Source organism: Streptomyces sp. NBC_00483, from assembly GCF_036013745.1.
Taxonomy (GTDB): domain Bacteria; phylum Actinomycetota; class Actinomycetes; order Streptomycetales; family Streptomycetaceae; genus Streptomyces.
Window position 1 is genome coordinate 1 of record NZ_CP107880.1, and the last position, 111921, is coordinate 111921.

At 70.5% G+C, this 111921-nt stretch carries 104 protein-coding genes and 6 pseudogenes (1 of these 110 only partly in view); 49 read left to right on the forward strand and 61 right to left on the reverse strand.

From position 1 onward, the window contains the following. Window positions 1-439: 439 nt before the first annotated feature. Window positions 440-3100 carry a DEAD/DEAH box helicase gene (locus OHA73_RS00005; RefSeq protein ID WP_327653694.1) on the forward strand — a complete coding sequence of 887 codons (2661 nt, stop codon included), beginning with the start codon at window positions 440-442 and terminating at the stop codon, window positions 3098-3100. A gap of 127 nt (window positions 3101-3227) precedes the next feature. On the opposite strand, the pseudogene OHA73_RS00010 reads toward OHA73_RS00005, so the two are convergent. Together OHA73_RS00010 and OHA73_RS00015 are read right to left on the reverse strand one after the other, a co-directional pair. Further along, window positions 3228-3353: pseudogene (locus tag OHA73_RS00010) on the reverse strand (HU family DNA-binding protein); the annotation flags it as partial. 223 nt (window positions 3354-3576) lie between these two features. Next, window positions 3577-3981, reverse strand: a complete 405-nt coding sequence (locus OHA73_RS00015) for a DUF6640 family protein (protein ID WP_327653695.1) — start codon at window positions 3979-3981, stop codon at window positions 3577-3579. A 123-nt stretch (window positions 3982-4104) separates the two neighbouring features. Between OHA73_RS00015 and OHA73_RS00020 the strand changes: the two genes are divergently transcribed. Then, entirely contained in the window at window positions 4105-4725 is a 621-nt protein-coding gene (locus OHA73_RS00020; RefSeq protein ID WP_327658371.1) for a TetR/AcrR family transcriptional regulator, read from the forward strand. A 347-nt stretch (window positions 4726-5072) separates the two neighbouring features. Here the strand turns inward: OHA73_RS00020 and OHA73_RS00025 are convergent, their stop codons facing one another. Further along, window positions 5073-5381 carry a GNAT family N-acetyltransferase gene (locus OHA73_RS00025; RefSeq protein ID WP_327653696.1) on the reverse strand — a complete coding sequence of 103 codons (309 nt, stop codon included), beginning with the start codon at window positions 5379-5381 and terminating at the stop codon, window positions 5073-5075. Between the two features lie 342 nt (window positions 5382-5723). On the opposite strand from OHA73_RS00025, the gene OHA73_RS00030 reads away from it, so the two are divergent. After that, window positions 5724-5954 (forward strand): hypothetical protein, encoded by a 231-nt coding sequence (locus tag OHA73_RS00030; protein WP_327653697.1) that lies wholly within the window; start codon window positions 5724-5726, stop codon window positions 5952-5954. Between the two features lie 346 nt (window positions 5955-6300). Here the strand turns inward: OHA73_RS00030 and OHA73_RS00035 are convergent, their stop codons facing one another. The 7 genes from OHA73_RS00035 to OHA73_RS00065 form a co-directional block, all read right to left on the reverse strand. Beyond that, entirely contained in the window at window positions 6301-6486 is a 186-nt protein-coding gene (locus tag OHA73_RS00035; protein WP_327653698.1) for a hypothetical protein, read from the reverse strand. A gap of 240 nt (window positions 6487-6726) precedes the next feature. Continuing rightward, the gene (locus OHA73_RS00040; protein ID WP_327653699.1) at window positions 6727-6948 is read right to left on the reverse strand and encodes a hypothetical protein; all 222 of its coding nucleotides are present in this window, start codon (window positions 6946-6948) and stop codon (window positions 6727-6729) included. Continuing rightward, window positions 6945-7154 (reverse strand): hypothetical protein, encoded by a 210-nt coding sequence (locus OHA73_RS00045; protein WP_327653700.1) that lies wholly within the window; start codon window positions 7152-7154, stop codon window positions 6945-6947. Before OHA73_RS00045 ends, OHA73_RS00040 begins: the two co-directional genes overlap by 4 nt. Then, window positions 7151-7366 (reverse strand): hypothetical protein, encoded by a 216-nt coding sequence (locus OHA73_RS00050; protein WP_327653701.1) that lies wholly within the window; start codon window positions 7364-7366, stop codon window positions 7151-7153. Before OHA73_RS00050 ends, OHA73_RS00045 begins: the two co-directional genes overlap by 4 nt. Next, window positions 7363-7608, reverse strand: coding sequence for a hypothetical protein (locus OHA73_RS00055; RefSeq protein WP_327653702.1), 246 nt, complete (start codon window positions 7606-7608; stop codon window positions 7363-7365). The genes OHA73_RS00050 and OHA73_RS00055 overlap by 4 nt, the downstream gene beginning before the upstream one ends. Further along, complete coding sequence (locus OHA73_RS00060) at window positions 7605-7802, reverse strand: hypothetical protein (RefSeq protein ID WP_327653703.1); 198 nt, start codon at window positions 7800-7802, stop codon at window positions 7605-7607. Before OHA73_RS00060 ends, OHA73_RS00055 begins: the two co-directional genes overlap by 4 nt. Continuing rightward, window positions 7799-8152: a hypothetical protein gene (locus OHA73_RS00065; protein WP_327653704.1), complete on the reverse strand. Its 354-nt coding sequence runs from the start codon at window positions 8150-8152 to the stop codon at window positions 7799-7801. The genes OHA73_RS00060 and OHA73_RS00065 overlap by 4 nt, the downstream gene beginning before the upstream one ends. A 259-nt stretch (window positions 8153-8411) precedes the next feature. Here OHA73_RS00065 and OHA73_RS00070 point away from each other — a divergent pair. After that, window positions 8412-8816 (forward strand): annotated as a pseudogene (locus OHA73_RS00070) (Imm49 family immunity protein); the annotation flags it as partial. A 1-nt stretch (window position 8817) separates the two neighbouring features. On the opposite strand, the gene OHA73_RS00075 reads toward OHA73_RS00070, so the two are convergent. From OHA73_RS00075 to OHA73_RS00120, 10 genes and pseudogenes are all read right to left on the reverse strand, one after another. Next, window positions 8818-9573, reverse strand: a complete 756-nt coding sequence (locus OHA73_RS00075) for an enoyl-CoA hydratase/isomerase family protein (RefSeq protein ID WP_327653706.1) — start codon at window positions 9571-9573, stop codon at window positions 8818-8820. Next, window positions 9570-10820 carry a cytochrome P450 gene (locus OHA73_RS00080; RefSeq protein ID WP_327653707.1) on the reverse strand — a complete coding sequence of 417 codons (1251 nt, stop codon included), beginning with the start codon at window positions 10818-10820 and terminating at the stop codon, window positions 9570-9572. The genes OHA73_RS00075 and OHA73_RS00080 overlap by 4 nt, the downstream gene beginning before the upstream one ends. 89 nt (window positions 10821-10909) lie before the next feature. Then, window positions 10910-12340 carry a cytochrome P450 gene (locus tag OHA73_RS00085; protein WP_327653708.1) on the reverse strand — a complete coding sequence of 477 codons (1431 nt, stop codon included), beginning with the start codon at window positions 12338-12340 and terminating at the stop codon, window positions 10910-10912. Between the two features lie 10 nt (window positions 12341-12350). Further along, window positions 12351-12914, reverse strand: a complete 564-nt coding sequence (locus OHA73_RS00090; protein WP_327653709.1) for a GTP-binding protein — start codon at window positions 12912-12914, stop codon at window positions 12351-12353. Between the two features lies 1 nt (window position 12915). Next, window positions 12916-13299: a DUF742 domain-containing protein gene (locus OHA73_RS00095; RefSeq protein ID WP_266718590.1), complete on the reverse strand. Its 384-nt coding sequence runs from the start codon at window positions 13297-13299 to the stop codon at window positions 12916-12918. After that, window positions 13292-14107: a roadblock/LC7 domain-containing protein gene (locus OHA73_RS00100; RefSeq protein ID WP_267073043.1), complete on the reverse strand. Its 816-nt coding sequence runs from the start codon at window positions 14105-14107 to the stop codon at window positions 13292-13294. The genes OHA73_RS00095 and OHA73_RS00100 overlap by 8 nt, the downstream gene beginning before the upstream one ends. Window positions 14108-14127: 20 nt before the next feature. After that, a complete protein-coding gene (locus OHA73_RS00105) occupies window positions 14128-15342 on the reverse strand; it encodes an ATP-binding protein (protein WP_327653710.1) in 1215 nt (404 codons plus the stop codon). 296 nt (window positions 15343-15638) lie between these two features. Further along, window positions 15639-15963, reverse strand: a pseudogene (locus OHA73_RS00110) (methyltransferase, FxLD system); the annotation flags it as partial. A 170-nt stretch (window positions 15964-16133) separates the two neighbouring features. Beyond that, entirely contained in the window at window positions 16134-17162 is a 1029-nt protein-coding gene (locus OHA73_RS00115) for an AraC family transcriptional regulator ligand-binding domain-containing protein (protein ID WP_327653712.1), read from the reverse strand. Window positions 17163-17171: 9 nt separating this feature from the next. Continuing rightward, window positions 17172-17933, reverse strand: coding sequence for a hypothetical protein (locus tag OHA73_RS00120; protein WP_327658648.1), 762 nt, complete (start codon window positions 17931-17933; stop codon window positions 17172-17174). Between the two features lie 684 nt (window positions 17934-18617). Here OHA73_RS00120 and OHA73_RS00125 point away from each other — a divergent pair. Both OHA73_RS00125 and OHA73_RS00130 read left to right on the forward strand, forming a co-directional pair. Beyond that, window positions 18618-18821 (forward strand): cold-shock protein, encoded by a 204-nt coding sequence (locus OHA73_RS00125; protein ID WP_266718581.1) that lies wholly within the window; start codon window positions 18618-18620, stop codon window positions 18819-18821. A gap of 1396 nt (window positions 18822-20217) precedes the next feature. Beyond that, a pseudogene (locus tag OHA73_RS00130) lies at window positions 20218-20616 on the forward strand (ATP-binding protein); the annotation flags it as partial. Between the two features lie 44 nt (window positions 20617-20660). Here OHA73_RS00130 and OHA73_RS00135 read toward each other — a convergent pair. The 3 genes from OHA73_RS00135 to OHA73_RS00145 form a co-directional block, all read right to left on the reverse strand. Further along, a complete protein-coding gene (locus OHA73_RS00135; RefSeq protein ID WP_327653713.1) occupies window positions 20661-21518 on the reverse strand; it encodes an acyl-CoA thioester hydrolase/BAAT C-terminal domain-containing protein in 858 nt (285 codons plus the stop codon). 594 nt (window positions 21519-22112) lie between these two features. Continuing rightward, entirely contained in the window at window positions 22113-22781 is a 669-nt protein-coding gene (locus tag OHA73_RS00140) for a hypothetical protein (protein WP_327653714.1), read from the reverse strand. A 455-nt stretch (window positions 22782-23236) separates the two neighbouring features. Next, window positions 23237-24208, reverse strand: a complete 972-nt coding sequence (locus OHA73_RS00145; RefSeq protein WP_327653715.1) for an oxidoreductase — start codon at window positions 24206-24208, stop codon at window positions 23237-23239. 55 nt (window positions 24209-24263) lie between these two features. On the opposite strand from OHA73_RS00145, the gene OHA73_RS00150 reads away from it, so the two are divergent. Then, window positions 24264-24686 carry a MerR family transcriptional regulator gene (locus tag OHA73_RS00150; protein WP_267072666.1) on the forward strand — a complete coding sequence of 141 codons (423 nt, stop codon included), beginning with the start codon at window positions 24264-24266 and terminating at the stop codon, window positions 24684-24686. A 451-nt stretch (window positions 24687-25137) separates the two neighbouring features. Next, a complete protein-coding gene (locus tag OHA73_RS00155) occupies window positions 25138-25812 on the forward strand; it encodes a class I SAM-dependent methyltransferase (RefSeq protein WP_327653716.1) in 675 nt (224 codons plus the stop codon). A 914-nt stretch (window positions 25813-26726) separates the two neighbouring features. Here OHA73_RS00155 and tpg read toward each other — a convergent pair. Beyond that, the gene (gene tpg / locus OHA73_RS00160) at window positions 26727-27284 is read right to left on the reverse strand and encodes a telomere-protecting terminal protein Tpg (protein WP_267072664.1); all 558 of its coding nucleotides are present in this window, start codon (window positions 27282-27284) and stop codon (window positions 26727-26729) included. Beyond that, on the reverse strand, window positions 27281-29779 hold the full coding sequence (tap, locus tag OHA73_RS00165; protein ID WP_327653717.1) for a telomere-associated protein Tap: 2499 nt from the start codon (window positions 29777-29779) through the stop codon (window positions 27281-27283). The genes tpg and tap overlap by 4 nt, the downstream gene beginning before the upstream one ends. A gap of 683 nt (window positions 29780-30462) precedes the next feature. Here tap and OHA73_RS00170 point away from each other — a divergent pair. The 3 genes and pseudogenes from OHA73_RS00170 to OHA73_RS00180 all read left to right on the forward strand — a co-directional run bounded on the left by OHA73_RS00170 (window position 30463) and on the right by OHA73_RS00180 (window position 33394). Beyond that, entirely contained in the window at window positions 30463-31218 is a 756-nt protein-coding gene (locus OHA73_RS00170) for an alpha/beta hydrolase family protein (RefSeq protein ID WP_327653718.1), read from the forward strand. Window positions 31219-31529: 311 nt separating this feature from the next. Then, window positions 31530-32389 (forward strand): annotated as a pseudogene (locus tag OHA73_RS00175) (IS5 family transposase). 74 nt (window positions 32390-32463) lie between these two features. Beyond that, window positions 32464-33394 (forward strand): annotated as a pseudogene (locus tag OHA73_RS00180) (IS5 family transposase). Between the two features lie 628 nt (window positions 33395-34022). Here OHA73_RS00180 and OHA73_RS00185 read toward each other — a convergent pair. Next, a complete protein-coding gene (locus OHA73_RS00185; protein ID WP_327653719.1) occupies window positions 34023-34625 on the reverse strand; it encodes a hypothetical protein in 603 nt (200 codons plus the stop codon). A gap of 590 nt (window positions 34626-35215) precedes the next feature. Between OHA73_RS00185 and OHA73_RS00190 the strand changes: the two genes are divergently transcribed. Then, window positions 35216-36793, forward strand: a complete 1578-nt coding sequence (locus OHA73_RS00190; RefSeq protein WP_327653720.1) for an amidase — start codon at window positions 35216-35218, stop codon at window positions 36791-36793. On the opposite strand, the gene OHA73_RS00195 is transcribed toward OHA73_RS00190, so the two are convergent. After that, window positions 36757-37302, reverse strand: a complete 546-nt coding sequence (locus OHA73_RS00195) for an Lrp/AsnC family transcriptional regulator (RefSeq protein WP_266718561.1) — start codon at window positions 37300-37302, stop codon at window positions 36757-36759. The genes OHA73_RS00190 and OHA73_RS00195 overlap by 37 nt on opposite strands. Before the next feature lie 241 nt (window positions 37303-37543). On the opposite strand from OHA73_RS00195, the gene OHA73_RS00200 reads away from it, so the two are divergent. Then, the gene (locus tag OHA73_RS00200; protein ID WP_327653721.1) at window positions 37544-39805 is read left to right on the forward strand and encodes a transketolase-like TK C-terminal-containing protein; all 2262 of its coding nucleotides are present in this window, start codon (window positions 37544-37546) and stop codon (window positions 39803-39805) included. Window positions 39806-39880: 75 nt separating this feature from the next. Here the strand turns inward: OHA73_RS00200 and OHA73_RS00205 are convergent, their stop codons facing one another. Together OHA73_RS00205 and OHA73_RS00210 are read right to left on the reverse strand one after the other, a co-directional pair. Beyond that, on the reverse strand, window positions 39881-40471 hold the full coding sequence (locus OHA73_RS00205; RefSeq protein ID WP_266718558.1) for a helix-turn-helix domain-containing protein: 591 nt from the start codon (window positions 40469-40471) through the stop codon (window positions 39881-39883). A gap of 24 nt (window positions 40472-40495) precedes the next feature. Continuing rightward, window positions 40496-41659: an LLM class flavin-dependent oxidoreductase gene (locus OHA73_RS00210; RefSeq protein WP_266718556.1), complete on the reverse strand. Its 1164-nt coding sequence runs from the start codon at window positions 41657-41659 to the stop codon at window positions 40496-40498. Between the two features lie 236 nt (window positions 41660-41895). Between OHA73_RS00210 and OHA73_RS00215 the strand changes: the two genes are divergently transcribed. From OHA73_RS00215 to OHA73_RS00235, 5 genes are read left to right on the forward strand one after another with little or no spacing between them, the layout of a single operon-like run. Further along, window positions 41896-43311 (forward strand): purine-cytosine permease family protein, encoded by a 1416-nt coding sequence (locus OHA73_RS00215; protein WP_266718554.1) that lies wholly within the window; start codon window positions 41896-41898, stop codon window positions 43309-43311. After that, window positions 43308-43766: a RidA family protein gene (locus OHA73_RS00220; protein WP_266718552.1), complete on the forward strand. Its 459-nt coding sequence runs from the start codon at window positions 43308-43310 to the stop codon at window positions 43764-43766. Before OHA73_RS00215 ends, OHA73_RS00220 begins: the two co-directional genes overlap by 4 nt. Next, complete coding sequence (locus OHA73_RS00225) at window positions 43763-44560, forward strand: creatininase family protein (RefSeq protein ID WP_266718550.1); 798 nt, start codon at window positions 43763-43765, stop codon at window positions 44558-44560. The genes OHA73_RS00220 and OHA73_RS00225 overlap by 4 nt, the downstream gene beginning before the upstream one ends. Window positions 44561-44615: 55 nt before the next feature. Beyond that, complete coding sequence (locus OHA73_RS00230) at window positions 44616-45788, forward strand: alpha-hydroxy-acid oxidizing protein (protein ID WP_266718548.1); 1173 nt, start codon at window positions 44616-44618, stop codon at window positions 45786-45788. A 53-nt stretch (window positions 45789-45841) separates the two neighbouring features. Beyond that, complete coding sequence (locus OHA73_RS00235) at window positions 45842-46342, forward strand: flavin reductase family protein (protein WP_266718546.1); 501 nt, start codon at window positions 45842-45844, stop codon at window positions 46340-46342. Window positions 46343-46351: 9 nt separating this feature from the next. Here the strand turns inward: OHA73_RS00235 and OHA73_RS00240 are convergent, their stop codons facing one another. Continuing rightward, on the reverse strand, window positions 46352-47404 hold the full coding sequence (locus OHA73_RS00240) for an LmeA family phospholipid-binding protein (protein WP_327653722.1): 1053 nt from the start codon (window positions 47402-47404) through the stop codon (window positions 46352-46354). A 185-nt stretch (window positions 47405-47589) separates the two neighbouring features. Here OHA73_RS00240 and OHA73_RS00245 point away from each other — a divergent pair, with 185 nt between their 5' ends. Next, the gene (locus OHA73_RS00245; protein ID WP_327653723.1) at window positions 47590-47904 is read left to right on the forward strand and encodes a hypothetical protein; all 315 of its coding nucleotides are present in this window, start codon (window positions 47590-47592) and stop codon (window positions 47902-47904) included. Between the two features lie 15 nt (window positions 47905-47919). Here the strand turns inward: OHA73_RS00245 and OHA73_RS00250 are convergent, their stop codons facing one another. The 4 genes from OHA73_RS00250 to OHA73_RS00265 all read right to left on the reverse strand — a co-directional run bounded on the left by OHA73_RS00250 (window position 47920) and on the right by OHA73_RS00265 (window position 51756). Next, window positions 47920-49359, reverse strand: a complete 1440-nt coding sequence (locus tag OHA73_RS00250) for an MFS transporter (RefSeq protein WP_327653724.1) — start codon at window positions 49357-49359, stop codon at window positions 47920-47922. 210 nt (window positions 49360-49569) lie between these two features. Then, window positions 49570-50127 (reverse strand): hypothetical protein, encoded by a 558-nt coding sequence (locus OHA73_RS00255; RefSeq protein WP_327653725.1) that lies wholly within the window; start codon window positions 50125-50127, stop codon window positions 49570-49572. Window positions 50128-50240: 113 nt separating this feature from the next. Continuing rightward, the gene (locus tag OHA73_RS00260) at window positions 50241-51344 is read right to left on the reverse strand and encodes a DUF4037 domain-containing protein (RefSeq protein ID WP_327653726.1); all 1104 of its coding nucleotides are present in this window, start codon (window positions 51342-51344) and stop codon (window positions 50241-50243) included. Window positions 51345-51396: 52 nt separating this feature from the next. Further along, a complete protein-coding gene (locus OHA73_RS00265; protein ID WP_327653727.1) occupies window positions 51397-51756 on the reverse strand; it encodes a hypothetical protein in 360 nt (119 codons plus the stop codon). A gap of 367 nt (window positions 51757-52123) precedes the next feature. Between OHA73_RS00265 and OHA73_RS00270 the strand changes: the two genes are divergently transcribed. Next, window positions 52124-52867, forward strand: a complete 744-nt coding sequence (locus OHA73_RS00270) for a VOC family protein (protein ID WP_327653728.1) — start codon at window positions 52124-52126, stop codon at window positions 52865-52867. Between the two features lie 43 nt (window positions 52868-52910). Here OHA73_RS00270 and OHA73_RS00275 read toward each other — a convergent pair whose 3' ends face one another. From OHA73_RS00275 to OHA73_RS00290, 4 genes are all read right to left on the reverse strand, one after another. Further along, entirely contained in the window at window positions 52911-54113 is a 1203-nt protein-coding gene (locus OHA73_RS00275; protein WP_327653729.1) for a Gfo/Idh/MocA family protein, read from the reverse strand. A gap of 116 nt (window positions 54114-54229) precedes the next feature. Then, window positions 54230-55570: an ABC transporter substrate-binding protein gene (locus OHA73_RS00280; RefSeq protein ID WP_327653730.1), complete on the reverse strand. Its 1341-nt coding sequence runs from the start codon at window positions 55568-55570 to the stop codon at window positions 54230-54232. A 10-nt stretch (window positions 55571-55580) separates the two neighbouring features. Further along, complete coding sequence (locus OHA73_RS00285) at window positions 55581-56504, reverse strand: carbohydrate ABC transporter permease (RefSeq protein ID WP_327653731.1); 924 nt, start codon at window positions 56502-56504, stop codon at window positions 55581-55583. Window positions 56505-56520: 16 nt separating this feature from the next. Continuing rightward, window positions 56521-57462 (reverse strand): carbohydrate ABC transporter permease, encoded by a 942-nt coding sequence (locus OHA73_RS00290; RefSeq protein ID WP_267072644.1) that lies wholly within the window; start codon window positions 57460-57462, stop codon window positions 56521-56523. A gap of 165 nt (window positions 57463-57627) precedes the next feature. On the opposite strand from OHA73_RS00290, the gene OHA73_RS00295 reads away from it, so the two are divergent. The 4 genes from OHA73_RS00295 (at window position 57628) to OHA73_RS00310 (ending at window position 61912) form a co-directional block, all read left to right on the forward strand. Further along, the gene (locus OHA73_RS00295) at window positions 57628-58836 is read left to right on the forward strand and encodes an ROK family transcriptional regulator (RefSeq protein WP_327653732.1); all 1209 of its coding nucleotides are present in this window, start codon (window positions 57628-57630) and stop codon (window positions 58834-58836) included. 30 nt (window positions 58837-58866) lie between these two features. Continuing rightward, window positions 58867-60423, forward strand: coding sequence for a purine-cytosine permease family protein (locus tag OHA73_RS00300; protein ID WP_327653733.1), 1557 nt, complete (start codon window positions 58867-58869; stop codon window positions 60421-60423). Between the two features lie 162 nt (window positions 60424-60585). Beyond that, entirely contained in the window at window positions 60586-61371 is a 786-nt protein-coding gene (locus OHA73_RS00305) for an SAM-dependent methyltransferase (RefSeq protein WP_327653734.1), read from the forward strand. Window positions 61372-61435: 64 nt separating this feature from the next. Then, window positions 61436-61912 (forward strand): nucleoside deaminase, encoded by a 477-nt coding sequence (locus tag OHA73_RS00310; protein ID WP_327653735.1) that lies wholly within the window; start codon window positions 61436-61438, stop codon window positions 61910-61912. An 18-nt stretch (window positions 61913-61930) separates the two neighbouring features. On the opposite strand, the gene OHA73_RS00315 is transcribed toward OHA73_RS00310, so the two are convergent. Then, entirely contained in the window at window positions 61931-62980 is a 1050-nt protein-coding gene (locus tag OHA73_RS00315) for an enoyl-CoA hydratase/isomerase family protein (RefSeq protein WP_327653736.1), read from the reverse strand. 156 nt (window positions 62981-63136) lie between these two features. Between OHA73_RS00315 and OHA73_RS00320 the strand changes: the two genes are divergently transcribed. Genes OHA73_RS00320 through OHA73_RS00340 form a run of 5 tightly spaced genes read left to right on the forward strand, consistent with a single transcriptional unit; the run spans window position 63137 to window position 69087 of the window. Beyond that, window positions 63137-64009 carry a MurR/RpiR family transcriptional regulator gene (locus tag OHA73_RS00320; RefSeq protein ID WP_266718511.1) on the forward strand — a complete coding sequence of 291 codons (873 nt, stop codon included), beginning with the start codon at window positions 63137-63139 and terminating at the stop codon, window positions 64007-64009. Window positions 64010-64068: 59 nt separating this feature from the next. Beyond that, a complete protein-coding gene (locus OHA73_RS00325) occupies window positions 64069-64938 on the forward strand; it encodes an NAD(P)-dependent oxidoreductase (RefSeq protein ID WP_327653737.1) in 870 nt (289 codons plus the stop codon). A 13-nt stretch (window positions 64939-64951) separates the two neighbouring features. Continuing rightward, the gene (locus OHA73_RS00330; protein WP_327653738.1) at window positions 64952-66508 is read left to right on the forward strand and encodes an aldehyde dehydrogenase family protein; all 1557 of its coding nucleotides are present in this window, start codon (window positions 64952-64954) and stop codon (window positions 66506-66508) included. Between the two features lie 10 nt (window positions 66509-66518). After that, complete coding sequence (locus OHA73_RS00335) at window positions 66519-67736, forward strand: M20 family metallopeptidase (RefSeq protein WP_327653739.1); 1218 nt, start codon at window positions 66519-66521, stop codon at window positions 67734-67736. 4 nt (window positions 67737-67740) lie between these two features. Continuing rightward, window positions 67741-69087, forward strand: coding sequence for a DUF3100 domain-containing protein (locus OHA73_RS00340; RefSeq protein WP_266718503.1), 1347 nt, complete (start codon window positions 67741-67743; stop codon window positions 69085-69087). A 74-nt stretch (window positions 69088-69161) separates the two neighbouring features. Here OHA73_RS00340 and OHA73_RS00345 read toward each other — a convergent pair whose 3' ends face one another. The 3 genes from OHA73_RS00345 to OHA73_RS00355 form a co-directional block, all read right to left on the reverse strand. After that, complete coding sequence (locus tag OHA73_RS00345) at window positions 69162-69506, reverse strand: WhiB family transcriptional regulator (RefSeq protein WP_371591117.1); 345 nt, start codon at window positions 69504-69506, stop codon at window positions 69162-69164. Between the two features lie 171 nt (window positions 69507-69677). Then, window positions 69678-71396, reverse strand: a complete 1719-nt coding sequence (locus tag OHA73_RS00350; RefSeq protein ID WP_327653740.1) for an adenine deaminase C-terminal domain-containing protein — start codon at window positions 71394-71396, stop codon at window positions 69678-69680. A gap of 47 nt (window positions 71397-71443) precedes the next feature. Further along, a complete protein-coding gene (locus tag OHA73_RS00355) occupies window positions 71444-72805 on the reverse strand; it encodes an NCS2 family permease (RefSeq protein WP_327653741.1) in 1362 nt (453 codons plus the stop codon). Window positions 72806-73058: 253 nt separating this feature from the next. Here OHA73_RS00355 and OHA73_RS00360 point away from each other — a divergent pair, with 253 nt between their 5' ends. Next, window positions 73059-74036 carry a LacI family DNA-binding transcriptional regulator gene (locus OHA73_RS00360; protein WP_327653742.1) on the forward strand — a complete coding sequence of 326 codons (978 nt, stop codon included), beginning with the start codon at window positions 73059-73061 and terminating at the stop codon, window positions 74034-74036. Between the two features lie 96 nt (window positions 74037-74132). Here OHA73_RS00360 and OHA73_RS00365 read toward each other — a convergent pair whose 3' ends face one another. The 5 genes from OHA73_RS00365 to OHA73_RS00385 form a co-directional block, all read right to left on the reverse strand. Further along, entirely contained in the window at window positions 74133-74945 is an 813-nt protein-coding gene (locus OHA73_RS00365; RefSeq protein WP_327653743.1) for an MOSC domain-containing protein, read from the reverse strand. A 14-nt stretch (window positions 74946-74959) separates the two neighbouring features. Then, window positions 74960-75946: an aliphatic sulfonate ABC transporter substrate-binding protein gene (locus OHA73_RS00370; RefSeq protein WP_327653744.1), complete on the reverse strand. Its 987-nt coding sequence runs from the start codon at window positions 75944-75946 to the stop codon at window positions 74960-74962. Window positions 75947-76009: 63 nt separating this feature from the next. Beyond that, complete coding sequence (locus tag OHA73_RS00375; RefSeq protein WP_327658373.1) at window positions 76010-76789, reverse strand: ABC transporter ATP-binding protein; 780 nt, start codon at window positions 76787-76789, stop codon at window positions 76010-76012. Between the two features lie 56 nt (window positions 76790-76845). After that, a complete protein-coding gene (locus tag OHA73_RS00380) occupies window positions 76846-77658 on the reverse strand; it encodes an ABC transporter permease (RefSeq protein ID WP_327653745.1) in 813 nt (270 codons plus the stop codon). A 19-nt stretch (window positions 77659-77677) separates the two neighbouring features. Further along, the gene (locus tag OHA73_RS00385) at window positions 77678-78928 is read right to left on the reverse strand and encodes an ROK family transcriptional regulator (protein ID WP_327653746.1); all 1251 of its coding nucleotides are present in this window, start codon (window positions 78926-78928) and stop codon (window positions 77678-77680) included. 301 nt (window positions 78929-79229) lie between these two features. Here OHA73_RS00385 and OHA73_RS00390 point away from each other — a divergent pair, with 301 nt between their 5' ends. The 5 genes from OHA73_RS00390 (at window position 79230) to OHA73_RS00405 (ending at window position 81942) form a co-directional block, all read left to right on the forward strand. Next, window positions 79230-80561 (forward strand): family 43 glycosylhydrolase, encoded by a 1332-nt coding sequence (locus OHA73_RS00390; RefSeq protein WP_327653747.1) that lies wholly within the window; start codon window positions 79230-79232, stop codon window positions 80559-80561. 109 nt (window positions 80562-80670) lie between these two features. Continuing rightward, a complete protein-coding gene (locus OHA73_RS00395; protein WP_266718485.1) occupies window positions 80671-80877 on the forward strand; it encodes a DUF2180 family protein in 207 nt (68 codons plus the stop codon). Further along, window positions 80877-81326 carry a Fur family transcriptional regulator gene (locus tag OHA73_RS00400; protein ID WP_327653748.1) on the forward strand — a complete coding sequence of 150 codons (450 nt, stop codon included), beginning with the start codon at window positions 80877-80879 and terminating at the stop codon, window positions 81324-81326. Before OHA73_RS00395 ends, OHA73_RS00400 begins: the two co-directional genes overlap by 1 nt. Window positions 81327-81352: 26 nt before the next feature. After that, window positions 81353-81565, forward strand: a complete 213-nt coding sequence (locus OHA73_RS45710) for a class I SAM-dependent methyltransferase (RefSeq protein WP_443063014.1) — start codon at window positions 81353-81355, stop codon at window positions 81563-81565. Further along, on the forward strand, window positions 81460-81942 hold the full coding sequence (locus OHA73_RS00405; protein ID WP_327653749.1) for a hypothetical protein: 483 nt from the start codon (window positions 81460-81462) through the stop codon (window positions 81940-81942). Before OHA73_RS45710 ends, OHA73_RS00405 begins: the two co-directional genes overlap by 106 nt. A 7-nt stretch (window positions 81943-81949) precedes the next feature. On the opposite strand, the gene OHA73_RS00410 is transcribed toward OHA73_RS00405, so the two are convergent. From OHA73_RS00410 to OHA73_RS00425, 4 genes are all read right to left on the reverse strand, one after another. Continuing rightward, on the reverse strand, window positions 81950-82936 hold the full coding sequence (locus OHA73_RS00410) for an MASE1 domain-containing protein (RefSeq protein WP_327653750.1): 987 nt from the start codon (window positions 82934-82936) through the stop codon (window positions 81950-81952). Window positions 82937-83038: 102 nt separating this feature from the next. Beyond that, complete coding sequence (locus OHA73_RS00415) at window positions 83039-83884, reverse strand: PP2C family protein-serine/threonine phosphatase (RefSeq protein ID WP_267072622.1); 846 nt, start codon at window positions 83882-83884, stop codon at window positions 83039-83041. A 106-nt stretch (window positions 83885-83990) separates the two neighbouring features. After that, window positions 83991-85427 carry an MFS transporter gene (locus tag OHA73_RS00420; RefSeq protein ID WP_327653751.1) on the reverse strand — a complete coding sequence of 479 codons (1437 nt, stop codon included), beginning with the start codon at window positions 85425-85427 and terminating at the stop codon, window positions 83991-83993. Window positions 85428-85510: 83 nt separating this feature from the next. Beyond that, entirely contained in the window at window positions 85511-86020 is a 510-nt protein-coding gene (locus OHA73_RS00425; RefSeq protein ID WP_266718477.1) for a nucleoside deaminase, read from the reverse strand. A 251-nt stretch (window positions 86021-86271) separates the two neighbouring features. On the opposite strand from OHA73_RS00425, the gene cynR reads away from it, so the two are divergent. Together cynR and OHA73_RS45715 are read left to right on the forward strand one after the other, a co-directional pair. Further along, complete coding sequence (gene cynR, locus OHA73_RS00430) at window positions 86272-87213, forward strand: transcriptional regulator CynR (RefSeq protein WP_327653752.1); 942 nt, start codon at window positions 86272-86274, stop codon at window positions 87211-87213. An 87-nt stretch (window positions 87214-87300) separates the two neighbouring features. Continuing rightward, on the forward strand, window positions 87301-87378 hold the full coding sequence (locus OHA73_RS45715) for a 50S ribosomal protein bL37 (RefSeq protein WP_370443954.1): 78 nt from the start codon (window positions 87301-87303) through the stop codon (window positions 87376-87378). Between the two features lie 61 nt (window positions 87379-87439). Here OHA73_RS45715 and OHA73_RS00435 read toward each other — a convergent pair whose 3' ends face one another. Continuing rightward, the gene (locus tag OHA73_RS00435) at window positions 87440-88087 is read right to left on the reverse strand and encodes a GNAT family N-acetyltransferase (protein WP_327653753.1); all 648 of its coding nucleotides are present in this window, start codon (window positions 88085-88087) and stop codon (window positions 87440-87442) included. A gap of 185 nt (window positions 88088-88272) precedes the next feature. On the opposite strand from OHA73_RS00435, the gene OHA73_RS00440 reads away from it, so the two are divergent. Further along, window positions 88273-88596 (forward strand): hypothetical protein, encoded by a 324-nt coding sequence (locus tag OHA73_RS00440; RefSeq protein WP_327653754.1) that lies wholly within the window; start codon window positions 88273-88275, stop codon window positions 88594-88596. 12 nt (window positions 88597-88608) lie between these two features. On the opposite strand, the gene OHA73_RS00445 is transcribed toward OHA73_RS00440, so the two are convergent. Then, window positions 88609-89427 (reverse strand): phytanoyl-CoA dioxygenase family protein, encoded by an 819-nt coding sequence (locus tag OHA73_RS00445; protein WP_327653755.1) that lies wholly within the window; start codon window positions 89425-89427, stop codon window positions 88609-88611. 126 nt (window positions 89428-89553) lie between these two features. Here OHA73_RS00445 and OHA73_RS00450 point away from each other — a divergent pair, with 126 nt between their 5' ends. Continuing rightward, window positions 89554-90474, forward strand: a complete 921-nt coding sequence (locus OHA73_RS00450; protein ID WP_327653756.1) for a helix-turn-helix domain-containing protein — start codon at window positions 89554-89556, stop codon at window positions 90472-90474. Window positions 90475-90547: 73 nt separating this feature from the next. On the opposite strand, the gene OHA73_RS00455 is transcribed toward OHA73_RS00450, so the two are convergent. Both OHA73_RS00455 and OHA73_RS00460 read right to left on the reverse strand, forming a co-directional pair. After that, window positions 90548-92512 carry an oxidoreductase gene (locus OHA73_RS00455; RefSeq protein ID WP_327653757.1) on the reverse strand — a complete coding sequence of 655 codons (1965 nt, stop codon included), beginning with the start codon at window positions 92510-92512 and terminating at the stop codon, window positions 90548-90550. A gap of 68 nt (window positions 92513-92580) precedes the next feature. Then, on the reverse strand, window positions 92581-93159 hold the full coding sequence (locus OHA73_RS00460; protein WP_327653758.1) for a TetR/AcrR family transcriptional regulator: 579 nt from the start codon (window positions 93157-93159) through the stop codon (window positions 92581-92583). Window positions 93160-93587: 428 nt separating this feature from the next. Between OHA73_RS00460 and OHA73_RS00465 the strand changes: the two genes are divergently transcribed. The 6 genes from OHA73_RS00465 to OHA73_RS00490 all read left to right on the forward strand — a co-directional run bounded on the left by OHA73_RS00465 (window position 93588) and on the right by OHA73_RS00490 (window position 100702). Continuing rightward, window positions 93588-94814, forward strand: coding sequence for a chitinase (locus OHA73_RS00465; RefSeq protein ID WP_327653759.1), 1227 nt, complete (start codon window positions 93588-93590; stop codon window positions 94812-94814). A 117-nt stretch (window positions 94815-94931) separates the two neighbouring features. Continuing rightward, on the forward strand, window positions 94932-95696 hold the full coding sequence (locus tag OHA73_RS00470; protein WP_327653760.1) for an IclR family transcriptional regulator: 765 nt from the start codon (window positions 94932-94934) through the stop codon (window positions 95694-95696). 46 nt (window positions 95697-95742) lie between these two features. Then, window positions 95743-97437: a hypothetical protein gene (locus OHA73_RS00475; protein ID WP_327653761.1), complete on the forward strand. Its 1695-nt coding sequence runs from the start codon at window positions 95743-95745 to the stop codon at window positions 97435-97437. 2 nt (window positions 97438-97439) lie between these two features. Beyond that, on the forward strand, window positions 97440-98177 hold the full coding sequence (locus tag OHA73_RS00480) for a hypothetical protein (RefSeq protein ID WP_327653762.1): 738 nt from the start codon (window positions 97440-97442) through the stop codon (window positions 98175-98177). A gap of 4 nt (window positions 98178-98181) precedes the next feature. Beyond that, window positions 98182-99156 carry a dipeptidase gene (locus OHA73_RS00485; protein ID WP_327653763.1) on the forward strand — a complete coding sequence of 325 codons (975 nt, stop codon included), beginning with the start codon at window positions 98182-98184 and terminating at the stop codon, window positions 99154-99156. A gap of 139 nt (window positions 99157-99295) precedes the next feature. Then, window positions 99296-100702 (forward strand): MFS transporter, encoded by a 1407-nt coding sequence (locus tag OHA73_RS00490; RefSeq protein ID WP_327653764.1) that lies wholly within the window; start codon window positions 99296-99298, stop codon window positions 100700-100702. Window positions 100703-100719: 17 nt separating this feature from the next. Here the strand turns inward: OHA73_RS00490 and OHA73_RS00495 are convergent, their stop codons facing one another. The 4 genes from OHA73_RS00495 to OHA73_RS00510 form a co-directional block, all read right to left on the reverse strand. Beyond that, window positions 100720-102099, reverse strand: coding sequence for a GH1 family beta-glucosidase (locus OHA73_RS00495; RefSeq protein WP_327653765.1), 1380 nt, complete (start codon window positions 102097-102099; stop codon window positions 100720-100722). Window positions 102100-102177: 78 nt separating this feature from the next. Continuing rightward, window positions 102178-103002: a carbohydrate ABC transporter permease gene (locus tag OHA73_RS00500; RefSeq protein ID WP_266718449.1), complete on the reverse strand. Its 825-nt coding sequence runs from the start codon at window positions 103000-103002 to the stop codon at window positions 102178-102180. A 5-nt stretch (window positions 103003-103007) separates the two neighbouring features. Continuing rightward, entirely contained in the window at window positions 103008-103958 is a 951-nt protein-coding gene (locus OHA73_RS00505; protein WP_266718447.1) for a carbohydrate ABC transporter permease, read from the reverse strand. Window positions 103959-103972: 14 nt separating this feature from the next. Next, entirely contained in the window at window positions 103973-105214 is a 1242-nt protein-coding gene (locus OHA73_RS00510; RefSeq protein ID WP_266719206.1) for an ABC transporter substrate-binding protein, read from the reverse strand. Between the two features lie 369 nt (window positions 105215-105583). Here OHA73_RS00510 and yicI point away from each other — a divergent pair, with 369 nt between their 5' ends. Beyond that, a complete protein-coding gene (gene yicI, locus OHA73_RS00515; protein WP_327658374.1) occupies window positions 105584-107812 on the forward strand; it encodes an alpha-xylosidase in 2229 nt (742 codons plus the stop codon). A 42-nt stretch (window positions 107813-107854) separates the two neighbouring features. Here yicI and OHA73_RS00520 read toward each other — a convergent pair whose 3' ends face one another. Together OHA73_RS00520 and OHA73_RS00525 are read right to left on the reverse strand one after the other, a co-directional pair. Next, complete coding sequence (locus OHA73_RS00520) at window positions 107855-108616, reverse strand: sulfite exporter TauE/SafE family protein (protein WP_266718444.1); 762 nt, start codon at window positions 108614-108616, stop codon at window positions 107855-107857. A 70-nt stretch (window positions 108617-108686) separates the two neighbouring features. After that, window positions 108687-109412, reverse strand: coding sequence for a GntR family transcriptional regulator (locus tag OHA73_RS00525; protein WP_327653766.1), 726 nt, complete (start codon window positions 109410-109412; stop codon window positions 108687-108689). A gap of 287 nt (window positions 109413-109699) precedes the next feature. Here OHA73_RS00525 and OHA73_RS00530 point away from each other — a divergent pair, with 287 nt between their 5' ends. From OHA73_RS00530 to OHA73_RS00540, 3 genes are all read left to right on the forward strand, one after another. Beyond that, window positions 109700-110494: an SAM-dependent methyltransferase gene (locus tag OHA73_RS00530; RefSeq protein WP_266718441.1), complete on the forward strand. Its 795-nt coding sequence runs from the start codon at window positions 109700-109702 to the stop codon at window positions 110492-110494. A 151-nt stretch (window positions 110495-110645) separates the two neighbouring features. Beyond that, window positions 110646-111380 (forward strand): hypothetical protein, encoded by a 735-nt coding sequence (locus tag OHA73_RS00535; protein WP_266718439.1) that lies wholly within the window; start codon window positions 110646-110648, stop codon window positions 111378-111380. Window positions 111381-111458: 78 nt separating this feature from the next. Continuing rightward, a protein-coding gene (locus OHA73_RS00540) for a dihydrofolate reductase family protein (protein WP_266718437.1) crosses the window boundary here: on the forward strand, window positions 111459-111921 show its 5' portion. The gene runs 191 nt beyond the window's last position; only the first 463 of its 654 coding nucleotides appear in the window; it begins with the start codon at window positions 111459-111461; its stop codon lies beyond the right edge, outside the window.

The following is a 111921-nucleotide window of genomic DNA, read 5'->3' on the forward strand; positions in this document are numbered from 1 at the left end:
GTACCACATCGCTGCGCGATGTGCAAGCGAACACCCGCGCTGCGCGCGGGTGTTGCGCTCCCGCTTCGCGGGAGCGCTGGCGGGATGCTGCGCATCCCGCTCAATCCCCATGCTGCGCATGGGGATTGATGCTCCGTTCGCTGCGCTCTCGGAGCTGGTTCGGGCTGCGCTTCACCTGGAGGCTTCCGCTGCGCTCCAGCCTCGTGGGCAGGTTCGCTGCGCTCTCCTGCTCCTGGCGTTCCTTCGGCTTCGCCTGCGGAACTTAGGCCCGCTGACGCGGGCCGGGCTGGCTGTAAGGGTGGGTGGCTGGTTGAGGTCTTAGGGTGTTGGTGTCTCGACTGCATCAAAGTGATGCAGTCTGTACCTTTGGCAGAAACATGGGACACCCTAGGGGTGAGATCCTCGCCTGAATGAATTCAGGCGTTGAGGGGGCACGAAGATGTCAGCGATTCGGCTCAAGGAGCATCAGGTAGCTCAACGCTCCGCGTTTCGCCGGTGGGTGGGGTTCCCTGAAAGGGCACCTGTGTCCCCGCAGGGTGCCCGGGGCACGATCGTGTCCGCGACCGGCTCGGGCAAGACGATCACGGCCGCCGCATGCGCGCTGGAGTCGTTCGCGGGCGGTCGGATCCTGGTCATGGTGCCGACCCTGGACCTGCTCGCGCAGACCGTCGAGGCCTGGCGTCTGGTGGGCCACACCGCGCCGATGGTCACGGTGTGCTCGCTGGAGAACGACCCGGTCCTGGGCGCGTTGGGGGTGCGCACCACCACCAACCCGATCCAGCTCGCCCTGTGGGCCGGACACGGACCCGTCGTCGTGTTCGCCACGTACGCCTCGCTGGTGGACCGCGAGGACTTCGACGACCCTGCGGGTCAGCGGAAGGTGTGCGGGCCGCTGGAGGCCGCTCTCGCGGGCGGGGAGCAGCTGTACGGACAGCGGATGGACGGTTTTTCGCTCGCCATCGTCGACGAGGCGCACTCAACCGCAGGCGATCTTGGCAAGCCATGGGCGGCGATCCACGACAACGCCCGCGTCCCCGCCGACTACCGGCTCTACCTCACCGCAACCCCCCGCATCCTCGCCGCGCCCCGCCCGCAGAAGGGCCCGCACGGCCAGGAGGCGGAGATCGCGTCCATGGGCCAGGACTCCGAGATCTACGGACCATGGCTGGCCGAGCTGGGACTCTCGGAGGCGATCGAACGCGAAATCCTCGCCGGATTCGAGATCGACGTCCTCGAGATCCGCGACCCCTCCCCCGTCCTCGGGGAATCCGAAGAGGCGCAGCGCGGCCGGCGCCTGGCCGTGCTCCAGACCGCACTCCTGGAACACGCCGCGAAGTGGAACCTCCGTACGGTGATGACCTTCCATCAGAAGGTGGAGGAAGCAGCGGCCTTCGCGGAGAAGCTGCCGGAGACCGCCGCGGAGCTGTACGCCAACGACACCTCCGAGGACGGCCTGGTGGCCGCGGACCGGCTCCCCGCATCATCGATCGACGCCGACTTCTACGAACTCGACGCCGGCCGCCACGTACCACCAGAGCGCGTCTGGTCGGCATGGCTGTGCGGCGACCACCACGTCACCGAACGCCGGGAAGCTCTGCGCCAGTTCGCAGAGGGCATCGACGCCAACAACCGGCGCGTGCACCGCGCGTTCCTCGCCAGCTGTCGCGTACTCGGAGAAGGCGTCGACATCACCGGCAAACGAGGCGTGGAAGCCGTCTGCTTCGCCGACACCCGTGGCTCCCAGGTCGAGATCGTGCAGAACATCGGCCGCGCACTCCGCCTCAACAAAGACGGCTCCACCAAGGTCGCACGGATCATCGTGCCCGTGTTCCTGAAGCCCGGCGAAAACCCCACCGACATGATCGCCAGCGCCTCGTTCCGCCCGCTCGTAGCTGTGCTCCAGGGTCTGCGCTCGCATGATGAACGACTCGTCGAGCAGCTCGCCTCCCGCGCCCTCACCAGCGGAAAGCGCACGGTCCACATCCAGCGGGACAAGAACGGCCGGATCGTCGGGGCCGGCGGCGAAGATGACGGCGCCGACCAGGAGCAGGACGACAGCAACGCCACTGCCGAGTCCGTGCTGCTCCGCTTCTCCTCCCCCAGAGACGCGGCCACGATCGCCGCGTTCCTGCGCACTCGGGTCTACCGGCCCGAGTCGCTGGTGTGGCTGGAGGGCTACCAAGCCCTGCTGTGCTGGCGGGCCGAGAACGAGATCACCGGCGTCCACGCCGTGTCCTACGACGTGGAGCTCGAAGTGGGGGTGACCAAGGACTTCCCCCTCGGCAGGTGGGTGCACCAGCAGCGCAAAGCACTACGGGCCGGGGAACTGGAGGAGCGGCGCAAGACCCTGCTGGACGCCCCGGAAGCCGGGATGGTGTGGGAGCCGGGCGAGGAAGCCTGGGAGAACAAGCTCGCCGCGCTCCGCTCCTACCGGCGGGCCACCGGACACCTCGCACCCCGCCAGGACGCAGTATGGGGCGAGAGCGAGGCGATGGTGCCCATCGGACAGCACATCGCCAACCTCCGCCGGAAGGGGCAGAAGAACGGCCTGGGCAAGGCCCCGGTGCGCGCCGCCGTACGTGCGGCGCAGCTAGCGGAGATCGACCCGGACTGGAACTGCCCGTGGCCGCTGGACTGGCAGCGGCACTACCGCGTCCTGGCCGACCTCGCCGCCGACGAACCCGACGGCCGGCTCCCCGACATCGCACCCGGCGTACTCATGGACAGCGACGACATCGGCAAATGGCTGAAGCAGCAGAAGCAGCCGGGCAACTGGGCACGGCTCCTTCCCGAGCAGCAGGAGCGGCTGACCAAGCTGGGCATCCAGCCCGCCCCGACAGCCACTCGTACGACGAAGGGACCGAGCAAAGCGCAGCAGGCATTCCAACGAGGCCTGACAGCCCTCACGCAGTGGGTCGAGCGGGAAGGCGCCCACCGGCCGGTGCCGCGCGGACACAGCGAACCGATCGCCGTCGACGGCGAAGCGGAGCCAGTGATTGTGAAACTGGGCGTATGGATCACCAACACCAAGACCCGGCGCGACAAACTCGACGCCGAGCAGCTGGGCGCACTAAGGGAGTTGGGCATCACCTGGGCGTAACGCTTGTGCGGTAAGGCTAGTGAGTCCGATTGCGGTTCGGTACACATCGCCGTCTCTCGGTATCTCGAGGTTCCACGTCTGCGAGGTGTCTGCGTGCCTCGCCAGCGTCCCGGCTTCGAGGGGGCTGCTTGTCCTTGGCGGCCTTCTTGAGCTTGGAGTCCGCGGTCACCTTCACGCTGTAGGCAGTGGGGGTGGTGATCGCCTCGCCTGTGGAGGGGTTGCGGCCCGTGCGCTCGGCCCGGTGGGTGTGTTCGTTGTGACGAGGATTTTTAGTTGGCGTACAAGGAGGGGTAGTTGGTGTGTCGATCTCCTGGTCTGGCCATGCAGGGAAGCGGAGCACACGAAGATCAGTGATGAGATCCCGTCCGGTCGGAAGGTTGGGCGGGATCTCTGTATCTCTGACTCCTGTTCCACGTGGTGGTGGAGTTGTGTGATCCCCGTGCGGCGGAGCACGGTGAGGAATCGGCGGCCGGGTATCACCGGCGCAGCCGTCGGCGTTCCAGGGCGAAGGCCAGGCCGTTGAGGGTGAGTGTGGCCCCGGCGAGTACTGCTTGCGGGGCGCCCTTCTTCGGCGGGTCCATGAAGGCGGTTCCGGGGTAGGCGATGGCCGACATCTGGGTGATCCAGTACAGCGAGGCGGCACCGGTCGCCAGTTTCAGTCGCTCGCCGGAGGCGTCGGCTCCGCGGCCCCACAGTGCCCACAGCCCGATGGCGCCGAGCGCGGCGCCGGTGCTCATGGTCTGGGCGTTGTGGAATTTCGCGTGTGGCGGCCAGTTGGGGTTGTGGATGTGTGTTTCGTTCCAGTCGGCGATGTAGGCGCCGCACATGGTGCTGATGGAGGTCAGTGACAACAGAACGCGTCCAGGACTGACGACGGCCATGGCTCTCCTCGGGCCGGGGGGGGATCGGCCGACCCTCCCTACTGTGAAACAACTTGTCCCATAGTAGGGGCGGGGCATCGCGTGCCAGACTGGGGGCGGAGAAGGGAGACATGTGTGAGTCCCATGCCGGCGCCCCCGACGCAGACCGCAGGAACGCAACGGGTCGATCCGCGTATTACGCGGAGCAGATCGGCGGCGTTGACGGCGGTACGCGAGCTGCTGCAGGAAGGCGGCTTGCCGGCCATCACGCACGTGAACGTTTCCTCGCGCAGCGGTGTGGGGCGTAGCACCCTGTACCGTCACTGGCCCGACGTCACCGATCTCCTGCGTGATGCGCTCGCCGGGCAGATGGCCCGCAGTCACAGCATCCCGAAGGGGGATCTGCGGGAGGATCTGCTGGCCGAACTCGACCTGGCCCGCGGCCAATTGACCGACCCGGCGACCGAGCGGATCATGCGAGTGGTGATCGAGCGCGCCGACAGCAGTCCCGCCTTCGCGGCGCTGAAGAGGGACTTGTACCGCGAGGGCAGCCGGACGACCGCTGCTGTCATCGAGGATGCGGTGGCCCGAGGAGAGCTGTCGACGGCCACTGACGTGGAATTCGCCGTCGCCCAGCTTCTCGGGCCCCTGTTCTTCCGGCGGCTCGTGGCAGGCGCACGGCTCGAGCGCGCCGACGTCGTCTGTGTCGTTGACGCCTTCTTGAGCCGCGGGGCTGTGGCCGACGGGCGAAGGTTGTCGGGATAGCCTCGCCGCGGTGGCGCGCCTGTGTGGCGGTGTGGACCAGGACGAGCTGACCGGGATCATCGACTCCGCGGGTGCGTACATGATGGTCCGTCACGCCCACGCTGCCCGGCTGTTCCGGCGCCGGCGAGCGGTCCACATCCTGTGTTCCGCTGGCGGCCGCATGTTGTGGAGGGGTGAGTTCACGGCGAGCACCTGCCTGCAAGAGCGCCCCGCTGGCCGCGGGCCGGGTGCTTGGTTTCCTGGATTCTCAGGAAACCCTGCGGGTTATCCGCCTCACCGGCTGACGCCATCCGGGGCTGAGGGGTGTCATCTGCTGGTAGCTCCGTTGTGCTGCCACGACGCTTTGTCTACTCGGCCAGATCGTCTTGGTAGACCACGGACACAGCCCGCATCCCGAGCGCCTCGTAGAAGGCGCGACCGTGCTGATTGCGGGGCGAGCAGTGGACGATCAACGGCGCCAGGGCGTGTTCTCTTGCCCAGGTGCGGACGTGGTCGACGAGCAGGCGTCCTTTTCCGTTGCCGCGGTGCTCCGGTGCGACCCACAGTTCGTGGATCACGCAGCATCCTCGTTCGTCCGGGCCGGCCAGGATGTAGCCGTACTCGGTGCGGTACTTCATCCCGTTTGCCGGGGCCGGGCGGTCGGGGTCGAACGGCACGGTCACGCCCTCCAGGGCCAGTGGTGGACTTGTCGGTTCTGAGGCGGCGGGAAACGACGCCGGTTCTCGCTCGCCTTGCGGACGGACCCGCACCGGTCAGCCGAGCTTCCTCTCATAAAGTCGCAGCATGGAGGGAAAGGAAGCAGCTCAGGCCGAATTGAACGCCGCCTCTGCAAGGGCCCGCTCCGAAGGCCCGACGGGGAAGAACATCACGGCCTTCGAGGATGCAGTCATCCGCCTCGCAGCAGCCCATGGCGTCACCCTGGCTCCCGCGGCCCCGCCACCGGGCAGCTGCGGACGGATCCGAGCTGACCCGACCTCGCTCCGCCGACGATGATCCGGTTGTGGAGCTCTGCCGCCGTATCGCGCCTCCACTCGGCCGACGACGAGGGCCGGAAGCTCGAGCACCTCGATGATGATGAACGCGAGAAGCAACGCGAGGTCTGGTTCGAGGCCGCGGCGAGGGCACAGGATGCGGTCTCCATGTACGCGTTCAAAAGCGACCTCAACCGGTTCGACGTCGAGAAGCAGCTCCGTCAGGTCACTCGGAACCCACCGAAGCAGGAGGAGTAGAAACTTCGGGAGCGGCCGTAATGGTCGCGATTCCCGGACAGGGGGGCCAGGCTCCCTGCTTGGCTACCAGTTCATGTGGCTGGGCATGCCGCACTTCCCGGAGGCGTCCCGCGTGGGACATTGCCCCAGCCGAGCATGAAGAGCGCCATGGCCAGCGCCAGCACTACGAGCATGACGGCGAGGCCGGTACGCGTGGCCAGGAACCGGCTGATACGGGTGCCGGAGCTGCCAAGCCGTTTGTCGCGGTACACCGTGGCCCGGCGCAGGTTCCAGACAGCGCAGACGGCGACGGTGATGGCACCGAAGGCCGCCGAGGATGAGCGCGTACATGATCCGGACCAGGACGTTAATGATCATCGTCGTTCCCGCGCTGCTCGATGCGCCGGGCGTGGAAGTAGTTCCAGCCCACGGAGCCGAGAAAAATGCACCCGCCGTTGATGACGGCGTTCCACTTTCCCGTGACGGCTCCGATGGCGCCCAGAACGGCGAACACGACCAAGGCGTACAGGACGAGCCTCGTGGGCTTCCCCATCTTCGCCCTCGTTGTGCTCCGGCCGGTCGGAACGGCGCCACCACCACTGGAACAGGAGGTGGACCCCCGTGCCGCTGACGCCCGCGCCGATCGCCATGTCCCACTTGCCGGTGATGAACCCGAGGGCGCCGAAGACCATGACGACCGTGGCAACGTTCACCACGATCTCCAGGACGGTGAGCGGCTTCGGCGGGTCCGCAACCACACCCACGAACTTGAGCCGCCGTTTGGCACGCGGCTTCATCGGTTCGCCTTTGCCAGACTGAGTGCGTCACGGATGTTCTTGACGGTGGCCACGAACAGCGCGCAGAGGACGGCCCCCAAGAGGGCCCACAGCCACCACGGCATGACCACGGCGACATCGGAACCGAATCCGCTCCAGGTGCTGCCGCCGACCCCGCCAGCGGCGACGCCGCCAGTGGTGGCGGGCATCGCACCGAGCTTCTTCAGGCGCTTGATCACTTGGGGCCCTTCTTCCATGTGCGCCGCATGCGCCACCAGTTCCAGACGGACGAGGCAATCAGCGCGCCGGTGCAGGCCGCCTGCACCGAGTAGCGCCATACGGAGGCCTCGACGCCGGCCGCGAGGCAGCAGCCCACGACGAGCCCGATCTGGACGGCATGGAACCTCCGGCTGCGCGGCGGCCCGCTGGGCGAGATCCACTTCATCGGTTCGCCTTCGCCAGCCGGACCATGTCACGGACGTTCTTGACGATGATCACGATCAGTGGGAGGAGAACGATTCCTACGAGGGCACACAGCCACCACGGCACGACGGCGCCGCCGGATCCGCCCCAGGCGGCGCCGCTCGCCCCGCCCGCCGCGCTGACCGCAGCACCGCCCGGCACGGCGCGGAGGTTCTTCTTCAGGTGCTTCTTCATCGGCGCTTCACCTCGCGGCGCATGAGGCGGTCGAGGCGCGTCAGCAGGGCCTGGCGCTCGGCACGCTGCCTGCGCCGCTTGCGGCGGGCAGCGCGGATGACGCTGCAGGCGAGGGCGGCGGGCATGAAGGTGCCCCCCAGCCGCCACCCGTTCGAGGTGTCCGAGTCCGTGGCGTTGGCAATGCCGAGGATGGTCAGTGCGATGAGCAGGACCCGGTCCGTCCAGTCCATGTGGAGCTTCACTTCGGCTTCCTCTTCCCTGCGCGCCGCTTGCGCCGGTCGCTGCGGAGGTGCCAGGCCAGAAAGCTGATGACGTAGACGCCGATGGCCAGCTCGCGCACGCGGCCCCAGCCGGTGCGGCTCGTGACGACGTTGCAGATGGTGGCCATGATCAGCACGACCAGGGCGACGACCAGCCACTTGTCCGAGCGCGTCACCTGTGTCCCCGGGCGTGCGCGCGTGCCCATCGGACCAGGACGATCCCGAAGGCGCAGAGGACGAGCGGCGCGACGCCTGCCCACCACGTGGCTTTGAAGGCGAAGATCCCGATCAGGCCGAGGATTTCCGCAAGGACGGCGCCGCAGAGGGTGACCCGGGCCGCGCCCCGCTGCACCGCGGCGTTCACACGCGGCAGGTGCGTGCCGTCGCGGCGCTGCTTGTACCGGCCGTAGAAGGCCGGCCCGATCAGGGCGGCGAAGAGGAGCACCAGGAACGGCCCCTCTGCCCCGTCGGGCAGCAGGGCGGATATGAGGCTCCCGGAGCCTCTGCCGCTGTGGGCCGGGGTCATCACGTGCTGTCTTTCCGCTCGATAAGCCCCCGGCTGTCGATGTGTCCGGGGGACGCTAGGCGGCGGGCCGGACGCGGCGGAAATTGATCATGGGTGTTCGTTGCATGTCTCACACGGTTCGCCGGCCGAGCGCCTCGATCGCGAGTAGACGCAGCAGACCCGCAAGATCGCCCGACACCCGCAGTCGCCGCAGCGACAGGCCGCTCTTCCATCGCGTCGGTGAGTTCAGCGCGTAGCGCGCGGCTCGGTCTCCGATGCAGCCGGTCTCGCGCAGGTGGACGCCCTGTGCGGTTACTTGACGCCGTCGGCCGGCCGTCTGCCCCGCTACTGGCCGGAAGTTCCCCTGTGGATGCCGTCGATGGGCGAGCGCCTCGACGCTGCCCTCGCGCTGGATGCGGCCGGGGCCACGGGCCCCGACCAGCGGCTGCTGCGCATCCTGCTCCGCGGCGACCAGGCCGCGTTCGAGCAGGCGCTGCACGAACGGCTCGTCACCCACCGAAGCGCCGCCGGTGAAGAGGCCGGGCCCGAGAGCCTGCTCCCCCTGGGCGCGATCGGTCTGTCCGTGCTGGCCGTGCAGGTCCACGGCTGGGACCTGCAGACGACCTCTGCCTATCTGCCCGCCTCCCTCCTGCAGGCGCCCACCCCGGCTCCGAGCCCGACCTGAATTACAGGTGGGCGGTGAGGAGATTGGCGTCGAGTGGGCCCAGGTCGGCAGTGTGACGGGCGCGGGCGTAGCCGGTCAGTATCCGTTTGGCGGCGATCATTGATTCCTGGGAGCGGCGGCCGAGGAGACGCGTCCAGGCGGTGACCGCGCGGTCGAGGTCCTCTTCGGGCACGGTGTCGTGCAGGAAGTCGATCCGGTGCGCGGTGGCGGCGTCGAACTCGCGGCTGGTCAGCATGAGTTCGCGGATGCGGGAGACTCCGACCTCGGTGATGAGGCGGCCGGTGGCCCCTCCCCATGCGGGCGGCAGTCCGAGGCCTACTTCGGGCATGCGGTAGCGGCTGGTGTCGGCGCCGACGCGGAGGTCGCAGTAGGAGACGAGGGCGAGGCCGGCACCGGTGACCCGGCCGTGGAGGCGCGCGATGGTGATGGCGTCGGTGGTCTCCAGTGCCTGACAGAGCCGGAAGCCCTTGTCGACGATGCGGCGCAGGGCCGCGCCGGTCGGGTCGGCCTTGCGTGCGTCGGCGAACTCGCTGCGGTCGGCTCCCAGGCAGAAGTCGTCGGCCAGCGAGGACAGGACCAGGACCTTCACGTCGGTGCGCTCGGTGAGGCTGTCGAGCAGTCGCAGGAGGTCGTCGATGGCGGCGACGTCGAGGACGGCGTCCGTGCGGCCGGCGTGGAGCCGGGCGTGCAGGACGGGCCCGTCCTGGTCGAGGTGGAGGGTTTTGTAGCCGTCGGAGGGCTGGAGGTGGTCGGTCATGCGAGGGTGAGGTCCAGGTTCAGGAGGCGGCGGAAGGCGACGCGGGGCGCCCAGGTGGGCGGGCGTACGAGGGTGGGGCGGGGGATGCGGCGGGTGAGTTGGGTGATGAGGGTCTGTGCTTCCAGGCGGACCAGGGGGGCGCCGAGGCAGTAGTGGACGCCGCCGCTGAAGGCGAGGTGGCCCCCGGGGTTTCGGTGCGGGTTGTAGGTGGCGGGGTCGGCGTGCCGGTGCGGGTCGTGGTGGGCGGCGCCGATCAGGAGGTGGGCCATCTCGCCCTCGCGGATGTGGCGGCCGGCCAGGCGCATGTCGTGGGAGGCGACGCGGCTGATGACGTGGGTGGGTGGGTCGTAGCGCAGGCTCTCCTCCACGGCGCCCGGGACGAGTTCGGGGTCGGCGGCGACCGCGTCCCAGTGCAGGGGGTGTTCGACGAGGTGGAGGACCGCTTGGGACAGCAGGGTCGCGGTGGTCTCCAGCGCGGCCAGCAGGACGAAGCGGGCCAGGTGGTAGACCTGGTGGTCGGCCTGGTCGCGGTCGGTTTCGAGGGTGTCCCAGGTGCGGATCCACTGCGAGACGGGGTCGTCTCCCGGGCGGGCGCGGCGAGCGCGGACGAGGTCGGTGAAGTACGTGCGCAGTTCCACGGTTGCGGCGTCGGAGCGGGCGAGCTGGCTCGCGGTCGGCAGGAGTTCCTGGGTGAACACCTGGTCGTGGGTGAGCTCGCGCAGCCGGGGCCAGTCGGCGCGGGGTAAACCCAGCCAGTGTCCGACCGTGGCGATGGGGAGCTCCTCGCCGACCAGGGCTGCGAAGTCGGCCTCCCCGTGGCGGAGTTGTTCGTGGAATGTGTCGAGGAGGCGGTCGGTGGCTGTCGTGATCACGGGGAGGAGACGGCCGATGGCGGCGCGGTCGAAACCGTCGGCCGCCCGGCGTATTCGGGCGTGTTCCGGCCCGTTGAGGTTGGGCAGGGCGTGGCTCATCTCCTGCGAGGACGGCGCGGCCCAGCGGGTGCCCCGGCCCTGCCGCTCGCGCCAGCGCCGGTCGGGTTCGCACCACTGCCGGTCGCGCAGGACCTGGTCGCACTCGGCGAACCCGGTGACCAGGTGGCCGCCCCAGGGTGCGGGGCTGACCGGTCCTGATGCAGCGAGTTCGGCGTAGTGAGGGAGTGGATTTGCCTGCCCCTGGGGGGTGCGCAGGCGCGAGAAGACTCTGACGGTGGCGCGGCGAAGATCCTGCGGCAGTACGGCGATTCCCACTGTGCTCCTTTCCGAGCATCAGCCGCCATGGATACCCACAAGATCATTTGAGTATCCAATGGCACCGCAGGAAAGTGGAGTTGCCTGCGTCACTCGCCCCTGGTCCATGCCACGAAGCGGCTGAACAGTCCCGCCTTGCGCTTTTTGCCCTGGCCGGACTCGTCATCGACGCCGGCTCCGGTGGAAGCGGAGGCGGCCGGCTCGGCCGCGGGCGGCTGGAGGCCGGGCGTGGGCCGGGACACCGCCGGGGCGGCGGACTCGTACGGGGCGGAGGCGGTGGAGACGGCCCGTGGGGAGAAGCGCACGGGCAACGCGGCCAGCGCGCGGCTCCACGGCGAGGGCACCCAGTCGAGCGCCGAGAAGGGCCTGTCGAGCTCCAGGTCGGGCAGCCGGTTGAGCAGGCACTCGACCGCCGTCACCGCGATCAGCAGCGCCGGGTCCTTCGCCGGACACGCGTGGGGTCCCGCCCCGAACGCGAGATGGGCCTTCGAGTTGAGCTGGGCCCGGTGCTCGGTCAGCCGCGGATCCGTGTTGGCCGCGGCGAACGAGATGAGCACCGGATCGCCGGCCCGCAGCCTCCGCTCGCCGAGTTCGATGTCCACCGTCGGGTAGTGACCGGCGTAGTTGGCGATCGGCGCGTAGGACCACAGGGCCTGGGAGACGGCGTCCTCGACCGGAAGGCCGGTGGGCCAGTCCTCCCCCAGGTACAGGGCGGCGCTGGTGCCGATGGCCGCGGCGAGCGGCGCGGTGCCGCCGGAGAGCAGCGTGACGAGCTGCTGGAGCACGGCCTCGTCGGCCTCGGCCCGGTCGCTGGTGAGGAGGGTGTGCTGGCGGATCAGCTCGGTGGTGAGGTCGTCGCCCGGCCGGCGGTGCTTGAGCGCGATCAGCTCGGCGAGCGCCTGGCCGAGGATCTGGTCCGCGCCGGCGGCGCCCTCGAAGATGCCGGAGATCCCGGTGATGACCCGGTCGCCGATCTCGGGAGGGCAGCCGAACAGGTGGGAGAAGACCAGCAGGGGCAGGGGGCCGGCGTACTCGGCCATGAGCTCGGCGCGGCCGTGCCGGTCCGAGCTGAAGCCGCTGATGAGGTAGTCGGCGGAGGCCTGGGTCTGGCGGATCAGCGCACGCTCGTCCACGGTGGCCAGGGCAGCGGTGACGGCCTGGCGCAGCTTGGCGTGGTCGGCACCGTCGGCGAACAGGGCGTTGCGCCGCCAGGCCATCATCGGCAGGGCCGGGCTGTCGGCCGGCACCCGCCCCTCGTTCAGCGCGTTCCAGCGGCGCGCGTCGCGCGGGAAGGTGGCCGGGTTCTGCAGGATGTGCAGGGCGGCGTCGTAGCTGGTGACGAGTTCGGCCTCGACGCCGGGGGCGATGTCGACGGGCGCGCTGGGCCCGGCCTGTCGCAGGTGCGCGTAGTAGGCCTCGGGGTTGGCCGCGAAATCGGTCCCGTACAGCTGGGTGTTGCCGCCCTGGGTGTGCGCGGGGCAGCCGGGCGGTATCAGGCGGGGGTCGGTCGGCTGGGACATGCAGGGGCTCCTAGGCGGCGAGCTGGGTCATGAGGTGCTGCACGAGGGTGATCAGTGCCTCGGCGGAGGAACGCTCGTCGCGTACGTCGCACCGCACGATCGGGGTCTCGGGGTGGAGGTTCAGTGCCTCGTGCACCTCCTTGAGGGCGTACTCGGTGCCGCCCGCGAAGGAGTTCACACCGACCGTGTAGGTGAGACCGAAGGACTCGACGAGGTCGAGGACGGCGAAGGACTCGTCGATGCGCGCGGGGTCGACCAGGACGAGCGCGCCCAGTGCGCCGCGCGAGAGGTCCTCCCACATTTCGGTGAACCGCTCCTGGCCGGGCGTGCCGAACAGGTAGAGGACCAGGCTGTCGGAGAGGGTGAGGCGGCCGAAGTCCATGGCCACGGTGGTGGTCGTCTTGTTCGGTGTGTTGGTGAGGTCGTCGAGCCCCACACTGGCCATCGTGATCTGCTCTTCGGTCCGCAGCGGTTTGATCTCCGAGAGACTGCCGATGCAGGTGGTTTTCCCCACGCCGAAATGGCCCACGATGAGCACCTTCACGGCCTGGCTGACAGAGGGATCCAGGTACACGTCACACTCCGAATTTCTTCTGCAGGCCGGTGCGCACAGCACGGACGAGGTCGATGTCCACCAGTTCGGCGGCCGGGACCGGCTGGCGGACGTCGAGCAGGCCGGCCTCCGCGAGTTGGGCCAGCAGGATGCGCACGACGCCGATCGGGAACCGGGTGTGGCCGGCGACCTCGGCGACGGACAGGACTCCGCCGGTGACCACTTCCATGACCCTGCGGGCCTCGGGTGTCAGGGCGCGCAGGGCGGCCTCGGACCCGTCGGCAGAGGTCACCATCGCGGTGTGCTCGAATTCGTGCTCGGGGGGCAGGGACCGCCCGTTCGTGATCACGAAGAGCGGGACGAGGTCGGACGTCAGCTCGAGGTCCGGACCGCTGGGCTCAGACATTGCCGGGCACCCTGCCGGCCCCGGCAGAGGCCGCGATCCTGAGCTCTGCCGCATGCAGCTGGGACGTCAGGTGCTCGATGTTGCAGTCGTGGTCGGCGGAGGCCGCCAGGAGCGCCCCGTCGCCGGCGGCGATGAGGAAGATCCACCCGTGCTGGAACTCGATGGCCGTCTGCTGCCACGCCACGTCCGCGGTCGCGCCCGCGAACTGCGCGGCCGCCCGGCTGTTGGCGTGGATGCCGGTCATGGCCGCCGAGATCCGGTCGGCGAGATCGCGCGGCAGGCCCGAGGTGCCGCCGCGCGGCAGGCCGTCGCCGCCCAGCAGCACCGCGTGGCGGGCGCCGGGCACGTCGGCGAGCGCCACATCGAGCTCCTTGAGCACATCGGCCGTCTCCTCACCGGGCGCCGGCTCGGGGCTGCCGCGCCGGCCTGCCTGCGGACCGTCCACGCGAGGTGCGGACGTCATGTTGTGTCCCAGCCGGGCCACCAGACGGTGCATGCGGTAACTGATCTGCTGCATGTCCACATGGGGTTCCGCGGCCGCCGCCAGATAGGCGCCCTGACCGGCACCGATCAGGAAGATCCAGCCGTGCTGGAACTCGATGATGGTCTGCGTCCAGGACGCGGCCGGCGCGGTTCCGACGAAGGGCGCCGTGGCCCGGCTCAGGGCCTGGATACCGGACATGGCCGTGGAGATGGTCACCAGGTCCCGCTCGCCGAGGCCCTCGGTGGATGCACGGGGCAGGCCGTCGGCGGACAGCAGGACCGCATGGCGCGCGCCGGGCACGTTGTTAACGATGTCATCGAGCATCCATGACAGGTCGGAGGTGCTCACCGCTCATCAGACCCTTCGCCCAGGGGGGACTCATCGGCGCGGGCTTCAAGGGTGCCGCGCTGGAACGCACCCAGGCCCCGGCTGGATGCCCGCGGCCCGGTCTGCGTGGCCTCGTCCACCGGACGGGGCGCACGGCCCGCGGCCGGGGAGGCCGTCGGCGTCTGCCGGGCAGCACGCTTGGGCAGTCCGTGCGCGGTGCGCTGGGGAGCGACCCCGGACGGGCCCGGGCCCTGCCGCACGGGGGCGGTCGCAGGGTGGGGGGCCGGGGCGGGAGCGGGAGCCGGCGCCGCGGCCTTGGGGGTCGCCTCTTCCATGGTCCACAACTCCTCGGGCAGTCGGACGACGGCCCGCACTCCGCCGTAGCGGGAGACCCCGGTGACGTCCACCCGGAAGCCGTGCTGACGGGCGATCAGGCCGATCACGGGGAAACCGAACTTGGGCTGCGTGCCCAGCTGCTGCAGCCGCGGCGCCTCGTCGCCGGAGAGCAGGGCGGTCGCCCGCTGCCGGTCCTCGTCGTTCATGCTGACGCCGGCGTCGTCGATGACGATGCAGAGGTTGCCCTGGACACGCTGGAACGTGACCTCGATCGGAGCGTCGTGCTGCGAGAAGCTCGCCGCGTTGTCCAGCAGCTCGGCGACCGCCAGCGCCACCGGCGTGACCGCGGACGCCTTGAGGGCGAGACCACTCTGCTGCATGATCGACACGCGCTGGAAGTTGCGGATCTGGCCCTTCGCGTTCTGCACGACGTCGTACACGCTGGCCGGCCGGTTGCGGCGGCCCAGCGGCGCACCGCACATCACCGCGATGCCCTGTGCCTTGCGTGCCATCTGGGCGTTCGCGTGCGCCACGTCGAGGAGGTCGCTGAGCACCTCGTGGCCGCCGTGCTTGCGCTGCACGGTGTCCAGCAGGGCGGTCTGTTCGGCCGCAAGGCTCTGCAGGAAGCTCGCCGCGCCCTTGAGGACGCTCTTCGTGCTGTCCTCCGCGGCCTCGCGCGCCCCGGCGATGACGCTCTCCCGCTCGGAGCGGGCCGCAGCCAACTCGCCCTGTTGGGCCGCGAGTTGCGCGGTGGCGCGGCTCAGCTCCTGTTTCTGCGCGGCCTCGGCCTGGCGTCTCTTCGCGGTCACCGCTCGGTTGCGGGTAATGAGTGCGACATTCGCGGCGACGGATATCAGCGCAATCGCACCCAGGGTCCACACAAGTGCGTGGGTCATGGACACCTCTCGTGGCACGGGTAGGAGGAACTGGCGACCCGTACCCCCGCTCTCACCCCGCAGGCACGTGTCAAGTCGGCACGCTGGATGAGTTGATCAAGATCGCCGCCGGGATGCTATCAGGACCGTTTCGCCTCAACCTGCCTGCCCAGCACCCCTGTTGGAAGATTCCGTTTGGCCCGCCCGGCACCCGAATGATCCCAGCCACACACCCACCAGATTTCAGCCAGGTGTGCCCGCGCGGCCCGGGAGGGCTCCTGCCTCGGCGCTCGCGGCAAGCGGCGAGACGACCGATCGGCACCTTTCACGGCCGCCGTGGACGAGGGCAGGGGCCTCGGTGAGCAGCGTGCCCCTGGCGGTTTTCGGCAACAGCATTCGGATCGGTCCCGACGGCAGAGGGCAGGTCGGGAAGAGCTCCATCCGCTCCGGGGACCCCATGGCGTGGACCGTCATGCCGGTCCGCTCCTCGATGCGTGGCTGCGTCAGTACGTCGGCGAACGCGTTCTCGTCCAGCCGCAGGGCGGCCGAGGTCTGGAGGCGTACGGTGCCGCCGCCGGTGAGCGGCACGCTCCGGCGGGCGTCATCGGCGCTCCCGCGGCGCAGCGGCATGAAGGTGTTCATGGCCGCATCCACGCGGCGCTCACGGCGCCCGGAGCGGGCCCGGCGGTGTGCCGTGTCGTCCTCGTCGCGCCACCGCGCCCTGTGTTGGCCGTTGCTCTCCCCGATTCGCTGTGTTTCATGGGGTGCGTCGGAGTGTGTGCCGGCTCCCCGGGGGGCTGGGTTCCTGGGGGTTACGGCGAGGTGCGGGGGCGGCGCAGTTCGGCGGGGCCCTGGCCGTACCAGCGGTGGAGGGCGCGGCGCAGGGAGCGCGGGTCGGTGTAGCCGGTGCGGGTCGCGATCGACTCCACGGTCAGTGAGGTCGCGAGCAGCTGCTCCACGCGCCGCCGGCGGGCGCATTCCAGCTCCGTGCGCCAGGTGGTGTCCTCTTCGTGGAGGCGGCGCTGCACCGTGCGGGGTGACATCCCCAGTCTGTGGGCGATGTGGGTGAGGTCGGGTGCGCCGTGGGTGAGGCTCAGTTCGACCTCGCCGCGGAAGCGGTCGAGCCACGACAGCACGGCGCGGGAGGTGGCCACCCTGGTGCGCGCGTGGTCGCGCAGGATGGCTGCCAGTACCGGATCCGCCCGCGGCAGGGGCCGGTTCGTGTCGGCGGCCGAGAAGGTGACGGAGGGCGTCTCCGCGCCGAACGCGATGTTGCGGGTGCCGTACGTCTCGGCCAGGTGCCCGTGCCGGCGCGGCGCAGGGCCGGTGAGGGTCACCCGGAGCGGGGTCAGCGGGCGGCCGGCGCCCGAGGCGGCCGCGGTGAGGATCATCGACACGGCGAACTCGGCGATGATCGGGAAGATCGGGTGGCTGGCGAACCGGCCGTGGAAGGTGACGGTGAGTCCGGCGGCATCGTGCACCGGTGTGAACGACTCCGACGGATCGGTGACGACTGCCGCGTGGCGGTCGGCGTGCTCGAATGCTTCCGTGAGCGTATCGGCGCTGGTGAACAGGTAGTCCCACACGCCGAGCGAGCCGGGGCGCCACAGCCGCCAGGGCAGCGAGCCGCCGCCGAGGTCGCGCAGCCGAGCCGCCCACTCCTCCCATATCCGTACGAGCGAGGCCGAGGGCAGCCGCACGGCCTCGTCGTCCAGGCTTGCCAGCCCGGCCACCTTCGCCAGCCGGCTTCGGTCCAGTCCCGCCGCCTGTCCCGCGCGCAGCAGCAGCCGCGTCACGTGCGGGGGAACGGTTCCGGCCGGAACCCGACCGGATGCGGACACGCCCGGACTCTATTCCAGGCCCTGGCCGGGGACAACGCTGTATTGCGCCGGGAGGCCCCGGCCGGGTGGATGCGGTGCGGTGCGGTGCGGTGCGTGCGGTCCAACTCGGCCCGCGGTCATGGGTGATAGGGGTGCCGTCGTCGGCTTCGGCGCCTGCGTGCCGTGGCGGCGGTCGCCTCTACGTTCTTGTCTGCACGGTACGGCGGTAGTGCTCGGCGATCTCGTCGCTGTCAGCCACACGCCTCGGTGCCCGCAGATGTACGCCAGCGCCTGCGCGAGGTATCTGGTCCTGAACGCCTGGCCGATGACGAACGGGTGCAGGGCCAGCGCCATCACCCGGCCGCTGTCCGCCGCATCGGCGTAGAGCTGGTCGAACTGGTCCTTGACCAGCTGCAGGAAGTCCGGACCCGTCATGCCGTGCAGGGTGAACAGTGCCAGGTCGTTCAGTTCGACGGAGTACGGCACGCTCAGCATGCCGGGCTCGTTCAGCAGGAACGGCTGGTCGTCGGCGGTCCAGTCGAGCACATAGTCCAGGCCGAGTTCGGCGAGCAGCCGCGGGGTGTGGAAGGTCTCGGTCAGCGCCGGGCCCATCCAGCCGCGCGGGCGGCGCCCGGTGGCCTTCTCGATCGTGGCGACGACGTCGGTGAGGTACTCCCGCTCCTCCTGCGGCGTCATGCCGGCCTGCAGGACGGAGTTGGTGCGGCCGTGCGCGAGCCAGGCCCAGCCGCGGGCCCGGCCGGCTTCGATGATCTGCGGGTAGTGGCCAGCCACAACACGCCGAGATCGGCGGTGAGCAGCACGGTGGGCAGCAGCAGAACACTCAGTCCCACCCACTGCCGCAGGCCCGCCCTTGAAGCCCCGTTCCGGGCAACGTGTTCGTCCATGCCACGACGCTATGAAAGGGAAGGGCGCGGCAAGGAGGGCCGAAGGCGCCACGACGCGGACCGAACGCGCCACCTCCGGCGCGCCGGCCTCCTGACCGGTACTCGCGGTCGGTTCGCGGTCGGTTCGCGGTCGGTTCGCGGTAAAGGGGGCCCGCTGGTGGAGGGGCCGCTGGTGGCCGGGCTTGCGGCGGGCGGCACGGAGAGCGAGACTCCAGATCCGCGGGCCGCGGGCCGCGGTGTGCGGGCCGCGGGTGTGCGGCACCAGAGAGCCTCCGGAGGACTGCCGGATGCGGGTTGTGGGTCCGTGCCACCGGCCTGGCCCGGCAGGCGGCGTCGTGGTCTGCTCCGCCGGCGCGACGCCGAAAGGCGGGGCCCCGCGCGGCGTGCGAAGCGGTGCGCGGGGCCCTTCAAGGATGTTGCGGTGTGTTCGTGCATCCTGTCGACGCTCGAAGTCCTGGCCAGCACCGACGTGTTTGGGGCAGGATGACGTCCGAGCGTCCCACCCGGGAACGCTCGTGGAAACCGAGCCGATCCGCCACGGAACGGCTCGAGTGATGTGAAGGACTGACGTATGGCCAGCGGCACCGTGAAGTGGTTCAACAGCGAGAAGGGCTTCGGCTTCATCGAGCAGGACGGCGGGGGCCCCGACGTGTTTGCCCACTACTCCAACATCTCCGGCAACGGCTACCGCGAGCTCACCGAGGGCGAAAAGGTCAGCTTCGACGTCACCCAGGGCCAGAAGGGCCCGCAGGCCGAGAACATCGTGCGCGGCTAACCCTCGCCCGCACCAGCACGGGGCGCCCACCAAAACGGTGGGCGCCCCGTCCTGCCTTTTCTGCCTTTTCTGCCCTTTCTGCCCTTTCTGCCCTTTCTGTCTTTTCTGTCTTTTCTGTCTTTTCTGTCTTTGTGGGCGCTCCAGCAGCTGTCGTGCGCGCACTAAGTGCTGCCGGAGCAGCGGGCCCGCGCAGGACGGACGGGGCGTGAGCCCGGCCATCACCGCCGTTGCTCCGTCCGCAAGGGAAGGCCGCGACGGCACAGGGCGCGCGGAGCGAGAGGGACGTGACGCCGTCCTCACAAGGGGGCCGGCCGTCGACACGCCCGGCCCCGTGCCGTGCCGTGCCGGCTGCCGCCACCGCAACGGATCGCTTGGCGTGCAGGCTGCACGAGCGGGTTCCCGGGCGCCCCCGCTCCCGCGGCCGCAATGCGCGCCTACGCCGTGCGGGTTCTCCCTTTGCCTGTGCGGCGCGTTGGTCCAGTGGTCCGACGAGCCGGCCTCACGCTGTCGGGGTGCAGCGCCGTCGATCAGGGAGCTTCCTCATGGCCTTCGGAAGGTGTGCGGCGGCCGCAGTCGCCGGTCTCCTGGCAGGGCTCGGCGGCACGCAGGCCGTCGCCGCACCCCAGGACCTCGTATTCCGGACCACCGACCCGGACCCGGTCGCGGCCGGCGGCCATTACACCGTGCGCCTCACATGCCCCCATGCCGACGACGTGGTCGACATCGAACGGGACTTCCCGCTCATCGGCGTGACCGCCAGCACCCACGGGAAGCAGGGCACCTACGGCCCCTACACGGTCCCCGCCGACACACCCCCCGGAGAGCACCTCTTCGACGCCTTCTGCGTGAGCCCGAGCGGAGCCGAGACCAGGGCGAACCTGGTAACCGTGAACGTCGAGGCCACCGCATCCCCCACCCCCACCCCGACCCCGCCCCCCCACGGTCAAGCCCATTCCCACGCGGTCCCCCGCGGCGTCTCCCACCGACACCCCCACGCTTCCCCCGCGGCCGACCGGCACCTCGTCCCGGTCGGCCGCGCCGCTGCCCACACCCCCGAAGGGCGGCACCGGCAGTCACCCGCGCCTGGCGGAGACCGGGGCGTCCACCATGCGAACCGCCGTGGGAGGTACGGCCGTTGCACTGATCGCCGCGGGCTCGGCGGTACTGCTGCTCGTGCGCCGCCGCAACCGCCGGCACTGACCACCGGTCGCGAGTTCGTCCTTGGCATCCTTGGGGCCCGCGCCGGTCGCCTCGTGGTAGGCCTCGAGTCGGCCGTGGCGCAGAGCGCGACGGCGCCATCCCCGGTCGACAGTGATTCGGTTGTGCGGTCTTCCATGCGGAGAGGACGGAGCCTGTTCGGTCTGTCTGGCGTCGGGCGGCTGGATCACCAAGGGTTACCAGCACCGGTAGGTCCCACCTGCTGATCGCGCTGGGCACCGCTGCCGCCATGGCCGCCAGCCTGGTCAACGAGCTGGTCGAAGCCGCCGACGACCCACTCGGCAAGACCATCACCCGCTACGGACGCGTCGACCTGCTCGAAATCGATGAACTCTGCTATCTCGAACTCGACCGCCGCGGCGCCGAGATGCTCTTCCAGGTTCTGACCGAGTGCGAGGAGAAGAACAGCCTCGCCATCGCCTCGAACGCGGCCTTCAGCGGTGGGAGCACGATCTTCACCGACCCATGGCTCTGCGCAGCGATCGTGGACCGGCTCACCTTCAACGCCACCTTGATCGAGACCGGCACCGAGTCCTACCGCCCGGCCCGCACCAAAGCGAAAAGCGCAACGGGATGAAGTGAGAGACCGTCCCCCCAACTTCGCACACGATCAACACGGGGTCAGCCCCCGCCGCGGAGCGAGTTGAGGATGTGGGGCCAGGCAGCCGCCCCCAAGGCCGCGTCGGCTTCGGGCGTGCCTCCGTACAGGAATTGCGGGGATGCCGACGCGGCACTCTCACCAGGAAACCGCGTCCGGTGGCCGGCATCATGGCGGACGATCAGACGCACGGGGGCCCCAACCAAGCGTCGGCGCCCGGCCAGTTGTTCGGCGAAGGGAAGGGACGGCCACATCGCATCGTCTCCGCCTGCGACCAGCAGGAGATCGACCCGAGCCTGCTCCACGGCGATCTCCGCTGGAGTAAGCAGGTGAGCGAACGTCAGCTCGCTGCGTTCGTACCATCCGCGGATGGCGACCGGCCCGCTGCCCGGCTTGGCGGGAGTCCAGGAATCATCCAGCGGGACGAAAGGCAGCGCCTGTTCCCGCCAGGTCCAGGACGATCGATAAGGGCGCTGCGCTCCGTCGCGCCCCGGTCCGACGTTGCACCAGACGCGAGACGTGGGCGACAGCGCGATCACCACGTCCACGCGCGGATCGTGCACCGCCGTCAGCAGAGCCGCCTCGGCCCCCTTGGAGCTGCCCAGCACGCCGATGCGTTCCGCCCCGTTCGCCCGGAGGAAGCCGACGGCGGCGGTGAAGGTCTCCAGGGGGACCTCGCAGATTCCCGGAGCCTGGCCCGGCCCGCCGAACCAGCGGATCGACAAGGCCGTCATGCCCTGCTGGGCGAGGATGCGCGCTCTCTCCCGTTCGATACGCCCGCTGGAACCCGCCAGCACCACAACGCCGATGCCACTGCCGCAGGCGGGAGCGACCAGAACACCTTCCCAGGGCTCGGTCAGCTCCCGCTCAATGACAACCACGTGGCCCCCTGTCGGTCCGCCCCAGTCTGTCAGCGCAGCCCCATCGGCCGTGCTGCTCCTCCCAGACCGGCCGAACCCGCCCGCGTACCCACGGACGGCAACAATGCTGTGGTCCCACACGGCCCCGCCCTCCGGGACCATCTCAAGTCGCCCGATCTGCACCAAGCATCCGTGAAATGGGGCCAGTTGGAGTCGTCTGGGCGGAGCCGCAGAACGCCGCCCCAGCCAGCCCCCATCCTCGGCAGCCGCAGTGGAGGGGCCGAGGTCTCGGCCGGCAGGACACCCCGGCTGCGGGAGCGGTGGTACCCCGGAATCGCGGCGCCGCCCCCCCCCCTGCTCTCTTCTCTCAGCGAGCCGCTCGGCGCGGCGAGCGGCTTCGCGCTCGAGGCACGTGGACCGGGTGCTGCGTGCGCCGTGCGCCGTGGGCCGGCCGCAGCGCACGGGTGTCTGCACCCCCCTCCCGCGAACGGCGTGGCTCGGGCACCGTGTCCGGACTGTCACGGCCCCGCCCCCGCCCTCCCCCGCGGGCGCAGAGAGCAGAGAGCAGGGGGCAGGGGGCAGGGGTGGGGGGCAGGGGTGGGGGCTGCGGGAGTGTCAGCGCAGGTGGACGGCTCCGGTGTGGGCGTTCAGCGTGTAGTGGTGGCCGTGGGCGCGGGCCGTGCTGTGACCGGCGTCCAGGGCGGCGATGCGCACCCCGTGCCGGGTGATCCAGGCCTGGTAGGTGCCGTTCGCCAGCTTGGTGACGTGGGCGGTGGCGCCGTCCGCGAGCCGTATGTCGTGGGTCTTGCCGGTCTGGTTCTTGTGGTGCTTGTTCTGGTGGTCGTTGTTCTTGTGGTGCTTGTTCTGGTGGTCGTTGTTCTTGTGGTGCTTCTTCGCCGGGTGCTGGGGCACGTTCTGCTCGCTGTGCCAGCCGCCTGGGTGCACCACGCCGACGAAGCCGTTCGCCTGGTTGAGCGCATACGTGTAGCCGTGCACGCGCTGGGTCTTGTGCGCGGAGTCCAGCGCCGCGATCCGCACACCCTTGTGCGTGATCCAGGCCTGGTAGGTGTGGTTCGCCAGCCGGGTGACATGCGCGGTGCTGCCGTCGCTGAGCGGCAGGGTCTGGGTACGGCCCGCCGTGGCAGTGTGCTGGGCGGCGGAGGCGGCGGCCGCGGGCCCAGTGGACGCCGGAGCGGCCTCGGCGGTGGCGGCGACGGCGGTCACGGCACCGAGGCCGAGAACGGCGGATGCCAGAGACGTGCGGAGAATACGAGAGGTCTGCATGCGCCGGCCCCTTTCCATGAGTCGAACAAGTCGAGCGAGTCGAACGAGTTGGCTGAGTTGGCTGAGTCGAACGCGTCGTGTGGACCGCGTACTCATGAAGCTAGGCGGCACACATCAAGGCATTCCGCACAGAACATCACAGACATGTGACAGCGCCTTGAAAGTGCGCATATAGGGAGTAACTGCCCGGCTGTGGCGGGACCTTGGCCTCGGCCGGAGAAGGACCTGGAGTCCCGCGCCGCGCCCGGCTCTGCGCCGGCCGGGCCTGCCGTGTCTGCCGGGCCTGCCGTGTCTGCGGGTCCGGGTTCTGTCCGGTGATGCGGCCCAGGGGTGTGTCTGCTGATGCGGCCCAGGGGTGCGTCTGCTCGGCTGCTGGTCCTGGTTGTTGGGGTGCTCCGGTGGCCGCGTGGCCTCGGCGCTGATCCGCCGGGGCTCCCGGGGTGGCTCCCGGGTGGCTAGGTGATCGGCGTGGCGCCGGTCGCGGCGAGGGACAGGTCCCAGAGCCGGGCCGCCTCGCCGGGGTCGACGGCGTGGGCGCGGACGCCGCCGTCGTCCATGGGGGTGCCGGGGGCGCAGACGCGGGCGACGTCGCAGTCCTCCAGGTAGAGGCCGCCCCGGTGGGCGAGGAGCGGGGACGTGGCGGCCCACAGGCCGGTGGCGGCCCCCTGGGAGGGGGTTTTGAAACCGTCGCCGATGACCGTGCCGTGCTCGTCCACCCAGCCGCGGTCGATCTGCTCCCGGAGTGTCATCTCCCGCTGGAGAGCGGTGATGATCCTGCCGGGGTGCAGGGCGAAGGCCCGCACCCCGTCGCCCTGCCCGACGGCGTCGAGGTGGACCGCGAACAGGGCGTTGGCGGTCTTGGCCTGGCCGTAGGCCAGCCACTTGTCGTAGCCGGTACGAAAGTGCGGATCGTGCCAGCGGATGCCGGTCAGGGCGTGTCCGGCGGAGCTGTTGACGACGACGCGCGCGCCGTCCGCGGCGGCCAGCAGCGGGTAGAGCTCGCAGGCGAGGGTGAAGTGCCCGAAGTGGTTGGCGGTGAGCTGGCCCTCCCAGCCGGGCCCGACGCGCCGCTGCGCTGTGGCCATGACCCCGGCGACAGCCATCAGGAGATCGAGCCGCCCGAAACGGTCGCCGATGTACGCGCAGGCTGCGCGGACACCGGCGAGGTCGGCCAGGTCCATGGCAATGACCTCGCAGTTGTTCACCTCCTTCAGCGCGGCACGGGCAGCGTCGGGGCGGCGTGCGGGAACGATGACCCGGGCTCCGGCGGCCGCCAGCGCCCGGGTGGTCTCCAGGCCGAGCCCCGAGTAGCCCCCGCTCACCACGGCCGTCCTTGCGGAGAGGTCGAGGCCGGCCATGACGTCTTCGGCGGTGCTGGAGGCGGAGAAGGGCGAGCCGCGGGGCTGCTGCTGATCGGTGAAGGACATGCCGTGGACGCTACGATCTAGAGCAAGGTCTAGATCAAGTCCGGGAGTGAGCGGCATGACCAGCACCGGGGCTCCTATGCAGTCGCTGGGCATCGGCGAGGTCGCCGAACGGACCGGGCTGAGCGTGCACGCCCTGCGCTTCTACGAGCGCGAGGGCCTGCTCGTCGGGCCTCTCCAGCGCACATCCGGCGGCCGCCGGCGCTACACCGCCCTCGATGTCGACTGGCTGCTGATCTGCGTCAAGCTCCGCGCATCCGGCATGCCGCTCGCCGACCTCAAACACTTCGCCGAACTCGTCCGCCACGGACCGGGCAACGAGGAGCAACGTCTGCGGCTGCTGGACACCCACCGCCGACGCGTCGACGCACAGATCCAGGCCCTGGAGGAATGCCGGTCCCTCATCGCCTGGAAGACCGGCGTCTACGCCGAACACCTCGCCCGCGGTGAAGCCGGCGGCCTGTGGGACCCGACCGCCTGAGGCAACCGCCCGCCCCGTGCTGCTCCGCGCGACGGTGAAGTGCCGGCCCCCCACGCGGGCGTTCGGGTTCGCCGGGCACCGCTGGAGCCGCACCCGGGCACTGATGCAAGCCAAGGCCCGCACCCGGCCGGCCAGATGCTGCCGGGTGCGGCTCGCCGTCCGGGAACGCTGTGCCGCTGAGCAGAGCGCCATCCGCGGCCAAGCACCACCCGATCTGCAGCAAGAGCAAGACAGGGGGTGTGTCGCGCAGCTTCTCAGCGGGCGGGGTGCCGTGCGGCGCCGGACTTTCCGGGGAGGGGATGGAGGGCATGGCGGTGGCCGCCGTGCCGTGGCCGGGAACGATCACCGGGGCGGGGTGGGGTGGCGGCTGGGGGCGACAGTGGTGGGCGTTGCGCAGGCCGGCCGAAGGGCGTGGCACGGCCTGTCAGTTGTCTGCTCTGGGGTCGCCCGCGTGGCTGAGCTCTCCTACCTGACCGCCGTCCGCGAGTCCTACGACACGGTCGCCGCCGACTACGTCCAACGCGTCCCGTCGCCGGCCGAGATGGACCCGCTGTCCCGCGCGATGCCGGCCGGGTTCGCCGAACTCGTGCGGATGGCCGCTCTGGGGCCGGTCGCGGACCTGGGGTGCGGCCCCGGCCGCGTGACGGCGCACCTGGCCGGACCGGGGGTGCCCGCCTTCGGTGTCGACCTGTCGCCGAAGATGGTCGGGCCGGCCAGAAGCGCCTACCCAAAGCTGCGGTTCACCGAGGGCTCGATGACCGCGCTGGAGACGGGGGACGGCGAACTCGGCGGCATCCTGGCCTGGTACTCCACCCATCACACGCCCCCGCAATGGCTGCCGGCGGTGTTCGCCGAGTTCCACCGCACGCTCGCGCCCGGCGGCCACCTGCTCTGGGGAGACTACGTCGGCAACGAGCGGCTGCAGCCGACCCACGGCCACGGCCGACCGGTGTCCTACGAGTCGTACCTCCTGCCCCTGGACCGCATGGCCGGCCTGCTGGAGCAGGCCGGCCTCGCCGTCACCGCACGACTGGAACAGGAACCCGGCCAACACGTGACCAGGCCGCACGCCTGCCTCCTGGCCCGCAAGCCCGATGTGATGGGCACTGCCGGGGCCCGTCCCTGAGGCGAGGCCGCCGGGCCGGACCGCCGGCGATCGCCTCCGCCTCCTCCCGGGCCGTTCGGCGGGCGCGGCGAGGGCGGCGAGGTTCCGCCGGCGCGCGGCCCGAGGGCTCCCCGGCGGCGTCCCATGCATCCGGGCACCCGTTCCCCCGTTCCTCCCTGCCTGTTGACGCCTGCTGCGAGGAGCCCACGGACCAGGACTTCGCGGTCCATCACCGGGCTGTGGCTGCCGGGCACGTGGCCAGGACCTGGCCGGTACCCGTCGCGGCCACGTTGCCGGCCGGCCCCAGGCCCTCGCTCCAGGAACTGCCGGTGCCAGGTGGCCGGGTGGTTGGGAGGACGAGGCAGGAAATGGGCGCGCCGGGCCAGGACGTCATTCCAGCGCGCACAGAGGAGGACGTGGATGCGGACCGGGAACCCGGCTTCGGCTTCGGCTTCGGCTTCGGCTTCGGCTTCGGCTTCGGCTTCGGCTTCGGCTTCGGCTTCGGGGACGATCCCGGATCATCCTCTGCTGCCCCCTCTGTCTTCCCTGCTCCAGCCGCAGTCTGCGACGGGGCCGGACCGTCCGGCAGAAGGGGCCGTTTCAGGCTTCGGGAAGCCGCTCACGCACCGGGCCGAGGAACGCCGCCGGTTCCCGTGCCGGCACGGCCGGGACCGGCGGTACGTACGGCGGACACGAGCGGACGCGGACGGACGCGGGCGGCTCACACCCTGCCGGCCGGCAGACGGGCCCGGGTGCTCCGGCACGCCGGGCGGCGAAGACCGCCCTGCCCCCCATCCAGCAGCTGTGCGAGCGGCAGGCGCGTGGGGACGGGCCCGTGGCCGCCCGTCGCCGGCAGGGCCGGATGCCGCGGGCACGGCGCGCCTGCCCGCGGGGCCGTCCGGCAGGCCCCCGCGGGCTGTTCGGAGCAACGGCCGCTACAGGTCGAACTCCAGGTGCTCGATATCGGTGAAGCGGACCTCTTCCAGGCTGCCCGCGCGGCGGCCGCCGTCCTGGAAGTACACCTCGCGCAGCGCGTCGGCCGCGATCCGGCGGAGTTCCTCATCGGAGGCGCCGGCCTGCCGGGCATCGAAGAGGCGGCCGGCGTGGACGGGCGGCAGCGCGACGGTCAGGTGCCGGATGCGGTCCTGGTCGGTGGTGCCGATCGGGGCGGTGTAGCCCATGCGGGCGCGGGTGTCGATGACGAGGCCGTCCGTGCTGGCCGCCTTCTGCCGCGCCTTGGCGCGGACCTGCGGCTGCCAGCGCCTCTTCACCTCGCGTTCCAGGCGCGCGGCGAGATCCGGGCGGGGCTTTTTGATCTGGTCCTTCACATAGCGCTCGACGGTGCGCTGGGAGACGCCCAGCAATTGGGCCGCCTTCCTGGTGCCGCCCAGCTGTCTGACCAGGTAGCGCATCTGCGGGCCCGCCCTCTTGGGTGCCGGGCGCGTGAACGCCTTCTGCACCGCGGCGTCCAGACCATCGGCGAACAGGCTCATCGCCCTCCCCTCCCCTGCTCACCGGTGTCGGCGTCGGTGACGGTGCCGTCCTTGATGTAACGGGCGAGGTTCAGCTCCGGGGCGTCAAACCGCTCGCGGACCTCCTCACCCCACAAAACGGACTGGGTGCCCTCGTGCTTGACCAGGCCGGGGTTGATGCCGAGCCGGAAACCGCCGGGCAGCGGCTTGCCGTCCCGGTAGGGCAGGAAATCCAGCGGACCCGGCCCGCCCGCGGCGTAGACGACACAGTCGGACAGCACCGCAACCGGGTACTGCCCCGTGAACGCCGCATGCTTGACGATCTTGCGGTGCAGGTTGATGCGGGTGCGGGCGATGACCGCCGCGCGGATGTCCGGGCGCCAGGTCGGGCGGGCCAGCGCGCGCCACGGCTCGCCCGGCCGCCAGCCCTCCCCGCGGGGACGCTCGCGCAGCTTGCCCAGACCACCCTTCACGGTCGCCTTGATCGCCGAGCCGACGATCGCCAGCTGGGGGTCGCGGTCCCGGTAGCCGTCCATCGCCGCCAGGAAGTCCCCGGGCGGCAGGTCCGCGGCGACGCCGAGGTCGGCCATCGTGGCGAGGTAGGCGTCGCGCAGCCGCTGGTACCAGCCGTCCAGATAGCGGCCGCTGTCGTAGCGCACCCACGCCTCGATTGGGCGGACCTCGTAGCCGAGCTCGGCCGCGTAGGCGACGGTCGGGGTCGCATACCAGGCCGGCCCCGTCGGCCGTTCGCCCTTCGGTGTGAACGGGGAGGGCAGCAGCGAACCGTCCAGCTCCACCCACCGGTCCCTGCCGGTCTTCACCCTCGACAGATCGACGTGGGAGAGATCCACCAGCCAACTGCCGGGCAGCTTCGCGTCGAAGACCGGGTCCGTGACATGCGCAGGCGCGCCGAGGCCGACATGGAGGCCGTTGGCGCCGGCCGCGAAGGCCATATTGACGTCGATGCCGACCAGATGACGCAGCGTGCACTCGGCGTCCGTCATCGGCCGCGCCCAGTCCAGGGCCTCCTCGAACAGCTTCTCGCCGGGGCCGCGGACGTGGAAACGGGGCAGGTCCCTGAGCAGCGGGTGGCCGTCGGGGGCCTCGCACGGCGCCGGATCGACCGGATCCCTGCCCAGCGAGCCGGGATTGTGCTCGGAGTGCCGGATACCGTCGCCGTCCGGACCCGAGGCCCGCGTCGGCGGGTGCAGCGCGGTCATCAGCTCCAGACCGGTCACCGCCGTCGAACCGCGCGGCGTCATCACCCGCGAGGCGTACACGCCCAGGACGCGGGCGAGTTCGGCTGGCGGGAGCTGTCCGGCCGTGTCCCAGTGCCGGGTGTCCAGCGCCTGCCAGGACGGGATGCACAGCTGCACACACGCCCGCTCCGTACCCGTGGCGGGCCGGTAGATGCGTGCCCAGGGCCCGAAGCCGCGCTTGGTCAGCTTCCAGTCCGCGCGGGCCAGCTGCCTGACGGCCCGGTGGCTGTCCGGGAGACGGCCGGCCAGCCGTTCCTGTTCCGTGAGGGCGGCCGGGAGACCGTAACGCTCCAGCGCGGCTTCGGTGAGCACGAGCAGCGGGTCGGCGTCCTTGCCCGGCCCGGACAGCTTCGGCTGCCCGAGCTCCGCCTCCGTCAGCGTCCACTCCACCAGGGCCGGCATCGACCTGGCGGGCACGTCCAGGACCAGACCACCGGTGCAGTACGCCACCACCCGCCCCTCCGCATCGACATCGACGACAGCCAGCGGGCCGTTCGCGAACCGCGCACCGGCACCGGCACCGGCACCGGCCACCGCGGTACCGGCCACCGCGGTACCGGCCGCCGGGGCCGGGGAATCCGCCGCCCGCGCCGGGGTGTTCGCCGCCGGCGCCGGGGAATCGGCCGCCGGGGCCGGGGAGTTCGCCGCCGGGGCCGGCTTCTTCGCACCGGGGCGGCGCGGCGTCGACGACGGCCCGGCGCTCCGCGCCGCACGCCGCGCGGGGCCCGGAGCCGGAGCCGTCCCAGCCCCGGACACGACCGCGGCCGCGGGATCCGGGGCCGAAGCCGTCGCAGCCGGGGCCGCGGGCTGGGGCTGGGGCTGGGGCTGGGGCTGGGGCTGGGGCTGGCGAGTCTCGGCTGCAGTCACGGCCGCAGCCCCGGGGGCCCGGCCCGGGGACAGACTCCGCGCGTGCGCCGGACCGGGCGCGACGGTGAACGCGGCGGACACCGGCGCGCCCGGTTCCGCCGGGGCGGGATAAAGCTCCGCGAGCCGGCCCAGCAGCCGCGCATACGCCTCCCGCTCCGGACCACGCGGCTCCGTCGGCTTCTTCGCCGACTCCCAGCCGGACACCGTGGCCCGCCGCACCTTCAACGCCACCGCCACCTGATCCAGCGTCAGACCATGCGCCACGCGCAACCGCTTGCGCTCCTGCGCGGGCGGCAACGACGCACGCGACGCCACCAGCGCATCGACCGCATCAAACAAATCAGCCCCGGACTCAGCCCCGGACCCGGACCCGGACTCGGACTCGGACATGGAACACCTCCCGACCCAGACCCTACCCCACCAACCGCACACATCGCGTACATCGACCGTACGGAAAGCGTACGAACGGGGGAAGGCGGGCTGTTCAGGGGCCGCCCGTGCAGCGCTGTGGCCGCGCACCGGTGGTGATGGCACTTCCCGGCAACGCCGTACAGCTAACGACCGGCACAGACAACGACACCCACGAGCAGGCCACTGCCGCCACCCGGACCGCCCGGACCGTCCGGGCTGTCCGGGCTGTCCGGGCCGTCCGGGCCGTCCGGGCCGTCCGGGCGCGGTACCCGGCGGGCCCGGCCCCGACTCCCCCTCGGCCCAGCCACACCACCCCTGCTCCACACACCACGCCACCGCCACCCGGCGAAACCACCGGACCGGCACCCGCCGGACCGCTATACGCCGGACCGGCACCCGCCCGGCCCGGTATGTGCCGGCCCGGTGCCCGCCCGGGCCGGTGCCCGCCGCCCGGTGCCCGGTGCCCGGTGCCCGCCGGACCGTGTGCGCCGGCGGGGGCCGCCCGGCCCTCCCCCCTGAGCGGTCAACAGTTGAACTGTCGAGAGGAGTGATCAGCGCGTGACATGCTGCTCACCGGCTCGCGCGTGGCACCGGCCGGTGCCACGCGCGCCCTGTCCCCCGACCGGTTCCTGCCTAGGTGAGCACCACAGATGAAAGAAAAAGTGAGATTCCCCAGCGTCGTCGGCCCCGAACTGGCCGGAGTGATCGACCTGCCGGAGGGCGAGGTCCGCGGCTGGGGACTCTTCGCGCACGGCTTCACCCTCGGCAAGGACTCGCCGGCCGCCTCCCGCGTCAGCAAGCAGCTGGCCCGCGAGGGCATCGGAACGATGCGTTTCGACAACCTTGGCATCGGCGACTCCGACGGCGACTGGGGAGACGGCTCCTTCACCGTCAAGGTCCAGGACACCATCCAAGCCGCGGCCTTCATGGCCGAGCGCGGGACTCCCGTGGATCTGCTGGTCGGCCACTCCTGGGGCGGCGCCGCCGCCCTCGCCGCCGCCCGCGACATCCCCGGCCTGCGCGCCCTCGCCACCATCGCCGCACCCGTCGACCCCAGCCACGTCGAGCGCCAGTACGACACGGTCCTGGACCGCGTACTCAGCGAGGGCTCCCACGAATGGTTCGTGGGCGGGCGCACCCTCGTCCTCAAACGTGCCTTCGTCGAGGACGTCCGCAAGGCGCATCTGCGCGAGACGATCGGCGAACTGAACCTTCCGCTGCTGGTCGCGCACTCCCCCACCGACTCCACCGTCGACATCGACAACGCCGCGGAAATCTTCCAGGAAGCCCGCCACCCCCGCAGTTTCATCTCCCTCGAAGGAGCCGACCACCTGCTGACCGCGCGGGGACAGGCGCAGCGCGCCGCGCACATCATCAGCGCCTGGGCCGACCAGTACCTCGACGAGCCACGACCCTGACCACACCGCCCCACGCCGGGGCCGGCACTTGATCGCCCGCCCCGGCGCACCGACCGGCCCTCGAGCAGACGGGCATCCGCCGCCGTATGACGTGAACCAGGCCACACGCGGTACACCGTCGCTCCGGTCCCGGCCGGCCCCACCCCCGCGGCCGGACACGGCACAGCAGGCCACCGGCTCCCGAGCGCGAGACACACACGCAGCACTACACCATCGAGCGGCGCGTCAGCCTTCTTAAGACCTGTCGTCAAACTCCCGTCGTCGCCCCAAGGGCGGCCCGGCGGCCTAGGCCGTTTCGTTCAGATCATCTGATCGTTGGTCCGGGTGTGTCGTTGACTGACGTGCAGTGGGCGCGGATTGAGCCGTTACTCCCCGACCGGGCGCCGAAGCGGGGCGGCCGGTGGCGAGACCACCGCGAGGTGATCGATGCGATCGCCTTTAAGTTCCAGACCGGCACCCCGTGGATGTGCTTGCCGGAGCGGTACGGCAACTGGCGAGGCGTCTACAACCGGCTGCGGATGTGGGCCATCGACGGCACCTGGGAACGCGTCTTCACCGCGCTGATGGCCCAGGCCGACGCCGACGAGGACCTTAACTGGGCCGTCTCCGTGGACTCCACGATCGTGCGCGCCCACCAGCACGCGGCCGGGGCCCGCAAAAAGGGGCCCCGGCTGGCGAACCGGCCGACCACGCCATCGGCCGCTCCCGCGGCGGACTGACCACAAAGATCCACCTGGCCTGCGACGGCCGTTGCCGGCCTCTGGCCTTCGTCCTGACCGCCGGACAGGCCGGCGACGCACCCGCGTTCACAGCAGTCATGGCCCGTCTGCGGGTTCCACGACACCGGGGACGGCCCCGCACCAGACCCGACATGGTCCTGGCCGACAAGGCCTATTCCTCACGCGCGATCCGAGACCACCTGCGCAGGCGCGGCATCCGCACCGTCATTCCGGCCCCGGCGGACCAGCTCCGTCATCGCATGCGGCGAGGAAGTGACGGCGGCAGGCCACCTGCCTTCGACCGTGAGGCATACAAGCAGCGCAACACCGTCGAGCGGTGCATCAACCGCCTCAAGCAGTGGCGCGGCATCGCGACCCGCTACGAGAAGACAGCCACGATCTACCTGGCCGGACTCCACGTCGCCGGAATCTTCCTCTGGTCCGCACGGTGATCCAAACGAGAGCCCCTAGGGGCTGTTTCTCGGATCTCCTTACGTGAGTGGGGAGTTGGGGCCAGTCTGGGTGGATGGGGCGTGGGGATCTGACGAATGCGGAGTGGGACCGGCTTGAGTCGTTGCTGCCTCGTGGTGGTGCGCGCGGAGGCCGGTGGAGTGATCACCGGCGGGTGATCAACGGAGTGCTGTACCGGGTGCGGACGGGGGTGCAGTGGCGGGACCTGCCCGAGCGGTTCGGTCCGTGGGAGACCGTCTACAAGCGGCATCGGCGCTGGTCGGCGGACGGGACGTGGGTGATGCTGCTGTCTCGCGTCCAGGCCGCCGCTGATGCCGAGGGCCGCATCGACTGGGACGTCTCGGTGGACTCCACCGCAGTACGCGCTCACCAGCACGCCGCGGGCGCGAGGAAACAGTCTCCACCCGCCACGCCTCAAAGGGGGCGGCAGCGGGGACGAACCGGGTCGATCCGGTGCTGCGGAAATTGGTCGTCCGGCTGGAGGAGGTGGTCAGATCGGCGAATGCCTGGGACGCTCCCGCGGCGGCTTCACCACCAAAATCCACCTCGCCGCCGACGGACGATGCCGGCCCCTCACCCTCGTCCTGACACCCGGACACTACGGTGACGGCCCTCAGCTCGAGCGGGTACTGGAGCTGATTTCGGTGCCCCGCCAAGGGGTTGGACGGCCCCGCAGCCGACCCGACAGCGTGCTGGCAGACAAGGCCTACACGTCCCGGAACAACCGCCGCTACCTGCGCCGACGCGGAATCCGACACACCATCCCCGAACGCGTCGACCAGCGAAGGCACCGGAAGAATCGCGGGTCGGGCGGCGGCCGGCCCACCGGATTCGACAGCGAGCACTACAAGAAGCGCAACACCGTCGAGCGAGCCATCAACCGCCTCAAGGGGTTCCGTGCCGTCGCCACCCGCTACGAGAAACGCGCCTACATCTACCTCGGCACCGTCACACTCGCAACCCTCATCATCTGGCTCCGCACCTGATCCGAGAAACAGTGCCTAATGGGGCCACCCCTGCTCGAGCGAAGCCGAGAGCTTGGGGAAACGTGCGACCGCAAGGCGCCGGAAAGCCCTCGTCGTGGAGCTACTCAGGCCTTTCGGCAACGCCGCGAGCGTGTCAGACGCCGCCGGGCAGACGGGAGTTTGACGACAGAACCTTCGGCAATGGCGCGGCTTCGCCACCCGTGGGGACGGCGTGGCGGAAGTGGCCTTGCAGCCCAAGCCCGCGCACCTTTCCCCCGGTTGAGGTGGAAAGGGATCCACCCCGTCCCCGTCTCCGGCACCACGCAATTCGGCGCCCGCGGGCCGCACCAGGACGCACGCGAACAGGATCCCCGCGCGCGACCGGCGAGACGGAACCCCTTGGCCGCAAGCCCTCACGCCCCAAACCGCCGGCCGAGCAGAAGCGGCATGCGCCCTCGCCCCGACCCGGGACAGGAAGCTCGGCCACAACCGCTCCTGACGTCGTGTGCCAGCACCGGCATCGCCCAGCCACCCATACCGGTGCGCTCTGCCGGCTACCGGTGAACGGACCGCTTACGGTCGCGCGCACAAGGGAGGGGCCGGCCCCGAACGGGCCGGCCCCTCCCCCGCCTCGAGTTGCCCCAGGCACCTACAACGACGGCAGCGTCTGCGCCGGCGACACACCCGGCAGCGACGGCAGCTTCGGCAGACCCTTCAGGTCCGGCGCCGGCAGATCACCACCGAGCACGATCGCAACCACCACATTCACCGTCCCGGTCAACGTCGCCTGCAGCGCCGCAGCCGTCGCCTTCGCATCCCCCGCAGCCGACGCCTTCACCAAAGCGTCCACCTTGGCCTGCAGGTCCGCCGCCGCCTTCGCGACAAGCTCGGCGCCCGGGGCCTGCCCGCGGGCACCCGGCGCACCCGCCTTGTCAGCCGCCGCCTTCGCACCGGCCGTCAGACCGTCCAGCGCCTTCTTCACGCCGGCCGCATGCCCGGCGGCCTCCTCCTTGGACAGCTTCCCGCCGGGCGCCTTCAGCACACCGGCAACAAGGCCGGTCACCGGCTGCAGGACCGCGCCCGCCCCCGCCAGCGCCGCATTCTGCTTCGCCAGCGCATCCGCCCCCGGAACCGGAGCAACCGACGCACCGGACACACCACCGGCCCGCGAATCCATCACCGACGAGAACGCCGGACCGGCCGGACCGGCCACACCCAACGCGAGCGCACCACACAACACGGTGGACCCCAAGACACCGACTTTCCGGGAAAAACGCATAACCCACCTTTTCGCGATTGCAGTTGACGAGCACTACACCCCGCCACCCTGCAAACACCACACACACCCCGCAACCACAACAACACACCCAGCAACACCCACACAACCCAACAAAAGACCCCCCACCACACAATTCCCAGCCCCACCCGAACCTCCCACACACACAACCAAAAGAATCACCCCCAGAAACCCACCACCCACCACCCACACGGCCGTGGCAAAACCCTCGGACCAGCACCCCCAGAACAACCACCGACCAAAAAACCAGCACAACACCCGCCAAAAGAGCCCCACAGCGAAACGCAGCACCGGCCACCAGTGGGCACCACACCGCCCCCTGCACCCGGCCGACAACGACCACGAAGAAACCAGGCAGGCGGGGCACCGTGGACCAGTTCCAACCAACGGCCGGCGACCACAGTGGTCACCAGGGTCCACGGATCGCTCTGTCTGGCGGCATGGCTGACTGTCTGCCAGGGAGTGGCCCGCTGGGTGCGATCGGAGACGTGTGGCCGATGTGGTGGCCTTGCGGTGCGGAGTCTGTGTGTAGTGCGCTACGCCTCATGAGGGACCTGAGGAAGAAAGGCGTTACTGCGCTGGGCGCCCTCCTGCTGGCGGTGCCCCTTCTCGTTATCGCGCCGTTTCCGTCGGCGGCCGGCACGGACAGGCCGCTGGGCGTCGACCTCGGCACAGTGACGATCCCGCAACTGCAGGCCCGCATGGCGAAGGGTTCTCTGACCTCGTCGGCGCTGACCACCGCCTATCTGCAGCGAATCAGAACCATCGACCCCAAGATCCACGCGGTGCTGCGCACCAACCCGACGGCGCTGCGCCAGGCCGCCGCCAGCGACGCCCGACACCGGCGCGGCACCGTCCGCGGCCCGCTCGACGGCATCCCTGTCCTCATCAAGGACAACGTGAATACTCGCGGGCTGTCCTCGACGGCCGGGTCGCTGGCGCTGGCCGGGAAACCGCCCAGTGTCGACGCCGACCTGGTGGCGCGGCTACGGAAGGCCGGGGCGGTCGTCCTCGGCAAGTCCAACCTCTCCGAGTGGGCGAACTTCCGTGCGGAAAAGCCGACGTCGGGCTGGTCGGCGGTGGGCGGGCAGACCAACAACCCCTACGTACTGGACCGCAACCCCTGCGGTTCCTCCTCCGGCTCGGCCGCAGCGCTCGCCGCGACGCTGACCCAGGTGGCGATCGGCACCGAGACGGACGGCTCCATCGTGTGCCCCGCCGGCATGAACGGGGTCGTCGGCCACAAGCCCAGTCTCGGCCTGGTCAGCCAGGACGGCGTGGTCCCGATCTCCGCCGAGCAGGACACCGCAGGCCCCATGGCCCGCAACGTCACCGACACCGCGCTCACCCTGTCGGCGATCCGCGGTGACGGCGCCGTCCGCTCAGGCGGCGTGGCCCGCGCCACGGATACACTGCCCGGTCCCGACGGCCTGCGGGGCAAGCGGATCGGTCTGTGGCGGTTGCCGTCGCTCGGATCCGACGTGGACGCCCTGATGACCCGTACGGCGAAGAAGCTACGCGCGGCGGGCGCCGAGGTCGTCGAGGTGACGCCGCCGTATCAGAAGCGGCTCGCCGAGCTCGAATTCCCGGCGCTGCTCAGCGAGTTCCACCGGGACATCGACACCTACCTCTCCACCCGCGACGGGCCGCGGGATCTCGCCGCGCTCATCGACTTCAACCGCACCCATTCCGAAGAGCAGACATGCTTTGCCGGACAGGAACTGTTCGAGCAGGCCCTCGCCGCGCCGTCGACCACCGACCCGAAATACCGGGCCACGCGGGCGGAGTTGAAAGATCTCTCCCGGCGTTCCATCGACGAGACCATGGCCGTCCACCACCTCGACGCCATCGCCTCGCCGACCAACCCGCCCGCATGGAGAACCGAATGCGTGCGAGGCGACAACGACGTGATCCCGTCGTCCACCCCGGCGGCAGTCTCCGGATACCCGTCCCTCTCGGTGCCCGCGGGCTTCGTGGGTGAATTGCCCGTCGGCGTCCTGCTGATGGCCGGAAACCACCAGGACGGCAAGTTGCTGTCGCTCGGCGCATCGGTGGAAACCCGCCTCGCCGCATGGCGGGCACCGCGCTACCTGCCGTCAGCGGGCACCAACATCGGCCGGTGACCCACACCCGCACCGCCGCCCCGGCCACCACCGCTCGCCTCGGCGCGGCGGAGCAGTGGTGTGAGGCGGTAGGGCACCAGTTCGCGCATGGCCAATGCCGTCGCAGTGCGGTCGATGCCGGGGATGGCGAGGATCTTGCCTGCCACTCGGTACAGGTCTTCGGCGTCGGTCGCCACCACCCTCACCAGGAGGTCGGTTTCGCCGCTGAGGCCGAAGACCTCCACCACCTCGGCAACCTCGGCCAGCGCTCCGGAGACTTCGGCCAGCCGATGCTGGTCGACCTGAGCGGTGACGAAAGCGGTCAGGGGGTAGCCCAGTGCGCCGGGAGTGATCCTGCGTTCGAAAGCGCCGAGCGCGTTGTTCCGCTCCATTTTCGCCAGGCGTGCCTGGACGGTGTTGCGCGACATTCCCAGGCGTTCGGCCAGCGCGACGACGGTCGCGCGGGGGTCGGCCGCGAGCGCGAGCAGGATCTGCGCGTCGGTGCCGTCAAGGCTCTGCTTGGTGTTCATTGTGCTCAAGTGCTTCCCCACTGTGCCGAGTTGAATTGAGCAGAATGCTCAGATCGAGAGTGACATCTTGTGCATCCAGGGGGCTATGGGTCTACTGCAGGATCACAAAGCCAGATCCAGAGTTCTGGGTGTTCAATGGAGGTGGTTCGTTGTGGTCTCGCCCTGCACGCCGGTCGACGCGACAGACGCCGGGGGTGTTCACGGGGGCGTACTCACGGCGCTGGAGGCCATAGAGCGACGGGTGTTGTGGCTGTCGACCGCGGTCATCGACCATGCGAACCGGGTGCGGCCCAACCCGTCAGGGCTGAAGGTCGGTGGGCATCAGGCGTCCAGCGCCTCGATGACCTCGATCATGACGGCGTTGTGGTTTCACCAACTCGGCGCCGAGGACCGGGTGTCCGTCAAACCCCACGCCTCTCCCGCGCTCCACGCGATCAATTATCTGTTGGGTGAGCTGGACGAGGAGCAGCTCACCACCCTGCGTTCCTTCGGTGGCCTGCAGAGTTATCCCAGCCGCACGAAGGATCCCGATCCGGTGGACTACTCCACCGGATCCGTCGGCATCGGCGCCACGGCCCCGCTGTGGGGCGCCATCGCCCGCCGTTACGTGGACGGCCACTTCGGCGGTGCGGGCGCCGGACGGCAGTACTCGCTCCTCGGCGACGCCGAGCTGGACGAAGGTGCTGTCTGGGAAGCGCTGCGCGATCCGATGGTGCCGGGTCTGGGCGAGGTCGTGTGGATCGTCGACCTCAACCGGCAGTCCCTGGACCGTGTCATCCCCGGCATCGCCGCGGACAAGCTGCAGGGCATGTTCGCGGCAGCGGGCTGGCAGGTGCTGACCCTCAAGTACGGGAGTCTGCTGCGGGAGTTGTTCGCCCGCCCCGGCGGCGACGCGCTGCGCACCCGTATCGACGCGATGGGCAATCCCGAGTACCAGCGCCTGCTGCGCTGCACCGCGTCCGAACTGCGGGAGCGGCTGCCCGGCTCCGGGTCCACCGCCGGGCCCATTGCCGAGCTGATCGCCTCGGTGGACGATGCGTCGCTCCTGTCCGCGCTGCGCAATCTGGGCGGGCATGACTTCGGCTCGCTTCTCGACGCGTTCAAAGCCATCGACGACACGCGCCCGACCGTCGTGTTCGCCTACACCGTCAAGGGGCACGGGCTGCCCACCGAGGGGCACCCGCAGAACCACTCGTCGCTGCTGACCGCCGATCAGATGGCCACGCTCGCACAGCGTCTGGGAATGGACCTGGAAAACCCCTGGTCCCGCTTCGGCGAGGGCTCGGAGGAAGCGGCACTGTGCGCGGCGGCCGCGACACGGCTGCGGCGTCCCGCCCGCGAGCTCCAAGCCCCTCCGGAGGTGCCGTCCGACCTCGGGCGCCCGGCCCCCACGGGTACCGGTGCGACCCAACAGGCCCTCGGTCGGACGTTGTTGGATCTGACCCGCCGGGCGCCCCTGGCCGCGGAACGGATCGTGACGGTCAGCCCGGACGTCAGCTCCACCACCAACCTGGGAGGCTGGCTGAACAAGGTCGGTGTCTGGTCCCCGGCGGAGCACGCCGACTGGTTCGCCGACGATGCCGAGACCATCCTCCACTGGCGCGAGCAGCCCACCGGCCGCCATCTGGAACTGGGCATCGCCGAGACCAACCTCGTCGGCCTCCTGGGCGAACTCGGCACCACCTGGGACCGCTGGGGACAGCCACTGCTGCCCATCGGCGTGATCTACGACCCCTTCGTCAACCGGGCCCTGGAGCCGTGGTCGTTCGGTATGTACGCAGGTGGGCAGTCCATCCTGGTCGGCACCCCGTCGGGCGTCACGCTCGCCCCGGAGGGCGGGGCGCATCAGTCGATCACCACCCCCTCTCTCGCCATCGAGCAGCCCGGATGTGTGGGCTACGAGCCCGCCTTCGCCATCGACACCGAGTGGTGCCTGCTCGCCGCGCTCGGGAACCTCGGCAAGCCGGAGGGGAGTTCGGCGTACGTGCGGCTCTCCACCCGCCCGGTAAACCAGTCCCTCGCCGCCGTGCCGGACGACTCGGTGGCGCGCGAGCGCCGCCGTCGTCAAGTGGCCGCCGGCGCGTACCGGTTGCGGCAGCACAGTGCGCCCGTCGTCACTGTGGCCGCGATGGGCGCCATGGTCCCGGACGCGCTGGCCGCCGCCGATCGGCTCGCGGCCCTCGGGTACGGCGCCGACGTCATCTGCGTCACCAGTCCCGACCTGCTCTTCCGCGCCTGTCAGGCGCGCCGCTGTCAAGGCCGGGAAAGCACCCCGCACTGGATCCTGGACCAGGTCTTCCCCGCCGAGCGTGCCACCCCCATGGTCACCGTCCTGGACGGCCACCCGCACACCCTCGCCTTCCTCGGCACGATCAGGAACACGCCCGTCACCACCCTCGGCGTGACCCGCTTCGGCCAGTCCGGATCGCTGGAGGACGTCCACCGCCACCACGGCATCGACGCCGACAGCATCGCCGCCGCGGCCCTCGACCTCATCGACTGACGCGGCCATGGCCGTCGTGCTGCACAGTCCTGCACAGTGCTGCACGACGGCCATGGCCGCCCGGCCGGGAAGCACTCACTGCCGCGAGACGATGAGCAACAGTCGTACCTCGGAGTCGTCGAGCACCCGCCACCGGTGCGGGAGTGAACCGGGGTAGCTGATGACTTCCGTCGGGCCGAGGCGTTCCCTTCGGCCGCCCTCGAAGTCGAGTTCGATCTGTCCGGTCACGACGTAGATCAGCTCGTGGCCGGGGTGCTGGAAGTAGTCCTCGAACTCCGCCGGACCGCCCGTGTACTCGAGCGGCTCCACCGGCCAGTCCAGCCGCGTCAGCGAGCGGACGACGGCCCCGTTGGGGGCGTCGGTGCGGGGCACCCGGATCCCGTCGGCCTCGCGGAGCACGTCCACCACCTCCTCGGCCGGTTGCGCGAGGAGGGCCGAGATCGTGGTGTCCAGGGTCCGTGCGATCCGGTTCAGCGTGGTGATGCTGGCCGTGGTGAGGCCGCGTTCGAGCTGGCTGAGGAACGCGTGCGACAGGTCGGAGCTCTGTCCGAGCTGTTGCAGCGTCAGCTTCTGAGCCCGACGCAGGGCCCTGATCCGCAATCCCAACAGTTGCATGAGGTGGTCGTCTTCGGGGCGGGGGCTGTCTGCGACCGGTTTCCGTGCCACGGGAGAAGAGTACCTACCGCCCCGTCAGCCGAGCAGTGGCACGACTTCCTCGGTGAAGCGCCGCATCTGTTCGGCGGCCATGTCGTAGGTGTGCCCGGGGAAGTGCGGGAACAGCACCAGGTGCTCCAGGCCGAGTGCGTCGCGGTGGTGGGCGACGAGTTCGGCGACCTCCTCCGCGGTGCCGACGGCCCAGGTCTTCTGCGCGGTCGAGTCTTCGAGGGTGGGGACGAGTCCGGGGGGCGCCGGCTTGCCGTCCGGTCCCATGTAGCCGCGGCTCCAGCCGAACGGCGCGAGCAGGTTCCAGAATTCGTCGTGACCGCGCCGGCCCGTCGTCCACGCCTGCTCGTGGGTGTCCCCGATGTGGAACGGGAGGACCAGGATGCGGTTCTGGCCGGGGCGCAGTTCGGCGTTGTGATGTTCGGCGTAGAGCTCGCCGTAGCGCTTCCACTGCGACTCGATGAACGAGTGGTGCTGGTTCCACCAGACGCAGCCGTGCCCGACCTCGGCGGCGTAGGCCAGTGTCGGCGGGCTGGTGACGGCCTGCCAGATCTCCACCGGGTGCAGCGGGCCGGGCAGCAGGGACAGTGATTCGACCGGGCCGTCCGGTCCCGTCGTGCCCGGCGGCGGGAACTCGAGGTACTTCCCCTTGTAGGAGAAGGTCTCGTTCGCGAGTGCGGTGCGGATGATGTCCATGTACTCGGCGAACACCTCGCGGTTCTGTTCGTCGACCGCGGTCCGGGCGTCGCCCTCGGCCAGGTGGATGTCCGCCTGGTGCGCGGCGAGGCTGCGCAGTTCGCGGGGCACCGTGCCGCGGCCGACGCCGAGCACGGCCCGCCCGCCGGAGAGGTTCAGCAGGGTGCTGAAGTCCTCGGCGAGGCGCAGCGGATGCCATTGGGGAACGATGTTGAACATCGCGCCCATCTGGATGCGTTGGGTGCGCGCGGCCAGATTCGCCTGGAGCAGCAGGGAGTTGGGGATGACCTCGTATCCCTCGTGCTGGAAGTGGTGTTCGGCGAGCCAGTAGCTGTCGTAGCCGAGTTCCTCGGCCAGGACGCCGAGTTCGAGCAGGCGCTCGGTCGCGTGCCACACCTCCTCCCGAGTGGCCCGACGCTGGCCGGCCGGGAGCCACTGTCCGCTTTGGACATCGGCCATCTCGATGGATCCGAAGTAGAAGACGCCGTAGCGCACGCCGCACCTCCCAGTAGCGGGGTCGTCGAACGAGGTCCGTTTCGACGGTTCTTGTAAGTGATACTTACATTCCTCATCGCGTCAACCCTTGCAAAAGGCCTTGACAGTAAGGCTTTTGGGACCAACTCTCGTGTGCAGATGTTCGCCACATCAACAATTGTCCTCGTGCGGGTTGGCCGGCCGGGAACGGCGTGACGTATCCGCTCGGTGACACGGCTCCAGCGTTGGAGGGCCTCATGGGTGGTAGTTCCGGAGCTGCGCGGCACCAGGGCGTACCCGTCGAGAGCAACGGGATCGAGCATGTCGCCGAGGACGAACGGCGGGGCAGGGTCTCCTCGTCGTTCACGCTCTGGTTCTCGGGAAATCTCCAGTACTCGGCCATCGTCGTCGGTGCGCTGCCGACCGCCTTTCTCGGGCTGAGCTTCGGTCAGGCCGCTCTCGCTCTGACGGTCGGCACCCTCGTGGGGAGCCTGCTGCTCGGGCTCACCTCGTCGATGGGGCCGCGGGCCGGCACGGCACAAATGGTCCAGTCCCGGGGCCCGTTCGGGTACCTCGGCAACGTCCTGCCGACGCTGCTCCTGTTCATGACGGGGTTCGGGTTCTTCGCCGTCAATACCGCGCTCGGCGCCTACATCGTGCGGTATCTGTTCGGCATTCCGTTCCTCGGTGCCGTTGTGCTCGTCGCCGGTTTCCAGATGGTCATCGTGGTCATCGGCCACGACCTCGTCCACAAGGTCGAGCGGGCGCTCGTGCCGGTCATGGGTGTGCTGTTCGTCGTGGTGACGGTCTACGGGCTGATGGCCGGCCATCTGACCGCCCCCGGCAAGGGCGCCGAGCACGGGGTCGTCGGGGCCATGCTCACGGCCGTCGCGCTCAGTTCGTCCCGGACCTTCGGCTTCGCGATCTGCGCCTCCGATTACACCCGCTATCTCCCCATCGGCACCAGCCGGAGGAAGGTGACCGGAGCCACCTTCCTCGGGGCCGCCGTCGCGGGGCTGTGGATGCATCTGCTGGGCGCGGCGATCGGCTCGGTGATCTTCCCGAAGAGCCCGACCGACCTCGTCACGGCCATCGCGCCCTCGGCCGTCGCCGTCCTCGCGCTGATCCCGCTTCTGGCCTCGACCGTCGCCGCCGGTGTCATCGACATCTACTCCGGGTCGCTCGCCCTGCTCATCGCCGACATCCCGCTGCGACGATGGGTGTCCGCCCTGGTCACCGGTGCCGCCGGGGGCTCGCTGGCCTGGTGGGCCGGGCTCGGTGACGCGGCGTTCGCCAACTTCCAGAACTTCCTGTTCGTCATGGGGTATTGGGTGGGGCCCTGGCTCGGCGTGACACTCACCGACCATCTGATGTCCCTGCGCGGTGACGGGGTGCGCCCGGCCTGGTTCTACGACCGGACCTGGCGGGTCGGCCCGGGACTTCCCGCTTTTGTCCTCGGCGTCCTGGTGTCGGTCCCGTTCATGAACCAGACCCTGTACGTCGGCCCCGTCGCCGCGCGGTACCCGTTCCTCGGTGACATCACCTACTGGATCGGCGGGGCCGTCGCAGCGCTGGCCTACTGGGCGATACGGCGCACCCGGACGTCCTGGTCGGTACGGGCCCACGCAGCACGGGACGCACAGGACACCGCCACCGACCGGAGCACGGTATGACGGCCAAGCGCGGGCTCGGCCCGCTGTATTACGGGACGGTCCAGCAGCCCTGGAGCCGTGGAGCCGCGGCCGGAGGCTGGGTTCTCACCAGCGGCATCGACGGCGTCGTCGACGACTCGGGGGCCACTCTGTCGGGCGTCGGAGCCCAGACCGTCATGGTCCTCGACCGCATCCGGACGATCCTCGCCGACGCGGGCTGCGCCGTCGACGACATCGTGGCGCTCGACCAGTACCTGGCCGATCCCGCCGAGCGGGCCGAGTACATGGACGTACGGGACCGGTGGCTCGCCGAGCACGGTCCCGGCCTGTACGCCCGGCGCGACTACGCGTCCCTGCTGATCTATCCGCGCCTGGCCACCCCTCAGATGCGGGTGGAGATCCGGGCGACCGCCTGTCTCCCCGAGCCGACCCATCCGACCCACCCGACCCATCCGACCCCGCAGGAGGGTTCATGACATCCCCGTCGCGCCGTTTCGCCGAGTTGAGCAGGGCCCAGGTCCGGGAGCGGTGCTCCGGCGCCTCCGTCGCGATCCTGCCGGTCGGCGCCGTCGAGCAGCACGGCCCGCACCTCCCCCTGATCACCGACGCGCTCGTCGCGGAGGCCGCGAGCGCGGCGGCCGTGGACTCCTACGGTGAGGCGCTCGATCTGTGGCTGCTGCCGACGCTGGGCTACGGCCGGTCCGTGGAACACGAGTGGTCACCGGGGACCCTGTCCCTGTCGACCGGCACGTTCGCCGCCGTGCTCGCCGACCTCGGCCGGAGCGTCGCCACGGCCGGGATCCGTCGGCTGGTCCTGGTCAATGGGCACGGCGGCAACAGCTCCGAGATCCAGACGATGCTGCGCGACCTCCGCAGGGCCCACGGACTCATGACCTTCGCCGTGAACGCCTTCCCGCCACCGGAGGAGGATCCGTTCGCCGGGATCGAGCAGGGGCAGGGCATCCACGGCGGGGCGGGCGAGACGTCGCTGATGCTGCACCTGCGCCCGGATCTCGTCGACATGGGCGCCGCCGCGCCACGTCTGCCCCGCGGCCTGAACAAGAACACGCACGTCCGTTTCGGCGGCAGCGTGAGTTTCGGCTGGCTGTCCGACGACTTCGGTCCTGACGGCTACCTGGGCGACCCGACGCAGGCGACCGCGGACGCCGGGCGGCGGGCCTTCGACGCGATGACCGCGCAGCTCGGTGAGCAGCTGGACGAGATCGCCCGCTTCGACTTCACCAACCACCTTGCCGGGCCCGCGTTCTGAACGGCGCCCGCCCCCCTATATCCCGCCCCCCTATTTCCCGTACGAAGGGACCGTCATGCCCGCACCGCAGTACGGCGACTACCAGTACGAGATCTACTTCGACGCCCTCGACGGCATCGCCCCACGCTTCCCGGTCGACGCCACGTCGCTCGAACGCAAGGCCGCCGAGGTGCTCCCCTGGTGGGTGCACTCCTACGTCGCCGGCGGGTGCGGCGACGAGGGCACGCAGCGTGCGAACGTGTCGGCGTTCGCCCACCACGGGATCGTGCCGCGGATGCTCAACGGGGCCTATGAACGGGACCTGTCGGTCGACCTCTTCGGGATGTCGCTGCCCAGTCCGCTGTTCATGGCACCGATCGGGGTGATCGGCCTGTGCAGCCAGGACTTCCACGGCGACATCGCCGTCGCCAAGGCTTCGGCGCGCACCGGCGTCCCGATGGTCGGCTCCGTGCTCATGCAGGACCCGATGGAGGACGTCGCACCGCACGCCGGTGACACCCCGGGGATGTTCCAGCTCTACGTTCCCCGCGACCGCGACCTGGCGGCGAGTCTGGTCGAACGCGCGGAAACGGCCGGATACCGCGCGATCGTGGTCACCGTCGACACCTGGACGACGGGCTGGCGACCGCGGGACCTCAACACGGGCAATTTTCCGCAGCTGCGCGGGCTCGTCCTGGAGAACTACTTCTCGGATCCGACGTTCCTCAAGCGGCTCGCCGCCCCTCCGTCCGAGGACCTGCGCGCGGCGGTCCGGGAGTGGATCGGGATCTGGGCCAACTCCCTGCAGTGGGACGACCTGCCCTGGCTGCGCTCGCTCACCTCGCTGCCGATCCTGCTCAAGGGCATCTGCCATCCTGACGACGTCCGCCGTGCCCGCGACGTCGGAATCGACGGCATCTACTGCTCCAACCACGGCGGCCGCCAGGCCAACGGCGGACTGCCTGCCCTGGACGCACTGCCCGGCGTGGTCGAGGCCGCCGACGGGATGCCGGTGCTGTTCGACTCCGGTGTTCGCTCCGGATCCGATGTGGCGAAGGCACTCGCACTGGGTGCGACAGCGGTCGGGGTGGGGCGACCGTACGCCTACGCGCTCGCGGTCGGGGGCGCGGACGGCGTGGTGTCCCAACTGCGGGCAATTCTCGCCGAGTTGGACCTCCTGATGGCGATCGACGGGTTCCCTGCCCTGGCCGACCTGCGGGCCGCGGGCACCGTACCGGTCAGGGGCTGACCTCCGCACGCGTACACCCTCCGCTACCGGCACACGGAACGGGAGAGAGACACATGAACACAGAGCAACTGCCGTCGTTCCGCGATGTCCTGGGCCACTTCGCGTCCGGCGTGACCGTGGTGACGGGGATCGGCGAGGACGGCCCGGTGGGCTTCACATGTCAGTCGTTCTCGTCACTGTCGTTGGAGCCACCGCAGATCATCATCCTGCCGGGACGGTCGTCCACCACCTGGCCGCGGATCGCGGCCGGCGGCCGGTTCTGCGTCAATATCCTCGCCGACCACCAGGACGACATCAGCACGACCTTCGCGACGTCGGGCATCGACAAGTTCGCCGGTGTCGCGTGGACCCGGTCCCCGTCGGGGTTGCCGCGGCTGGACGGGACGTGCGCGTGGCTCGACTGCACGGTCGCGGCGGTCCACCCCGGTGGGGATCACCTCATCGTCGTCGGCGCGGTGGACGATCTGGGGGCCGCGCTGCACGCCCGCCCCCTGTTGTTCCATCGCGGCCTCTACGCGGGGATGACCGGGCTGCAGCCACAGACCGCGCAATGAACCCATGCGTCAGGTGCCCAACGGCACGTCCTTGCCGGAGAGTTGGGCGCGGATTCCCTCGTTCGTGACCGTGATGTCCCGCAGGCGCAGGTCGCCGGGCATGTCCTTGGGCAGTTGGGCCGAGAACTCCATCTTCTGTGCGACCTTCGGCTCTTGCAGCTTCTGCAGGCCCTGGATCAGTGACGGGTCGATACCGGCGGGCTTGAGCAGCGCAGGGTGGTCGGCCAGCGTGTCCAGGGCGCCGCCCTTCATGAGCTTTCCGGGGAGGAGTCGCTGTCCCGTGGCCTGTTCGGTCTCGCGTTGGTCCATCTTGTTGATGGTGGGTGCGGCCAGTTGCAGGCCGCCGCCCTTGCCCGGGGTGTAGGTGAGCAGGCCCGGGACCACGATCTTGGTGTCTTCCACGGACAGTGCCAGGCCCCGGTCGCCGGTCCGCTCCAAGTGCGCGCGGCCACGGATCTGGGCCTTCTTTCCGGCGACCGGGAGATCGCCCTTGGCCTGCACCGTGTTGCGCTGCTTGCCGGGGGCCAACGTCACCTGGGATGCGCCGACTTCGCGGTTGAGGTCGTCGAAGGACAGGAACACGTCGCCGCGGACCTTGCTCAGGACGGCGCCCTTGACTGAGGACGGGAGGCTGCCGACGATCCGGATGTCGTCGACCGATCCCTTCACCTGCGCGACCGAGACCGGCCCCGCGGGCACGTGGGGCACGTTGACCTCCACGTTGTCGATGTTGCCCATGGCGACCTGGCCCAGGAAGGGGAAGCTGTTGATGTGCACCTCGGGCTCGGCGTGCAGCTTCAGCGATTCCTGCACCTTCTCGGCCGCCATGTTCTCGGCGTAGAGCACCGCCCAGCGGTCCCCCAGCGCGAGGAACGCGAGCACCACGACGAGCGTCGCCGTCACCTTCGCCGCCGTACGAGCGGGGGAACGCAGCACCCTGCGCGCCGCACGTCGGCGGGCCTTGCGGGCCTTGCGGTCCAAGGGGGCGTCGTCGTCGCCCGGGGCAGATGCCTGGTCGGGGATGTGTGCCGTGGAGTCTTCGGGAGGGCCGTTCTCAATCACCGCCACATACGAACACAGGACCGCGCCCTCACCCAAGTCCCGGTCCCACGACCCGTGCCGTACCCGTGAAGATTGCGTATCGACCCCGCGCACCGGCAAGAAGACCCGCAGTTCACGATGCTTACCTGCGGGGGTACGGCCGACCAGCCGACGGAAGACCGACCGCAAGAACGGGGAGCAACACCATGGCCAACCTTCACCTGAAGACGCTGAAGTGCATCGAGACCGAGGACTGGGTCGGCCACGACGATCCCAAGCTCGCCGTGAACGGCCAGAACATCCTGCTCCCGAGCATGAGCGGGGGCCAGAAGTACGCCATCGACGAGTACCACGCCTTCGACGGCGAGGTCACCATCACGCTCCACGAAGCCGATGGCCTCCCGGGCGACAGAAGTGACCTCCTGGGATCGCACACGCTGACCGAGGAGGGCAGCGGCATCCTCAACTTCACCAAGGACGGGGCCAATTACCAGCTCTCCTACACCCTCACCCGGCCCTGATCCAGACGGCAGACATCAGCCCTGACCCACCGGCGCGGCCGCGACAAGGCGGCGGCCGCGCTGCGCGCGGTGGCCGGTGTCCGTGAGCAGGCGGCCGTTCGTCTCCGGGGCCCAGGCGAGCGCGGTCACACCTCCGATGAGGGAGACCACGCCCATGCCGGCCATGCACCAGCCCAGGCCGAGGTGTTCCAGGCCGAGGGGCAGCAGGAAGGTGCCGACGGCCGCGCCGATCCTGCTCGCGGCGGAGGCGAGGCCCACGCCCGAGGTGCGGATCGCGGTGGGGAAGACCTCTTCGGGGTAGACGCCCGGCAGGATGCTCATGATCCCGTACGAGAAGAGGTAGCCGAAGAAGCAGGCGGTGCCCGCCCACACCGGCAGCCGGTGGCCGAGGGCGACCAGGAAGAGGGCGAGCGCGCAGCCGAACATCGGCCAGATCAGGATCTTGCGGCGGCCCACCTTGTCGACCAGGAACCAGCCGGTGACGGCCCCGACCAGCGCGACGATCGTCCCGAGCAGTGCCCCGGCCAGCGCCGAGCTGCCCATGCCGATCGCGGTGAGGACGGTCGGCTGGAAGAAGGTCAGGGCGAAGTAGGGCAGCACGATGCAGATCCAGAACGTGCACACGAAGACGGTGCGCAGAATGTAGTCCGGGGAGAAGAGCATCGAGTAGCGCGTGTCCTCGGCCTGTTCGGCGTGGATGTCGGCCGTGTCGGCGTCGATGTCGGCTGTGTCGGCATCGAGGGTGGTACGTGTCCCGGTGGCGCCGAAGGACTCGGTCAGGACCTCAAGTGCCTCTTCGCGGCGGCCCTTTGACATCAGCCAGCGTGGGGACTCCGGCAGTCCGTGCCGGAGCATCAGACAGATCACCGCGGGTACGGCGCTCGCGGCGAGCGTGATGTTCCAGGCGGACGGCCAGTGGCTGTTGATCAGGTATCCGATGAGGTACGCCACCACGTAGCCGACGTTCCACAGGATCTCGAGGACACCGAGATAGTTGCCGCGCCGCACGCGCGGCGCGAATTCGGCGAGCAGCGGGGAGCCGATCGAGTAGTCGGCGCCCACCGCGAGGCCCATCACCAGGCCGAGGACCATGACCTGCCAGGGGGCGGTCACGAACAGCATGAGCACCGCGCCGGCCAGGAACACCGACAGGTCGATCGTGAACATCGGGCGGCGGCCGACCCGGTCGGTCAGATAGCCGAGGAAGAGGCCGCCGAAGAAGGTGCCGACGAGTGTCGACGACGAAATCAGGGTGGCCCAGGTGAGGGTGACGCCGATCTCGCGGGACATCGCGCTGCCGGCCAGCGCGGAGGCGACGGAGGCGAACACGAACCCGTCGATGAACATGCCGCCGCCGGTGGCTGCGGTCAGTCGCCACAGGAAGCGGCGTGGGTCACGGGTGCTGCCTCCGGGGTGGGAGACCCCCTCGGGTGAATGCGCGGCTCGAGACGACAAGGCGGCGTGGGTCCTTTCCCTGTGCGGTCGCCGGGTCGGCCCGGCCACCCAGTTAGGTGTAGGACGCACGCGCCCCGAAGTTCCGGTGGCATTCCCGTACTTCACGGGATCTCCTCGCAGTGACGAGCCAGGACATCCCGCGGGGCGGGGCACATCAGGGCGAACCGTCCCAGGACCGCGCGGGACCGCGCCGGCTCGCGTCGGCCCGCCTCAGCCCGCGTCCGTCAGCTCCAGGGACAGCCGGGAGGTCACCGCATCCGCGAGTGCCGCCGCCGCGTCCTCACCGAGTCGCGCCGAGCGGGCATGGTCGCGCACCAAGCGGCGTACGGCGTCGAGTTGGGCCGCGGTGAGGGAGCGGATCGTGGGAGGGGGCTGGCGCCGCCGGCGGAACAGGTGGTGCAGCAGCGGCGTGCGGCGTCGCGAGCGGCCGTCGATGGCCCGGCAGGTGGTGCGCCGAGCCGCCTCGTCCAGCGCCAGCCACACCACCGGGGTGACCGGCGCGGTCACATCCACGTGACCGCATTCGAGCGATCCCATGTGCGGGTCGGTGTGCGAGTCCAGGTGCAGGTCGGTGTGCGAGTCAGTGCGCGGGTCCACGTGCGGTTCCGCGTACGGCGCCGGATGCGACTCCATGTCTCGAACTCGCCGCTCGAAGAGGCGGGTTACGCGGCCCTCGTCCAAGGGCGCCAGCTGGTCCAGCAACAGGACCTCGTCCGGCGCCACCTCGGCGACCACGTCCCGCACCACGTCACGCACCTTCGCGCCCACGACGGCCCTCCCGTCCGACCACCGGACCATGGTGCCCGGCCGCCCCCGGCTTCGTCAGGACCAGTTCACGCCGCTCCTGAGCCGGTTCCGGTCCCCCGCGCGCCCCGGTCGGCTCACTGGAGCGCGTCCACCGCGGCGCGCACGGCCCGGGGTTGGCGGAGCAGGTCGGTGCTGTCCGACCACTGGTCCACGCCTCCCACCAGAGGCCGTTCACGTAGAGCCGGGTGTGTGAGGGTGCGGGCCAGGGCCTGGGCGAAGCGTTCGGCGTGCAGCACCAGGAAGGGGCGGGAGTGGTAGGGGCGTCGGTTCGGGTCCAGTGGGGTGGTCAGTCCGGTCGCGTTGTGCAGCGTGGCCACGGCCTCGTAGGCGTCGCACAAGTGCCGTTCCCGGGTGGGGTGATCCTGGGCCGTGAGCGCGCCGCGCAGCGACGGGGTAAGGGAGTCCGCCACCGGCAGCCGGCCGAAGGAGCTCCCGAGCCACTTGCTGTACGGAACGTAGCGCCGGTCCAGGAGCAGGCACAGGCGCATCAGGTCGCGCACGAGGCGGCCCGCCACCACGGCTGATCCGATGTCGTCGCCGCTCTCCGCGCAGCGGCCCACGAATGCCTCTTCCTGGGAGATGCGCTGCCACTGGCTCGCCAGCACGTACCGCCACACCTGTTCCGGGTACCACGCCAAGGTGCGCCGCAGGGCGGTGAGGGTGCCGGGCTCGTCGTGGAACACCATGCCGCCGGTGGTCTCGGCGAGCCGCTGCTGGGGCATGGCCAGCCATTCGTTCACGCTCGGCTCCGCGTCGGCCGCGTGCAGCCCGAGGTGTCCGGCCGCCCACTCGTCCACGGTGTGGAGGTCGACGCGGTGGTTGACCGGGCCGTCGGTGGCTTGCATGCGGCCGACCGGGTCCAGCGGGTTCCCGCTCTCCTGGAAGTGCGTGGGCCAGCCCCGTACGTGCTTGGGCAGCCGCTGTGCAAGGACGTCGTGGATACGCGCGCCGTGTTCGGCCCGGTCCTCGGGCGTCAGGAAGAGTTCCAGCCGTGGACCCCACTCGTGGTCAGCGGACCGTGGTGTGTCGAAGCCGAGTACCTCGGATCCACCGCCGATGCGGGCGGCCGCGTGACGCAGCCCGGGGAACGCCTCCCGCAGGATCGGCCGTACGGCCTCTTCGTACAGGGCCCTGGACAGTTCGAGGCCGGGGAGAAACCGGGCGTCGGAGTTCGTCATGGCACCACTGTGCGGTACGCCCTTGCGTGCCGGTGGAGTCCGGGCCGGGCGCCTATCGCAGTGCGGAGCCCGATCCCGCGCCGGCGTCCCGGTCCCCCAGTGTGTCCGTCGACCGGCCCGAGATCTTTTCGAGGGCCGCGGCGACATCGTCGTGCACGCCAAGCGGCAGGCGGTCCGCCCCCACGGCGCGCAGCACGGCCTGCTCGGCGGCGTCCGCCACGACGGCCAGCGCGCCGCCGCCCGCCACCATGTCCAGACCCGCCTCGACGAACTGCCGCGCCCCGTCGGCCCCGCAGAGTTCGGCGTCCTGGAAGTCCACCACCAGACCGGACTGACCCGTGGCGCCCAGCCGCCCCATCAGTGCACCCAGCTCCGCCGCGGCATCGGCATCGAACCGGCCCACGACCTGCACGACCAGGACACCTCCGTCCTCCCAGCGCACAGGAAACCGAACCCGAGCCTGCCCCATAACCGTCCCTTCAGCCGCCGAGGCGTCCCTGTCACGCGCAGCGCCTCCGGCGGCGCGCCTACCCCCTCCCTGCCACTCCACGCATGTCGAAGGCCGACCCTGCGCGGCTCCCCCGGCACACCGGCCCATCATGCCCAGGTCCAGGCGGTCGGCGCGACGCTTGGCCCGCGTCGAGTCGTTCAGGACCTTCGGGCTCCGGTTCGCCGTGATCGAGGTGGCGGCCATGGAGTTCGAGGCGGGGCAAGCAAAATGATCACCGTTCGGCGACACCACGTACCTGTGCGGCAGCGGTGTGCATAGGGTCTCCGGCATGGCTCTGAGACCGGTTCAGGTGAACATCAAGGCCCTTGACGATGCGGTCGTCGGGCGGTTCTGGGCGGATGCGCTCGGCTGGGGCGTGTCCAGCGAGGCACCCGGTGTGACCAATGTGGAGCCCGGTGGCGGCTTCGCGTGGCCGGACGCGAGCGCCGTGTGCATCGACGTGGTCACCGTTCCGCACGCCAAGACGGCGACGAAGAACCGTGTGCACATCGATCTCGCGACCACCTCGCCCACTCATCAGGCGGAGACGGTCGCGCGGTTGAAGGAACTCGGCGCGACGCCCGCCGACGTCGGCCAGGGCGATGTGCCGTGGACCGTGCTCGCCGACCCGGAAGGCAATGAGTTCTGCGTGCTGGAGCCCCGGGAGGTCTACCGGGACACCGGGCCGATCGCGGCCGTGGTGGTCGACTGTGCGGACCCGCGGGCCATGGCCCGGTTCTGGGGCGGGGCGACGGACTGGACGGTGCGCGAAGTGGCCAACGACCGGGCCGTGTTGCGCTCCTCCCAGGGTGTGGGCCCGTATCTCGAGTTCCTTCGTTCGTCGGACGGCAAGACCGTGGAGGACCGCGTCCACATCGATCTGCTGCCGTACGCCGGTGACGACAAGGAGGCGGAGGTCACCCGCCTGAAGACCCTCGGCGCCACCGACATCGACCTCGGCCAGGGCGACGTCCCGTGGACGTGTCTCACCGATCCCGAGGGACACGACTTCTGCGTCCTCGGGCGGGGCTAGGACCTGATCCGAAACGACAGGCCCTCACCCTGGCCGGCACTGCTCAGGCCCCCGGCGCGTCCCCGAAGTCCGGGATCTCCAGGCGTGCCCCGCCCTGGCGCGCCGAGTCGTGGGCGACGATGCCCGGCAGCGTGTAGCGCGCGGCCACCCACGCGTTCACCGACGGCAGGGTGCGGGTGTTGACCGCGGTGACGAAGTCGTCCACCAGGAAGTGGTGGCTGCCCTCGTGGCCGTTGGGCATGTCGTCGTAGACGCGGGGCAGGCGGGAGCGGTCGTGGACGGGGGCCGAGCCCGACGTGAACGCGGCGCGCAGGGCGGGCGCGATCTTCTCGAGCGACGGGTCGTCCGGGCTGAGCGACGGCTTCGGTTCGAGGAGTTCGGTGATGTCCTGCACGCCCTTCTTGTCCTGCCAGAAGCTGACCGTGGCGAGCTGCTCCATGCTGGCGTCCGTGCCGAAGAACCGGAAGCGTGACTCCCTGATGTGCGAGGGGTAGCCGACCCGCCGGAACTCGTTCGTACGGAACGAGCCGCCACCGGCGACCTCGAAGAGTGCGGTGGCGTTGGAGATGTCGTTGCCGAACTGGCTGACCTCGGTGTCGAAGACACCGTCGCCGCGCTCGTCCTTCACACCGATCGCCGAGACACTGACCGCGTGTGTCCGCCACGCGCCGAGCACTCCGCCGACCGCGTGTGTCGGGTAGAGCAGCGGCGGATAGCTGGCGGTCTCCTTCCAGCGTTCGCCTCCGCTGTACTGGTACGCCTCGTAGAAGCCGAGGTCCATGTCGTGGACGTAGTCGCCCTCCGCGTAGAAGAGCCGTCCGAAGGCGCCGTCGGCGATCTGGTTGCGGGTGTGCACGGTGGCGGGGTTGTACTCGCTGGTCTCGCCCATCATGTACGTGAGTCCGGTGCGGCGGACCGCGTCGATGATCGCGGCGATCTCGTCGCGTGTGATGGCCATCGGGACGGCCGAGTAGACGTGCTTGCCGGCTTCGAGGCCCTGCAGGACGAGCGGGCCGTGGGTCCAGCGCTGCGTGAAGATGGCGACGGCGTCGATGTCGCGGGACTCCAGCATCGCCTCGTACGAGGGGAAGGTTCCGGCGAGGCCCTCTTTCGCGGCCAGTTGCTCGGCTCGCTCCGGCAGCAGGTCGGTGACGTGGACGGCGTCGACGCCCGGGTGGGCGAGGAACAACTTGGCGAAACCGCCGGCGAACTGTCCGGCGCCGACAATGCCGAGGGTGAACGTCATGTGCGCATGCCTTTCGCTACGTGCTGCGTGGTCGCTATGTGTCGCTACGTGCTGCGTGGTCGCTATGTGTCGCTACGTGCTGCGTGGTCGCTACGTGCTGTGCGTTCGCTGCGTGGTCACTGGTCGAGCAGGAGGTTGATCTGGTCGTTGGTCTCGTCGAGGCGTCTCGCGGGCGCCCCGTTGCCGAAGACGTCCTGCATCGCCGGGTGCATGAGGGCGTAGACGTCGGCGGCGTAGTTGGTGATCGGGAAGGGGAAGGTGCGGTACTGCTTGCGGTCGTCGACCGGGGTGGTGAAAGCCGAGGTGTCGATGCCCTTCTTCTTGTAGGCCGCGACGGCCGTGTCCGTCCCCGACGGTGTCGCGGGGAAGACGATCCCGTACCGGCCGACCGTCCGCTGGCAGGCGTCGGAGGCCATGTACGCGACCCACTTCTTGGCTCCCGCCTTGTTGCGGGCGCCCTTGGTGACGGAGTCGGCGAGGCCGTTCATCATGGTGGCGCGCTTGCCGGTGGGTCCTGTGGGGTTGCGGACGGTGCCGAAGTCGATGCCCTTGAACCCGGCGTAGGTGGAGAGCATCCAGGCGCCGTCGAAGGCGGTGGCGGCGCGGCCCGCGGCGAACTGGGCGTTGGACTGGTTGAGTCCGGCGTTCCAGGCGGTGAAGGGCGCCATGTAGCCCTTTTTCGCGAGGCCGAAGTACCACTCGATGACGGACTGGAAGGTCTTGTCGCCGTACCGGTACTCGTCACCCCACCGCTTCTTGTCCGTGTAGGACCAGCCGGCGGAGCCGGTGAACGGGCTCCACTGGGTCTGGCCGTCGCCGTCCCCTGCCCCGTTGGTGGCGAGGCCGTAGGTCTTGACCTTGTGCTTGTCGAAGCCGGGTTCGTCGCCGCGCTTGCCGTTTCTGTCGACGGTGAGGTGGGCGATGGCCTTCTCGAAGGTGCCGCCGTCCTTGGGGTTCCAGCGCAGCCCGTCGAGGTCCTTCGGGGTGAGGTCGGCGTCGTCGAGCATCTTCTTGTTGTAGAAGAGCGAGACGGTGTCCCAGTCCTTCGGCGCGCCGTAGCGGTGTCCGTCCTGGGCCACCCAGTTCGCCGCGAGTCCCGGCTGGTAGTCCGTGTCCTTCATACCGAGGTCGTCGAGCGGTTCGAGCACCTGCAGGTCGGCGAACTGGCCGAACTTCTGGATGTGGTTGGTGAAGACGTCCGGCTCGGTGCCGGAGATGAAGCTCGCCGTGAGCTTGGTCCAGTAGTCCTCCCAGCCGATCTGGGTGAACTTCACGTCAAGGCCGCGGTGTTGCTTCTCGAAGTCCTTCGCGCAGGCCTCGTAGGCGGGCAGTTGGTTCGCGTCCCACAGCCAGTACGTCACGGTTCCCGACGAGCGGGCTCCGGGGTCGCTGCCCGCGCACCCGGTCAGCGACAGCGCCAGTACTCCGGTCAGCGCGACGAGCGTACGAAATCGCATCCGGTGCCTCCTACTTGAGTCCGGTGAAGCTGATGGAGCTGACGATCCGGCGCGCGAACACTCCGAAGAGCAGCAGCATCGGGAGCGCCGCGATGAGGGTCGCCGCCATGAGCCCGGACCAGTCGAAGCCGGACTGCGGGGTCTGCGCGCGGAACATCGCGAGGGCGACGGTGAGGACGCGGGAGCTGTCGCTGTACGACACCATCAGCGGCCAGAAGTAGTCGTTCCAGGAGGTGATGTACGTCAGGACGGCGAGGGTGATGACCGGGGTGGACGCCATGGGCAGCAGCACCCGGAAGAAGATCCGGATCCGGCCCGCGCCGTCCAGGAGCGCGGCCTCCTCGACCTCGAGCGGGATGTTCATGAAGAACTGACGGAGGAAGAAGACCGCGAACGGTGTCATGAACATCGTGGGCAACGCGATCCCGAGCAGCGAGTCGATCAGCCCGAGTTCCTTCACGAGCACGAAGTTGGGCAGCAGCGTGAAGATCGAAGGCACCATGAGACCGCCGAGGAACAGCGCGAACACGGTGTTGCGGCCACGCCAGTTGAGCCGCGCGAACGCGTAGGCGGCCATGGCGGAGAACAGGATCTGGCAGACGGTGATCAGCGTCGAGACGACGATCGAGTTGAGCAGGTAGCGCCAGAAGTCGAGACCGCCGCCCGCGCCGCCCTGGGCGACGGCCTCCTTCGTCGACTGCAGCCCGAGGGCGCGCTCGAAGCCGCCGCCCGTCGGCTCGACGGGGAGCACGGAGGTCGGGTCGGCGGCGATGCCCGGGTTGGAGGAGAGCGCGGTACGCAGCACCCAGTAGAACGGCAGCAGGGTGACGAGCACGATCGCGCCCATCGTGGTCCAGGCGACGGCGCGCCCGAAGGAGGGCCGGCGCCGGGCGGGCCGGGCGCTGCGCGCAGGTGCGGGTGCGGTGGTGGCCATGTCGGTGCTCCTCTCTTCAGCCGAGGTCGGTCTGTCCGGCCCGGGTGATCCGGTACTGGACGATGGTGATCACGCTGAGCACGACCAGCAGGGCCACGGACATCGCGGAGGCGTAGCCGAACTGGAAGCGGCCGAAGGCCGAGCCGTAGATGTAGAACTGCAGCACGTTGGTGGCGTTGGCGGGCCCGCCTGCCGTGGTCACGGCGACGGTGTCGAAGACCTGGAAGGAGCCGATCACCGTCATGATGAGGACGACCGCGAGGACCGGCCGCAGCAGCGGCATGGTGATGCGGGTGAACATCCGCCACTCGCTCGCGCCGTCGACGCGCGCCGCCTCGTACATGTCGTGGGGTATCGCCTGGAGTCCCGCGAAGAGGAGCAGCGCGGTGTAGCCGACGTGCCGCCACACGTTGATGAGCGCGATGGTGGGGATGGCCCAGGTCTCGTCGGCGAGGAACGGGATCCGGTCGAGGCCGACGCCGGCGATGATCTCGTTGCCGATGCCGAGTTGGGTGTCGAGCATCCAGAGCCAGACGAGGCCGGCGACGACGTTGGACATCAGATACGGCGTGAGGACGATGCCGCGCAGGAGGGAGGACTGCGTGAGCCGGTGCAGCAGGACGGCGATGCCGAGCGCGGCCACCGTCTGCACGCCGATGTTGACGAGGACGTATTCGACGGTGACCTTCAACGAGTCCCAGAAGATGGGGTCGTTGACCATGCGCTCGTAGTTGGCGAGGCCGACCCACTCCGGTGGCGTGAGGAGGTTGAAGCGGGTGAAGCTCAGCCAGATGCCGCGCAGGGTGGGCCACAGCAGGAAGACGGCGAAGCCGAGCATGGCCGGAGCGATGAAGAGTGCGGCGATCGCACCGTCACCGAGGGGACGTCTGCGCTTCTCCCGCGGGGCACTGCCGGTGAGCGGCAGATGTCTCGGCGGGCTGCTGGAGGTGACAGTCATCGGGACTCCCTCGTCTGCGATTCGACCTCGTCCTCGGCTTGGTTACTTTCGCGGCAGAACTTTCGGGCCGTCAAGATGCGTGCAGCGACTACCTGAAAGGGGTTGCTGCGACTTAGAGTGACGTCATTCCTTTTGTAACAGAAGGAACGGGGAGAGGGGTTGGCGATGAACGCGAAGGCGGACACCTGGGTGCCGCTCAGTTCGGGCGAGCGCGCCGTGGCGTTGGAGGTGCTCACCCGTGGGCCGTTGTCGCGCAGTGAGCTCGCGCGGCGCCTCGACCTGTCGGCGGGCAGCCTCACCCGGCTGACCAAGCCACTGATCGAGTCGGGGCTGCTGGTCGAGGCACCGGAGGGCCCGGCGCGCTCGGAGTCGCGCCAGGGCCGACCGTCCCGCCCCCTGGACATCGTCGCCGAGTCCCGCACCTTCGCCGGATTCAAGGTCACCGAGGACACGGTCTACGGCGTTGTCACCACGCTCAGGAGCGACATCGTGGCCTGCCGCGACGCGCCGCTCGCGAGCCGCGAACCGGATCAAGTCGTCGCGGCCATAGGCGAGTTGACCGATGCGTTCGCCCACGAGTTTCCCTCGCTGTGCGGCATCGGGATCGGGCTCGGCGGCCGCGCGCAGGACCGTTCGGTCGTCGACGAGTCGGCGTTCCTCGACTGGCGGGACGTGCCGCTCGCGCGGCTCGTGCGCGAGCGCACCGGGCTGCCCGCGGTCGTCGAGAACGATGTGAGCGCCCTCGTCGAGGCCGAGAGCTGGTTCGGGGCGGGCCGGGGCCTGGACCGGTTCGCGGTGCTCACGATCGGGGCGGGGCTCGGGTACGGCCTGGTCAGCGGGGGCCGGCGGGTGGCGACGGCCGAGGACGGGCTCGGGGTGGGCCGCTTCTGGATCGTCGATCCGTCCGGGCCGCTGACCCCCGACGGTCGGCGCGGCAGCGCCGTCTCCCTTCTCACGATCCCCGGCATCCGCCGCCAGGTGCGGGCCGCCACGGGCGAGGACGCGACGTACGAGGAGATCCTCGCGCGCGCCGTCGAGGGCGAACCGCTCCCGGCCCGGGTGGTCGGCGAGGCGGCCCGCGCGCTCGGCACGCTCGTCGCGCAGATCGCGAACTTCGCGATGCCGCAGAAGATCCTGCTCGCCGGGGAGGGCGTCGGCCTCGTCGACGTGGCGGCCCCCGTGATCGAGGAGGCGATCCGCACGAACCGCCACCCGCGGGCCGACCCGGTCAATCTGGAGACCAAGGTCTCCGACTTCCACGACTGGGCGCGCGGCGGGGCCGTGCTGGCGATTCAGGTGCTCGTCCTGGGGACCGCCGGTCCGGGACCCGGTTCCCGTACCGCCGCCGGGACACGGGTACCGTCACCCCGTTGAAGTCCGGCAAGATCCAAAAGGCGGTTACGCATGGCCGACGCGGCCCCCGGCGCCACAACGTCCCCCAGTGTCACGGAAGTTGAGACCCACGGTGTCGAGCGGATTCCCGACGGGGACCGCACGGCCCGTCCCCTCGACCTGTTCCGTCTCGCCTTCGGCGGCGCCAACACCTTCGCCACGTGTGTGCTCGGCGCGTTCCCGATCCTGTTCGGCCTGTCCTTCTGGCAGGGGCTCGCCGCGACGGTCCTGGGCCTGGTGGCGGGCGCGCTGCTGCTGGCGCCGATGTCCGTGTTCGGCCCGGCCAACGGCACGAACAACGCGGTGTCCTCGTCCGCACATCTGGGTGTGCACGGCCGTGTCGTCGGCTCGTTCCTGTCGCTGCTCACGGCGATCGCGTTCTTCTCGATCTCCGTGTGGTCGTCCGGCGACGCGCTGATCGGCGCGGCGCACCGGCTGGCGGGGCTGCCCGAGTCGGACCTCTCGTACGGCGTCGCGTACGCGGTGTTCGCGGGGCTCGTCCTGACGGTGTGCGTGTACGGGTTCCGGTTCATGCTCTTCGTGAACAAGATCGCGGTGCTGGCCGCTTCGGCGCTGTTCGTGCTCGGTGTGTTCGCGTTCGCGGGGGACTTCGACCCCGGCTACACGGGGTCGTTCGCCTCCACGTCGACGCCGATGTTCTGGCCGTCTTTCATCGGCTCGGCGCTGATCGTGCTGTCCAACCCGGTGTCGTTCGGCGCGTTCCTCGGTGACTGGTCGCGCTACATCCCGGCGGCCACACCGCGCGGGCGGGCCATGGGCGCGGCGTTCCTCTCGCAGATCGCGACACTGCTGCCGTTCCTGTTCGGCCTCGCCACCGCGTCGGTGATCGCCGCGAAGGCGGAGAAGTACCTGGATCCGGCGGCGCCGAACTACGTGGGCGGACTCCTGGCCATCTCCCCCGGCTGGTACTTCCTCCCGCTGTGCCTGATCGCGCTGATCGGCGGCATGGCGACGGGCACGACCGCCCTGTACGGCACGGGTCTCGACTTCTCCTCGGTGTTCCCGCGCTTCGGCCGGGTGCAGGCGACGGTCTTCATCGGTTCGCTGTCGATCGCGTTCATCTTCGTCGGCCGGTTCGCCCTGAACCTCGCCCAGTCGATCTCCACGTTCGCCACGCTCATCATCACGTGCACCGCGCCGTGGATGGTCGTCATGGCTCTCGGCTACGTGACCCGGCGCGGCTGGTACGACGCGGAGGCGCTCCAGGTCTTCAACCGGCGCCAGCGCGGCGGGCGTTACTGGTTCACGCACGGCTGGAACTGGCGTGGTCTGTCGGCGTGGCTGGTCTCGGCCTGCATGGCGCTGCTGTTCACGAATCTGCCGGGCCAGTTCGTCGGCCCGCTCGGCACACTCGCGGGCGGCACCGACATCTCGCTCCCGGTCGGCCTCGTCCTCGCCGCCGTCGTCTATCTCGCCCTGCTGTTCCTCTTCCCCGAACCGCGCGCAGTGTACGGGCCGGACGGGCCGCGTCTGGTGCGCGCTTCGGAGGCGGAGGTGCCGCCGATCACGGGAGACGTACCGGCCACGGCACCGACCGGAACCGTCTGACGACCGAGCCGACGGGCCCAAGTCGCCTCCCGTAGCCCCGAGTTGAAGCCACACCTGGTGAAGGCCTGCCCATGGCATGATCGCGGAAGCCTTCCGGACCGGGTCCGGGGCCCGCGACGCTTCCGAGGGGCCCCGGCGATCGAGCACACGCTGGAGTCAGACATGACGGCACAGCCCTTCGAGAACCGCATCGACACGAGCAGACCCCACCCGGCCCGTGTCTACGACTGGTTGCTGGGCGGCAAGGACCACTACCCGGTCGACCAGGCAGTCGCGGAGAAGCTGCCGCCGGAGGCCCGCCAGAACGCCCTGCGCAACCGCGCGTTCATGCACCGGGCCGCCGCGTGGCTCGCCGGCAACGGCATCGATCAGTTCCTCGACATCGGCACGGGCATCCCGACCGAGCCCAACCTCCACCAGATCGTGCAGGGCATCGTGCCGACCGCCCGGGTCTCGTACGCGGACAACGATCCGATCGTGCTGCGGCACGCGGAGGCCCTGTTGGTGAGCGCTCCGGAGGGGGGCACCGACTACATCCAGGCGGATGTCCGCCGCCCCGATGTCATCCTCGACCACGCGCGCACGTTCCTGGACTTCTCCCGTCCCGTCGCCCTGTCGATGATCGCGCTGATGCACTTCATCGGCGACGACGAGGACCCGTACGGCCTGACCAGGGCGCTCGTCGACGCGCTGCCGACGGGCAGCTATCTGGTGCTGTCGCACGGCACCACCGACGAGCACCCGCACCTGGTGAAGTCCGTGACCGACACGTACCGCAAGGGCGAGATCCCGCTGCGGATGCGCACGCGGGCCGAGGTCGAGCCGTTCTTCGAGGGCCTGGAGCTGGTGGAGCCCGGACTGGTGACGGCGACCAAGTGGTACCAGTCGGGGCCTGCTCCCGCCGAGGAGCTGAGCGGGTTCTATGTCGGCGTCGCCCGCGTCCCGTAAACCGCGTGGGGCGCTGACAGGATGGCTGCGACAGAGGCCCGTCCCCGTAGCGAAAGAGGCCACCGTGGAAGAGCGTGAACTGGACCATCTGCGCCGGTGTGTGGAGCTGGCCGCCGAGGCGTTGGACGCCGGTGACGAGCCGTTCGGCTCCGTCCTTATGGACGGTGCGGGGAAGGTCAGGGCCGAGGACCGCAATCGGGTCGCCGGTGGTGACGCGACGCGGCACCCCGAGTTCGAGCTCGCCCGCTGGGCGGCCGGTCACCTCACCCCCGAGGAGCGTGCCACCGCCACCGTGTACACGTCCGGTGAGCACTGCCCCATGTGCTCGGCGGCGCACGCCTGGGTCGGGCTCGACCGGATCGTGTACGTGGCGTCCTCGGCGCAGCTGTCCGGGTGGCTGGCCGAGTGGGGGCGGCCCCAGGGCCCGGTGAACGCCCTGCCCGTGCAGGAGGTCGCCCCGTCGGTGAAGGTCGAGGGGCCGGTGGACGAGCTGGTGCCGGCCGTGAAGGAGCTGCACCGGCGGCTGGCGCAGCGCGTCTGAGGCCCGCCCCGGGAGGCCTCAGCCGAGGCCCAGTTCCCGCTCGCCGAGCGGCGCGAAGTAGCGCTCCACATCGGCGGGCCCGACCTCGGCCAGGGTCGCAGGGGACCAGCGGGGGTCGCGGTCCTTGTCGATGATCTGGGCGCGGATGCCCTCGGGCAGGTCGTGGGTGTCCAGGGCCGCGCTGATCACCCGGTATTCCTGGTCGAGTACCTGCTCCAGCGTGTCGAGGCGGGCCGCGCGGCGCAGGGACTCAAGGGTCGCCTTTACGGCCATGGGCGACCGGGAGAGGATCAGGTCCGCCGCCTCCTTGGCGGCGACGTCGCCGGTGGCGAAGAGCCGCTCGACGATCTCCTCGACCGTGTCCGCGGCGTAGCAGTCGTCGATCCAGGACCGCTGCTCGGCGAGGTCTCCGGGCGGTGCCTGCTGCGTGTGGCGTGCGACGACCTCGCCCGGCTGCTCCGCCCCGGCCAGCTCGCGCAGCAGCTGGGGCAGGGCCTCGGACGGTACGTAGTGGTCGGCGAGGCCGCACAGCAGCGCGTCGGCCGCGCCGACCGCCATGCCTGTGAGCGCCAGGTGGGTGCCGAGGTGTCCGGGCGCGCGTGTGAACAGGTACGTGCCGCCGACGTCGGGGACCAGGCCGATGCCGACCTCGGGCATCGCGACCTTCGAGCGTTCGGTGACGATCCGGATGCTTCCGTGCGCGGACAGGCCGACGCCGCCGCCCATGACGATGCCGTCCATGACGGCGACGTAGGGCTTCGGGTAGTGCGCGATAAGGGAGTTGAGCCGGTACTCGTCGCGCAGGAAGGCCGCCGACGCCCGGTGGTCACCGCTGCGCGCGTCGTCGTGGAAGAGCCGGATGTCGGCGCCCGCGCACAGGCCCCGCTCCCCCGCGCCCTGGAGCACGACGGTCCCGACGGCGGGGTCGTCCGCCCAGGTGTCGAGTGCCTCCGCGAGGGATCGCAGCATGGCGTGGGTGAGCGAGTTCAGGGCCCGGGGCCGGTTCAGGGTGAGGTACGCGGCGCGTCCCTCCACGGCCCGCAGGACGGGGGCGTCGTCGGAGCTCAACGGTGGTTCCTTCCGGTGAAGATCACGGCAGGACCATCTCTATCACCTGCGGCGGCGTGGACGACGGGCCGAGCGAGGGGTTCCCGCAATTGGAATTGCGAGGTACGTTTATGCAATCGCACTTGCAGATTGCCTCTCTCTCAGAAAGCAACGCCCGTGCCTTCACCTCGCACCCCCAAGAACCCCGGCCAGGCCGACTGGCTGGGCGACGCCCTGCCCGACGTGCCCCTGTCCAAGGCCCAGACCCGCGTCGTCGACGTCATCGTGCGCAATCCGCAGCTCGCCTCGTACGCCGAGATCGCGCAGATCGCCGAGCGGGCGGACGTGAACAGCTCCACGGTCGTCCGGGCCGCGCAGACCCTGGGCTACCAGGGCTGGCCCGACCTGCAGCGGGAGCTGCGCGCACGGTACCTGGTGCAGATCTCCACCGAGGACACGCTCACCGAGCACGGCGAGCACCGCAGCCCGCTGCACGACGCGCTGTCGCACGACCTCGAGAACCTGCGGCAGACCCTCGAGAGCAATTCCGCGGCGGAGGCCGAGGCCGCCATCGCGGCGCTGGCCGGGGCCCGGTCGATCCTCGTCATCGGCGTCGGTTCCTTCGCGGGTCCCGCCACCGTGATGGCACACCTCGGCTCCACCATGGGCTACCCGATCACGCTGGAGAACCGGGCCGGTGTGCACCTGGCCTCGGCGGTGAACAACGTCGGGCCGGGTGATGTGCTCCTGGTCGTCAACATGTGGCGCTCCACGAAGCAGGTCATCGCCGCCGCGGAGTCCGCCCACGAGGCCGGGGCCACCGTCGTCGCGATCACCGATATGCGCCGCGGGCGGCTCGCCACCGCCATCGCCGACCACCTGCTGATCGTGCCGTCCGAAGGCATCTCGTTCTTCCAGTCCGTCACCGCCGCCACGTCGGTGGTCTACGGGCTGCTCGCCGGCATGCAGGAGGCGCAGCCCGAGCGCAGCCGCGCCGCGATCCGCCGCACCCAGCAGCTGTGGCGGGACCTGGACATCTATCTCGACTGACACCCCGAGCGGCGGGGGCTCCACGCCTGATTGCCCCCTCCCTCCCGCAAGGAGCACAGATGAGCAAGCACATCGCCGTCGTCGGCCTCGGTTCGATGGGCGGCGCCATGGCCACCGCTCTGGTCGCCGCCGGCTGGCAGGTCCGGGGGTACGACCCCTCTCCCGCGGCGCGGGCCACCGCGCAGGAAGCCGGGGTCGACGCCGTCGACACACTCGAGGAGCTCGCCGGCACCCCGTACGTGGTGCTGTCCCTGCCCTCGGCCCAGGTCGTCGAGGCGAGCCTGCCCACCCTGCTGGACCGCCCGGGCTCGGTGGCGGTGGTCGACACCACGACGTCGCAGCCCGACACCTCGGCCGCGTGTGCGGCGCTCGCGGCGGAGCGGGGTGTGTCGTTCGTCGACGCGCCCGTCTCAGGTGGCCGCACCGGCGCCGTCGCCGGTCGGCTGACCGCGTTCGTGGGCGCCGAGCCGGACGCCCTCGATGCCGCGCGACCGGTCCTCGATGCCCTCACCGGCGGCCAGTTCCGGCACCTCGGCGGGCCCGGCTCGGGCAACGTGGTCAAGCTGCTCAACAACATGCTGGCCGCGGTCAACCTGGTGGCGGTCGGCGAGGCGCTGGCCGTCGCGAAGTCCTACGGCGTCGACCCGGCCGCCTCCGCCGCCGGAATCAGTGGCGCGTCCGGTGCCAGCAAGGCGTCCGCCGCCATGTATCCGGACTGGGTGCTCAGCGGCACGTACGACTCCGGGTTCTCGCTCGGACTGATGGCGCGCGATGCCGCCCTCGCCGTCGAGACCGCGAAGCAGCGTGGTGAGACACCTCAGTTGCTGGCCGCCGCGAGCGAGCGGTGGCAGGAGGCCCTGGCCGAACTGGGCCCGGCCGCCGACTTCTCCGAGATAGCCCGCACCGTCGCACCGACCCTCACGCGTTAAGGACCGACGCACCATGAACAGCACGATTTTCTCGATCGGCTCCGCGACCTCCGGTGCCGCCACCGCCCGCGCGGCGCTGGACGCCCACTTCCCGCAGGGACTCGGCTCGTATCTCGACGGCCAGGTCGTCCCCGGCCGCGGCGAGGCCGTCCGTCTCACGTCCGCCGCCACCTCGGAGTGGGTGGCCGACTACGCGGACGCCGGTACGGAGGGCGCCGACGCCGTCCTCGCGAGCGCGGTCCGCGGCGCCGAGGTGTGGGCCGCCACCGACCCCTTCGAGCGCGCGGCGATCCTGCGCGAGGTCTCCCGCACCGTCGCCGAGCACGTCGAGGAACTCGCGGCGCTGGAGTCCGCCACCACCGGCAAGCCGATCCGCGACACCCGCGGCGAGGCCGCCAAGGTCGCCGAGATGTTCGGCTACTACGCGGGCTGGGCGGACAAGCTGCTCGGACACACCATCCCGGTCCCCGGCAACTGGCACACGTACACCGAGCGGGTCCCGTGGGGTGTCGTCGTGGCGATCACTCCGTGGAACGCGCCGCTGTTCACCGGGGGCTGGAACTCGGCGGCGCCGCTCGCCGCGGGCAACGCGGTCGTCGTCAAGCCCAGCGAGTTCACGCCCGCCTCCACTGTGCGCCTGGCGCAGCTGGCACACGAGGCCGGGCTGCCGGACGGTGTGTTCAACGTCGCCACGGGTCTGGGTTCCACGGTCGGTGCCACCCTCACCAGTGACGCGCGGGTCGGGAAGGTGTCCTTCATCGGCTCGGTGGGCACGGGGCGGCGGGTGGCCGTCGCGGCGGCGGCCACGGGCATCCCGACGGTCCTTGAACTCGGCGGCAAGAGCGCCAACATCGTGTTCGCCGACGCCGATCTGGACCGGGCGGCGGACGGCGCCGTGTCCGCGATCTTCTCCGGGGCCGGACAGTCGTGTGTGGCCGGTTCGCGGCTGCTGGTGGAGCGGTCGGTGCACGCCGAGTTCGTGGCGCGCGTCGCGGAGCGGGCGGCCCGGCTGCGGGTCGGCGATCCGCTGGACCCGGGGACCGAGGTCGGCCCGATCATCACGGAGTCACAGTTCGCCACGGTCACCTCGCTCGTCGAGGCGGGCATCACGGGCGGCGCCCGCCGCGCCACGGCGGCGAGCCTCCCCACCCAGGTCACCAACTCACCGCTCGCGGACGGCCGTTGGGTCCTGCCCACCGTGCTGGACGGAGTCAGCCCCGCCAATGTGCTGGAGACCACCGAGGTGTTCGGCCCGGTCGTCGGGGTCGACTCCTTCTTCACCGAGGCCGAGGCCATCGAGCGCGCCAACGCCACCACCTTCGGGCTCGCGGGCGCGGTGTGGACCCAGGACGTCGCGCGGGCCCACCATGTGGCTCGCTCGGTGAAGGCAGGTACCTTCTGGATCAACTCGTACAAGACGATCCACGTGGCCGTGCCCTTCGGTGGCTTCGGCGACTCCGGGCACGGCCGGTCCTCCGGCCCCGGCGTGCTGGACGAGTACACCCAGACCAAGGCCGTGTGGACGCCCACGCGTGCCGCCGGTTCCCCGTTCCCGTCGCTGAGCTACTGAGGAGTCCTCCATGAGCCAGACACACACCGTCGCCGAAGGCGACCGACTCAAGAAGGACACCTCCGCCGGTGTCTCCACATGGGAGGGACAGGTACTGTCCCTGGCCCGCTCCCTGCACGCCCGTCCCGAGCTCTCCTTCGAGGAGACCGAGTCAGCGGCGGCGATCACCGCGCTGCTCGCCGAGGGCGGGCTCGCGGTCGAGCACGGCACCGGCGGCCTGCCCACCGCGTTCACGGCGACGGCGGGCAGCGGCGACCTGACGGTGGCGCTGTGTGTCGAGTACGACGCGCTGCCTGGGGTCGGCCATGCCTGTGGGCACAATCTCATCGCCGGTGCGTCGGTGGCCGCGGCGCTGGCCCTGGCCCCGTACGCCGACGAGTTGGGCATCACGCTCAAGGCGATCGGCACCCCGGCCGAGGAGCACGGTGGCGGCAAGTCGCTACTCCTGGAGGCGGGCGCGTTCGACGGGGTGGGTCTGGCCCTGATGGTGCACCCGGTGCAGGACGGTGTCTCGTACAACCCGGCGGGGACCACCGCGCAGGCGGTCGGCCGCTACCGTGCCGTGTTCTCCGGCCGTGCCGCGCACGCGGCGGCCGCGCCCCACCAGGGTGTGAACGCCGCGGACGGCGCCACCATCGCCCAGGTCGCCATCGGGCTGCTGCGTCAGCAGATCCCCGGTGACCATCGTGTGGCCCTGTTCGTGTCCGAGGCGGGCGTGGCCACGAACATCATCCCCGAGCGGGCGGTCGTCGACTTCGAGTGCCGGGCGTTCACCCTGCCCGAGTACGAGGCGCTCCTCGCCCGCGTGCGGCGCTGCTTCGAAGGGGCCGCCCTGGCGAGCGGCACCGAGGTGGTGATCGAGGCGACCGAGCCGCTGTACGAACCGCTTGTCCAGGACGACGCGTTGGCCGGGTACTGGACGGCCGCGATGGAGTCGTTCGGCCGTGACACCACGTCCACTGGCCGGCTCGGCGGCGGGTCGACCGACATGGGCAATGTCAGTCAGGTCATCCCGAGTCTGCACCCCTGGCTGAGCATCCCCGGGGCCGAAGTGCCCATCCACTCCCACGGGTTCACCGAGGTCGCCGACACCGACGCGGCGTACGAGCTGATGCTCGAAGCGGCCCTCGCGCTCGCCTGGACCGTCGTCGACGCGGCGGGCGATCCCGAGCAGCGTGCCCGGTTCGAGGGCGCCGCCTACCACCGTGACATCAGAAGGGCCGGGTGACGACATGTCCACCCTCGTCAAGCCGAACGACCGCGGCACGCGGACCCGTCAGACGCTGCCGATCGCCGGGCTCGCCCTGGTGATCGCGCTGGTCGTGCAGTTCATCGGTGAACTCGACATCGACCTGGGCATCGGCTCCATCATCATCTTCCCCATGGTGTGGGGCCTGTTGCTGGGCCTGTTGGTGTCGATCCAGAAGTTCCGGCCGCTGGGCATCGATCTGCAGAAGGTGGCGGCCGCGCTCGTCGGCGTCGCGGTGATGATCCTGGTCGCCCGGCTGGCGTTCAACATCGGTCCCAGCCTGCCGACGCTCGCCGACGCCGGTCCCGCGCTGCTGCTCCAGGAGATCGGGCATCTGCTCGGCACGGTCGCGATCGCGCTGCCGCTCGCCGTGCTGCTGCGCATGGGCAAGGCGACGGTGGGCGCCACGTTCTCCCTGGACCGCGAGCCGTCGTTCGCGATGGTCTCGGAGAAGTACGGCCCCGATTCGGATCAGTACCGCGGTGTGCTCGCCATGTATGTGTTCGGCACGATGTTCGGAGCGGTGTTCATCACGCTCCTGACCTCGCTGATCTCGAACTGGAACATCTTCGACCCGCTGGCCCTGGCGATGGGCGCCGGTGTCGGCTCGGGATCGATGATGGCCGCGTCCTCCGCGAGTATCGTGGCCGCCTATCCCGGCGACGAGCAGGCCATCCTGGGCATGGCCGCGGTCTCGAACCTGATCACGACGATCCTCGGTGTGTACGTCGGCATCTATCTGGCGCTGCCGCTGGCCGACCGCTTCTACCGTTTCCTGACACGTCGTGGGCGTGAGGAGGCGACAGAGGCCGCACCGACCGAGCCGCACGAGGCGGAGCAGAGCGCTGCGGAGAACCGGGCCTTCCGGGAGCAAGTGGCCTCGGCGGCGGGCGAGATCAAGCTGCCGCTCTGGCTGTCGCTCGGCGTGCTGACGGTGCTCGGCATCGGCACCGCCTCCGTCGCTGCGGGGCACATCAGCCTGGACATCATCGGCGGTTACGCCGTGCTGCTGGCCCTGGTGCTGGTCGGGCTCATCCTGGCCAAGGTCAGCCGGAAGATCTCGGCGATCGTGTGGATCACCACCGTCGGCGCGTACGTGTCCAGCCCGTGGTTCTTCGCCTCGGACACGCTGAACCGCCTTGTGTCGTCGGTGGACTTCCTGTCCATCGCGACGATCATGCTGACGCTGGCGGGGCTCTCCCTCGGAAAGGATCTGCCGCTGCTGCGCCGCATCGGTTGGAAGATCGTCCCGGTCGGACTCGTGGCCATCACCGCGTCGTTCCTGCTCTCGGTGGTCATCGCCGAGTTCACGCTCGGGGCGTGGGGATAGGGTCCTTCTGACTGATCAGGGGCCTTCTGACGGATCAGGGTCCGTCGTTCGGATCAGGCCCTGAGGACACCCCCTCACGAAACCCCCGCGTGCTCCGCTCGGACAGGCCGCTCGTGCTCGGCGCGGGCGGCCTCGAGCAGTTGCCGCCACGAGGTGACGGTCGGCCGTCGGCGCAGCAGGGCGCGACGCTCGCGCTCGGTCATCCCGCCCCAGACCCCGTGCTGGATCCGCTGATCCAGCGCGTGGGCCAGGCATTCGGTCTTGATCACGCATCCGCCGCAGATGCGCTTGGCGCTGCTCTGCGCGGCCCCCTCGACGAACAACTCGTCCGGGTCCGTTGTGCGGCATGCCGCCTGATCCCACCTGGAAATCTGATCGTCGCGCACTTCTCCCGCCCCCTTCTCCGTATCGCCTCTCAGCGTAGCCGAGTCGTCACTTTAGGCCATACGTGCAGCTCGCGCACCCCACCCCCTCTGAACACACGGTCAATTGACGATCCGAAACGGACAAATGGCGTGCCGTTACGGGCAGTTCGAGGGGGTGTGGTGACGCACACATGACGGGGCAGGGGCCGGGCGCGACCGTGCAGCTCAGGCTCCCGTCGTCGCCCCCACGGCCTCGCGGCGCACGACGTCGACCAGGGAACGGTCGGTGATCTTGAGGGCGGGTGAGACGGCGAGGGTCAGGGTCGACACGCTCATGAACGGGTTGAGGTGGCGCCAGCCCCAGCTCTCCAGTGCCGCCCGCACCGCGGCCGCCTGGTCGGCGACGTCCCCGGCCGGGCGGGCGGACAGCACGCCGCCCACGGGCAGCGGCATCCGCGCCGCGATCGACTCGCCCTCGGGTCCGCCGACCACGGCGACGCCTCCCCCGTCCGCGACGACGGTCGCCGCGGCAGCGGCCATGGCGGCGCGGGAGGTCCCGATGGTCAGGAGGTTGTGACTGTCGTGGGCGTACGTCGACGCCACGGCGCCGTCGGAAAGTTCGCGGCCGAGGAGGGGTGCGAAGACCGCGCCCTCGCGTCCGTAGCGGTTGCGCACGCGGACGAGGGTGGTGCGGCCCTCCCACTGCACCTCACCACCGTGGACCGGGAGTCGGATCTCCGCCGCCTCGGTGTAGGTGTCCCGCTCGTTGACCCGCATGGCGCGGAAGGTGTGCACACCGTCGGGCAGGTCGACGGTCCAGCGGAACGTGTCCGCGCCCTGCGGTTCGACGTCGACGCGGCTGCCGAGCGGCGCGACGGCCGGAGCCTGCGCGCCCGCCTCCGAGCGCGCGGGCGCGCCGTCCCGGCCCACCACCCGGCCGCCGGACAGCACCAACGCCGGGTCGAACGAGGCAAGTTCACCGCGCAGCAGCACCAGATCGGCGCGCTTGCCCGGCGAGACGACGCCGCGGTCGTGGAGGCGGAGGCGCTGGGCCGGCGTCCACGTCAGGGCCTTCAGGACGACGTGCGCGGGGAATCCGGCGGCCACGGCGACCCGCGCGATGTGGTCGAGGTGTCCCTTGTCGACGATGTGGTCGGCGGCGAGGTCGTCCGTCACCAGGCACAGCGGCGGGAGCTGCGGCAGCGCGAGGAGGGCCTCGGCCACCTCCTCGCTGAGGCACTTCTCCTGGAGCATCATCGTCATGCCGAGGCGCGCCTTCTCCAGGACCACCTCGGTGCGGTTCTTGGTGTGGTCGGAGTCCACGCCGGTGGCCAGGTAGGCGCTGAGCTCGGCACCGGTCAGGTTCGGGCAGTGGCCGTCGAGGACGACGTCCTGCGCGCGGGCGGCGGCGGTGATCTCGTGCATGCGCCGGTCGCCCGCGACCACGGCCCGGTAGTCCATGACCTCGCCGAGCGCGATCACTCCGGGCCAGCGCAGCATCTCCGCGATGTCGTCCGCGGACAGCGCGGCGCCGGCGTGCTCCAGGCCCTCCAGGGCGGGCACGCACGACGGGACGCCCCACAGCTGGGTCTGGGCGGTCTCCCGGCCGGCGTCGATCATCCAGCGCATGGCGTCGCGCCCGGCGACGTTGACGATCTCGTGCGGGTCGGCGAGCACGGTCGTCGTGCCGCGCGCGAGCGTCACCGCGGCGAACTCCTGCGGCGTCAGGAACGCGCTCTCGATGTGCATGTGCGCGTCGACGAAGCCGGGGACGACCAGCATGCCCCTCGCGTCGATCTCCTCGCGGGCGTCGGCCGGGGTGCCCGGGGGCAGCACCGCGCTGATCGTCTCGCCTCGCACGAGGACGTCCGCGGCGAACTCCTCGCCGGTGAAGGTGGACACCACGCGCCCGCCGCTGATCCGGAGGTCGTGCTGCTCACTCATGGGGTCGTGCTCCTTCAGAAGGGTGTCGTCACAGGGGCGGGGCGCCGTCACGGGACGAGTGTGTAGAAGTAGTAGCCCAGCGGGACCATGACGATCCACAGCGGCCAGGGCACTTCGCGGACCCGGCCGCTGACGGTCTTGACCAGGACGTGGGCCGCGAGCCCGACCGCGATGCCGGTGCCGAAGTTGCCGAAGAACAGCGTGGTCGCGACGGTGAGGGCCGCCGGGATCGCGTTGGTCGGGTCCTTGAAGTCGACGTTCTTGAGGGCACCGAGCATGTTCAGGCCGATATAGATCAGCACGGGCGCGGTGGCCGCCGAGGGGATCAGCGTCGCGAACGGCGTGACGAGCAGCAGCAGTCCGAAGCCGCAGGCCGCCCACACGGAGGCGAGGCCGGTCTTGCCGCCCGCGTCGGCCGCGGCCGACGACTCCAGGTAGGCCGTCATCGACGGGGCGCCGACGGCCGAACCGCCCATCACGGAGACCGAGTCGACGAGGAAGGGGCGGCGGGAGCCGGGGATGTTGCCGTCCTTGTCGAGCAGCCCGGCGCGCCCCGAGACGGCGAGGAGGGTGCCGGTCATGGAGAAGAACTCGGACACAAAGAAGGCGAAGATGTACGGGAAGTACTCCGGCTTGAGCGCCCCGAGGATGTCGATGTGGAAGAGCAGTGGCCCGGGCGAGGCGGGGGCGGCGAAGAGGCTGTCGGGGACGTCCGTGACCCCGAGGGGGATGCCGACGACCGTGACGGCCGCGATGGTGATGAGGAACGCGCCGGGCACCTTGCGCGCGGCGAGCGCGGTGAGCAGCAGCAGGCCGCCCAGCGCGAGCAGCCCGGCGGGCTTCGACAGGTCGCCGACGGCGAGGGCGGCCTTGTCGGCGTTGCCGACGACGAGGTCGGCGTCGCGGAAGCCGATGAGGGCGATGTAGAGGCCGAGACCGCCGCTGATGGCGTACTTGAGGTTCATCGGCATCAGGCGCGTGACGAGGTCACGGATGCCGAGCAGGGTCAGCACCAGGAAAGCGACGCCGGACCAGAACACCATGCCGAGCGCCGTGTCCCACGGGACGTGGTCCTGGCCGACGATGGTGAAGGCGATCAGCGCCACCCCGCCGAGGCCCGGCGCGACGACGAACGGCAGGTTGGCGATGAGGCCCATGGCCAGGGTCGCCAGCGCGATGGCGATGATGACGGCGGTGGTCGCGGCGCCGTGCGGCACGCCCGCGCCCGCCAGTTGGCCGGGAACCACGACGACGGCGTAGGCGGCGGCCATGAACATCGAGGCGCCGGCGACGAGTTCCGTGCGCGGGGTGCTCCCGCGACCGCGGACGCGGAAGAGCCGCTCGACGAGCGACGCGGACTCGGGGGCGGTGTCGGCCTGCTCGCCGGACGGCGGAGCGGTGGTGGACATGGGGACCTCGGCGGGATGAGGGGTGGGCAGGGCGGTCTGCGGCGACGTCGGCGCGAGGAGTGCGCGGGGCGTGCGGGCACCCGGCTGGGTACGGTCTCTGCAACCGGTCTCTGCAACCGGTTGCAGAGACCGGTTGCAGGTATCATGACACGGCATAAAGGGAAAGTGAACAGCGGCCCGGAGAGAACCTCGTGACACCGGGCCGGACACCTCGGTCGGGGCTACCGGTCGGGACGGCGAGCAGGGGGCAGCAGTGGCGACGCTCATGGACGTGGCGCACGCGGCGGGGGTGTCGAAGGCCACCGCCTCGCGGGCGTTGCAACGCCCCGACATGGTCGCGGAGGGGACGCGGCTGCGGGTGCGGGAGGCCGCGGACCGGCTCGGCTTCCAGCCCAACGCCGCGGCCCGCGCCCTGACCACCGGCCGCACGGGACTGATCGGCCTCATCGTGCCGACGCTCTCCAACCCCTTCTTCGCTCCCCTGGTCATCGGCGCGCAGCAGGCGGCGGAGGACACCGAGAGCCATCTGCTCATCGCGGTGTCCGAGTACGACGCGGAGCGCGAGGCCGCGCTCGCCGACCGGCTGTCCGAGCAGGCCGACGGGCTGATCATGGTGACTCCGGTGGGCACGGACGCGGCGCTGCGCGAGCGGTTCAAGCGCAGGCCGCTGGTGCTCGTCGACCGTCAGGTGGGGCGGCTGCCCGCCGTCGTCGCCGACACCGCGGCGGGCCTGGCCGAACTCCTCGGCCATCTGCTGGACCTCGGCCACCGCGAGATCGCCTACGTGTCCGGGCCCGCGGGCTCCTGGGCGGACGAGCAGCGGCGCGCGGCGCTCACCGCGCAGGCTTCAGAGGCGGGCGCCCGCGTGCATGTGCTGGGCCCGCTGCCGCCCACGTTCGACGCGGGCATCGAGGCCTCGCGCGCTCTGCCCGGAGCGGCCACGGCCGTTCTCGCGTACAACAGCTATCTCGCGCTGGGCCTGCTGCACGGGCTCGGCACGACAGGGCGGCGCGTCCCCGAGGACATCAGCCTGGCGGCGGCCGACGACCTGAGCACGCTCGGGGCGACGACTCCGCCGGTGACCGCGCTGGACGTGCCGTTGCGGGAGGTCGGCACGCTCGCCGTCACCCGCCTCCACGAACTGATCGGCGGGCAGCGGCGCACGGTGACGTCCCGGGTGCCCGCGTCGCCGGTGCTCCGCGCGTCGACGGCGGCGCCGCGGGTGTCCTGAGGGGCGCTGCCGCGGGTGCCCTGAGAGGGCGTCGCCGCGGGTGTCCTGAGAGGTCGGCGCCGCAGGGTCCTGAAGGCGCGGCGTCAGCGAGCCGGCTCAGTGGCTCAGCGCCGCCGGGGCCGCCGCCAGCTCCAGTGTGTCGCCGACCGCGATCCGGCCCGGTGTCACCACGTCCGCGTACACACCGAACAACACGCCCCGGCCCAAGGTGCTCTGGCCGAGCCCCCGGTAGCCCTTGATCAGGGACAGTGCCCGCACTCCCCCGGAGCCGTCGACCGGGTCGCGGTTCACCGCGCCGCACCGCTTCACCGGGCCCTCGACGCGCAGCTCCGCCCCGCCGACGCGCACCGTCCGCCCCTCCCAGGTGTCCTCGGCGTGGGGTTCGCCGCCGGAGAAGCCGAGCGTCATGCGGAAGCGCCGTTTGTCGACAGCGTCGAGGTCGGACCTGCGGGTCAGTTCGTCCACGGAGGCGTCGCCGAGGAGCGTGACGGGCCGCAGGTCCACTCCGCCGTTGTCGGCGTCGGGGTGCACCAGCCGCACCGGCTGTCCCACACGGTCCGAGAAGAGCTCGGCCCACGGCCCCTCGACCACACGTCCGGGCACCGTGTGATGCCGGAAGAAGTCGACCTCCAGGGCGTCACCGAGGCGCACCTCGCCGGTGACCGCCGTGCCGTCCGGGCAGGTCACGGTCAGGACGCCGGACTCCGCCGCGTAGTGGGCGGTGTATTCGGCCCAGGCTCCCGTGCGGGTCATGGACAGCAGGTTGCCCTCGGCGTCCACCATGAGAAAGGACCGGTCGCCCGCGACCCCCGTTCTCGTCAGCTCGACCTCGTCGCGCCGCACGACCCCAAGTCCCTTGATGGCGGTGGTCGTCAGCGAAGTGACCTGGAGTGCTGGAACGGGTGTCATGCGTCGGTGCTCCCCTACTTGGCGTACGTCTCCGAGTACAGATCGGCCACGTAATACTTCCCCGGGTCGGTGTTGTCGTCCAGTTGCTTGTTGCGGACGAAGAAGTCGCCGAGATCCTTCAGCCAGGTGTCCACCTCACCGCTCTTGGTCTTGGCGACCAGGTCCTTCGTGGAGAGCGTTTCCACGTGGGAGGCGTCGGCCTTGGCCTGGGCCTTGGTGACCTGGAGCATCTTGGCGGTGAGCTTGATGGTCTCCTCGGGGTGTTCCTGGCGCCAGTCGTTGGCCTGCTGGAGCACCTTGATGACCTTCTTGTTCTTGGCCTCCGGCACCTTGTTGCCGGCGACGAACGCCGTGGGGAAGGAGTCCTTGGTGTCCTTGGTGCTCGCTATCTCGTGCAGGCCAGGGACCTTCTTCCTGATGGTGTCGATGGCGGGGTAGAAGAAGCCGGCGCCGTCGATCTTTCCGGAGGAGAAGGCGGAGACGATGGTGGACGGGTCCATGTTGACCTTGGTGATGTCCTTCGTGGTCATCCCGGCCTTCGCCAGCGCGATGTTGAGGATCATGTCCCCGGAGGTGCCTTCGGGCACGCCGACCCGCTTGCCCTTGAGGTCCTTCATGGACTTCATGCCGGGCTGGCCGATGACACGGTCCGCGTAGGTGAGGGTGTCGATGGCGATGACCTTGGACTTGCCCGACGCGGGCAGCCACATGGCACCGGGACCGATGTAGCCGTAGTCGAGGCTGTCGGCGCTGAGCGCCTGGATCTGCACCGGACCGTTGTTGAACGCCCTCACCTTCGCGGTGAGGTCCGCCTTCTTCCACAGGCCCTGCTTCTCGGCGATCGCGAGCAGGCTGGCGCCGTTGTAGTCGGCGATGTAGCCGAAGCGGACCGTGTTGTCGTCTCCAGAGCCGCTGCCCGAGCAGGCGGTGACGGAGAGCGAGAGCATCAGGGCGGCGGGGAGCGCCGTGAGCGTGGTGCGCCTGATCCTGCTTCTGGGCATGCTGGAAGTCCTCTCGGGTGGTGCACGTCATCTACGGGGCGGGAGAGCGCGGGTGATGGTGTGTCAGGAGGCGCCGGCCGGTGCGTCCTGGTGGTAGACCGAGGTCCACACCTCGTTGCGGATGCGCCGGAACTCGGGCGACAGCCGGATCTGTTCGGTGCGCGGGTAGGGCAGGTCGACCTCGACGACGCGGTGGATGCGGCCGGGCCTCGCGGCCATCACCACGACGCGGCTGGCGAGGTAGACCGCCTCGTCCACGTCGTGGGTGATGAACAGGACGGTGCGCTTCTCCTGGCTCCAGGTCGCGAGGAGCTGGTCCTGCAGCTGCACCCGGGTCAGGGCGTCGAGAGCGCCGAACGGCTCGTCCATCAGCAGGACTTGAGGGTCCACCGCGTAGGCGCGGGCGATGGCGCAGCGCTGCTTCATTCCGCCGGACAGCGTCTTGGGCAGGGCGTCGGCGAACTCGTCGAGTCCTACGAGGGCGATGGCCGCCGCGGCGCGGCGGCGGCGCTCCGCTGTGGGCACGGAGGCCAACTTCAGCCCGAACTCGACGTTCTGGCGGACCGTCAGCCACGGGAACAGTGCGTACTGCTGGAAGATCACGCCCCGGTCGGGTCCCGGTCCCGACACGGGCGTGCCGTCGACCAGGACGGCGCCCGAGTCGGGTTCCTGGAGTCCGGCGGCCATGCTCATCAGGGTGGACTTTCCGCATCCTGAAGGGCCGACGACCGTGACGAACTCCTGGTCGGCGATGTCCAGATCGATCCCGTCCAGCGCGGTGAAGGTGGTCCCCTTGAGCGGGAAGGTCTTCACCACGTCCCGAAAACTGATCTTGCTGTCCATCGTTCCTTCGTGCGCCGCCCTGCCGTGCATCGTTCCGTCGTGCACTGCCTTGCCGTTCATCGACGCTCCTGCCAGCCGGTGAGCCGCCGTTCGGCCAGCAGCAGTAGCCGGTCCATGACGAGCCCGAGCACACCGATAGTGATCAGGGACACGAAGATCGTGTCCATTTCGAACCAGGTGGACGCCTTCTGCATCCGGTAGCCCAACCCCTCCTGCGCGCCGATGAGTTCGGCGGCGACCACGGTCGCCCAGGACGCGCCGAGACCGATGCGCATGCCGACGAGGATGAACGGGGTGGAGGCGGGGACGACCACCTTGGCGAAGATGGTCCGGTCCGAGGCGCCGAGCACCCGGGCCGCGTTGATCAGTGTCTTGTCGACGTCGACGACCCCTTGGAAGGAGGAGACGACGCAGGCCATGAATGACGCCAGGAAGATCACGGCGATCTTCGGCACCTCTCCGATGCCGAGGAGCACCACGGCCAGCGGGATCAGCGCGAGCGGCGGGATGGTGCGGAAGAACTGGATGTACGGCTCGACCAGGGCGCGCACCGTCGGGTACCAGCCCATGAGGAAGCCGACCGGCACCGCCGCGAGCACGCCGAGGGCGTAGCCGGACAGGACCCGGCGCAGGCTGGCGAGGGTGTCGTCGGCCAGGGTGCCGTCGGAGATCATGGTGCCGGCCTTCTCGGCCACGGCCGCCGGTGTGGGCAGGTTCTCGACCCAGCCGAGGGCGGCCACGACGGCCCATACGGCGATTCCTGCCGCCACGGCCACGACGTTCAGGATCAGGGGTCGGCCGCGGCCGCGGTGCGGTTGCTGCCGCCGGGTCTCGGCGGTGGTCTTCTGAGCGGGGGTGATCACAGCCATGGATTCCTCGCTGATGGCTTCACGCGTGCTCCTCGGAGACAGGCTGCGGGTACTGGGTGAGCAGGGGGGATTCGTGGAGGACGAGGGCGATGCCGCCGAGAGCGCTACCGGCCTCGCCGAGCGTCGCGCGGCGCAGGTCCACGTGGTGCTGGGCCATCGGCATCAGGTGTCGGCGCAGGGCCCGTTCGACCGGGTCGAGGAGCGCGGGGCCCGCCTCGGCGAGTTCGCCGCCGACGACGATGACGCCCGCGCCGACGACGTGACAGACCGCGGCCAGCACGCCGCCGACATCGCTGCCGACGTGCTCGAGGACCGCCAGGGCCGTCGGTTCGGAGGCGGCGACCGCTTCGAGGAACCCGGCGAGATCCTCGGCCGGGCCACCGGATTCGCGGTAGCGGCTCAGTACGGCGTCGAGCGAGGCGCGGGTCTCCAGGCAGCCGGTGCCGCCGCACTCGCAGGTGCGGCCGCCCACCGGGTCCACGGTGATGTGTCCGAACTCGCCGGACAGGCCGTAGCGGCCGCGGTGCAGCGCGCCGCCCACGACCAGGCCGCCGCCGACACCGTGCGAAAGGCGCAGGTAGAGCACGTCGCTGCTGTCGGCCGCCGCGCCCCAGACGGCTTCGGCGAGGGCGGCGAGCCGGGTGTTGTTGTCCAGCAGGACCGGCACACCGAACCGTTTGCGCAGCAGGTCGGGCAGGCCGTCGATGCCCTGGGCGTGGGCGTGTTCGCTGCCGGGGTCGGCGATCGGCCCGACGACACCGACCCCGATCGCGGTGAGTGCGTCGAGGTGCACGCCGGAGGACCGGCCCTGACCACCGGCCTCGCCCTCATCGGCATCGGGCGGGCCGGTGGCCAGGGCGTCGAGGAGCCGTTCCGCGTGCTCGACGCGTTCGGGCCAGGAGAGGTCCGGTGCGTGCGACTCGCTCGCCGAACCGACCACTTCATGGGCGAAGTTGACGGCCGCGACGTGTACGGCGCGGCGCGCGAAGTCGATGCCGACCGCCTCGCCCGCGGCCGGGTTGAGGCTGAGCTTCTCCACCGGGCGGCCGCGCTTGCGCGCCTCCACCTGCGGAGTGCTCGCGACCACGGCGCCACTGCCCACCAGGGCGGCGACGATGTCGTGGAGCGTGGTGCGGGAGAGCCCGCTGCGGATGCTCAACTCGGCGCGGCTCAGCGGGCCCTGCTTGCGCAGCAGCTCGAGGACGGACTGCTCGTGGCCGCGCCGGAGCCGCGTCAGCGGGCCGTCGTGTTCGTGCATGCCGCACAGCATGTGAGGGCCGACGATTTTCGTCAATGAGTCGGAACGAAATACTCGCGACGCCCCGTTCCGCAACACCACTCCCCCGCACTGGACTTGACCTGCGACGACGCAGGAAGACGCCGCGGGCGGGCAGGTCACGTCACGTTCGAGGAACGCCATACGACTGCAACATTCGCCGCTGACCAGCGCCCTCGTCACCGTCGGATCGCCACTCGCGTACCCATTTATGTAGGTGCTCTTGACTTAAATCGTGACCCCGCTGAAGCATGCTGCACACACCCGAGACCGACCAGCCGAGGAGCCACGCCTGATGACCCGGGACGAGACGAACGCAGCGCACATCGGCCGCCGCGGAGTGCTGGCCGGCATCGCCGGAACCATGGGGGCGGTGGCGCTCCCCGCGGGCTCCGCGCTCGCACAACCCGTCCAGCCCCCGCGGCCCGCGGCGGGGCGGAAGTATCCGCCCAACTGGCCCGCCCTCGAACCGTACGGGCTCGCGGACACCCGCAAGGACCTCTGGCCGCGCGAGGACAACTCCTTCGTCCTGCCGCTCGAACTGCGCCCGCGCGACAAGGAGTTGGGGCGCGTCTGGATGCGCGACACCTACGTCAACTGCTTCGTCGTCGACGGCCGTCCGCTCTACGTGGCCACCGGCACCACCCGGGTGCCAGGGCTCTCGGCGGCCGGTCCCTGGAACGACGGCATCTTCGTGTGGACCGCCCCGTCGCTGCACGGCCCGTGGCGCCTCGCCGACACCACCGGCATCCGACCCGGTGCCGAGCGCGGCAAGGTCTGGTCGCCGGAGTTCGTGGACGAGAACCGGCCGGGGCGCACGGTGGTCGCACCGTGGCAGGAGTACTGGCACGACGAGCAGTTCGGCAAGCGCGCCAACGCCTGGGCGCCCGAGCTGCACCGCTTCCGCGGCAAGTGGTACATCGTCGCGTGCATGGGCGACCACTCCAAGCTGGTCGGCTCCTTCATGCTGGTGAGCGACGGCGGGGTCGAGGGTCCCTACCGGCTCGTCGACGGCAATCTCGACAAGCCGTTCGGCGACTCGTTCATCGGCGGCCCCTCGTTCATCAAGCCGGGTGCGTACCACCACATCGACGGCGGCCTCTACACGGAGGGCGACGACGCGTGGCTGGTCCTGCACAACAACCTGTACGCCAAGTTCCGTCCGGACATGGAGGACATCGTCCCGACGACGAACCTCCCGGCGTTCCAGCAGACCCCGTACTCGCCCGAGCCGTACCTGGAGGGCGCGTACGTCTTCAAGTACGGCGGCAAGTACTTCCTGGTGCACGCGGCGTGGGACCGCACCTCAGAGGGCACGGACGGGAGTACGCGTTACGCCTACGATCCGGCCGGCACCGGCCGCACGCAGTACCAGTACGACGCCGTCGTCGCCGTGGCCGACCGTCTGGAGGGCCCGTACTCCAAGCGCTGGACCGCGGGCGTCGGCGCCGGGCACAACAACTTCTTCGAGGACCACCACGGCGGCCTGTGGGCGACGTTCTTCCGCAACCCCGCCTTCGGCTACTGGGCCGACCCGTCCAGGTCGGGCGACGCCGCGGTGGCCGGTGTCGTACGCCTGGAGTGGACCGGACCGCAGGGCAATCGCCTGTACGTGAAGCGGACCTAAATTGGACTCGATCCAAACTGGGACGTACCTTAGAAGAAGCCGAGGTACATATCAGCGCAGCCAGTGACGCCTGCCACCTCCGGTAACAAATCACCACGGAGGCCCCCACATGGCTTGCTACGACTGCATGCAGGAAAACCGTCCCGACTCGACCGGCATCGGCATCTGCACCCGCTGCGGCCTGGCCACCTGCCACGACCACTCGCGCGTGCTCGCCACGCACGTCCAGCGGGCCAACGGCATGAGCCGCTCGACCAGCCGCCTCGCCGGGCGGCGCGTCGTCTGCCGCACCTGCCTGGCCGCAGAGGCCGCGTAATGACGGGCCAGGACGCGAGCGAGCTCCTCAGGCGCAGGGGTCTGCGCAGCACGGCGCAGCGGCGCGCCGTGCTGGCCGCGCTCCAGGGCCTGCCGCACGCGTCCGCGGCCGACCTGGAGGAGCGGATCGGGCCGTCCGGGCCGGAGGGATCCGCCGCGGTCCTGTCGCGTCAGGGGCTCTACAACATCCTGGAGGACCTCACCCGGGTCCACCTCGTGCGCTGCATCGAGCCGGCGGGCTCCCCCGCCCGGTTCGAACTGCGCGTGGGCGACAACCACCATCATCTGGTCTGCCGCTCCTGCGGCCGGATCGAGGACGTGGACTGTGCCGTCGGCGCGGCCCCCTGCCTCGACCCGGTCCGGGACAGCGGCTTCACCGTTGACGAGGCCGAGGTCACCTGGTGGGGTCGATGCGCTGACTGCAGCCGGGCGTCGGAACGGCTCGCCTGACAGCCGGGACCCGGCGCGCGGGCCTTGTGCACGCACCCGAGCCGGCGCCACGATCTTGCAGGTCCGTCGTCGACCTCGCGTGCGGCACCGGTTTCTACAGCCGCCTGTTCAAGCGGCGCGGCGCCACCGACGTGTGGGGCATCGACGTCTCGGGCGAGATGGTCGACGTCGCCCGCCGGGCTACGACATCGCCACCGCCGTCAACCTGCTCAACTATTCCGAGACGGTCGACGCGATGACGGCCATGTGCCGCACCATCCACGCCGCCGTCCGCCCCGGCGGCACCTTGTACGCCCTGAACCAGAGCCCCGACTACGACTTCGACGGGCCGAGCCCGCGGCCGTACGGCTTCCACTGCGAGTTGGAGGGCAGCCGCGTGGAGGTGGGCCCGCGGGTGCGTGTCACCGCGTTCCTGGAGCCCGAGCCCGTCTCCTTCGTCGCCAATCTCCCGCGCCGCGAGGTCTACGCCGAGGCCCTGACCCGGGCCGGTTTCACCGACGTCGCCTGGTCGCCGCTGGCCGTCTCGGACGAGGGCCGCGCCGCGTTCCCGGCCGGTTTCTGGGACGCCTACGAGGCCAATCCGCCCTTCGAGCTGCTCACCGCCCGGCGTCCCTGAGCAGGGCTCATCCGTCGGGGGCATCGGGCGGGCGTCTGCCCGAGGACTCCGTCGGGTCCTCCCCCGCGGCGAGGTGTTCCAGCAGTTCGGCGAGTTCGTTGCAGGCGTTCTGCACCGAGTGCCGGGTGGCGCGCTGTTCCGTGACGAGCGCGGACAGCAGGAGCGCCGTCAGAGCGGCGGCTCCGTTGAAGGCCTGGAGCTTGGTCATGACCTCGATGTTGGACAGGTCGAAGAACGTGCCCCGGTCCTGGTGCGCCGCGTACGTGGTGAGCACGGACGCGAACAGCGCACAGAGCATGCTTCCGGCCAGCTCGAACCGGAGAGCCGCCCAGATCAGCAGCGGAAAGATCAGGAAGAGCATGCTCGGCGAGCTGAACACGGCGAACGGCACGAGCAGCAGGGCCACGGCCACCAGACACCCGGCCTCCACCCAGCGCCCTACGGGCATGCGCCCGATCCGCTGCCGGCTCGGCAGGAGTGTGCCCCGGCACAGCACGAGCAGCAGCGGGGTCACCAGCAGCACACCCATGGCGTCGCCCACCCACCAGGCCAGCCACACGGGCAGGAAGTCCTCCGGGGCCAGCGACCCCGTCCACACCTGTGGCGCGGCGCCGGCCGTCGCGCTGATCAGCATGGCGCCGAGCCCGCCGAGGAAGACCAGGCTGGTCCCGTCGCGCAGCCGTGACACATCGGGCCGGAAACCGACCCCTCGAAGCAGCAGAAAGGCGCAGATCGGCGCCGCGGTGTTGCCCGCGACCGTGACGATCGAGGTGAGGTCCGGGGTGGTGAGAGAGGTGATCACGAGGAAGGAGCCGAGCGCGATACCGGGCCACACCCACACGCCGAACACCAGTAAGGAGGCGACGGCGACCCCGGTCGGCGGCCAGATGGGGGTGACCACCACGCCCTCGACGCCGACCCGGCCCAGCAGGCCGAGGCGCCCTGCCGCGTAATAGCAGGCAGCCACGGCAAGTGCCTTCAGGGCCATCTCCATGACCGGCCGGAACCGCCGAGAAACCACCACAGCAGCCATCAGACACCGAGCGGGTCTCCTCGGCCACGCGAGACCCCCCGCTCGTGTGCGGGCGCGCACCCTTCAGGCGGTCGGCGGGCGCCGCCCCGCGGTGCCGACGTCGTGGCCGACGACGAGGACGGCGGCGTCGTCCTCGTGGCCCACCGAATCCGCCAGCTTCATCACGCCGCCGGCGAGTGTGTCGACGCCGAGGCCGGCCGCGGCGGTGACCTCGGCGAGCCGCCGCACCTGTTCGAGACCGTCGTCGAGGTCGAGGGATGGGCCCTCGACCACGCCGTCGGTGGGCAGGACGAAGACACCACCTGTGCTCAGCCGGTGGCACGCGACGGGGAAGGAGGCGCCCTCCAGGACACCGAGCGGTGGCCCGCCCTCCTCCTCGTCGATGCCGGATCTGCCGTCGGCGGTGGCCCAGATGTGCGGGATGTGACCGGCCCGCGCGCACTCCAGGGTGCCGCTGGCCGGGTCGAGCCGCAGGAACGTGCAGGTGGCGAACAGGTCGGTGTCCAGGGAGACCAGGAGGTCGTTCGTGCGGCCGAGCAACTCCCCCGGGTCTCCGGTGACGGAGGCCAGCGCACGCAGCACAACACGGACCTGCCCCATGTACGCGGCCGCCTGGATGTTGTGCCCCTGAACGTCGCCGATGGACAGGCCGATGCAGCCGTCGGCCATGGTGAAGGCGTCGTACCAGTCGCCGCCGACGTTGAGTCCGTGGTTGGCGGGCATGTAGCCCACGGCGAGGCGGACGCCCTCGGGGTGGGGCAGGTCACGGGGCAGCATGCCCCGCTGCAGCGCCACCGCCAGTTCGACCCGCGAGCGCTGCAACTGCGCCAGCTCCCGCGCCCGGGCGGTGAGCGCACCGAGCTTGGTCAGCAGTTCCTGACCGTCCTCGAGGGACTCGCTGCGGAACATCGTTCGCCCCGTTCCAGGAGATTTTCCCCCACTGTGCCCGCGGACCGGCCCGGTCGCATGTCAACGGCCCGCGCGAGCGGTACCACGTCTCCCCCTGCCTGCGGTGTTATTCGGTGCGCCGTGGGCGGGCGAGCACCGCCGTGCCGAGCGCGGTCAGGAGCAGGCCGGCCAGCGGCCAGCGCACCGCCGTGGTGAAACCGTGCAGCAGCGCGGTGCGGTGCGGGGCCGCGAAGGCGGCGGCCGCACCCGCGGCCACCGTGTTGAAGACGGCGGAGCCGATCGAGCCGCCGACTTGTTGGGCCGAGTTGAGGGCGGCCGAGGCGATGCCGGAGTCCTCGGGCGGGAGGTGGGACGTGGCCGTGGTCATCAGGGCCAGGAAGGTGGCGCCCATGCCGATGCCGAACAGGGCGAGTCCGGGCAGGATGCCGGTCGCGTAGTCCGCGTTCACCGTCAGGCGGCTGAGCCACCACAGGCCCGACGCGGCGACGCACAGGCCGCTCACCATCATCACGCGCGCGCCGAGCCGGGGCAGCAGCCGGGTGCCGAGCTGTGTCGCGGTCAGCGTGGTGATCAGGCTCAGCGGCAGGAAGCCGAGGCCGGTGCGGGCCGCCGACCAGCCGAGGACGGTCTGCAGGTGGAAGGTGAGGAAGAGCGAGAGGGACAGTTGCGCCGCCATCAGGCAGGCCCCCGCCACGAGGGCCGCCACCCGGGCCGGATCGCGCAGCAGGCGCGGCGGCAGCAGCGGGGTGCGGGCCCTGCGCAGCCAGGCGGCGAAGAGCAGGAGCAGCACCACGCCCGCCGACAGCGCCGTCACCACGGGGCGGCCGGTCCAGCCGCTGTGCTCCGCCGCGCTGAACCCGTAGACGAGCAGGGTCAGTCCGCCGCAGGCGAGCAGCGCCCCGGGCACATCAAGGCGACCGCGGGTGCGCGGCGCCGTGTCGGGTGGCATGAGCGCACTGCAGGCGAGGGCCGCCCCGGCGAAGAGGACATTGACGTAGAGGCACCAGCGCCAGCCCGCGGTCTCGGTCAGCACGCCGCCGAGGGTGACACCGAGGGCGCCGCCCGCGCCGCCGAGCGCGCCGAAGATCGCGATGGCGCGGCGGCGTTCGCGCAGGTCCGGGAAGGTCGTCGTGATCAGGGCGAGGGCGCTCGCGGCCAGCAGCGCGGCGAACACTCCCTGCAGGGCGCGCGCCGCGAACAGCGTCCCGGACCCCGGGGCCGCGCCGCCGGCCGCGGAGGCGACGGCGAAGCCGGCCAGGCCGGTCAGGAAGACCCGCTTGCGTCCGACGAGGTCGGCGATCCGGCCCGCCAGCAGGAGCAGTCCGCCGAAGGCGAGGGTGTACGAGGTGATGGCCCAGGGACGGGCCGCGTCGCTCATGGCGAGGTCGCGCTGCATGGAGGGCAGCGCGACGTTCACGATGGTCGCGTCCAGCAGGATCATCAGCTGGGCGAGCCCGAGCACCGCCAGGCCCCACCAACGGCGTGGTGGGGCGGGCGGTGACGAGGCTCCGGTCATCGTGACCGGGGCGCAGTCCTGTGTCATCGAGTGTGGTGGTCCGTGGTGTTCGGTCGGGAGCGGGCGCTGTTCCGTCGGGAAGTGGGCGGCGGGCGCGCCCCTTCAGGGCTTCAGGCGCCGGTGGGGGCGCCGGGGACGCGGCGCTCGCCGCCGTTGCGCCGCTGCCACTCGCGGTAGACGTCGACGGCGTCGGCGTGCGGCTCGTAGGTCATCGGCAGCCGGCGCTCGTCCCAGTTCTTGGCGAACTCGCCGTAAAACGTGTCGAGTTCGAAGTACTTGCGGTCGTCCACGTAGTGCGGGGCGTACTCCTCGCGGGTCGTGACGAAGACGACCTCGGCGGGGCTGCAGTAGTAGAGCGCGGCCAGGCACATCGGGCACGGGTGGGCGAGGACGTAGATCGTGGCGTCGGTGAGGTGCTCGGTGCCCAGCTTGGTGCAGGCCTCGCGGATGGCGAGGATCTCGGCGTGCGCGGTGGGGTCGTTGGTCTGCGCGACCTGGTTGGGGCTCTCCGCGATGATCTCGCCGCCCTGGACGATGACCGTGGCGAAGGGGCGTCCTCCGTCGGCGACATTGGCGCGGGCGATGTCGATGGTGCGCTGGGCGAAGTCCTTGACGTCCATGGAGAGCTCCTTCTCTTGCTGTTCCGAACCGGTCTCGCTCCCCGAAGACTCCCGGAGGACTTCCGGAGGACTTCCGGAGGGCTTCCGGAGGGCTTCCGGAGGGCTTCCGGAGGGCTTCCGGAGGGCTTCCGGAGGGCTTCCGGAGGAGCGGGCCGATGGGTTCACGGTGCATCGGCTGGACCTATAGCGTCAAAGACTCGATGGGCATGGGTTGTATTGGTGTTCTCTATACCTGCTTCTACGCTGGGAGTATGTCCGTCGAGCTGCGTCAGGTGCGCTACTTCATGGCCGTGGTCGAGCACGCGGGGTTCACCCGCGCCGCCGAGGCACTGCGGATCTCCCAGCCGACCCTGTCCCAGCAGGTCAGACAGCTGGAGCGGAATCTGGGCGTGCAGCTCCTCGATCGCAGCGGGCGCACGGTGCGGCCGACCGACGCGGGGCGCGCGTATCTGGGCCACGCGCGGCGCGCGCTGCGGGATCTGGCCGCCGGGGAGCGTGCGCTGCACGACGTACGGGATCTGTCGCGCGGGCATCTGCGCCTGGGGGTGACGCCGACGTTCACCTCGTATCTGGTCGGCCCGCTCATCGCCGCGCTGCGGGAGAGGCATCCGGGGATCACGGTCGCCGTGCGGGAGCTGACGCAGGACCTGCTGGAGGCCGAGCTGCTCGCGGACGCGTGCGACCTGGGTATCGCCTTTCGGGGCGGCCAGTTGCCCGGGATCGCGGTGGAGCCGCTGTTCACGGAGAACCTCAGCCTGGTCACGGGCGACGGGGCCGACTCGGCCCGCGCGGCGGCCGGACCGTGGGCCGCCGCGGACCTGGACCGGCTGCATCTCGCGCTGCTCAGCCGGGACTTCGCCACCCGCGGCCGGATCGACGCGTACTTCGCCGAGCACCAGGTACGGCCCCTGATCGCGGTCGAGGCCAATTCCCTGCAAACGCTGATCGACATCGTGCAGCGCACCGGCCTGGCCACCGTCCTCCCCGACCCGGTCACCCACGGCCATCCGCACCTGACCCCGCTCCCGGTCGACCCTCCCCTGCCCACGCGTACGGCCGCCCTCCTCAGCCGCGCGGACGGCTACCGGAGCGCGGCGGCGCAGGCCTTCGCCGGGCTCGTCCGCGAGCACATCGAGGCTCGTCCGTTCCGGCCTCCCGAGCCCCAAACCCATGTGACCCAGAACACACATTAGGCACGCATGATCACGGGTATGAGCCCGGGCGCTGCCTGGACAGATCCAGGGAGAACGACAAGAAACACCACACCCTGGGAGGTATCGATGTCCTCGAAGCGACGCCGTAAGAAGAAGGCCCGCCGCAAGAACGGCGCCAACCACGGCAGCCGTCCGCAGTCCTAAGGACTGACGGCAGCAAGAGAGAGCGGGGCGGCGGAGCTTTCTGCCGCCCCGCTTTCGCGTCTCACGCGGACGGTCCGTCCGCATGTCCCTCCGCGTGGCCGGCGACGCGCTCGGCCAGCCGGGCCTTGACCCGCGGCCACTCCGCGGCGACCACGGAGTACATGGCCGAGTCCCGCAGCCGCCCCTCCTCCCCCGGGGCCCATGACATCGACCAGTTGCGCAGTACGCCCTCGAAGGTGGCGCCAAGAGCCAACAAGGCATGGCGGGAACGCTCATTGCGGGCATCGGTCTTGAGGTCGACGCGTGCCACCCCGAGCTCCTCGAAGGCGTGAGCCATCAGGAGGAACTTGGCCTCGGCGTTGATTCCGGTCCCCTGTGCGGACGCGCCGAGCCAGGTGAAGCCGATCTCGACGGCGCGCGGCTTTCTCTCCCGACCTGGCCAGAATCGCGGGTCCCAGTACGCCGTGCACCCCACCGCGCGTCCGTCGCCGCGCCGGATCTGAGCGAATGGGACGAGCCCCTGCTCGATACGGGCGAACTGCCCCTCGATGTAGGAGCCGACCTGGTCCGCGCGGGGAACGAGCGTGAAGTCGTAGCGGCCGCGGTCCTCCTCGGCCGCACGTGCCAGATCGTCGGTGTGCGCGGCCGACAGCGGCTCGAGCACGACCAGGTCCCCCTTGAGTACGGGCACCTCCAACCAGGGACGCATGGCACCAAGCTCCTCTCGACTGCGCGGCGTTGAGGCGGTGACGCTATCGGGATCTTCGCCGTCGCTCACCTCCTTTCCGTCGCCGCCGTGTCCCGCGGAGGCTGAACGGGCCCACCGGGGCGCTCGTATCTCTCTGCGACGCACTGCTGGCTACGCGCTGTAAGGCGTGGAGGAGGACCGTAGAGATGTCGGAATCCGGCCAACCACCGCTGCACGCACTGCCGGACGGTGAGGCGGAACTCGCCGTGGTGTTGCGGCTGACGTGGGAGGACGTCGCCGCGATCGGGCAGGAGGCGAGCAGGCTCGCCGCGCGGGCGCAGCGGGCCGTGACGCTGGACGAGGCGGTGAGCCACCGGCTGCGCTCCCGTCCGCCCGCCTCCCATGCGAAGCCGCCCCAGACCGGCGCCACGGCCCTCCCGGTGTCCGTGCCGAACGGGCGTGCCCCGGGCGAGCAGGCCCGCCAGGCCATCGACAAGATCAACGGAAGGTCGGGGCCGGAAGCGGTGTGACCCGTTGGGAGGCTAGTGCGGGGCCGGGGCGAACTCGGTTCCGCACGGGCCGCCGCCGGTGCTCTCCTGCGCCTCCACCGCCTGCCCGTCCATCGTCCGCAGGCCGTAGTAGCCGGCGATGCGCTCGGTGGACCGGCCGACGTAGTGGCAGATGAACGAGCGGCGGAAGCGGTCCGCCGTGCGGTTGGGTCCGGAGCCGTGAACCAGGGTGCCGTTGAAGAACAGGACGTCGCCGGGCGCCATGTCGACGGGCTCGGCGACGAGGCCTGCGGGCGGCGGCACGTACTCGCGCGCGAAGGACACGCTCGCGTCCGCCTCCTCCGGGCAGAACAGGTCCATCAGGTGGGTACCGGGGACGACTTCGAGACCGCCGTTGTCCCGGTCGATGTGGTCGAGGGCGACCCAGGCGGCGATGCACGTACCTGGTTCGACCCGCAGGTAGAAGTTGTCCTGGTGCAGGGCCTGGCCGCGGGCGCCGGGCGGCTTGAAGTAGAACATGCTCTGCGCGGCCAGTGGTTCCTCGCCGAAGAGGCCCGTCAGGATGCCCGCGAGGCGCGGGTCGAGCAGTCGGCGTCGCGCCAGGTCGTTGAAGTGGTGCGGCTGCATCACGCGGGGGTAGGCGAGGAGCGGGTCGATGGCGGCGTCGGCCGGCTGCGGCTTGGGTTCGAAGTGGCCGGGCACGGGCCCCGTGGCCTGCACGCGCATGAACTCGTCGGTGAGTTCGCGTGTTTCGGCGGCGTCGAAGAGGGCGGGGGCGATCGCGTAACCACGGGTGCGGAACTGTTCCTGGAAGGCGACTGAGTCGGGGGCGGCGAACTCGTGGGTCTGCACGGGGTGTTCCTCTCGGCCGTCGGGCATCTCTTGAGCGCACACGGACCGTGTGCTGGACTGCTGCGGACTCGCGGTCCGCGCGGAAGCGGACTGCTCCGAAACTACGGCCGGGGCGGCGGACACCGAATGACAGGCACCAGCGCGCACCTGCCTGAAACTGCTGCCGACACTCCTTCGCCTCCGGCGCAGCTGCTCGTCGCCTCGCCGTTCTCACAGCCCGCCGACTACCGGGTGACCCGCGCCGCGGGCGCCGCCAACTGGCTGCTCATGTGGACCGCCGAGGGGCGTGGCCAGGTACGGGGAAGCGGCCCCTGGGTCGCCCAGCGGCCCGGTGACCTCGCCGTGCTGCCCGCCCACCGTCGACATGCCTACCGCACCGACCCTTCCGTACGTTCCTGGGGTGGCTGGTGGGTGCACTTCCAGCCGCGCGCGGCCTGGCCGGCCTGGCTGCGCGACCACGGCCGGGACGGTGGGGTGTACTGCGTCGCGGGCGTGCCCGAGGCGGCGCGCGGCCGGGTCGACGCGGCCTTCCGGCGGCTGCACGCCGACGCGCGCTGGTCCGACGGGGAGGCGCCGCCCGCCCAGGACCCGGCGGGCATCGCGATCGCCTCCGCCGGGCCCGGCCGGGAACTGGCGCTCGGCGCGATCGAGGAGGTGCTGCTCCTGGCCACCGCATCCACCGCCGCCGTGGGCCGGGCCGCCTCAGCCTCGTACGATCCGCGCATGGGGCAGGCCGACGCGATCATCGCCGCGGACCCGGGCGGCCCGCACACGGTCCGCTCCCTGGCGCGCCAAGTCGCCCTGTCCCCCTCACGGTTCGCGCATCTCTACGCCGAGCAGACCGGCCGTACGCCGATGCAGGCCGTGCGCGCCGCGCGCCTCGGTCACGCGCAGCGGCTCCTGGACGCCACCGGCCTGAACATCGGCCAGGTCGCACGGTCCTCGGGCTTCGCGAGCCCCTTCCACTTCAGCCGCGCCTTCCGGGAACGCTTCGGGGTGCCGCCGAGTGTGTACCGGGCGGGGCCCTCCGAGGGGCGGGGACAGTAGCGGTGGGCCGGATGACGAGGCCGCCTCTGTCACCCGGCGGCCGTCGTCGTACCGGCGCGCCGCCCCCTCCTCCTCACACCGAAGCTCCCGCCCGCAGTCCCTCGAGGACCGCTTCCTCCACCGACCGGGGGCTCACGCAGTCGCCGATCGATACGGCGCCGGGGTGGTCCATGAGGTCCGTGACGGGCGTGTGGCCCTGGGCCAGGACGACGGCCGCGATGTCGTCGAGGATCACGGGCTCCTCCGTCAGTGTGTGCTGGAGGTAGGCCGTGTCGTTGTCGGCGCCGTAGAGGCGGACGTTGGGGAGTACCTCGATCTTCGCGCGCACCGCAGCCGTCAGCATGGCCGCGCGCACGTACTGCTGCAGGTGCTCGCCCGCGGCGAAGCCCGTGACGCCCAGGGTCACGCGGAGGCCCTGCTGGGCGAGGAGGAGTGCGACGCCCAGGCCGACCCAGTCACCGCGCCAGTCCGCGACGAGGACGCGGCCGCGCGGCGTGCGGGCGCCCTGGATGACCTGCCAGGCGTCGAGGACGACCGGGTCGTCCAGGCGCTCCAGTTCTGGGCGCAGCGGCTGCGCGCCGGTGGCCAGGATCACCGCGTCCGGCGCGGCGTCGGCGAGCAGGGCGTGGTCGACGCGGGTGTCGGTGACGATGCGGGCCCCGGCGCGCCGTGCCTCGCCTTCCAGGTTGGTGGCCGCTCCCCCGAACTCGGCCCGGCCGGGCAGCTCTTGGGCGAGCAGGACCTGGCCGCCGGGGCGTCGGCCGGCCTCGTACAGGGTCACGTCGTGTCCGCGGCCCGCCGCGACCGCCGCCGCCTTCAGTCCTGCCGGGCCGCCTCCGACGACCACGACGCGCTTGCGTCGTGTGATCAGCGGCAGGGTGCCGAAGCGCAACTCGCGTCCGGTCTCCGGGTGTTGGATGCAGGAGATGGGGTGGCCCGACTGGAAGTGGCCGATGCAGGCCTGGTTGCAGCCGATGCAGGCGCGGATCGCCTCGGTGTCACCGCGCTCGGCCTTGCCCGGCATGCGGGGGTCGCAGATCAGGGCGCGGGTCATGGCACAGGCGTCGGCCTGACCCTTGGCGATGATGGTGTCCGCTTCTTGGGGTTGGTTGATGCGGCCCGCGACCATGACCGGCACGTTCACCACGTCTCGTACGCGGGCGGCCATCGGCGCGGTGTAGCCGGCCGGGTGGGCCATCGGCGGTGCGATGTGCTGGGCCGCCGACAGGGTGGCCGAGCTCCCTGCACACACGGACACGTAGTCGACGAGACCTTCGGCGTCGAGCCGGGCGGCGACGTCGCACACAAGGTCCGGGGTGAGTCCGTCGTGGGCGAGTTCGTCGCCGGAGATGCGCAGGCCGATGACGAAGTCGTCGGCGGCGTGTCGGCGTGCGGCCGCGAGGGATTCGCGCAGAAAACGCAGCCGGGCGTCCGCGCTGCCGCCGTAGCCGTCGGTGCGGTGGTTGACCTCCGGGTTGAGGAACTGGGCGGGCAAGTAGCCGTGGCTCGCGACGACTTCGACGCCGTCGAGGCCCGCGGCGCGCAGCCTCCGGGCCGCCTCTCCGTAGCCCTCGATCACCTCGGTGATCTCCTCGCCGGTCATCGCGCGGGGCATCACGTGGAAGCGTTCGCTGGGGACGGCCGAGGGCGCCCAGGCGACGGGGGCGCTGCCGTCGGGGGACTCCAGGATCTCGCGGCCCGGGTGGAAGATCTGGCCGAAGACGGCGGCGCCGTGCCGGTGCGCGGCCTCGGCGAGGCGGGCGTAGCCCTCGACGCACGAGTCGTCGTCGGCCATGAGGACGTGCGAGGTGTAGTGCGCGCTCTCGTGCACGCCGCCGACCTGGACGACGATCAGGCCGACGCCGCCCTCGGCGCGCGCCGCGTGGTAGGCGACGAGCTCGTCGGTGACCTTGCCGTCGCGCACCAGGACGGTGTCGTGCCCGGACGACACGACACGGTTCTTCACCCGCACGCCTCCGATCCGCAGCGGGCTGAACAGATGCGGGAACTGCGACTGGGATTGCGACTGCGGCTCCATGCGTCTTCTCCGTCCCGGCGCGCCGCGGCGCGCTTCAACTACCGTGCACTTCTGGCCTGTTCACACACTCATCGCGCTCGGACGCCGAACATCGCGCGGGCCGTGCCGAGCAGCAGATCCGCATACCGTTCCGGTGTCATGCCACCCCCTGCCGCCACCGCCATGTCGCAGCCGTCGACCAGCGCCGCGACGGAGGCGATCGCCGTGTCCACGGGGAGCACGGGTACGAAGTCCCCCTGGATGACGCCGTCTTCGACGATGCCGGTGAGCAGCGTGAGCCACTCCTCGTGGACGGACCGCACGCCGTCGCGCAGCCCGGGGTGGCGGGCGGCGCTCGCGCAGAACTCCGTCCACGTGGCACACCGGCGCTCCAACTCCGGGTCTCCGGTGAGGGCTTGGACGAGCAGCTCGAAGCGGTGCCATGGATCCGGTTCGTCCGCCGCCGAGGCCCGCCAGCGGGCGATCAGCTGCTCGATGGACCACTCGAAGGCCTCACGGAACAGGTCGTCACGTGTCTCGAAGTGGTGCTGCAGCGCGCCGATGGACACTCCGGCGGCGCGGGCGACATCCCGCAGCCGGGCGGCGTCCAGGCCGCGCTCGGCCAGCACGCGGGCCGCCGCCCGCAATACGTCCTCACGGTCGACCACAAGCCCTCCCCGGCGTTGGCGAACGCCTACGCGCCCCCAAGTAGCCGGGAAATAATAACGCATTATTGTGAGCTGACACACAGGGCTCCTCTACCCGTGTGACACATCCCTCGCTCGCGGAGTGCGGCGGAATCGGCGGCGCATCGACCACCGTCGCCAACCTCCTCATTTCCGTGAGGCTGTACGGATATTGCCGCCCGATACAGGAACGGCGCCCCACCGCTTGACGCATCGAAACGTCCGACATGCCGGTGCCGCACACAGACGGGACGATTCGCACCAAGTGACCCGACACGTCGCGCATGCCGAGTCGGGTAACTCACACTAGGAAGCGGCGAGTTGTGCCCGGCACGCACTGGGCAGGCACAAGTCGAACACAGCGCCTACGATGTGCCGCCGTGCCCCGCACTCGATCGTGAAGGACCCGCATGGCGCCCCCGTCCCGAGGCCCCGCCGGAAAGCGGCGCAAGCCGCGCACCTCGCCCGCCGCATGGCTGTCCGCGCGCGCCTCCGACGGCACGGAGCGCACGCGGGCCGCCCGTGCTGGACGCCGCACCGGTGCGTTCGTGGCCGGCGGCGCCGTGCTGGTTGCGGCCACGGTGGGCGGGGTCCTGCTGGCCACGGGCGGCTCGACGCCCACCCCGAGCCCCGGCAAGAGCACCTCGCCGTCACCGAAGCCCTCCCACTCCCCGCCGAAGAAGCACACACCAAAGCCGAAGCCGAAGCCGACACACTCCAGTGCCCCTCCCGAGCCCGTCTCGTTCGCCCCGTACGTCGACACCTCCCTCTCCCCCGCCTTCGACCTGACCCGGGCCGCCCGCGGCACGGGCGTGAAGACCTACACCTTGGCCTTTGTGAAGCCCAAGGGTGACTGCACCCCGCAGTGGGGCAGGTCGACGCTCGACGGCAACCCGGTCGCCGCCAAGATCGGCGCACTGCGCTCCGCGGGCGGCGACGTACGTGTCTCCTTCGGTGGGCAGAGCGGCAACGAACTCGCCCGCACCTGTACGTCGGTGTCACGGCTCACCTCCGCGTACGAGGACGTGATCGACCACTACAAACTCACCAAGGTCGACTTCGACATCGAGGGCGACGCGTTGACCGACCGTGCGAGCGTGGACCGGCGCAACCGTGTCGTCGCCGCGCTTCAACGCCAACGCCCGGGCCTGGACGTGTCGTTCACGCTGCCCGCGCTGCCGCGTGGCATCACCGCGGACGGGCTCTCGCTGCTGCGCAACGCCAAGCGGCACGGTGTCGACATCGGCTCCGTCAACGCCATGGCCATGAACTTCGGCGCCTCCCCCGCGCCGCACCCGCGCGGCCGGATGGGCAAGTACGCCATCGACACCGCCGAGGCCACGCACGCACAGCTCAAGGACATCGTCGGCGGCTCGGACCGCGCGGTGTGGAATCGTGTCGCCCTCACCCCGATGATCGGTGTCAACGACATCGACGAAGAGGTCTTCACGCTCTCCGACGCCGCCGAACTCGGCGCGTTCGCCAAGTCCAAGGGCATGGCCTGGATCTCCCTGTGGTCGGCGACCCGCGACCGGGCGTGCCCCGACGGCCCGGGCGGCCCCGCGGCGGCGACGTGCAGCGGCGTGAGCCAGTCGACCGACGCGTTCATGAAGGCGTTCTTGTCACACATGCGTTGACGTGGGACGACGCACCAACCATCCCTGAACATTTGGCCATTGCCAGCCTCTTGACTCGACTCTGGCCGTGGTCTTCATAATTGGCGTCACGAAATACGGGATGGTGTCCTACATTTTATGACGACCAATGAAGCCAACAACACGACCAAGCCCATGAGTTCCGCCCTCAAACTGCTGCGTCTCCTCGACGTGGTGGGCGAGACCACCGACCCCGTGCGGGTGGCGGAGCTGGCCCGAGCCGTCGGTGCCACCCGCTCCGAGGTGCACCGCCAGCTGGTCACGCTCGTGGCCGCCGGCTGGATGGAGCAGCTCCCCGACGGCGCCTACCAACTCACCGTGAAGGCCGCCCACTTGGGCAACGCGGCGCTGCAGCACGCCGGGTTCGGTGAGCGGGTCTCCCGGGTCCTCGCCGATCTCGCCGAGCGCATCGGCCAGTCGGTGTGTCTCGCGGTCCTCGACGACGACGCGACCCGCGTGGTCAAGCGCGCGGAGCCCGGTACCGCCGCTCATGTGACGCTCGCGCTGGGCCGCCGGATGTCGCTGCGGGGCGGCGCGACGGGGCGGGTGCTGATCGCCCACGCCGACGACGCCACCCTGGCGGCGCTGCGCGAACGCGGCGTCCCGCTCCCGGACGACGAGGAGCTCGTCGAGATCCGGGAGGCGGGCTACGCACTGATCCCCGAGTACGCCGACGAGGGCCTCGCCGCCATCGCCTTCCCGCTCGTCGGCCGCACCGGCCGGCCGACCGTGACACTCTGCGCGGTCGGCCCCGCGACCCGCTTCGACCCGCTGTCCGCCAAGGACGTGCTCGCGGACGGCGCCACCGACCTGGCCCGGCTCACCGCCGGCCTCGGCGACGGCCACACGTCCTGGACGGCCTGACCCAGCCACCGCGCATCGCGCGGTCATCCCCTCCGAAGGGAGTCACATGACCACCCGGAGCGAACTCCGGCCCCCCGAGGACCACCCCGAACCCGCCGCGGCCTTCATGCGCCCCGAACGGCTCGCCACCCTCGCCCCGAGCAGACTCAGCGCCAGCCGCTCGCTCATGCACCTGATGACGCGGGAGCGGTGGACGGTCGACCTCGTCCGCTTCGACATCGACGAGCGCGCCAGGGGCGAGGCGGTGTACCGGGTGCGCACTCCCGGTGCCGTCTTCGACTTCATGGTGTTCTCCTTCGAGCCGAAGCTCGAGGGGCGTACAGGACGCATCATCGGCACCGACTGGGACATGATGGGCGCGCTCGTCGAGGGCGAGACCACCGACGAGGACCTGCGGGGAACCCGCGAGGAGATGCCGAAGCTGTACGCGGGGCGGGCCACGCCCGGCAGTCTCGTGTGGTGCCGCTCCAACCGCAGCCTGCGCCTGTTCGACCATGTCATCGAGCACCTCGTGGCCGGCCGCCAGCCGCGCGTCGCGGAGCTGTGGCCGGTCGGCTATCTGATGCGCAACACCGGCCTGGACGGCAACGGCACCTTCGGCACCCGCTCCTACGGGGCCCTGGAGGCCGACCATCCGCTGCGTCTGCCGTACCACGCGCAGATGCTCGCCGCGTATCTGATGCGCGAGTTCTCCGTGGACCTCGTCGAGCACCTGGCCCGCTGCCGCAACCCGCGCGCCGCGCGACTCGACCCGGAACTGCGCCGCTTCCTGGGTCTGGGCAACGGCTCCGCGCTCGGCCTCGTCTTCTTCGCCAACAACCATCCGGTGCTGCTCGACCGCTGGCTCACCCTGCGCCGCACGGCGGTCGCCGAGGCCCGCCGGATCCCGGTGGTGCCGGGCTCGGCGGAGGCGGACCGGGCCGCCGAACTCCTGGCGCGCGCGGTCGACTTCCACGACCAGGACCCGCTCACGTACCACGACTTCACGGCCTCGTCCGTGGTGGCGGACGGGCTGCGCGTCCTCGTCGAGCGGCTGGCGGGCGCCGGGTCCGACGCCGTCTTCGGTGATCTGCTCGGCGGGCTTCCGGACGACCTGGTGTGTCAGGAGGCCGTGGAGGTGTTCGACGCCGTCCTGCTCGAACTGCGCCCGGAGCACACCGACGCCCTGCTGCGCCATCAGCCCGCGGACGAGACGCTGCGCCACCGTCCGCAGGACACCGTCACGGAACTGCGGGACCTGCTCACCCGCGAGTACGCCTGGGCCCTCGCCCACGACCTGGACGACCCTGACCAGCGGCACTTCCGCTGGTACAAGTCGCGGGATGCCGAGGAGCCGCGCCGCGGTCCTGTCGAGGAGGTGCCCGGCGGCTTCGAGTGGGCGCTGGATCTGCCCGGTGACATCCAGCGGCTCGCCGCGGCCCTCGACGCGGTGCCTGGTGACACGCTCGTCGGCGAATTCCTCGCCGAACATCCCGAGGAGCGCTGGACGGTGACCCGGGCACAGGGACTTGCGGGCCGTCACCACCACTCGCCGCACATGAACATGCTGGCCAAGGACTTCGTCCCGGTGCACGTCGTGCGATTGATGAACGCCGCGTTCCACGGCCTGGACAAGACCGTGGACGCCTTCGGTCGCAGCGTGCTCGGCCTCCTCTTCCACGGCGCGCCGACCCGCGCGGATCTGGCCGAGGGGCGCGCCTTCGACTGGATCTACCCCCGCCGCCCCGAGGAGCGTGACTGATCGTGACCTCAACTCCCCATACGCGTAAGCCCACTTCGACGGTCAATGTCTCGCTGCGCGAGTGCCGTCTGGTGACCGGCCGCGTGCTGCGCACACTCGGTGTGCCGCGCGGCGCGGTGCCCGCCGCCCGCGACACGACCGTCGTCGCGCAGGCCCTCGGCCTCGACGCGCTGCGCCGGCTGCACGACGACACGGACGTTCTCCGCGCGACCGCCGCACTGCGGAGCCACCGGCGCGCGGACGGCCCCGACACCGCCGTCGACGCCCGCGGCCGCCACGCGCTGGTCGCCGCGCCCGACCTCCTCGACCTGGCCGTGGCGCTGACCCACCGCCACGTGAAGGCCCGCATCACCGTGACGGATGTCGCGCGACCGGAGCTGCTCGACGTACTGCCCGTGCAGGCAGCCGAGTTCGGTGTGGCGCTCACGGTCAGCGGTGGCGGCCTGGTGCTGGACTGCGCCCCGCTGCAGGACCCGGCACCCGCCCCGGAGTCCCCCTTGGACCACGTGCTGCACCACGGCCTCGACGTGTCCGCCGACCTGTGGTGGAGCCTGTTCCACCTCGGCAACGAGGCCCTGACCCCGGACTCGGACCTGTCGCGGCAGCACACCGGACGCTCGGTGTTCGACGAGAGCGGCCGGATCGTCGGCGAGGTCGGCGAGGACTGGGCCGCCAAGCCGGCGGGCCAGGCACAGACCCAGGCCCAGGCGCAGGACCCCATACTCAGCGACGGAAGGTGACGGCGTGCTCTACATCGACGGCCTCGAATGCAGCCTCTACGACCGCGAGGTCTTCCAGGAGCTCCGCGCGGGTCAACTCGCCTGCGTGACACCCACGTTGGCGTTCTGGGAGAACGCCACGGAAACGATGGACGAGATCGGCCGCTGGCGCGACCTGGAGCGCGAGAACACCGACCTGATCCGCATCGCCCGCACCGCCGACGACATCGAGCAGGCCCACCGCGACGGTCGCACCGCCGTCCTCCTCGGCACCCAGAACTCCTCGCCGATCGAGGACCGCATCCGCTTCCTGGAACTGTTCCACGACATGGGCCTGCGGGTCATGCAGCTCACGTACAACAACCAGAACGCCATCGGCGGTTCCTGCTACGAGCCCGAGGACAGCGGCCTGTCCCGGTTCGGGCGCGAGGTCGTCCAGGAGATGAACCGGCTGGGCATGGTCGTGGACCTCTCCCACGTCGGCGAGCGCACCGGGCTCGACGCCATCAGGGTCTCAGAGCGGCCGGTCGCCGTCACGCACGCCAACCCTCGCTCCCTGTACGACCACCCGCGCAACAAGGGCGACGAGCTGCTCAAGGCGCTCGCGGCCGGCGGCGGCATGCTCGGCCTCGCCACGTACCGCAACATCAGCGGGCCGTGGGCGGGCAGCCGCGAGGAGTGGTGCGACATGGTGCGCCGCACCGTCGACCTGATCGGCATCGACCACGTCGGCATCGGCACCGACCTGAGCCGCAAGAGCGGCGAACCGGAACTCCAGTGGATGCGCAAGGGCCGCTGGACCCGCACCGAGCAGCGCGGCGCCTCCCTCTCCGGCACCCAGACCAAGGCCCCGCCGATCACCTGGATGGAGTCCACCGCCGACTTCCCGGCCCTGGCCCAATGCCTGTCGGAGCACGCCGGGTTCGACGAGGACGAGGTCGCCAAGATCATGGGCGGCAACTGGCTGCGCTTCTACCGGCAGGTCCTCAAGCCGGCCTGACCCCTCCCCCTGTAGTACCCACCGCCCCACCCGCCGGGGCGTGGTCCGCCATGCCCCGGCGTCCCCGCACCACCTCAAGGAGCCCCCTCTCCCCGACCCCACCACGTCACCCCCGGCGTGGCCCCGAAGGGCGGTCATCGTGACCCCACAGACCTCCACCCCACCCCACCAACTGACCGGCGCCGCCCGCGAGGTGGCGGCCCGGCTCGACCGGCTGCCGTTCACCCGCGTCCAGCGCGGCATCCTCCTCAAGGGCGGCCTGAGCACCACCTTCGACGGCATGGACAACGGGATCGTCTCGTTCCTGCTGCCCATCGTGGCCGGTGTCTTCGCGCTCTCCGGCCTGGAACAGGGGCTGCTCGGCAGCTCCTCCCTCATCGGCGCCGTGCTCGGCGCGCTGCTCGTCGGCTTCATCGGCGACCGCACCGGCCGGCGCAATCTCCTCGTCTGGTCGATGACCGTCTACAGCGCGGCGATGATCCTCGGCGCGTTCTCCCCCGACGCCTTCGTGCTGGTCGCCACCCGCATCGTCGGCGGCGTCGCCATCGGCATCAACGCCAACATCGTGATGCCGTACCTGGCGGAGTTCTCGCCGCCGTCCCGGCGCGGTCACTTCGTCGGCTCGCTCGCCGGGTTCTTCGCGTTCGGCTATGTACTGGCCGCGCTGATCGGCTACTTCATCATCCAGGCCTTCGACGGCGGCTGGCGCATCGCGCAGATCGTCGTCGGCCTCCCGATCATCCTGGCCGTGTTCTGGCGGCGCAGTCTGCCCGAGTCACCGCGCTATCTGGTCTCGCGCGGGCGGGTGGACGAGGCCCTCGCCGAGGTGGAGCGCCTGGAGGCCAAGGTCCGCAAGGCCACCGACGCCCCGTTGCCCGAGCCGGCGCCCACAGGGCACGCGGCGACTTCGGCCCCGCCGACCGACCAACCGACGGGCCTCGCCCGCTTCCTGGCCCTGTGGCGTCCGCCGCTGCTGCGGCAGACCGGACTCGTCTGGGTGCTCTGGTTCTGCTTCAGCTTCGTCTACTACGGCTTCCTGGTCTTCCTTCCGACGCTCCTGGTCGACCGGGGCTTCTCCATCAGCGAGAGCTTCGGCTACTCCATCCTCATCGAGGTCGCCCAGGTCGCCGGCTACTACCCGGCGGCCGTCCTGTCCGAGCGCCTCGACCGCAAGTGGAGCATCGTCATCTTCCTGCTGGCGGGCGCCCTGGCCGCGCTCGGTGCCGCGACGACCCACAGCGACGCGGTCGTGATCGTGTGCAGCGTGGCGCTCGCGTTCTTCCTCAACGGCGCCTACGCGCCCCTGTACACGTACACGCCCGAGGTCTACCCGACGTGGATCCGCGGCACGGGCGTCGGCGCGTCCGCCGTCTTCAGCCGTATCGGCGCGGCCCTGGCCCCGATCGTCCTCGGCGCCGCCTACACCTCGCTCACGTTCGTCGGCGTGTTCCTGCTGCTGTGCGCCGTGATCGTGATCGCGGTGGTGGCGGTCGCCGTGTTCGGTACATCGACGCGGGACCGGAGCCTGGAGGACATCACCGCCTGAAGCCCGGTGCGCAGGCGTCAGCCCCGGTGCGCAGCGATCAGCTTCCGGTACCAGTGGTAGCTGTCCTTCGGCGTGCGCTCCTGGGTGTCGTAGTCGACGCGGACGATGCCGAACCGCTTCGCGTACCCGAGGGCCCACTCGAAGTTGTCGAGCAGCGACCACACGTAGTAGCCGCGCACGTCGACGCCCGCGTCCATCGCCGCGCGCAGCGCCGTGAGGTGGCTGTGCAGGTAGGTGACGCGGTCGGTGTCGTGCACGGCGCCGTCGGCGGCCGGTTCGTCGTGTTCGGCGGTGCCGTTCTCGGTGATGTGGATCGGCGGGAGGGCGCTGCCGTACCGGGCCTTCAGCGTGGTCAGCAGGTCGGTGAAGGACTCGGGGACGACGGGCCAGCCCATCGCCGTGCGCCGCACGCCGGGGTAGGGGCGCTCCTCGTACCGGTTGTCGGTGGCGACGCGCCGCGTCGGGTCCGGCTCCCGGTACGGGGCGTCGGCGACCACGATCGGCCGGTAGTAGTTGACGCCGAGGAAGTCGAGCGGCTGCCCGATGAGGTCGAGGTCGCCTGCGCGGCGGAAGTCCTGGCGGGCGATGAGTTCGCCCCAGGTGTCGTCCTCCGTCGTCGGGTAGCGGCCTGCGAGGATCGGCTCCGTCCAGACGAGGTTGTGCTGGGTGTCGGCGCGGACGGCGGCCGCGCGGTCGGCGTCCGTGTCGGCGGCGGGGACGTTGCGGTCGAGGTTGAGGGTGATGCCCGCCTCGCGCACGCCCGCGGCCCGCAGCGCCTTCATCGCCAGGCCGTGGCCGACGAGCAGGTGGTGTGCCGCTGCCAGGGCGCCGGTGCCTTCCTGGGCTCCGGGCGCGTGGCGGCCCACCGAGTAGCCGAGGAAGGCGCTGCACCAGGGCTCGTTGAGGGTGATCCAGCGCGGGACGCGGTCGGCGAGGTGCTCGGCGACGATCGCCGCGTATTCGCCGAACCGCTCGGCGGTCTCGCGGACCCGCCAGCCTCCGCGGTCCTCCAGTGCCTGCGGAAGGTCCCAGTGGTAGAGCGTGGCGGCCGGCTCGATGCCCGCCTCCAGCAGTTCGTCGACGAGCCGCGAGTAGAAGTCGAGGCCCTTCGGGTTGGCGGGGCCCTCCCCCGTCGGCTGGATGCGCGGCCAGGCGATCGAGAAGCGGTACGAGTCGACGCCGAGGTCGCGCAGCAGTGCCACGTCCTCGGGGTAGCGGTGGTAGTGGTCGCAGGCCACGTCGCCGGTGTCGCCCTCGTGCGTGCGGCCGGGGGTGTGACTGTAAGTGTCCCAGATGGAGGGGCCGCGGCCGTCCTCCTTCGCGGCTCCCTCGATCTGGTACGAGGCGGTGGCCGCGCCGAAGACGAAGCGTTCCGGGAACACGGGCAGGTCGTTCATGAACAGCCTTACTTGAAGTGACTTACTTGAACTGACTTACTCACGGAGACCGACTCGCGGAGACCGACTCGCGGAGACCTACTTGATGGATCCGCCGGTGATCCCGGCGGCGATGTACTTCTGGGCGAGGACGAGCAGCACGGCGGCGGGGATCGCCGACAGGACGGACGCGGCCATGACGGACCCCCAGTCCCCGACGTGCGCGCCGATGTACTGGTAGATGCCGAGCGTGACGGGCTTGACGTCGTCGGTGGTGTTCAGCGTGAGCGCGAACATGAAGTCGCTCCACGCGTACAGGAAGGAGAAGAGGCCCGCGGTGATCAGGGAGTTGCGGCTCATCGGCAGGACGACCTGGACGAAGGTGCGCAGCTTGCCCGCGCCGTCGGCCTCGGCCGCCTCGATGACCTCCTTCGGGATCGCCACCATGAAGGAGCGCATGAGGACGATGGCGAAGGGGATGCCGAGCGAGGCGTCGGCGAGCATCAGGCCGAAGTAGGAGTTGACCAGGCCCATATCGACGTACGCGCTGTAGAGGGCGTTGGCGATGACGATGCCCGGCACCATCTGCGTGATGAGTGTGCCGAAGACGATGGTGCGGCTGCCGCGCAGCCGGAACTGGGCGAGCCCGTACGCGGCGGGCGCAGCAATCGCCAGGCAGATGACGACGGCGCCGAGCGCGACGGCGAGCGAGGTGAGCAGGTGGCCGCCCTGCTCGGTGATGGCCGATGTGAAGCCGGACAGATCGAGCGAGTGCGGTACGGGCGAGACCTCGAGCAGTCCCGACTCCGGTTGCAGCGCCGTGTTGATCATCCAGTACAGCGGGAACAGCATCACGCCGAGGATGACGATCCCGGCGACGGTGGCGCCCCAGCGCCGCCCGGACGTGGTGGTGGCGTTCGCCATGCCGGTCACTTCCCCTCGGAGCGGTTGGCCCGCAGGTAGAACACCGCGAAGACGGCGGAGATGAGGATGAGGACGTTGCCGACGACGGCGCCCGCGCCGAAGTCGAGCTGGACGAAGGAGTTCTGGTACGTGAGGGTGCCGAGCGTCTGGGTGGCGTCGGCGGGGCCGCCGTCGGTGAGGGCGAGGATCAGGTCGAGGATCTTCACCGTCGACATGAAGCCGAGGACGAGCACGACCGTGATGACGGGCTTGAGCAGCGGCAGCGTGATCGAGCGGAAGGTGCGCCAGGCGGACGCGCCGTCCAGGGAAGAGGCTTCGTACAGCTCCTTGGGGATCTCCTGGAGCCCGCCGTAGAGGATCACCATGTTGAACGGGATGCCGATCCAGATGTTCACCATGACCACGGAGAACAGGGCCATGCCGGGGCTGGTCAGCCACGGCGTGGCGCCACCCAGGCCGATGGTCTCGGCGAAGGAGTTGAGGACGCCGGTGTCCTGGTCGAGGATCCGGCGCCACACGATGCCGGAGACGACCATCGGAACGAGCCAGGGCAGCAGGATCAGCGAGCGCAGGAAGCCGTTCAGCGGGAACCGCTTGGTGAAGAAGACGGCGAGCGCGAGGCCGATGCCGAACTGGCCGATCAGCGAGCCGATCGTGAAGACGATGGTGTGCCACAGCGCCTTGCCGAAGAGGTCGTCGTGGAAGACCTTGCTCCAGTTGTCGGTGCCGTTGAAGGGGGACTTGCCGTCGAAGAACGTGGACGGCGAGAAGTCCTGGAAGCTCATCACGACGTTGCGGACGAGCGGGTAGCCGAAGAACAGAAGCATAAAGACGACGGCTGGGGCGATGAACCCCCACTGGCTCAGCCTGCGGCGGCGCCTCGCGCGCGCCGGGTCGGTCTTCTTCTGAACTGCCGTGCGCTGAACGGAGGGCGCGGTGGCCGTGGTGGTCGACATGACGGTTGTCCCCCTCAGTTCCCGCTCGTGGCGCGGGTCTGCGCCTTCTTCAGCGCGGCCTCGCTGGACTGCCCGGTCAGCGCCGACTGGAAGGCGCTCTGCAGGGCGAGCGACACGGACGACCAGCGCGCCCCGACCTTCGCGGTGCGGGAGCGGGCGGTGGCCACCTGGTCGGCGAGCGCGTCGAGTTCGGGCACTTCCTTGCGCCAGGTCGCGGCGGCCTTCTCGTTGGCGGGGACCATCCAGCTGTTGCGGGCGTAGGTGATCTGCTCGCGCTCGGACGACATACAGCGGATGATCTTCGCCGCGGTCTTCTGGCGGCCCGTGTCCCCGGTCTTCGGGACGGTGAGGACGGCGCCGCCGAGCGGTCCCACGGACTTCTCGCCGCTGCTGGGGACCGGGATCCGGGCGATGCCCCAGTGCAGGTTCTTCTTGGTGTTCAGCGTCTCCACCTGCCAAGGGCCGTTGATCATCATCGCGGCGTTGCCGGCCATGAACTGGTCGTTGACGTCGGCCTGCGTCCAGTTGACGGTCGACCTGGACAGCGAGCCGTCCTTGATGAGGCCCTTCCAGTAGTCGAGGGCGGCCGCGACCTTCGGCCCTGCGAGGTTGGTCTCGTCGCCGCCGTTGGACCACATGAACGGTGCGAACTGGAAGACTCCGTCCTCAGCCCCGCCCGCGCTCAGCGCGATCCCGTACTGGCTGCCCTGGGTGAGCTTCTTCGAGGTCTCCCTCATCTCGTCCCAGGTAGTGGGCACTTCGAGCCCGGCCTTCTTCAGGATGTCCTTGTTGTAGAAGAGGGCGAGGGTGTTCACCGTGCGCGCGGCCCCGTAGTACGTCCCCTTGTACGAGCCGAAGTCGACGATGCCCTTCGGGATGTCCTTCGTGGACAGGCCGAGGGAACGCAGGTCGACGAGGCCACCCGCCTCCGCGAACGTCGGCGTCTCGGAGGCGTCGAACTGGATGACGTCCGGGAGCGACTTCGACGACGCCATGCGCAGCGACTTCTGCATGACCTGCGCTGCGGGCACGCTCTGCTGCTCGATGGTGAGGCCCAGCTTTGTGCTGCAACGCTTCAGCGTGGCGGCGTCCCAGCCGTGGTACGAGGCGTCGGTCGAGGAGTTGAGAACGGTGAACACACCGGGGTCGCGCCCCGCGCCGCAGCCGGTGAGCGCCGCGCCTGCGACGAGTGCGGAACAGGCGGTGAGTGCCGCGGTGGTGCTTCGGCCGCGGCGGCCGCGCCGGGGGCGCGGCACGTCCGGTGGAAGTGCTGCTGTCACGGTGGTTACCCAAGCCTTGAAGGGGTGGCCGGCCCCGACGGAACTCCCGTGTCCCGGCGAGGTGTTCGCATCGCGCGGTACGGCTCCGGCCCGCGCCGCACACGTAGAGCGCGTTTTTGTTTTCCGCCATGACTAATACGTCATCAAGCGCTTCGACACCAGACCTTGCGACGGACTTCATCACTCGCGCACAGCCCGCTACACCCCGTTGCGAACCCCGATCGCGATCGAATCGAAGCGCTTCGACGATTCCTCGTACCGACCTCTTGATCTTTCGATGCGCGTGAGCTCAAATGCGGTGTAGCGGCGCCCTGCCCACGCACATTGCCCACCCCGAGGAAGATGATGAAGTTCACCGACGGCTTCTGGCTGATGCGCGACGGGGTCGAGGCCTCGTACGCCACCGAGGTCCGCGACCTGCGCGTCGACGCCGACCGCTTCACCGCGTTCGCCGCGGACAAGCGGATCCAGCGGCGCGGCGACACCCTCAACTCCCCCTTGCTGACGGTCGATTGCTTCACCCCGGCCGAGGGCGTCATCGGGGTCCGCGTCACCCACCACGCGGGAAAGCGGCGCCCGGGGCCGGACTTCCGGCTGCCCGGCGAGGACGCCGGCACGGGTACGGTGCGCCGCGACGGCACGAGGGTCGAGCTGTCCAGCGGGCCGCTGTCCGTGCACCTCGACGAGGCGGCGCCCTGGCAGTTGTCCTTCCGTGACGCCGACGGCCGCGAGGTCACCTCCTCGGGCGGCAAGGGCACCGCCTTCTTCCGGACGGGCGACGGGGCGCACCACATGGCCGCGCAGCTGTCACTCGGCGTCGGGGAGCAGGTCTACGGCCTCGGCGAGCGCTTCACCCCGTTCGTCAGGAACGGCCAGGTCGTCGACATGTGGCAGGCCGACGGCGGCACGAGCAGCGAACAGGCGTACAAGAACGTCCCGTTCAGCCTGCACGTCTCCCCCGCGGGTGCCTACGGCGTGTTCGTCGCGCACCCCGGAAGGGTCAGTTACGAGATCGGCTCGGAGTCGGTCGGCCAGATGCAGTTCAGCGTCGAGGACCAGTCGCTCGAGTACTACGTCGTCGCAGGGCCCACCCCGAAGGACGTGCTGCGCCGCTACACCGCGCTCACCGGCCGCCCGGCGCTGCCGCCCGCGTGGTCGTTCGGCCTGTGGCTGACGACGTCGTTCACGACGCAGTACGACGAGGAGACGGTGACGTCGTTCGTCGACGGAATGGCGGAGCGCGACATCCCGCTGAGCGTCTTCCACTTCGACTGCTTCTGGATGCGCGAGTACCAGTGGTCGGACTTCGAGTGGGACCCCGCGGTCTTCCCCGATCCGGAGGGCATGCTGGCCCGCCTCAAGGCGCGCGGCCTGCGCATCTCCGTGTGGATCAACCCGTACATCGCGCAGAAGTCCGCCCTGTTCGAAGAGGCCGCGGCCCAGGGCTATTTGGTGAAGCGGCCGAACGGCGACATCTGGCAGTGGGACCTGTGGCAGGCGGGGATGGCGCTCGTCGACTTCACCAACCCGGAGGCCTGCGCCTGGTTCCGCTCCAAGCTCAAGGTGCTGCTCGACCAAGGTGTCGACTGCTTCAAGACGGACTTCGGCGAGCGCATCCCCACGGATGTCGTCTGGCACGACGGCTCCGACCCGGAGCGCATGCACAACTACTACACGCACCTGTACAACCAGGTCGTCTTCGATCTCCTGGAGAAGGAGCGCGGCCGCGGCGAGTCCGTCCTCTTCGCCCGTTCGGCGACGGCGGGCGGGCAGCAGTTCCCGGTGCACTGGGGCGGCGACTGCTGGTCCTCGTTCGGCGCGATGGCGGAGTCGCTGCGCGGCGGCCTGTCCCTCTCCCTGTCCGGCTTCGGCTTCTGGTCCCACGACATCGGCGGCTTCGAGGGCACCCCCGACGCGGCGGTCTTCAAGCGCTGGCTGGCCTTCGGTCTCCTCTCCTCCCACAGCCGCCTGCACGGCTCGTCCTCGTACCGGGTACCGTGGGAGTTCGGCGACGAAGCGGTCGACGTGGCAGGCAAGTTCACGAAGCTCAAGCACCGCCTGATGCCCTACCTGTACGGCGCGGCGGTCGAGGCGCACACGACGGGCGTGCCGCTGATGCGCCCGATGCTGCTCGACTTCCCCGACGACCCGACGGCGCGCGCCCTGGACCGCCAGTACATGCTCGGCCCCGACCTCCTGGTGGCGCCGGTGTTCTCCGCGGACGGCGACGTCGAGTTCTACGTCCCCGAGGGCACGTGGACCCATCTCCTCACCGGCGAGCGGGTCGAGGGCCCGGCCTGGCGGCGCGAGCAGCACGGCTTCGACAGCCTGCCGCTGTACGTGCGTCCCGGCGCGGTCCTGCCGATGGGCGCGGACGCGTCACGCCCGGACGGCGACTGGCTCACCGGGCTCACGCTGCTCGTCACCCCGGACACGGAGGACGTGACGGTGACGGTGCCCGATCAGCACGGCGGTGTGGCGGCGACGTATCGGGTGGTGCGGGACGGTACGACCAGAGAGGCGGCGGTCGTGGAGGGGCACGGGGTCGACGAGGTGACGGTGAAGCGGCTCTGACGCGCGGCGGGGCCTTGTTCAGTGCAGGGCAATAGGCCCTGTTCAGTGCAGGGCCAGGAACGGCGCCGACAGCAGGAGGAAGGCCACCATCGCGTACTTCAGGCGTCGGGCCGGGATGGCGTGTGCGATGCGCCAGCCGATGAGCACGCCGACCAGTTCCGGGATGCCCACCAGGGCCGCGAGCCGCCAGTCGACGGATCCGTGCAGCACATACGCCACCGTGCCCACGCTCGCGATCACGATCGACTGGGCCTGGGCCGCGGCCAGCGACGACAGGACCGGCAGCCCGGCCACCACGAGCAGTGGCACGCTCAGCATGGGGCCGCCGAGCCCGAAGAGGCCCGCGACGACCGCGACGACGACGCCGATCAGGACCGTGCGGCCCATCGGGATGTGCGCCCGCTCGGCACCCTCCGGGGCGCGCCGGTCCCGCACCCACACCAGGATGCCGGTGACGACGACCGCGCAGGCCAGCAGGATCCCGAAGCCGCGTCCCGCGACCAGGGTGTTGCACAGCACGCCCAGCGGCGCCCCCACGAGTGCGGCTCCGGCGAGTGCGGCGGCGCAGCGCCGGGTTCCCGGGTCGCGGAGCTGTCCCGACCGGGCGTACGCCGCCGTGCCGAGCAGGCCCGTGGCGACGTGGGTGACGATCGCGGTGCCCGCCACGCCCGAGGGCGTGAGGCCGGAGAACAGGAACAGGCCGATGGTGGGCAGCACTCCGCCGGGTCCGATGGCGGTGATCCCGATGCCGCCGAGCAGCCCGGCCACCGCGAGGAGGACCAGGTGTGTGGTGTCCAGGGTCATGTGCGCTCCCGCCCGCTCTGTTGTTCGCTTCGTCGTTCGCTTTGTCGTTCGCTTCGCATAGTCGGCTCCGTCAGTCCCTCGGCAGGACGGCCCGCAGGGCGAAACGGTCCGCGCGCACCCGCAGTGACTCGGCGTCGACCGGGCGGCCGTTCGCGAGCCGGGTCAGCCGGTCGATGGTGAACAGCGCGGCGCCCTCCGCCACCCCCAGGAGGCGCGCGGTGTCCGGGTCCGCGGTGACGGCGTGCACGGTCACCTCGGCGCTGCCGAGCCGCGTGCCGCTGGTCTCCTCGATGAGCGCGAACAGATCGCGGCCCGCCAGGTGGCGGTCGAGCAGCGGGCGGCCGATGTCGGGGGCGAGCCAGGTCGAGTCCAGGGAGAGCGGATCCGCGTCGAGTGATCTCAGGCGCTCGATGTAGACCGCCTCGGAGCGCTCCGGGAGGCAGAGGCGTTGCGTGATCGCGGGCGGGGCGTGCGACACGACGCGTGCCTCGCGCACCTCGTTGCTGACCGTGCCGTACGCGGTCAACTCCTCGGCGAGGCCGACCAGTCGGGCAAGTCCGTGGCCGGCCTTGTGGCCGGTCACGAGGGTGCCGATGCCACGCCGCCGAGTCACGACACCCTCGTCCCGCAACATGTTCAGCGCCTCGCGCACGGCGTTGCGGGTGGCTCCGAGGGACAGGCCGAGGGCGCGCTCGTCCGGCAGCACACCCTCGTACGCGCCGTCGACGATGCGCTGGCGCAGCACGTCGGCGACGCGGCGTGCCCGGTCGGCCCGCGATCCGTCACGGTCTTCCATGCCCGTCCCTTCTCCGTGGTGCATGTGACGGCAGACCGTACGCCCTCTGATGTTTCGCGGGTGTTACGCCACCCCCTCCGACCTGCACAAACGTCTGACCTGCGACGGAGCGGCAGCCGTAGGGGGCAACGCCGGTCACCGGCGTCACACCCACCCACGTACCGGCCACGCCGGCCACCACCTCGCACACCACGCAGCCCCACACCTCACCACCGCCTCAACTGCCGCATGGAATACCCTGGTTGACACGTGACCCACGGCGACCCATCGACCCTTCGGAGCGACTCGTGCCCCAGGACCGTCCGCTGATCGACAGTGACTCCCCGCATTCGGCCCGCATCTGGAACTACTGGCTCGGCGGCAAGGACTGCTACGAGGTCGACCGCCAGGTAGGCGATGCCATTCAGCAGGTCAACGCGGAGATCGTGCACGTGGCCCGCGCGCAGCGCGCCTTCCTCGCCCGTACCGTCTCCCACCTCGTACGGGACGTGGGCATCGACCAGTTCCTCGACATCGGCACCGGGCTGCCCACCATCGACAACACCCACGACGTGGCACAGCGCCACGACCCCACGGCGCGCATCGTCTACGTCGACCACGACCCGGTCGTTCTGCGGCACGCTGAGGCCCTGCTGACCAGCACTCCGCAGGGAGCCACCGACTACATCGAGGCCGATCTGACCGACCCCGCCGACATCCTCCGGCAGGCCGGGGACACGCTGGACTTCACCCGTCCCATCGCCCTGATGCTGCTCGGGGTCGTCGCCCATGTCACCGACGACCGCGCCTACACGATCGTCGAGGAACTCAAGAGCGCGCTGCCCAGCGGCAGTCACCTGGTTCTGTGCGACAGCACCGAGGCGTACCACCCCGAATCCACCCGCGCGATGGTCGAACAGTGGAACAGCACCAGTGACAACCCGCGCACCAATCGCACCCCCGAGCAGATCGGTCGCTTCTTCGAGGGATTCGAGCTGGTCGAACCGGGTCTGACCTCGGTGTCCCAGTGGCGCCCCGATGACGTCGAGGGTGAACTCCCGGAGCCCGTCAGCAGCTTCGGCGGCATCGGACGCAAGCCCTGATGCGCGTCAACACGCCAACTCCCGTACCGTAAAAGGAGACCGATCTGCGCTGACGTGCCACATGATGGGCACCCGGGTGAGTACCATCCGGCCCTACAGCACACACGTGCACACACCGACAGATCACTCCTTTCCACGGAAGCGAGCCATCATGGCGGACACCACGCACCAGACCGAGCTCAAGTCCCGTTACGCCGACCGGATCCAGGACGACATCGCCAACAACGAGAGCGAGTTGAAGCGGATCAGCGAGGAAATCTCCGCGCTGCAGGCCCAGTTGGGCACCCTCGAGGAGAACCGCACTCTGCTGGAGAGCATGCTGAAGTCCCTCGGCAGCGGGAATCTCCCGCCCCTTCCGGCGCCCCTCGCGGAGAAGCCGGCCGGCAAGGCCGCGGGTAAGGTTCCGCGCCAGAAGGCACGGGACACGACGGCGGCGAAGCCCGCGCAGGCCAAGAAGACGGCCGGAGCCCCCGCGAAGGCGGCCAAGACCGCGAAGCCCGCCAAGGCCGCGGCAGCCACCAAGCCCAGCGCACCCGCCGCGCCCGCCGCCGAGAAGACCGAGCCGCAGGGCTCCACGCTGGTCGAGCTCATCGTGTCCCAGCTGGGCGCCGAGACCAGCCCGCGTTCGGCCGCCGAGATCACCGCGACGCTGGAAAAGAAGCACCCCAAGCGGGAGTTCAGCACCAAGGTGGTCCGCAACACGCTGGAGGCCCTGGTCGCCAAGGCCCGCGCCGAGCGCACCCGGCAGCAGCGTTCGGTGTTCTACGTCGCCCTGCCCGCTACCGGCACGTCCGCGAAGGCCACGGACAGCAAGGCCGGCGCGGACACCAAGGCCGGACAGGACAAGGCGGTGGAGAAGGCCGGGGCGAAGGACGGCGCCGCGTGACACCCCGCTCGTCGCCTGCGCGATGAGTCTCGTTCGCCGTGGCAGTCTCACAGTTGTCGATCACGTAGGAGGAGCCCCGTGAAACAGCAACTGCTGAAGGTCCAGAATTTCAACGTGTCCGCGGACGGTTTCGGCGCCGGTCAGGGTCAGAGCCTTGAGCGGCCGTTCGGACACGCCGACCCGGGGAACATGTTCGCCTGGGCCGGGGCCACGGCGAGCTGGCCCAATCGCACGGAACCGGGGGGCTCCCGCGGCATCGACGACTATCTGACGCGGGACTTCCACCACAACATCGGCGCCGAGATCATGGGCCGGGGCAAGTTCGGGCCGCAGCACGGGCCCTGGCAGGACGACGAATGGCGCGGATGGTGGGGTGAGGAGCCGCCGTTCCACACTCCGGTGTTCGTGATGACCCACCACACGCGGCCGTCGATCACGCTCTCGGACACCACGTTCCACTTCGTCGACGCCGACCCTGGCACCGTCCTCAAGCAGGCCAGGGTGGCGGCGCAGGGCAAGGACATCCGGCTGGGCGGTGGGG

What these genes read in the sequence shown, in the direction of transcription:
- OHA73_RS00395 (WP_266718485.1), top strand. Translation starts at nt 80,671, where the DNA reads ATGGCTTGCTACGACTGCATGCAGGAAAACCGTCCCGACTCGACCGGC.
- OHA73_RS00400 (WP_327653748.1), top strand. Translation starts at nt 80,877, where the DNA reads ATGACGGGCCAGGACGCGAGCGAGCTCCTCAGGCGCAGGGGTCTGCGC.
- OHA73_RS00415 (WP_267072622.1), bottom strand. Translation starts at nt 83,884, where the DNA reads ATGTTCCGCAGCGAGTCCCTCGAGGACGGTCAGGAACTGCTGACCAAG.
- OHA73_RS00235 (WP_266718546.1), top strand. Translation starts at nt 45,842, where the DNA reads ATGAACACAGAGCAACTGCCGTCGTTCCGCGATGTCCTGGGCCACTTC.
- OHA73_RS00365 (WP_327653743.1), bottom strand. Translation starts at nt 74,945, where the DNA reads ATGACACCCGTTCCAGCACTCCAGGTCACTTCGCTGACGACCACCGCC.
- OHA73_RS00425 (WP_266718477.1), bottom strand. Translation starts at nt 86,020, where the DNA reads ATGGACGTCAAGGACTTCGCCCAGCGCACCATCGACATCGCCCGCGCC.
- OHA73_RS00125 (WP_266718581.1), top strand. Translation starts at nt 18,618, where the DNA reads ATGGCCAGCGGCACCGTGAAGTGGTTCAACAGCGAGAAGGGCTTCGGC.
- tpg (WP_267072664.1), bottom strand. Translation starts at nt 27,284, where the DNA reads ATGAGCCTGTTCGCCGATGGTCTGGACGCCGCGGTGCAGAAGGCGTTC.
- OHA73_RS00380 (WP_327653745.1), bottom strand. Translation starts at nt 77,658, where the DNA reads ATGGCTGTGATCACCCCCGCTCAGAAGACCACCGCCGAGACCCGGCGG.
- OHA73_RS00035 (WP_327653698.1), bottom strand. Translation starts at nt 6,486, where the DNA reads ATGGGGAAGCCCACGAGGCTCGTCCTGTACGCCTTGGTCGTGTTCGCC.
- OHA73_RS00495 (WP_327653765.1), bottom strand. Translation starts at nt 102,099, where the DNA reads ATGAACGACCTGCCCGTGTTCCCGGAACGCTTCGTCTTCGGCGCGGCC.
- OHA73_RS00475 (WP_327653761.1), top strand. Translation starts at nt 95,743, where the DNA reads ATGACCACCCGGAGCGAACTCCGGCCCCCCGAGGACCACCCCGAACCC.
- OHA73_RS00005 (WP_327653694.1), top strand. Translation starts at nt 440, where the DNA reads ATGTCAGCGATTCGGCTCAAGGAGCATCAGGTAGCTCAACGCTCCGCG.
- OHA73_RS00390 (WP_327653747.1), top strand. Translation starts at nt 79,230, where the DNA reads ATGACCCGGGACGAGACGAACGCAGCGCACATCGGCCGCCGCGGAGTG.
- OHA73_RS00285 (WP_327653731.1), bottom strand. Translation starts at nt 56,504, where the DNA reads ATGGCCACCACCGCACCCGCACCTGCGCGCAGCGCCCGGCCCGCCCGG.
- OHA73_RS00275 (WP_327653729.1), bottom strand. Translation starts at nt 54,113, where the DNA reads ATGACGTTCACCCTCGGCATTGTCGGCGCCGGACAGTTCGCCGGCGGT.
- OHA73_RS00065 (WP_327653704.1), bottom strand. Translation starts at nt 8,152, where the DNA reads ATGACCCCGGCCCACAGCGGCAGAGGCTCCGGGAGCCTCATATCCGCC.
- OHA73_RS00220 (WP_266718552.1), top strand. Translation starts at nt 43,308, where the DNA reads ATGACGGCCAAGCGCGGGCTCGGCCCGCTGTATTACGGGACGGTCCAG.
- OHA73_RS00420 (WP_327653751.1), bottom strand. Translation starts at nt 85,427, where the DNA reads ATGACACAGGACTGCGCCCCGGTCACGATGACCGGAGCCTCGTCACCG.
- OHA73_RS00045 (WP_327653700.1), bottom strand. Translation starts at nt 7,154, where the DNA reads ATGAAGTGGATCTCGCCCAGCGGGCCGCCGCGCAGCCGGAGGTTCCAT.
- OHA73_RS00520 (WP_266718444.1), bottom strand. Translation starts at nt 108,616, where the DNA reads ATGACCCTGGACACCACACACCTGGTCCTCCTCGCGGTGGCCGGGCTG.
- OHA73_RS00535 (WP_266718439.1), top strand. Translation starts at nt 110,646, where the DNA reads ATGGCGGACACCACGCACCAGACCGAGCTCAAGTCCCGTTACGCCGAC.
- OHA73_RS00290 (WP_267072644.1), bottom strand. Translation starts at nt 57,462, where the DNA reads ATGACTGTCACCTCCAGCAGCCCGCCGAGACATCTGCCGCTCACCGGC.
- OHA73_RS00350 (WP_327653740.1), bottom strand. Translation starts at nt 71,396, where the DNA reads ATGAGTGAGCAGCACGACCTCCGGATCAGCGGCGGGCGCGTGGTGTCC.
- OHA73_RS00140 (WP_327653714.1), bottom strand. Translation starts at nt 22,781, where the DNA reads ATGCAGACCTCTCGTATTCTCCGCACGTCTCTGGCATCCGCCGTTCTC.
- OHA73_RS00075 (WP_327653706.1), bottom strand. Translation starts at nt 9,573, where the DNA reads ATGACCGACCACCTCCAGCCCTCCGACGGCTACAAAACCCTCCACCTC.
- OHA73_RS00440 (WP_327653754.1), top strand. Translation starts at nt 88,273, where the DNA reads ATGTCGGAATCCGGCCAACCACCGCTGCACGCACTGCCGGACGGTGAG.
- OHA73_RS00015 (WP_327653695.1), bottom strand. Translation starts at nt 3,981, where the DNA reads ATGGCCGTCGTCAGTCCTGGACGCGTTCTGTTGTCACTGACCTCCATC.
- OHA73_RS00020 (WP_327658371.1), top strand. Translation starts at nt 4,105, where the DNA reads ATGCCGGCGCCCCCGACGCAGACCGCAGGAACGCAACGGGTCGATCCG.
- OHA73_RS00335 (WP_327653739.1), top strand. Translation starts at nt 66,519, where the DNA reads ATGAGCCAGACACACACCGTCGCCGAAGGCGACCGACTCAAGAAGGAC.
- OHA73_RS00370 (WP_327653744.1), bottom strand. Translation starts at nt 75,946, where the DNA reads ATGCCCAGAAGCAGGATCAGGCGCACCACGCTCACGGCGCTCCCCGCC.
- OHA73_RS00385 (WP_327653746.1), bottom strand. Translation starts at nt 78,928, where the DNA reads ATGCTGTGCGGCATGCACGAACACGACGGCCCGCTGACGCGGCTCCGG.
- OHA73_RS00340 (WP_266718503.1), top strand. Translation starts at nt 67,741, where the DNA reads ATGTCCACCCTCGTCAAGCCGAACGACCGCGGCACGCGGACCCGTCAG.
- OHA73_RS00500 (WP_266718449.1), bottom strand. Translation starts at nt 103,002, where the DNA reads ATGGCGAACGCCACCACCACGTCCGGGCGGCGCTGGGGCGCCACCGTC.
- OHA73_RS00470 (WP_327653760.1), top strand. Translation starts at nt 94,932, where the DNA reads ATGACGACCAATGAAGCCAACAACACGACCAAGCCCATGAGTTCCGCC.
- OHA73_RS00100 (WP_267073043.1), bottom strand. Translation starts at nt 14,107, where the DNA reads ATGCTCGATGACATCGTTAACAACGTGCCCGGCGCGCGCCATGCGGTC.
- OHA73_RS45715 (WP_370443954.1), top strand. Translation starts at nt 87,301, where the DNA reads ATGTCCTCGAAGCGACGCCGTAAGAAGAAGGCCCGCCGCAAGAACGGC.
- OHA73_RS00270 (WP_327653728.1), top strand. Translation starts at nt 52,124, where the DNA reads ATGGCTCTGAGACCGGTTCAGGTGAACATCAAGGCCCTTGACGATGCG.
- OHA73_RS00050 (WP_327653701.1), bottom strand. Translation starts at nt 7,366, where the DNA reads ATGAAGAAGCACCTGAAGAAGAACCTCCGCGCCGTGCCGGGCGGTGCT.
- OHA73_RS00145 (WP_327653715.1), bottom strand. Translation starts at nt 24,208, where the DNA reads ATGTCCTTCACCGATCAGCAGCAGCCCCGCGGCTCGCCCTTCTCCGCC.
- OHA73_RS00435 (WP_327653753.1), bottom strand. Translation starts at nt 88,087, where the DNA reads ATGCGTCCCTGGTTGGAGGTGCCCGTACTCAAGGGGGACCTGGTCGTG.
- OHA73_RS00410 (WP_327653750.1), bottom strand. Translation starts at nt 82,936, where the DNA reads ATGGAGATGGCCCTGAAGGCACTTGCCGTGGCTGCCTGCTATTACGCG.
- OHA73_RS00190 (WP_327653720.1), top strand. Translation starts at nt 35,216, where the DNA reads ATGAGGGACCTGAGGAAGAAAGGCGTTACTGCGCTGGGCGCCCTCCTG.
- OHA73_RS00230 (WP_266718548.1), top strand. Translation starts at nt 44,616, where the DNA reads ATGCCCGCACCGCAGTACGGCGACTACCAGTACGAGATCTACTTCGAC.
- OHA73_RS00525 (WP_327653766.1), bottom strand. Translation starts at nt 109,412, where the DNA reads ATGGAAGACCGTGACGGATCGCGGGCCGACCGGGCACGCCGCGTCGCC.
- OHA73_RS00455 (WP_327653757.1), bottom strand. Translation starts at nt 92,512, where the DNA reads ATGGAGCCGCAGTCGCAATCCCAGTCGCAGTTCCCGCATCTGTTCAGC.
- OHA73_RS00085 (WP_327653708.1), bottom strand. Translation starts at nt 12,340, where the DNA reads ATGTCCCAGCCGACCGACCCCCGCCTGATACCGCCCGGCTGCCCCGCG.
- OHA73_RS00150 (WP_267072666.1), top strand. Translation starts at nt 24,264, where the DNA reads ATGACCAGCACCGGGGCTCCTATGCAGTCGCTGGGCATCGGCGAGGTC.
- OHA73_RS00325 (WP_327653737.1), top strand. Translation starts at nt 64,069, where the DNA reads ATGAGCAAGCACATCGCCGTCGTCGGCCTCGGTTCGATGGGCGGCGCC.
- OHA73_RS00225 (WP_266718550.1), top strand. Translation starts at nt 43,763, where the DNA reads ATGACATCCCCGTCGCGCCGTTTCGCCGAGTTGAGCAGGGCCCAGGTC.
- OHA73_RS00215 (WP_266718554.1), top strand. Translation starts at nt 41,896, where the DNA reads ATGGGTGGTAGTTCCGGAGCTGCGCGGCACCAGGGCGTACCCGTCGAG.
- OHA73_RS00295 (WP_327653732.1), top strand. Translation starts at nt 57,628, where the DNA reads ATGAACGCGAAGGCGGACACCTGGGTGCCGCTCAGTTCGGGCGAGCGC.
- OHA73_RS00245 (WP_327653723.1), top strand. Translation starts at nt 47,590, where the DNA reads ATGGCCAACCTTCACCTGAAGACGCTGAAGTGCATCGAGACCGAGGAC.
- OHA73_RS00375 (WP_327658373.1), bottom strand. Translation starts at nt 76,789, where the DNA reads ATGGACAGCAAGATCAGTTTTCGGGACGTGGTGAAGACCTTCCCGCTC.
- OHA73_RS00300 (WP_327653733.1), top strand. Translation starts at nt 58,867, where the DNA reads ATGGCCGACGCGGCCCCCGGCGCCACAACGTCCCCCAGTGTCACGGAA.
- OHA73_RS00095 (WP_266718590.1), bottom strand. Translation starts at nt 13,299, where the DNA reads ATGTCTGAGCCCAGCGGTCCGGACCTCGAGCTGACGTCCGACCTCGTC.
- OHA73_RS00280 (WP_327653730.1), bottom strand. Translation starts at nt 55,570, where the DNA reads ATGCGATTTCGTACGCTCGTCGCGCTGACCGGAGTACTGGCGCTGTCG.
- OHA73_RS00355 (WP_327653741.1), bottom strand. Translation starts at nt 72,805, where the DNA reads ATGTCCACCACCGCTCCGCCGTCCGGCGAGCAGGCCGACACCGCCCCC.
- OHA73_RS00195 (WP_266718561.1), bottom strand. Translation starts at nt 37,302, where the DNA reads ATGAACACCAAGCAGAGCCTTGACGGCACCGACGCGCAGATCCTGCTC.
- yicI (WP_327658374.1), top strand. Translation starts at nt 105,584, where the DNA reads ATGAAGTTCACCGACGGCTTCTGGCTGATGCGCGACGGGGTCGAGGCC.
- OHA73_RS00465 (WP_327653759.1), top strand. Translation starts at nt 93,588, where the DNA reads ATGGCGCCCCCGTCCCGAGGCCCCGCCGGAAAGCGGCGCAAGCCGCGC.
- tap (WP_327653717.1), bottom strand. Translation starts at nt 29,779, where the DNA reads ATGTCCGAGTCCGAGTCCGGGTCCGGGTCCGGGGCTGAGTCCGGGGCT.
- OHA73_RS00260 (WP_327653726.1), bottom strand. Translation starts at nt 51,344, where the DNA reads ATGACGAACTCCGACGCCCGGTTTCTCCCCGGCCTCGAACTGTCCAGG.
- OHA73_RS00505 (WP_266718447.1), bottom strand. Translation starts at nt 103,958, where the DNA reads ATGTCGACCACCACGGCCACCGCGCCCTCCGTTCAGCGCACGGCAGTT.
- OHA73_RS00305 (WP_327653734.1), top strand. Translation starts at nt 60,586, where the DNA reads ATGACGGCACAGCCCTTCGAGAACCGCATCGACACGAGCAGACCCCAC.
- OHA73_RS00105 (WP_327653710.1), bottom strand. Translation starts at nt 15,342, where the DNA reads ATGACCCACGCACTTGTGTGGACCCTGGGTGCGATTGCGCTGATATCC.
- cynR (WP_327653752.1), top strand. Translation starts at nt 86,272, where the DNA reads ATGTCCGTCGAGCTGCGTCAGGTGCGCTACTTCATGGCCGTGGTCGAG.
- OHA73_RS00330 (WP_327653738.1), top strand. Translation starts at nt 64,952, where the DNA reads ATGAACAGCACGATTTTCTCGATCGGCTCCGCGACCTCCGGTGCCGCC.
- OHA73_RS00450 (WP_327653756.1), top strand. Translation starts at nt 89,554, where the DNA reads ATGACAGGCACCAGCGCGCACCTGCCTGAAACTGCTGCCGACACTCCT.